Below are 115343 nucleotides of genomic sequence, written 5' to 3'. Positions count from 1 at the left end.
TCTAACGCTGTAATCTGCTCTCGAGTTTGACTTAACTCTGGTGGTTTTTGCATATTGACCTCAATGTAACGCGATTTACTGATGTATCAAATAATACCGCAGTATATAAGACAAAAAAGCCTCCCAGTGGGAGGCTTTAGAATTTTCATTTTCGTTTTTACACAGAAAATCCGCCTCCGAAGGTGGGCTGAATAAAAAAGAAAATAAAAAAGCTGAATAATTTTGTGTTCATAGAGTAAAACTAAAGCCACCGCGTTAACCTGTCAATGTAATTTTATTCAACAAGATGCAATTACAGGCAAAAGAAAGCGCACCCGAAGGTGCGCTGGTGAAAGATAATTAACATCAAGCTGCGTTTTCCTCCTTATAGACATACTCAAATTCGCTTTCTGTGTCATTGGGTAATGATACATGGCGTTGAGCCTGGGGTTTGTGAGTCAGGCGATTTAGCTGTTTTTCCAGCTTTTGTCCCATTGCAGTAATCGCTGCGTATAGGTTTTCACTTTTAGCCTGGGCAAATAAATCTCCACTAGGTAATCCAACCGAAGCCTCAATTTTAAACAACTGCTTTTCTTGTGTGATAATAACGTGCGGGTTAATTAATTGAATATCGTGTCGAGATAGTTTTTCTAATCTTCCTTCAATACGTTCGCGGATGAGGGCAGTGACTTCAAGTTGTTTGCTAGTGATTTTCAGCATATTTAGAACCTTCTTGTTGTTTGCTTGAGTTCAGATTACCAAGGTTAGCCATAAAAATCGTGATCTAAATCACACTTTGGTGTGCTGTTAATGTCGAGTGCTGCATATTTGATCGCTTAGACATTTTTGACTATTAATCGTTAAAATGTACTTGTATTACGTTGACGATAGGCCCATATTTGAATGGATAAGTAGTTCCTCAATTACCTTTATTGCCAATTAAATGTTAAAAAAACTTCCTCAGTGCAGCATGCTTTCAGTGTAATTATGCTTTAGTTTTTAGTTTCCTTATTTCTTTGCCAAGAATTCTCTATTTAGCCACGATACCTCCACCTAAATGATTTAAATCATTTTTGATTCGCTTATAATCAACTTATAAGCAAAATGACAAGAGTGATTATTAATGAGTATAGAACAACGTAAAATTAAGGTATGGGATTTTCCTACACGCTTATTCCACTGGGCTATGGTGTCTTTATTAGGTGGATTATGGTGGACTGCAGACATTGGTGAGATGCAGTGGCATCAGGTACTGGCTTATGTATTAATGACGCTTATTGCTTTTAGATTAGTGTGGGGATTTGTAGGCAGCGATACCGCAAAGTTTAGTCATTTTTTTGTATCCCCTAAAAAAGTTATTCAGTATGCGACCAGTCAACCTAAACCATCAACAATTGGCCATAATCCTCTAGGGGGTTACATGGTGTTTGCGTTATTAGGGTTATTGGCATTGCAATTGACTACTGGACTGTTTGCTACGGATGATATTTTTACTGAGGGTCCGCTAATTCACCTTGTGTCGTCCGATACCGCCTCTTGGTTAACCTGGTTGCATAAAACAAATTTCAATATCATTTTGGCCTTGGCAGCGATTCATGTTTTAGCTGTAATAATACATGTTGTTAAAGGCGATAATATTCTAAAAGCCATGTTCAGTGGTTATAAGCAAGTTGAGGAACATACTGCAAAGCCGGTTTTACGCTCGCCTTGGTTGGCTTTAGTTATTGTTGCTGTCATTTTTGGTTTTATTTGGTGGCTACTACTAGAACCTGTGGTGAGTTTTTTATAAATAAGATAGGGTGCAACCGGTTGTGAACATTGACAGTGAGCAAAATGCTGGTTAATACAGCTAATAAATTAACTTAAAAAATGTTCAACTTTGTTTTACACAATTCATTAGTAATGAAAAAACCTAGCAAAAAGCCCATAAAATATGGGCTTTTTGAAACGTCTATCTCGATTTAGAATGTGATAAACACAGTTTTAATCTTTTTTGTACACGTCATGACAACCTTTACAGCTTTTACCTGTGTTAGCAAAAGCTTGTTTAATAAGGTTTTGGTCAGTAGATTTTGCTGCAACAGCTAATGCCGCGGCGTTATCTTGAAATGCTGTCATTTTGCTGTCGAAATCAGCTTTGTCATGCCACACTTTTGCAAGCGCTTCAGTATCTCCTTTATCTGATCCTGCGATAAAACCCTCGTGAGGTAATTTCGAAAGTGCTGCAACATTGTCTGCACGGCTGCTAAATACAGCAGCATCAAATGGTTTTTTACCTTTAAGCATTGCACCCATGTCGCCAAAGTTGTATGCGATTAAGCTAAATGCAGATTGACGATATTTAATAGCGTCAGCGGGTTCTTCGAAGTTATTAGCTATTGCAGCAGGAATTATTATTGCTGTAGCTACAATTGCAAGTAATGTCTTTTTCATCGTGATCCTTCTCTTCTTTCTAGTAATAGCAAGGGTTCCATAAGCACTTATTTAAGCCTGTCACACATATTGCTTAGTGAGTAAACGTGCGATCAGTCACAATTTTATTCTACACAATTTTAATGTATGTATGCGATATGTTTTTCAAAGATTATTAACTGGGCATTTTTGCAAAGTAGTGAGTTTAATTGATACACTTGTACTGTTACGGCATTATAACAATCCAATTAAATATGTAGTCTTTCAAGGGAGTCCAAAGTGCTGTAGGCAAGGCTGATACTTTCAGCGCATAGTTTTCTTGGTAACTTGCTACTGCATTATTCGATCTCCGGCATCCACGTCGCTGTATTTGAGAGGGATATAACAAAGTATAAAATACTTTGAAACTTGCCATAATGGAGCTTCTTAAATATTCCATTGATGTTGTATCGATTTAAAAGTGAACAGCCATTTTAATATCAACGCAACTAGAATGAAAAAAACTAAGTGGTTGTAAATTGACCAAGTATTTCGTGAGATTGGTATAAATACAAAGAGAATAAAAATTATGCGTGCCAACTGGAATTTAGTTGTAGATAAAATATTAACTCATGCAAATGATGAAGACCTGTCAGTTTTGTTTCAATTATTACTTACAGAGGAAGAGCGAAGTGCTGTATCTGGTCGTTTGCAAGTGTTCCAAACACTACTTGCTGGAGAAATGAGCCAACGACAAATTGCTACTGAACATCAAGTGAGTATAGCGACCATCACACGTTGCTCAAATTATTTAAAGAATATGCCACCAAGCCAGCGGGCCAAAGTTAGAAAGTTAATTCTGGATTAAAAAATTGGCTCCCTGGCATTTTAGGCTCTTACTGACGTATGCCTTTGGGGTACTTATGGTGACGGTAGCTTGAACGCCTCATTATTAAATAAACGCCGTAGGTGACTAAGCATAAAGCAAATAATGTGCTTGAGTCCCTTGGATAGAAACGGTAAAGGCTGAGCGCCGAAAACACGTAAATAAAGGGCATCAAGCCATATAAAGTCTCAGGTATAGCACCTGGTTTACGTTTTCTCTTGGGGTCTGTACGACGATTTTTTGAACGTAAGTTATAGACGTGGGCACCATATAAATACACGACTATGGAAGCGACTAAAGCGTAGCTTGGTTCGAGTAAAAATAGGCTCACCGTGCCAACCACCATGTAACTGTAAGGTAGTAATTCGTATACGGGTTTAATTAACATAAGCACTCCGTCGCTATGTATTAATTCTTATATGGATAGACAATTAGCAAGGATCTTTACTACGACGTTGTCCATTACAGCAGTAAAGATAAGTCTGACTAATTGTTGTTATTTACAATTTTAGTATAACGTAAATAAAAAGGCACTGCCTAGAGCTTAGACAATGCCTTGATGTTTTTTCAAACTTTCTAATGACGCTGAGGGGATATCTCTCAGTATTATTAGTGACAGCCGCAGCCGCCATTACCATCACAACCTGGTTTTTCTGAACCACAAGAACCGTGTTCATGGTCGTGATCATGTCCGTGGCTGCCACAACCGCCTTCGGCATGAATATGCCCATGAGCGAGCTCTTCTTCAGTCGCTTCACGTACAGCAATCACTTCTACGCTAAAATGTAATTGTTGCCCTGCTAGAGGGTGATTACCATCAACAACAATGACTTCGTCTTTGACTTCAGTAACTTGTACTGGGCGTTGGCCTAATTCGGTTTCTGCAATAAAACGCATACCAGGGATAATGTCTTCAACGTCACCAAATGCACTAATAGGTACTTCTTGCTTTAACCCAGGGTGATATTCACCGTAACCTTGTGCAGCAGGAATATCCGCTTCTACTTTTTCGCCTGCAGTTTTACCTTCTAATACAGATTCGAGTCCAGGGATTAAATTTTCTGTCCCGTGAAGGTAAACCATCGGCTCACCTTCAAAAGAACTTTCGATTAATTCACCTTGCTCATCAGATAAGCGGTAATGAATCGTGACCGCTGCATGTTTTGTAATTTTCATATCGCCTCCAATTCTTGATGTGCGCATCATACCGTACTTTATAAGCCTACTGCGATGACAAACATCAGTTTTTGCTTATCCAATCACAGCTTTTTGTATTTTGTAAGCGACTTGTTAAAATTAACTCCTTTAAGATGAAAATAAATCAGCTTGTTCAACTCAAGGTCCAACGCTCGGGTTCATTAAGTTGTTATTGGTGAAGTCAGGTTTTTTGTTCGTTATCAACCTCTCAAGGTATTGCGCTATGCTTATGAAAAATAATAGATTATTTATCTAAATGCATCAGTTGACGTGAACGTAAACAAAGTTTTAATGAACCTTTAACTATTGAAATCCCTCTAGTTTGAAATTGTGAAAATCGAAAATAATTTAAATCAACTCATTTTCTAAAATAACTTAGAAATAAACTGTAAGCAGGGGTTGACAAGATAGGGCAAAAAAAGCAATTCTGTAACCCAATGTGTATCAGCTAATTCGGCAGCTTGCTATTGTGCGTTGCTAAATGAAACAAGAGATTATCAGATGTATACCCTTATGCTCGTTGTAATTACTACCATTACAACCACCACTATTACCATAGTGGGGGCGGGCTGATTACACCCTAAAAGATTTGTACAACAAGCCCGCTTCCCACAATAGAAGCGGGCTTTTTTGTTTTTAATTCAGTATATTAAATTAATGTCATCATTGTTTGGTGACAGGGAGAAGTAAATGAAAGTAATGAAATTTGGCGGAACGTCGCTGGCGAATTGGTCACGTTTTTCAATGGCAGCAGACATTATTGCAGATTCTTCATCTGTTGAGTCTGTCGCTACGGTACTTTCAGCTCCTGCCACTGTGACAAATGCTTTACTCGAAATGGTTGATCTTGCTGTGAGCCAACAAGATTACCAACCTGTTTTAGATCATATTAATCAGGTTTTTAACAGTTTATTTAGCGAAGCATCAGTGTCATTACTGAATAAGCAGCAATATGAGTTGTTAGTTGCTAAGTTAGCGGCGCAAATGCTCGTTTGGCAAGACAAATTGCATGGGGTTAAGTTACTTGCTGAATGCCCTGACAGTGTTCGAGCTCAAATTGTTGTAACCGGTGAACGCTTGTCTGCAGCGTTAATGGAACAAGTCATGTTAGCGAAGGGACTGACTTCAGCGCAATTAGATCCGGTAGCTTTATTTTTGGGACAAGGTCAACCACTGGAATCGGTTGTTGATATTGGCGTGAGTAAGCCCCGTTTCGCTGTCCTCCCATTAGATCAATATCGTGTATGGGTTATGCCTGGGTTTACTGCTGCTGATGCGCACGGCAATGTTGTGACGTTAGGACGTAATGGTTCAGACTATTCTGCCGCAGTTCTAGCTGCTTGTTTAGATGCGTCAAGCTGTGAAATTTGGACTGACGTTGATGGTGTGTATAACACCGACCCTCGGGTTGTCGCAGATGCAAAGCTGCTGTCGCAGTTAAGTTATCAAGAGGCGATGGAGTTATCTTATTTTGGCGCTAAAGTATTACACCCAAAAACGATTGCACCGATTGCTCAGTATCACATTCCTTGTTACATCAAAAATAGCTTTAATCCTTCAGCTCCGGGAACTTTAGTGTCAAACGAGGCTGATCAAACCGGTTTACAAGTTAAAGCGATTTCAAATCTAGACAATCAAACCATGTTTAACGTATCAGGCCCCGGTATGAAAGGCATGGTAGGTATGGCGAGCCGTACATTAGCTGCTATCTCTCGAAGTGGTATTTCAGTGTCATTGATTACCCAAAGCTCGTCGGAATATAGTATCAGCTTTTGTGTGGCGACTCATGATGCAAACAAAGCTAAATGGGCTTTAGAGCAAGAGTTCGAGCTGGAAATTAAAAATGAGTTGCTCGAACCTATTGAGCAACGTCAAGACTTGTCGATAGTGTCACTTATCGGTGATGGTATGAAGACGCATAAAGGTGTCGCGGCAAAATTTTTCAGCGCTTTAGCTAAAGCTAGCGTTAATATTGTTGCAATTGCCCAAGGGTCATCTGAGCGTTCTATCTCAACTGTTATTCAGCAAAAAAAGACCAAGCATGCTATCGGTGCGTGTCATCAAGCCTTTTTTGATGTTCAACAATATGTAGATGTGTTTTTAGTTGGGAGTGGCAATGTTGGCGCTGGATTATTAGATCAAATAAAACAGCAAGCGGCCATGTTGAAAGAGCAACATATCAGTATTCGAGTGTGTGGCATTGCCAACTCGCGCCAAATGTTACTCAATAGTGAAGGTATCGAGCTTAACGATTGGCAATCTTTGCTTACTGAAAAAGGCCAAGACTATGATTTAGTCAAATTACTGGAGTGGGGCCAAGAACAGCAGCTATTAAACCCAGTACTTGTTGATTGTACATCAAGTGAATTGGTATCAGACCGTTACATTGAAGTGATGAATGCCGGTTTTCATGTGGTAACACCTAACAAAAAATCTAATACTCGCGATTATGCTTATTATCAAGCACTGCGCCAAACTGCGTTAACCCAACGCCGTCAATTTTTATACGAAACGACTGTAGGTGCAGGCTTGCCAGTGATTGATAATTTGAAAAAGTTACTATACGCAGGTGATAAGTTGCATAAGTTTAACGGCATTCTTTCGGGGTCGTTATCGTATATTTTTGGAATGCTCGATGAAGGTATGAGCTTATCTGAAGCGACAACTATTGCGCGTGAGAAGTGCTTTACTGAGCCCGATCCTCGTGATGATTTAAGTGGTATGGATGTAGCGCGTAAAGTGCTGATCCTTGCTCGTGAGGTCGGTTTACCACTTGAGTTAAGTGATATTACTATCGAATCTGTTTTACCTGCATCATTTGACGATTCAGGTGATGTAAACCAATTTATGGCTAAATTACCTTCACTAGATGCTGAAATATCTGCACGCGTGAATGCGGCTAAAGCACAGGGTAAAGTATTGCGTTACGTTGGCCAAATTGATGAAGGACAATGCTATGTGAGAATTGTTGAGGTCGATGCAACAGATCCTTTATACAGTGTCAAAGGTGGCGAAAATGCGCTGGCATTCTATAGCCGTTATTATCAACCTATCCCGTTTGTTCTCAGAGGTTATGGTGCAGGCACTGCTGTCACTGCCGCAGGTGCATTTGCTGATGTGTTAAGAACCTTAAATTGGACTCGTGAGGTTGGGCTATGAATCAAGCGGTAAATGTAAGCCAAGAAACCCTTACTGTGTATGCTCCAGCATCAATGGGTAATGTGGGCGTCGGATTTGATTTATTAGGTGCAGCACTAGCCCCTATAGATGGCTCACTACTAGGTGATAGAGTGATTATAAGTGCCGCTGACGCAGGTGTTAACTTTAGCCAAACTGGTGAATGGGCACATAAATTACCGCCAGAAGGTAAAGATAATATTGTATATCAGTGTGCAGCATTCTTCTTAAATAAACTGCAGCGCCAAGATGGTGTGGCAATTTGTTTAGAAAAAAATCTTCCCGTTGGTAGTGGCTTGGGTTCTAGTGCCAGCTCGGTTGTGGCCGCACTCTATGCGTTAAACGAACATTTTGGTAACCCATTTGATGAGCAGGCATTACTAGGCTTAATGGGGGAGTTTGAAGGTAAAATTTCTGGCAGTGTTCACTACGATAACGTTGCACCCTGTTATTTGGGCGGCATGCAATTAATGCTCAACTCAAGTACTAAAGCATGTGCAGCTATACCTAGCTTTGATAATTGGTATTGGGTGATTGCATATCCTGGTATTTCTTTATCTACTGCAAAAATGCGTGAATTACTGCCAGCACAATATGATAAATCAGTAGCCATTGATTTTGGCCGCTACTTGAGTGCTTTTGTACACGCGAGTTACCAACAAGATGCGCCACTGGCAATTGAGATGCTCAAAGATGTTTTAGCTGAACCTTATCGTGCAGCGGCCATACCGGGCTATACCGATGCACGAGATGCATTGGCAAACTTAGGTATGTTAACGACAGGTATTTCCGGAAGCGGCCCAACATTGTTTAGTGTTACTGACGATTTAGCTACCGCAGAAAAAGCGAAAGACTGGCTGATGCAGCACTATATTTCTCAGTCTGGCGGATTTGCCCATGTGTGTAAATTAGATCAGTTAGGTACCCGCTGCGTGTAACAGCATCTAGACATTATTTATTTGAAATTGAAAAGGCAGTCGTAATGGAATTATATAATTTAAAACACCCATCACAGGTAGTAAATTTCAGTCAAGCAGTACAGCTGGGATTAGGCAAAGACAGAGGGTTGTTTTTTCCAAAATCGATCCCTGTTTTAGCTGATATTGACGCATTGTTGGCTTTGCCTTTTGCGCAAAGAAGCAAAAAAGTATTGGGCGCTTGGTTGGCAGACGAGTTGGGTCAGAGTAGTGTTGATAAACTGGTTGATAATGCGTTTACTTTTGAAGTGCCGCTTGCCAAAGTTGACGAGAAACGTGCTTGTTTAGAGTTATTTCATGGTCCAACATTAGCGTTTAAAGATTTTGGCGCCCGATTTATGGCCCAGTGTGTCAATTTACTTGCTGGTAATAAAAAGCTGACCATTCTCACCGCGACGTCTGGTGACACTGGAGCCGCCGTTGCTGACGCATTTTATGGTTTAGATAACGTCAATGTGATGGTGCTTTACCCAAAAGGCAAGATCAGTGAACTTCAAGAGAAAATGTTTACTACGTTAGGTCAAAACATTCATACGGTCGCTGTAACATCAGATTTTGATGCTTGTCAGCACTTAGTTAAGCAAGCATTTGACGACAGTGATGTACGTGATGGTTTGGCATTAAATTCAGCTAATTCAATTAATATTAGCCGTTTATTAGCCCAGATTTGTTATTACTTTGAAGCTGTCGCACAAGCGAAAAATGCAGGTAATGATGAGATTGTTATGTCTGTACCCAGCGGTAATTTTGGTAATTTAACTGCGGGCTTATTTGCTAAAGCTATGGGATTACCAATCAAACGCTTTATTGCTGCGACAAACAGTAATGATACAGTGCCTCGATATTTACAAGAAGGAACATGGCAGCCTTATAAAACGGTAGCAACCATGTCAAATGCTATGGATGTGTCAGAACCAAGCAATTGGCCGCGTGTCGAAGCGATATGTGAGCAAATGGGGTGGCCGCTATCGTTAGTAACAGGTATTGCATTATCTGAATCTGATACCGCGGCAGCGTTAGCACAACTCTACCAAGTGGGTTATTTATCTGAACCGCATGCGGCTATTGCAGCACATGCACTAACTTTGGGCTTAACAGGTAACGAAAGTGGAATATTTCTTGGTACAGCTCATCCCGCTAAGTTTAAAGATGTAGTTGATAAACAGTTGTCTATTAATCTACCTTTACCACCTGAGTTAGCTGCCGTTGCACAAAAACCTATTCTATCAGCTGAGTTTGCAGCAGATTTTGATGTACTAAAAGCACACATGTTTAATGTGTTAACTTAATCTTCTAATACTAACTTAATTGATCGAGAGTCAATAGTTTTCAGTACCATTCATACAGAAAAACACCTAACCACCTGCATAACAGGTATTAGGTGTTTTTTATATTCCAATATTATGATCTTGGTCATACCTCATTTTGTATATCCTAGTGTAGATTAGAAAAAACAAGAATATTGGCTATTATTTATACATTAGTATTGATTATATAAATGACTGGAGAAGGTTATGTTACAACGTTTGATGCGCGATCATAAGCATATTGCCATTTTGTTGAATATCCTTTCAAATAAATTGACTCGATTAGCTGATGGTAATGGGGTTAATTTTAATCTTGTCAGGGATATTGTTGAGTATATGCAAGGTTATGCAGAGCATAGTCATCATCCCCTAGAAGATATTATTTTTGACTACTATAGCAATAAAGCCGGCTTAGCAAATTGTGGACAATTATATAACGAGCATCATCGGTTAGCTGAAGCATCTGGCTCACTTATTTACAGCTTAAATATGATTTTGTCTGATGTGGTTATTTCTCGTGAAAAATTGATAAAAGACTTAAAGGATTATATTCAATTGCAGCAATTGCATATGGAGTATGAAGAACGAGAAGTTTTTCCGCTTTTTGTCAGTACCTTAGACGATAACGATTGGGATAGGGTTGCAATATTATGTCAGCAGCGATTGGTTGATGATCCGCTTTTTAATGATAATGATAAATCAATGTTTGAGGACCTACGAGCTTACATAGACAGGGTTGATAAGCCTTTATAATCTTTATGTAATGGATGCAACATTAACAGTAGCAATAACAAAAAGAGCGCATGATGCGCTCTTTTTATGGATGTTAGCGACAATCAAAGATTGTGCATTTTTAGTATTAGAGGACTAATGTACTAACATCGAAATCGAATGAATCATCGATATCTTGCAATTCCTTGAGTAAACGTTGTTTATCTTTAATGGCTTCAATTTCACGCCATTTACGTTTCTTGGACGAGCTTTTTGAGCGGCTTGGTCTTTCAACAACTTCGTCTAGCGCACCACCATAGTCTAATCGATCCATGGTAACCTCCCTTGTTATTATGATGTCTCTGCACAAATAAGTATCATATTTCAACTATAGGGTGCAATACTTGTGTTGCATTTACGTTACTAAAACATCACGTTTTAGTGAATGTCGACTATATTCGACAATAAAACACATGTATTAACTAGGGGCAGTTGATCTTTTAAGGTTATTTTTACAGCGAATTGTTGACAATTACTCACATATACAACTGCGCGGCAGAGGCTTTGCAGTGTAGTTATTCTACATAATAAGCCGATAACGCAGTAAAAATGGCCAACAAGCGCTGTCCGACAGATTCGGCTAAAAACGAGTTACGTTTTGTTGAGTGAATTTTGCTTAGATTGCTAGGCTACACTTCACTCGCCGCGCTTAATTCGTTTTTATCTCGAATAACATTCCACCAGTAAAGATCAACAGCCCTAGCTATATTCGATTTTCGTTAATTAAACTAATCACTTGAAGATGAGTTTATCTGTTTATTTCGATGCGACGAAAAGCGTTATCTGAATAATGTTAATATTAAGGTTTAACCTCAAGCGATTCACTCTTTGCTTTTATCATGCTCACTCAACAATATTTGAATCGTACTTCGTTGATTGGTGGCTTAAAGCAAGGAATATGGTTGATTAGGTTGAATTGATGTAATGAGGCTGGTGGATTTGTACAAATATATTGCAATAAAGAGGTAGGGGCCTATTCAGGGTAATAAAAATGCCACTCAGGTTTAAGTGAGCGGCATAATTCATTCACAGCACAGGCCTTAGCAAACTTGAGTGTTATAGTTTACCTTGACGATAAATATTCACTAATGCATTACTCGATGCGTCTAGCTCCGTTGCATCTTGCTTAGCACCAATTCGCTCGAGTACATCATTGCCTAGCTGTTTACCTAGTTCAACACCCCATTGATCAAATGAGTTTATTTGCCATATTGCACCTTGTACAAATGTACGGTGTTCATATAGCGCAATTAACGCACCTAAGGTGGTAGGGGTTAACTTGTCCATCAATAAGGTATTACTTGGCTTATTGCCGGACATAACTTTATGCTTAGCGATAAGGGATTTTTCTTGATCATTAAGCTTACTGCTACCTAACTCAGCTAATGCTTCATCGTATGTGCGTCCCTGCATTAATGCTTGGGTTTGACCAAAACAATTTGATGCAAGTTGATCATGATGTTCGCCCAAAGGATTATGGCTTTGCAGTGGCATAATAAAGTCAGCAGGAATTAATGCCGTACCTTGGTGAAGCAACTGGTGATAGGCATGTTGGCCATTAGTCCCTTCGCCGCCCCAAATAACAGGGCCAGTACTGTAATCTACATCGGTACCATCAAGAGTGACAGACTTACCGTTACTTTCCATGTCTAGCTGTTGGAAGTAGGCGGGTAAACCACGTAAATAATGGTCGTAGGTTAAAATTACATGTGATTGGGCACCATGGAAGTTACCATATAGCACAGATAGCATCGCCATGATAACGGGCATATTTTGCTCTAAAGGAGTCGATGCAAAATGTTCATCCATTTGATGAGCGCCATCGAGCAAAGCTTTGAAGTTATCCATGCCGACAAGCAGCGCTATAGGTAAACCAATTGCAGACCATAATGAGTAACGGCCACCAACCCAATCCCACATTGGGAAAATGTTGTTTGCATCCATACCGAAATCAGTGGCTTTTGCTACGTTAGATGTCACCGCAACAAAGTGTTGAGCAATATCTTGTTGCGTTGCACCTTGAGCTAAAAACCAATTTTTGGCGCTTAATGTATTTGTTAGCGTCTCTTGAGTACCGAATGACTTCGATGACATAACAAATAACGTGGTTTCGGCATTTAAGCCTTTAAGCTTCTCACAAATTGATGATGCATCAACGTTGGCAACAAAGTGGCAATTAAGTCCTGCTTGCCAATATGGTCTTAATGCTTGAGAGACTATCTTAGGCCCAAGAAATGAGCCACCAATGCCTATACTCACAATGTCAGTAATAGATTTGCCGGTATAGCCTTTCCATTGACCAGATTGTACTGACTCAACAAATCCAGCCATCTTACTTAAAGTTTGCTGCACTTCAGGTACGATATCCGCGCCTTCCGTTATGATTTGTTGATCTGCTTTACTTCTAAGAGCTGTGTGCAATACAGAGCGCTGCTCAGTATTGTTAATCACGTCGCCTTTGAACATCGCAGTAATTTTTTCGCTTAAGTTTGCTTCATTCGCCAGTGAAAAAAGTAGCTCAAGTGTGCCATCGTTGATACGGTTTTTAGAATAATCTAAAAATAGCCCACATGCTTTAACACTCATTTGCTCGAAACGTTGTGGGTTTTGAGCAAAGAGTTCACGCATATGGGGCAACTGGCTTGTATGAGCCTGTAATGCTTTCCACGTCGTACTTTGAGTGAGTTTAGTCACGAGTAAAGTCTCCAACTAGCTTAATTTGGTTTTTAACATAACTTCTAGCTTACCTTGGTCAATAGCAAAGTTGCGAATGCCTTCGGCTAATTTATCAACGGCCATCGGATCTTCGTTAAATGCCCAACGGAATTGTTCTTCAGTTAATGCTGTTGGTGCTGCAACGGTTGATGTTGTCGCTACAAGCTTACGGCTAATTGTCACGTCAGTGTTGGCGAGCTCTTCAAGTAGTGCAGGGCCAATGGTTAAGCGATCACAACCCGCTAGTTCTATAATTTCACCGATGTTTCTGAAACTAGCACCCATCACGACTGTGTTGTAACCGTGTTGCTTGTAGTAGTCATAGATTTCTGTCACAGAAACAACACCAGGATCGGTTTGCGCTGTGTAATCTTGACCAGTGTCTTTTTTATACCAATCTAGAATACGGCCAACAAAAGGAGAAATAAGATAAACACCAGCTTCAGCACATGCTCTTGCTTGAGCAAAGCTAAATAGTAAGGTTAAGTTACAGTTTATACCTTCTTTTTCTAGCTCTTTTGCTGCACAAATACCTTCCCAAGTTGAAGCTAGCTTAATCAAGATACGAGATTTGTCGATACCCGCTTCTTTATAAAGCTTGATTAGCTTATGCGCTTTATCAATTGAGCGTTGTTTATCAAAAGATAGACGAGCATCAACTTCTGTTGAGATGCGGCCTGGAACTATTTTTAAGATTTCAACACCGATATTCACAGCAAGCTTATCACCTGCATCTTCAATTTGTTGTTCAATATTGCTGCTCTGTGTCTTAGACCATGCGATAGCATCATCAATAAGCGGTGCATATTCTGGGATTTGAGATGCTTTTAAGATTAATGATGGGTTGGTGGTCGCATCTTCAGGCTGGTAACGCTTAATTGCCTCTATATCGCCGGTATCAGCAACGATGGTGGTGAATGATTTGAGTTGCGCGAGTGTGTTGGCCATGAAAATTTCCTCTCGGTAAGCAATTAATATAGAACTATATCTTTATTAGAAGCGATTTTAATGATTATTCCAACTTAATTTGTAAAAAAATTACGAAATAACCCTTATTTTTCGCCCTTTTTCGGCTGATATTGTTGCTAAATGAACAGAATTGGTTAACCAAATTGAAAGGCGCTTGCAACTCTATCACAGCAACGTCAGTGGTTATCAGTGTTTTGCTCAATTTAGGCTGTTCTGAAAATAAAAAAGCCGCTGCAAGCAGCGACTTTTAAAGTGTAGCGTAAAAATGTAAAGATTAACGCATTACTGGACGTTTTTCAGTACCAGTAACAATCGCTTCGATGCGACGGTTTACACGGTTTGCTTCAGCTGAGCTACCTTGCATAACTGGTTTAGTTACACCATAACCAATAGAACTGATACGAGTACTGTTGATACCGTACTTAGTATTTAATGAGCTTGCAACAGCTACTGCACGACGCTCAGAAAGCTTCATGTTATATGCAGCTTTACCTACGTTAGACGCATGGCCTTCGATAGATACAGTGTGCTGTGGATATTTGTTTAAGTGGTCTGCTAGTTTTTCTAAATCAGCAAATGAACCCGCGCGGATTTCAGCTGAATCGTTAGCAAATAAAATACCACCTAAGTCATATTTAGTTGTTACGTTTTCATAAACAGTACAACCAGTTGCATCTACTTTATGAGTCATTGGTGTATCTGGACACTTGTCGATGTTGTTTGTTACACCATCTTTATCATCATCGCCAGGAGCAGCGGCAACAACAGCGGCTACAACTGGTGCAGCGGCAACAGGAGCTGCAGCAGCAGTACCAAAGCGGTAGCTTAATGCTAATCCCCAGTAGTTGCTTTCCATTTTCAAGTTATTTAATACATCGGCGTCCATGTTTTCATAACGACGATATTTTGCTTGTAACTTTAGGTTGTCAGTAAAGTTATAACCAACACCAGCACCAACAAATAGGGCAACACCTGAATCGCTTAGGTTATTACCATTAAATTTCTGGTCGTTTTCTAATAAATAGCTGTAAGTACCTACTTCTGAAGAAAGGCTCCACTTATCAGCTAACGGGTAAAAACCTACAATACCAACGCTAACACCTGAAGCGCCAACATCATATTTACGGCTGTCATTACCAGTCCAATCTGCGTTACCTAGATCACGGTAGCCTAATTCGATACCGATATATTCGTTAAATAAGTAACCACCAAACACATCCCAAGCATATGGGTCGTCGTCACCACATGTTAATGCGTTGTCGCAGTTCTGTTCGTAATCGTTGATACCTAAACCACCACCAACATACCAAGGCGTTAGGCCTTCTGCTGCAGATGCTGCGAAAGGTAACATAGAGGTGAGTAATACTACTTTTAATGTGTTCTTCATCATATTTTTTAGTCCATTGTTATTTTACTCCACCATACATGCATGTAACGGAGTTGTTAGGGTCATGCATTACTGACACTTAGCGTGGTGATTCTTTGTATTTTAGTCAGCGGCGCAATTATGGGCTGTAATTAGATGTTTTTCCATAGTAAAAAGGATTAATTTTTTGTAATGGTTAATTAAAATTCACTGTACAAGAAATAACTTTTAAATGAAAAGCTTAACAAAAACATGTGCTAAGAGTCGTTGTTCATAACTGTGAATGATTAAAAATCAATTATAAATATCGCCTTTATTTTTAATAAGTTACTCAAAGAAACCTTAATTTATCGATATATTTGGTAATCTTGAAAAAAAAATACGCCACTAAGGCGTATTTTTATTAGTTATATAGACTTAAATTAACGCGTCCACACCCAGTTTTCAATTTCTTCTGGATCGACACCATTAGCTTTAATGTAGTTCTTATGGTCAACAAGACGCTGTAACATGTCAGTAGTGATAGTCACATGTTGTGATTCATCAATTACACCTTGTTGGAATAATTTGTACGCCATATCAATCACTAAATGATAGCGAGATGTTCCGTTACGAACCCCCATATCAAATGGTGTCGTGGTTGAACCTTCTTCTTCATAGCCTTTAATGCGGAAACGACGGTTACCTTTATAATCAAATACTAACTTTTTGATGGTATTTGGATAACCATGATAGTTAAAGACAACGCCTTTATCTTCAGTGAAAACTTCATCCATCATCCAAGGTTTGCTTTGGAACTCAAGACTGCCTAAGCCACTGCTGTGTAGCTCTGATACACTGACGAAACGGATACGTACTCGTGGTAATATTTCACGAATGAGTACCAATGAAGCCATACATTCTTGAGTCGCGTAATCACCACAGCCAGCCAAAACAACATCAGGATTATTATCTGAAGCAAAATCCCACACCATCATGCCGTCTTTCGCTTGCTTACGGGCTTCATCAAGTGATAACCATTGTGGCAGTGCTTTTTTACCAGCAACAATGATGTTTAATTTGTCACGATCAGCATATGCTTTTTCGGTATACACCAAGGTGCTGTTAGCATCTGCTGGTAAATAAGCTGAGATAATATTTGGGTGCTTCTCAAGCATCGCGCCAAGGAAAGACGGGTTCTGGTGAGAATAACCGTTGTGATCTTGACGTTCTAATAGCGAAGACAATACCACGTTACATGCAGGGATTGGCTTACGGAAATGTATGTCTTGGCTAGCATGCACATATTTACAGTACTGGTCAGCCATTGATGATACGACTTGAGAGAAAGCTTCATAAGTTGGGAACATACCGTGACGGCCTGTTACTGTGTAGCCATGTAACATACCAAAAAGTAAGTTTTCAGATAACAGCTCAATGACACGACCGTCACGAGACATATCTTCATCCCAGCTCTCAATTGGCCACTGCCAAGCGCGATCTGTTTCTTCAAATACAGCTTGTAATTGATTTGAGTAAGTTTCGTCAGGGCTGAAGATGCGCAAGTTACGTTGATCGCGGTTAAGCTTGAATGCATCGCGCATCCATTGGCCCATTTTTAACATTGAAAAACCACGTTGGCCACGAGGCGTTTCAGCGCCATAACCTAACTTAGCAAGATCTGGGTTAGCTAAGGCACGCACTACTTCGCCACCGTAACTTAGACGCTGACGACCACAACATAAGTCTTTTGGCGGTACTAAAGATAAAATGTCTTTATCAAATACTAATTCACCAGCAGCGGTAGTTTGCACTAGTTCATCAAACTTATAACTCGCTAGCCATTGATCAAGCGCTTCTAAATGACCTTTATCGGTTGCACAGTTATTGACGATAACCTGGTGAGATTCGCAGTTACCTTCAAGCTTTTTACCTGCATACTCAGAAGTACCAGTCCAGCCTTTGGCTGTTCTCATTAAGATAACAGGCCAGCGTGGTTTAACAACATCTTCGCCAGAGCGAGCACGGCGCTGTATATCGGTAATCATGTCATAAGATAAATCCATCGCAGCGGTCATCTGCTCATAGATATCGGTATCCAGTTCATCGTCAACAATGATTGGGTGGTAACCCAGACCACGGAATTCTAAATCAAGTTCTTCATGGCTCATACGCCCCATACGAGTAGGACCTGAGATTTTGTAACCGTTGATGTGAACGATAGGTAAAACTGCACCGTTATTATCTGGAGACACTAAACGGTTTGCGTACCAAGATGCCGCTAATGGACCGGTTTCTGCTTCGCCGTCACCAATTAAACATGCTGCAATAAGGTTAGGATTATCTAATACAGAGCCCCAAGCTACAGATAATGAATAACCAAGTTCACCGCCTTCAAGGATTTGTCCTGGCGCTTCTGGGTTTGCGTGTGATGGGTAACCATATGCTGCCGAGAATTTTTTACAGATATCTTCGATACCTGTTTCTGTAAACGGAATTGTATCAGGGTAGAAATGGCTTAAAGAACCTTCCATAAATAAGTTTGCTTGAACAGCAGGGAAGCCGTGGCCAGGACCAACAAGGTAAATGAATTCACGATTATGTTTAACAATAAGGCGGTTTACGTTGGCATAAACGAAGTTGATACCAGGACACGTCCCCCAATGGCCCAACAGGCGTGGTTTGATATCAGTATGCTGTAAAGAACGTTTGTAAAGTACGTTTTGCTTTAGGTAAATTTGTGAAGTAGCAAGGAAGTTAGTTGCTCTTACATATTTTTTTAGCGCTGTGATCTCATTTGAGTTAGTCATAGTGACCTCGATTAAAAGTGAAAATATTTGATTAACTTTCTTGGGAAACACTGTATTCGTAATTTAGTTACAATAATGTGGCCTTTATCTAAGTTTTGAGTAATGAATTTGATGTTAGATCGCACTTTTAATCGTTATCGGGCTAACTGCTTGAAATTTAGTAACGATTTGTGGAGGTATTATGAATAGAGCATTAATAGCAGAAGTGTTAAAGTGTGATAGCGGTCACTTGCGGTATTTTGTTTTATTTGTGTTACCTGAACGTGTCATTTACTTATGTAAAATATCTGCTAGGTAACATGCTTTTAGCATTCAAAGACCTCACAAAACAATCCCTATGAATATGCATACTTTAGCTTTTATAATGATTGATTAACGTTGATATTTTTAAACGGTAAAACGTTTAACGCAAAACAGTTTGCACAATGACGTGCTCAGTCTGTTTATGAAGAGATTAATATTCAGGTCTAAACCTGAAATAAAAAAATAACCTATAACGGGGAAAATAAAACAATATGGCAATGTTAGAAACGATTGTTAATTTCATGAACAGTTTGCTTTGGGGTAAATTGTTAGTCTATGGCCTGGTAGGTGCAGGTCTGTTTTTCACTATTCGCCTTGGCTTTATACAACTAACCCATTTTGTTCATGGTATTAAAGTATTGGCTATAAGTCGTCGCCCTGGTAAGCACGGGTTATCATCATTTCAGGTTTTTTGTACCAGTATGGCCGCTCGTGTCGGTGCTGGTAATATGGCCGGTGTAGCGGTTGCAATTGGTACAGCTGGTCCTGGCGCAGTATTTTGGATGTGGGCCATTGCCGTTTTAGGTATGGCTACAGCCATGATTGAGTCAACATTGGCGCAGGTTTATAAAGTGAAAGACGGCGACGGCCAATACCGTGGCGGCCCAGCTTATTATATGGAAAAAGGCTTAGGTCAACGCTGGATGGGCGTGTTGTTCTCATTCTTCTTAATTTTAGCGTTTGGCTTAGTCTTTAATGCTGTGCAAGCCAATACGATTACCGGTGCTATGACTCAAGTATTTGGGTTTGAACCTATCTATGTCGGTATCGGTATTGTTATATGCAGTGCATTTGTGATTGTGGGCGGATTAAAGAAAGTCGCTAAAGCCTCAGAGTTAATCGTTCCAGTGATGGCTATTGCGTATATTGCTATCGCCTTTGTCGTTGTTGCGATGAATATTGAAAAACTGCCAGATGTATTCATGCTCGTGATAAACAGTGCATTTGGCTGGCAAGAAGCGGCAGCAGGTGGTATTGCATATAGTGTTGCTCAAGCAATGCAAGCGGGTATTGCACGTGGTCTTTTCTCAAACGAGGCAGGCATGGGTAGTGCGGCAAACGTTGCCGCAAGTGCTTCACCTAACCCTAATCATCCAGCGTCACAAGGTTTTGTGCAAATGATGGGCGTGTTTGTAGACACAATCGTGATTTGTACAGCTACCGCAGCAATTATTTTGCTTTCTGGTGATGCCGCGGCAGGTTCTGACGGTATTGCTAAAACCATTAGTGCATTAACAAGCCATGTTGGGGATTGGGGCGGGGCATTTATTGCTTTTGCAATTCTGTTATTTTGTTTCACATCTATTATTGCTAACTACTCATACGCTGAGACCAACGTAATGTTTTTGTCTGGTAACAGTAAAAAGGCTTTACCAGCGTTCCGTTTAGTCGTTTTGGCCATGGTGATGTTCGGTTCTATGGCGAAAATTAGCTTGGTGTGGGATTTAGCGGATGTATCAATGGGCTTGATGGCGATTGTCAATTTAGTCGCATTAGTATTGTTATCTGGACTAGCGGTAAGAGTGATCAATGATTATCGTGAGCAAATCGATGCAGGTATTGATCCTAAGTTTGACACGAGTAAATTCCCAGAATTAGCCGATCAGTTAGAAGAGAAAATTTGGCCTAATTCTACCGAACCCGCTAAAAAATAGTATTTGTAGGTTAGGGCAATCGAAAAAACCATGCTATTTCGGCATGGTTTTTTTATGTCAGTTAAGTATCATAAAGCCATGATTTTATTTGGAGTGCACTTATGCTGGTTTTAATATCACCTGCTAAAACATTGGATTTCGACAATCCTCCAATCACCAATACGTTTACTCAAGCGACTTTATTGAAGCAAAGCCAAGAATTGATCGACGTGTGTCGAGAGTTAACGCCAATGGATATTGCCAGCTTGATGAAAGTCAGCGACAACATTGCAGGATTAAATGCTGCGCGCTTTGCTGACTGGCAGCCTCCCTTTACGCTAAAGAATGCAAAGCAAGCCATATTTGCTTTTAGAGGGGATGTTTATACCGGGTTTGATGCCGACCATTTATCTGAGTCACAAATCAGTGCGAGCCAAAAACACGTGCGCATTTTGTCTGGTTTGTACGGTTTGCTTAAACCATTGGATTTAATTCAGCCATATCGCCTAGAAATGGGAACTAAATTGGCTAACCCTAAAGGTAATAACCTCTATTCTTTTTGGGGCGAAACGATTACCGAAGAAGTGAATAAAGCACTACAAGAACAAGGTGACGATATTATTGTCAATCTTGCATCAAACGAATACTTTAAATCGGTTAAGGTGAAACAACTTGCAGGGCAGTTAATCACACCGGTATTTAAAGATTGTAAAAATGGCCAGTTTAAAGTGATCAGTTTTTACGCAAAAAAGGCCCGTGGCCTGATGGCCCGCTATATAGTAGATAAAAAACCTAAAAACATCGAACAACTAACCCAGTTTGATCTTGAAGGGTATTACTACAACACTGCGCAATCAACTCCGACAGAGCCTGTTTTTTTACGCGATGAACAAAAATAATTAACTGTATTTTGATATGAATCCAGCTTACATAAATTACAAAAAGCCCTTAGTTAATGATTAACTAAGGGCTTTTTAGTCTAATGCCGCTGTCAAGATCCCATGTTGTTAATGTTGAGCTTCTTTTTGCTTTATGGGTCTTAAATCAATTTCTGACTGGGCCATCATATAAGCAAATTGAGCATAAGCCGCAGCGCTTTGCGCAAGCTTCTTAGGATCAATTTTATCTAAGGTGTCATTTGGTGTGTGGTGATAATCAAAATAGTCAGTACCATCTTGATTGAGCGATGCCACCGGTACCCCTAATGCAGGCATTATTGACACATCAGGGCCTCCAGATGCTTCATTATTACCTAATTGCACTCCAAACAAAGTCATGGCTGAGTGTTCTTGCTTAACTTGCTCAAACGTATCTGGATTAACGTTAAAATCGATTTTATACACTGGACCAGCCCCAAAATCAGACTCTGCAGCTATGTAATGTTTATCTAACTCATCTGCATGTTGTTCAGCATATGCTTTAGCGCCAACGATACCAACTTCTTCAGCGGCAAATAATACGACTCTAATTGTGCGGGCCGGTTTTTGTGGTAAGTCTAAAATGAGTTTAGCTGCCGTTGTGACAATGGCGACACCTGCACCGTCATCAATTGCACCAGTGCCTTCATCCCACGAATCTAAATGTGCACCGATTAATACTATTTCATCTGGCTTACTGCTACCGGTAACTTCTGCTATTACGTTATATGATGTCGCTATTCCTTGGTTTTCTGGGGTCATATTTAACGACAGCACAATATTAGGATCTCGCTTTAACATGGCATTAATTAAATCGGCATCCGGGTTAGACATGGCTGCAGCAGGAATTTTTGGGATCCCTTCTTCATAACGCATCATACCTGTGTGGGCCATTCTGTCATGGTCAGTACCAATCGAACGGATCACAATGGCAACCGCCCCTTTTTCTGCAGCAGCCACCGCACCACGTGAACGACCTCCAACACTTTCGCCATAACCTTTACCCGTAATATGACGCTCTGTTTTATGATCGATAAATACGATTTTGCCTTCTATACGACCTGGTGAAGCGTTTTTCAGTTCTTCTAGGCTTTCAAAACGTACGATAGAGGCTTGAATACCATTTACCGGTGTCGCAACGCTGCCGCCTAGTGCTGTAACAACTAACGGTTGCTCGTAAGGTGATACGATACTTGCGTGGGCTGAGCCGCGTGACCAAGCCGGAACTTGTACCGACTCTTTATATACTTTGTCAAACCCCATTAGCCAAAGTTTTTCCATGGCCCAATCTACAGCGACAATATCTTTATCTGTTCCAGCTAATCGTGGCCCAACTTCTACCGTAAGCGATTCTACAATGTCGTAGCTTAAACGTGACGATAACGCTTGTTTAGCTAATTGTTGGCTAATTTGAGCATCATCTGAATTATTAATAACCAATTTTGGGGTTGTTGTTTTAGTCGGCGAAATTGTTTGACAGCCAACCAGCGCGACAAAAATGGCGCCGAAGAGGCTTGCCGTTTGAAAGTGTTTCATGAGTTTCCTTTGATTATTTTAGCTAAGTCTCACTTTTTACAACAATCTACCAAAAAGTGTGCTTTATGTCCCGACTCTATTTGTAAGGGAACGCTATATTAGTGCGGGGTTAGATTTAGGAGAACATACTCGTGATGAATATAGAAAAAATGCAGCATCAAGCAGATCATGCAGTAGTGTTGCTAAAAGCATTAGCAAATGAACGTAGATTGTTTATTTTGTGTCACCTTCTTAATGAAGGTGAAATGTGTGTCGGAGAAATGAACAAAAAATTGGGATTGAGCCAATCGGCCTTATCTCAACATTTAGCATGGCTTCGCAAAGATAATTTAGTGTGTACCAGGAAAGAAGCACAGACCGTTTTTTATTCATTAAAGAGTGATGAGGTAAAAGAGCTGATCCAAGTGCTAAATAATATGTATTGCCATTAATATCATCTCACGAACGTCTTAATGAGTTACTCATTAAGACGTTTCGCGTTTTATCGTGAGCGAGACGCTATCAATTTTTACCCATCCTTTAACCATATCTAAGCATTCGTTATCAATACAAAACGTCAATATTTGTGCTTATATGAGTATCTACTAAGACATTAACTCAGCATTTACTTCACCCAGCCTACCCAAATCTACAGCAATTATGACTTTTATTAGTTCAATCAATATGTACATCATTGGATCTTGAGTTATTTGGCTTTTTCATGGATTGTAAACTGGTATATCTGCTAAATAGGTCGATATTTTTATTATGCGAAACAGTTGAAGCAGTGAATTTTAGATATAAAAAAACCGGCCTAAGCCGGTTTTTTAAAATCTTAAATCGTAAGTATTAAGCAACTAGTGCTTTGATTCTTGCGTTTAAGCGTGCCTTTTGACGAGCAGCTTTATTCTTATGAATAAGGCCTTTAGTCGCCATACGGTCAACAATTGGTTGTGCAGTAGCGAATGCTTCTGTAGCCGCTTTATGGTCACCGCTTTTGATAGCAGCGATAACTTTTTTAACGTATGTACGTAACATAGAGCGACGACTAGCGTTATGCTGGCGACGCTTTTCAGACTGAAGCGCGCGCTTCTTTGCAGACTTGCTATTAGCCAAGGTGCAACTCCTAAAAACTGGATTTGATACTTTTAAAGGCCGAGGAATATGCCTGCTTTTCGTCGTCTTGTCAACGACTACGATTGAATATTCATCATAAAGATAAATTAATCCAACCTAACATGCCTAACTTCAACCCAACTCGTGTAATATGTGGCGCAATTCTACCAGCTCTTGTGCCTGTGTGACAGAGCTAGAATCGAATATTTGTATAAATCCCATTAATTTTGTTAGATGTGACCGTAAGTCTGGGGGCTGTTTGAGCAAAAAATTATTTAAATCAGGTCTGATTGTGAGTGTTATGACGCTGATTTCGCGAGTATTAGGCTTAGTCCGCGACGTGGTGATTGCTAATTTAATGGGGGCAGGTAGCAGTGCAGATGTATTTTTCTTTGCCAATAAAATCCCTAATTTTTTAAGGCGCTTATTTGCCGAAGGTGCCTTTGCTCAAGCTTTTGTGCCTGTGTTAACCGAATATCAAGAAAAAATGACACCTGAGGACACCCGCGAGTTGATCGGAAAGGTCGCAGGTACTTTAGGTGTATTGGTCACCATTGTGACTTTGTTCGGTGTTATTTGCTCTCCTGTCTTGGCGGCGTTGTTTGGAGGCGGTTGGTTTTTAGACTGGTTAAACGACGGCCCTAATGCTGAAAAGTTTGAGCTAGCTTCATTAATGCTAAAAATTACCTTTCCTTATCTTTGGTTTATTACTTTTACCGCATTGGCGGGCTCGATATTAAATACCCGAGGCCGGTTTGCTGTGTCGGCATTTACCCCGGTTTTCTTAAATGTCGCGATTATTGCAGTTGCGATGTGGTACGCACATACCTTAGAAAACCCAGAAATAGGTTTGGCATGGGGCGTGTTTGCCGGTGGTTTAATACAGTTTTTATTCCAAATTCCTTTTTTGATCCGAGAAAAAGCCTTAGTTAAACCATCTTGGGGTTGGCATCATCCTGGCGTCGTAAAAATCAGAACATTAATGATCCCAGCTTTGTTTGGCGTGTCGGTTTCGCAAATTAATTTATTATTCGATACCTTTATCGCCAGTTTTTTAATGACAGGTTCAATTAGTTGGTTGTATTACGCAGACAGGTTACTTGAGTTTCCGTTGGGGTTATTTGGTATTGCCATTGCCACTGTCATTTTGCCTGCATTATCACAAAAACATGTGAATGCAGAAGGAAGCGGGTTTAACCAAACAATGGACTGGGGCGTTAAAGCGATTATGTTGTTAGGCGTGCCAGCAATGTTAGGGTTAATTATTTTAGCAAAACCCATGTTAATGGTGCTGTTTATGCGCGGCGCATTTACGATTAATGATGTTGAAATGGCTTCATATAGTCTAGTTGCTTATGGCTGTGGTTTACTTAGTTTTATGATGATCAAAGTGTTAGCACCTGGTTACTACTCACGCCAAGATACCAAAACTCCGGTTAAATATGGCATTATCGCCATGGTGAGTAATATGGTATTTAACCTTATTTTTGCCATTCCATTTGGTTATGTGGGCTTGGCTATCGCAACATCTATGTCTGCCTTATTAAATGCTGGTTTGCTTTATCGTGGTTTGCACCGTGCTGGGGTCTATAAAATGACTAAGCAGACGTTATTTTTTACAGGCAAAGTCACGATTTCTACCGCCTTAATGACAGCCGCCATCCTTTATTTCATGCCGCAAGTGAATGAGTGGCTCGAATGGCAAACTTTTGAACGTATGGTGATGTTAATTGAACTTATTGTTGGCGGGGCACTCGTTTATCTGTTGAGTTTATTGATACTTGGTGTTCGTCCTTGGAAAATTAAACGTAGTGCATAATTAGCGACACTAATCCAATAAGGTAATTTAACATTCAATCAATTGTAGATGCACCAAAATGGCGTTAATAAACTGAGTTGTAAACTCGCATCTAACATTGGTTTGGGTATATAATCTGCCGATTTACAATTGGCTGTTATTGAGTGCAATGGAATTAATCCGCGGTATACACAATATTTTACCTTCTCATCATGGTTGCGTTTTAACCATTGGGAATTTTGACGGTGTCCATCGTGGTCATGCGCAGGTGATAAGCAATTTAGTGAATAAAGCTCATCATTTTCAACTGCCTGCTACGTTAATGACTTTTGAGCCCCAGCCTCAAGAACGTTTTCGTGGTGCTGATGCTCCGGCCCGTTTAAGTCTTTTACGCGATAAAATTAGGTTGCTTGATGAGCTAAAAGTTGATCAATTGTTGTGTATAAATTTTACCGCAGCTTTTGCCAATCAACCTGCAGAAGTCTTTATTGAAGATTTACTGGTAAAAAAACTAGGTGTTAAATACCTAGTTGTTGGTGATGACTTTTGTTTTGGTCAAGGTCGTGCAGGTAATTTTAAAATGTTGGTTGAGGCGGGTAAAAAGTTTGGTTTTACCGTCGTCAGCACTCAAAGTTTTATGGTGGGCTCGTTAAGAGTCAGCTCTACAGCGGTACGAGAGCACCTTGCTCTTGGACATTTAGAGCAAGCAAGGCGCTTATTAGGGCACCCATTTATATTAAGTGGCCGTGTTGCTCATGGGCAAAAACTGGGTCGTACAATTGGGTTTCCAACGGCAAATATTGCATTAAAAAGAAATGTGGTTCCAGTGCGCGGCGTATTTGCCGTGCGTTTATATTGGGATGGCAGTGATGTATATGAAGGAGTTGCCAATGTGGGTTTTAGACCTACTGTTAATGGGCAAACCTGTAGATTAGAAGTTCATTTGTTTGACTTTTCCGGTGATTTATACGGCAAACGAGTGGAAGTAGAATTAGTAGCAAAAATCCGTGATGAACAACCTTTTGAGTCATTGGATGCACTAAAAAAACAAATTTTAAATGATGCGAACGAAGCTCGCGCTTTGTTTAGCAACGATGCTAGCTGAAACTAATCAGCTTTAATAACGGTATGGGATCAATGAGCGACTATAAATTTACTTTGAATTTGCCGGAAACTGAGTTTCCGATGCGCGGTAATTTGGCAAATCGCGAGCCAGAAATGTTAAATCGTTGGACGGAAGACGGACTGTATCAGCAGATCCGCGATAGCCGTACTGGTCGTAAACCTTTCATTTTGCATGACGGCCCTCCATACGCTAATGGCAGCATTCATATTGGTCACTCTGTAAATAAAATTCTAAAAGACATTATTATTAAGTCTAAAACCATGTCAGGTTTTGACGCACCTTATATTCCTGGTTGGGATTGTCACGGTTTACCTATTGAATTGAAAGTAGAGCAAAAAGTCGGTAAGCCAGGGGTTAAAATATCTGCAGCAGAATTTCGTGAAGAATGTCGTAAATATGCAGCGACCCAAGTTGAAGGCCAGCGTGACGATTTTATCCGTTTAGGTGTACTAGGCGATTGGCAAAACCCATATTTAACCATGGACTTTTCAACAGAAGCCAATATTGTTCGCTCGCTAGCGAAAGTGATTGAAAGTGGCCATTTGCATAAGGGGGTCAAGCCTGTGCACTGGTGTACAGACTGTGGTTCAGCCCTTGCTGAAGCTGAAGTTGAATACGAAGACAAAACGTCTCCAGCTATCGATGTCGCCTTTTTTGCTGTCGATGCTGCAGCCGTCGCTGCTAAGTTTGGTGTCGAAAATTACACTAAACCGGTGGCAATGGCTATTTGGACAACAACGCCATGGACCATACCTGCTAACCGCGCGCTATCACTTAGCCCTGAGTTAGATTACAGCTTGGTTGAATTTGTGAAAGAAGGTAAAACAACGACCCTCATTTTGGCACAAGTTTTAGTTGAGTCTTGCTTAGAGCGTTATAGTGCAGAGTCACATACTATTTTAGGTGAAGTGAAAGGCGCTGAGCTAGAGCTAATGCGTTTTAATCACCCATTCTATGCGTTTGATGTGCCTGCTATTCTTGGCGACCATGTAACTACGGACGCCGGTACGGGCATTGTTCATACTGCACCTGGTCATGGTCAAGACGACTTTATTGTTGGCCAGAAATACGGTCTAGAAGTTGCAAACCCTGTCGGCGACAATGGTGTTTACAAACCAGACACTGAATTTTTTGCTGGTCAGCATGTATTTAAAGCCAATGCCAGCGTAGTGGAGCTACTTGAAGAAAAAGGCGCATTATTGCTTCATGTGCCTTATCGTCATAGCTACCCGCATTGCTGGCGTCACAAAACACCCATTATTTTTCGTGCTACGCCACAGTGGTTTATCTCTATGGACAACCACGGTCTTCGCTCTCAAGCACTAAAAGAGATTGAACAAACAAAATGGATCCCTGATTGGGGTCAAAGTCGTATCGAGAAAATGGTTGAAAACCGTCCAGACTGGTGTATCTCACGTCAGCGTACCTGGGGCGTGCCTATTACATTATTTGTTCACCGTGAAACAGATGAATTGCATCCAGACAGTGTTTCATTAATGGAGCGAGTCGCACATCGTATTGAACAACAAGGCATTCAAGCTTGGTGGGATTTAAATGAAAGTGAATTATTAGGTGATGAGGCAGAGCAGTACCGTAAAGTTACCGATACCTTAGACGTATGGTACGACTCAGGTTCATCATTTTCATCAGTGGTTGCTGCCCGTCCAGAGTTTCATGGACATGATATTGATTTGTACTTAGAAGGAAGCGATCAACATCGTGGTTGGTTTATGTCATCATTGATGATTTCTACCGCTATGAATGGTAAAGCACCTTATAAGCAAGTATTGACTCATGGTTTTACCGTTGATGGTAAAGGCCGCAAAATGTCAAAATCTGTTGGTAACGTGATTGCACCATTACAAGTAATCAACAAGCTTGGTGCTGACATTTTACGACTATGGGTTGCTGCGACAGATTACAGCGGTGAAATGACCGTATCTGATGAGATTTTGAACCGTAGCGCTGATGCATATCGTCGTATTCGTAATACTGCACGTTTCTTACTTGCGAACTTAAATGGCTTCAATCCTGAAACTGATATGATTGCATCAGAAGATATGGTCGCGTTAGATCGTTGGGTTGTTCGTCGTGCAGCTGCATTACAACAAGAAATTATCGAAGCATATGATCAATATAACTTCCATCAAGTCACTCAAAAGTTGATGCAGTTCTGTTCAGTTGAGTTGGGCAGCTTCTATCTTGATATCATTAAAGATCGCCAGTACACCGCTAAGCAAGAAGGGCATGCGCGCCGTAGCTGTCAATCTGCGCTTTACCATATTGCTGAGGCAATGGTGCGTTGGATGACACCAATTTTAAGCTTTACTGCTGATGAAGTGTGGCAATTACTGCCAGGCAAGCGTGAAAAGTATGTGTTTACCCAAGAATGGTACCAAGGCTTAGAAGCGGTCACCCTCGAAAGTGATTTAAGTGATGATTACTGGGATAAATTATTAACTGTCCGTAATGAAGTTAACAAAGTACTTGAACAAGCACGTCGTGACAAACGTATTGGTGGATCATTAGAAGCTGAAGTGACATTGTTCGCCGATGCTGATTTAGCTGCCGAGTTAGCTAAAGTAGGTGATGAGTTACGCTTTATTCTTATTACCTCTAAGGCTGCCGTTGCTGATATGTCACAAGCGGGTAGCGATGCCATCGAAACTGAATTAAGTTCACTTAAACTTGTTGTGGCTAAAAGCGACGCTGAGAAATGTGAACGTTGTTGGCACTACCGTGAAGAAGTCAGCACTATCGAAGCTCACCCAACATTGTGTCAACGTTGTGTGACCAATATTGAAGGTGAAGGCGAGCAACGCGAATTCGCTTAAAGGAATGACAATAATGAGTTCTGTGCCATTAACTTGGAAAGACAGTGGCTTGCGTTGGTATTGGGTAGCTGCATTGGTGTTTTTGGCCGATCAGCTATCTAAACAATGGGTTTTAGCCAATTTTGAACTATATGAGTCGGTAAAACTTCTGCCATTTTTTAACTTCACTTACGTGAGAAATTTTGGTGCAGCCTTTAGTTTTCTTGATGATGCAGGTGGCTGGCAACGTTGGTTTTTTGCAGTAATTGCTATTGGTTTTAGTACTTTACTGACTATTTGGCTGCGTAAACAGTCACACACAATGTGGCGCAGTAATTTGGCGTTTACCTTAGTGATTGGTGGCGCATTAGGAAACTTAGTGGATCGCCTAATGCACGGCTTTGTTGTGGACTTCATTGATTTTTACTGGAACACCAGCCATTACCCTGCCTTTAACATCGCAGATGCCGGTATTTTTGTCGGTGCAATATTGATTATTTGGGAATCATTTAAGCCCGATGCTAAAGCATCAGAGGAGCAATCTAGTCGTGACTGATTTAACAAAACAAGATGACCAAGCGTTACTGTGTCATATGAACATAGTCTTAGAGGATGGTTCGACCGCTGACAGCACCAAAGCATCGGGAAAGCCTGCTCGTTTAAATATTGGCGACAACAGTTTAAGCCCTGCATTTGAAGCTCAGCTTAGAGGCTTGAAGGCGGGTGACAAGCATCAATTTACCCTAGCGCCACAAGATGCGTTTGGTGAGTCAAATCCAGATGCAATCCATTACATGGACCGCAGTCGTTTTCCTGCCGACATGAAGCTTGAAGCGGGCGTAATTGTCAGTTTTGCCGGCCCAGGTGGCAGTGAAATACCGGGTATTGTACGTGACACTGCCGGTGATTCGATTACCGTTGATTTAAATCATCCGCTAGCAGGACACACAATTACATTTGAGCTTGAAGTGGTCAGTGTTATTACAGAATAAAGGTATAACATGTTGAAAGTTGATCCTACATCGCCAGAACTCAGCATTTTACTCGCTAATCCACGCGGCTTTTGTGCTGGGGTTGATCGTGCTATCAGTATCGTAGAACGTGCCCTAGAGTTATTTGAACCACCAATTTATGTGCGCCATGAAGTGGTGCATAATCGATACGTGGTTGAAAACCTAAAAGAGCGTGGTGCGCTATTTATCGATGAGCTTCATCAAGTGCCAGATAATAGCATTGTTATTTTTAGTGCTCATGGTGTGTCACAAGCCGTTAGAAAAGAAGCGAAAACGCGTGGCTTAAAAGTATTTGATGCAACGTGTCCGCTGGTGACTAAAGTGCATCTACAAGTGACTCGCGCGAGCCGTAAAGGGATTGAGTGTATTTTGATTGGTCATGAAGGGCACCCAGAAGTTGAAGGCACCATGGGTCAATACGATAACCCCAATGGCGGTGTTTATCTGATTGAATCACCAGAAGACGTGAACAATCTGAAGGTGAATAACCCTGACAACTTATGCTTTGTTACCCAAACGACGCTTTCAGTGGACGACACATTAGATATTATTGCAGCTTTACAACAACGTTTCCCTTCTATTGAAGGTCCGCGTAAAGATGATATTTGCTACGCCACTCAGAACAGACAAGATGCGGTGCGTAGCATGTCTGCTGAAGTCGATTTACTTATTGTGGTCGGGTCAAAAAATAGCTCCAATTCAAATAGATTACGTGAGCTCGCTGAAAAAACAGGCACTCAGTCTTATTTAGTTGACACTGCCGCTGATGTTGAACCTATTTGGTTTAATGGCGTTAAGAAAGTTGCTGTTACTGCAGGGGCTTCAGCACCAGAGGTTTTGGTACAACAGGTCGTTAACGCAATAGCTACATTAGCACCGAGTGTGATTACCGAAGTCGAAGGTCGAAAAGAAGACACTGTATTTGCCGTTCCGGCCGAATTACGTTAATCAATTCAATAGCCTTACTATGCTTACCCGCAACTTATTTTAGGTTGCGGGTTTTTTGTACTTGCGCAATAAACCGGGTATAATACTGATTAGATGTTAACTTTTTTAAATCAATGTAAATATATGTCAATGTTACTTACTGATTACATTTAACTCAGTTATGATTACGGATTGGTTAATGTATTTGTCAGTAGATTAAGCTTAAGGCAAACCCAAATTTGATTGCCTTTTCATGGAGGTTTGGCTCAAATGTCATTTAAAAGGAATGGATTTTCCTTAATCGAAGTAATGGTTTCACTGGTTATTCTGGTGATAGGCCTTATTGGCATTTTTAATCTGCATTTAGTCGCCAAAAAAGGCAGTTTTGAGTCCTTTCAACAAACCCAAGCGTCTTATTATGCCAATGATATTATTAATCGTATGCGAATTAATAGTGGTCAACTTGCGAACTATGCAGGCACTTATACCGGTACATCCATTACTTCAGCAAAAGCGTGTGATGTTGCCGTGGGTGCCAATACTACCTGTACCAATATAGAAACCCGTAACTGGGACTTATTTCAATGGGAACGGGCCTTTTCTGGCGAGAATGAAAAGTCATCAGACAATAACAATGTCGGTGGACTCGATTCGGCTACAGCATGTATCCGTGTTGTTGGGACAGATGTAACAGTGGTGATGACCTGGAAAGGGGTTCGTGCTACTTCAGATGGCACTGAAGCGAAATCTAGTTTCGTAAAAAGTTGTGGAAGCAGTAGTGATAGACGGCGTGTATTAGATGTAGATACGGCGATTATAAGATGATGATTAAAATAACAAAACAACAAGGTATGTCACTAGTAGAGTTGATGGTGGCGATGTTGATCAGTTTGTTTTTAACGGCTGGTCTTTTTACCATGTTTAGCATGTCTTCAAGTAATGTCACAACGACAAGTCAATTTAATCAATTACAAGAAAATGGCCGTATAGCATTAGCTATTATGGAGCGTGACTTAAGCCAACTTGGTTTTATGGGCGACATTACCGGTACTGATTTTATTATTGGCAGTAATACAACGTTATCTGCTACGGCCGTAACGGCAGATTGTATAGGGGCTGGGTTAAATAATGCCAGTTTCCCTAACGCACAACCCTCTCATTTCAGGCGGCTATGGGGGTATGAGCAAGGCGTAAGTGCAGAATCATTAGCGTGTGTGTCACCTAATAGCGGCACTGATGTTATTCAAATAAAGCGTTTGATGGGGCCACCAGTAACAGTGCTTACTTCAACACGCTATTATGCAGCATCAACGTCAAATGAAATTGTATTTTTCAATGGTAGTGCCGCGGCGCCAGGCTTGGCTAATAGCCGTATTTGGGAATATCAGCATCATGTTTACTTTATTCGTGATGACGGTACTATTCCCGTTTTAAGGCGCCGTACGCTATCCATTAACAATGGCATGAATAACGAAGAACAGCTCGTAGAAGGCATAGAAAATATGCGTATTCTGTATGGTTTTGATAGTGATGGCGACGGCACTGCAGATAGCTATATGCCAGTACAAAATGTGACCACATTAATGTGGGACAATGAATTATTTCAACGTTTAGTGTCTTTAAGGGTGTTTTTATTGGTTCGTTCAAGTGAAGAAGACAGAACCTATACCAATGACAATACCTATACACTTGGCGACAAAACTATCGGGCCTCTTAATGATAATTTTCGACGTAAAGTGGTATCGAGCACTATCGTTTTAGAAAATCCAATTTTAATCAACCTATAATTCAGTAACTCAATACGTAATTTTGAGTTGATGCATCAAAAGGCAGGTAAATGATCAAATCAATAAAGAAGCAGCAAGGAATCGTGTTGTTTTTTTCATTAATTGTTCTCGTGCTAATGACCTTGATTGGTGTGGCACTTGCTGTGAACTCTACACAGTCATTGAGAATGGCAGGTGCGGGTTCAGAACGAATTGAAGCGATGGCTTCTGCTCAAGGTGGACAAGATAAAGCTATTTTAGCCAATCAAGGCACTACGATGGCGACAATGACTGTCGCTTCAACAACCGTAGATGCTGCACTCGGTGTGTCGAATACGATTACACCGATGGTAGTTGGCGATGTGAGCTGTCAACGCAGCACAAAAGCAAATTCAGGCAATTTAATCAGTTGTCGAAGAGTAGAGATATCGAGCTCTTCAACATTTGGCCGCAGCAATATGGGGTTAGTTACCGTAGTTGCAGGTATTGAACAAGAAGTGTTAACAGGGAGTTAGTCATGTTTTTGAAACAGTTATTATCCACATTGCTATTTGCAATTTTGGCTTACTCATCCATCAGCTTCGCCGATGATACTGAGTTGTATGTACTTGAATCTACTGCTCGAACGGGTTCTAAACCGCAAGTACTCATTATTTTTGATACGTCTGGTAGTATGAGTTCTACTTTTAAAACAGACGAGCCTTATGAAAGAGGAAAAGAGAATACCTCAAATGGTACATTAAAGGGTGATACTAAACTGTATTTTACTCGCAGTAGCACTATTCCTGAAGTAAGCAGCAGTCAGTTTTTCTTGCACAGTGTAAATGGTTGCGATGTCGGGGAAGGATATCTTGAAGATTATGGTATGTTCACCGGATATATTCGCGAGCATAAATATGTCGGTGAAAATGGCGTATGGTCTGAATTACCCTTAACGGATGGAAGCTCTATCCAGCAAGTTGATTGTTACGAAGATATTGCAGAGCGAAATTATTATAATAACGGCACTAACTTTTATGGTTTTCCTGTTGACGGGCTCGGTACGAGTGCAAGTCCTGTACGTTACACCGTGGCAAATAACTCGTCATCTACAGCTGAAATAGATGCAGCAATAGAAAAATCTAACTTAACTAACTTTGGTATTGGGCAACCGATCACATTATATACTGAAAAATATGTTAGTTGGTATCATAGCACTAAAAAGCAAAAAAATTATTCAAGATTAGATGTGGCAAAACGCGTAATTGAAGACACCATTGTTACCACTCCAGGCGTTGACTTTGGATTATCTGTGTTTAACCGAAATGATGCTAATGGTTCAAAAAGTGGTGGGCGTATTGTTTATGGTATCACGACAAATAACGAATCGAATAAGTCGAGCTTATTGACCACTATTGGCAAGTTTACAGCAGATGGATACACGCCATTATGTGAAAATTTATATGAAGCGTATCGTTACTTTGCTGGTTTAGGTGTGTACTTTGGTGACGATGATCCTGATCGTACTCCAGAGAGAGACGAGTCGATTGAAAAAGATGGAAAATATACATCTCCATTTGTGGGTAAGCAGTGTCAAGATAAAGCCTATGTTATTTATATGACAGATGGTGAGCCAACCCGTGACAATAATGCTGATACTCTGATAAAAAAACTTTCAGGTATTACAAGCGCATATTCAGGTAACTATTTACCAGCGCTTGCTGGTTGGTTAAATACCAATGACGTCAACACCAGCCTTGATGGTACTCAGACCGTTTCAACTTACACTATTGGTTTTGGTTCTGATGCAGATTCAGTCGCAGGTATTTTAAAAGAAACGGCATCACGTGGTGGCGGAGCAACTTACACAGCAGCTAATGCTGAAAAATTACAAGAAGCATTACAGTCGATTTTCTCTAACATTCTAGAAACTAATTCAAGTTTCACTTCTCCATCTATTGCCAGTAACAATTTTGATAGAACTGAAACGTTAGATTCAGTTTATTACGCGATGTTTTTACCTAACGAAGGTCCTCGTTGGGTAGGGAATTTGAAAAAGTTTAAGGTGACTGGTACAGGTGATATTGTCGATAAAAACGGCAATGATGCTATTGACGATGATGGCAATTTGGCTTCGTCTGCATGTTCCTATTGGACAGCAGACTCTGTCTGTAGTTCAACCAGTGGTGGCGGTGATGGTAATAACGTTGAAATTGGAGGGGCATTAACCAAGCTTCAATCAACGTCTAGTCGCACGCTATATGGTAATTTTGGTACTGGCGGCGCACTAAAAACATTCAATAAATCAAATGCAGCTACCAGTCTCGGTAGTGAAGCGGCCTTAGCGACTTTCATGGGGGTCGATAAAACTGAATTGACCAAATTATTTGATTGGACGATTGGCATCGATGTAGATGATGAAGACAGTGATGGCTCAACCACCGATAAACGTTCAGATATTATGGGCGACCCATTACACTCTAAACCGTTAGCCATTAATTATGGTACTGATGGCTCGCCAGATATCCGTATTTTACTGGGCACCAATGCGGGCTTTTTACATATGTTTAAAGACAGCGGTGCTAGCATTGAAGAGTCTTGGGCCTTTATGCCGCAAGAGCTATTACCTAACCTTAGAGAGTTAAGGGCAAACGTGCCAACAGGCGTTCATTCTGTATACGGTATGGATAGTCCGCCAGTAGCATATGTTAAACGTAATGCATCAGGTACTATTGATAAAGCCTGGTTATTTGTGGGTATGCGCCGTGGGGGCAAATCGTATTATGCCTTTAACATTACTAATCCTGACTCTCCACAATTTATGTGGAAAGTTGACCCTAGTTCAACAGGGATGAGTGATATGGGCCAGTCTTGGGCGGAACCCGTGGTCACGTTAATTCCTGGTGTACCAGCAGGCAGTACTTCTGCTGATACTGCATCTCCGGTAGTTATTATTGGCGGTGGGTATAACCCTTCAACAAAAGATGGTGCAGGGGTTGGTACTGATGACACTACCGGCCGCAGCGTTTATATTTTAAATGCTGAAACAGGCGCCCTTGTGTATCGATTTGGTACAGGCTCTAGTGGTACGCAATTACCTGGTATTGTTGATAGTATTCCAAACAGCATTGCAATATTAGACAGTAACAGTGATAAATTAACAGACAGATTATATGCAACTGATACAGGGGCTAATATTTGGCGTATGGATTTACCGAGTGCTTCACCGACGAGTTCAACAAGTCCGTGGACGGCATTTAAATTTGCGAGTTTAGGCGGCTCAACACAAGCAACTGATAGACGCTTTTTTGCTGAAGCGGCAGTTGCGCAAACTGTATTCACGAATATATCTCAAGTGTCAGTGACGGATGCTGATAGTAATACTACTACTAGTTTGACGTACCAGAATATCCCTTATGATGCAGTTACAGTGGGCAGTGGTAACAGGCCACATCCGTTAGATACAACGCGTTCAGACCAGTTTTTTGTACTGCAGGACAGAAATGTTGTCACTAAGTCCTTTACTGGCGCAACAGGGAAGGAAATTCCTGCGACACTTGAATTGTCTAATTTATATGATGTTTCTTCGGCAGCACCAACAACTGAAGCTGAAAATGTTACTTTTGGCACTAAACGAGGCTGGTACTATAACTTCACAGCGAAAGGAGAAAAAAGCTTATCCGCTTCTACAATCATCCAAGGGCGAGTGTATTTTACTTCCTATGTCCCAGGGGACAATACCTCTGCAAACCAATGTCTAGCGGTTGGTCAAGGCCGGTTATATGGTTTTGATCTACACAAAGGTACCCGTTCATACACTCAAGAGTATTTAGAAATGGGCGCGCGAGTACCTGATACACCGCAGTTAGTGATACCGCCAAATGGTACATCAGATAGTTATATGTATTTAATTGGTATTGGTTCTGCTGGTGATGACATGAAAAAAGTAGATGATGATGAGAGTGATGGCTGTGCTGCTGGTGATGATAAATGTATCGGTGGTGGTTTAGGCGCGAATAAAATTTATTATCATATTGATGAGTAGGAAATAGTAAAAATAATGAAGCAGTTACAGTTCGGGTTTACATTAATTGAAGTGATGATCACTGTCGTGATAGTAGGCATTTTAGCTTCAATTGCTTATCCAAGTTATACTCAATTTGTCGCTAAAGGAGCTAGGGGTGACGGTTTAGCTGGTGTGATGCATGTTGCTAATTTACAGGAACAGTATTATCTGGATCACCGAAGCTTTACCACTGACATGACTAAACTCGGTTTAACAGCTGATCCTTGGGTTGTAGAAAATACTTACTATAAAGTAGATACCACATTAAGCGGGGATAATTACACTGTTACTGCCACCGCTGTAGGTGTTCAAGCGAGTCGTGATAGTGCTTGTTCTGCAATATCATTAACCTCAACAGGCAGCAAAACCCCTACGGAGTGTTGGAAATGAAAACAGTAATACCTTATGTCCTATTATCAATGTTTATATCTGCTAATGTTTTAGCTTCAGAAGAAGACGTAGTGGCGTTAACAACTTATAAGTGCCATATAGAAACACCTAATGGATCTAATATCGCAGTATTTGAGTGGGATAAAGCTCTCCTTATACAAGAACAAAGCGCTTTACTTGCAGAGTATGTCCCAACCATCTCAAATGAGCGCCTGATCGTTAAAAGAGTGGTTGAATGTATAACGGAAGATAAAGTATTTAAAGATGTATTAGTGCGAGAGCTTGACGCACAAAGAACGTATTAACCTTGTATTAATATGTGAAAATAAAAAAGGCTTACTTATTTAAATAAGTAAGCCTTTTTTATTGAAGTAACCCAAACTTAGGTTAACTACATGTCACTGTGGTGGTGACTTTTGAAATACGTCCTGAAGAATTGATACTTAATGCTTCGGAAGAGCTGCTCGTTACCTTTCCTGGGCAATATCTGAATACTCCACTACCGCCGTTGGTGCCCATCCCATCAGGATTAAAACTATATCTGGTAAGGTCTGATTTAATAAAGTCGTTACTATTAAATGCATCAACTTTCCGTAATACAATATCTGCTATGCCATTAGTCGTGTCCATTGAACCAATAGTACCGTTGTCAATAAATACGCTAAAGCCTTGTGTCCAGTCACTGCCGCATGAAGTCGATGTTATAGGGCAAACTGAGACTCTACTGCCATAACTCACAGCTTGGCTTCTGGCAAAAACTAATGATGATTCTATCGTGCTGATTGCACTTCTTGTTCTAACCCCTTCGTAAAGAGATTGGAATGAAGGCACCGCAACAGCAAGAAGAATAGCCGCCACAGTAACCGTAACCATAACCTCAACTAAGGTAAATCCTGACTGTAACTTTTTCATGTGTGTATCCTCAACTATATAAAGAAGAGTATAACGAAGCACAGCATGAATTACAGTGTTTAATTGGCTATTTATTGTCTAGTTAATATATTTCCTCAAAACGATGTATATCACTATTAATTAAAGATAAAACCACTTTTTTAAATGGGCTTACATTTAATATTTTTCTTCTTTGACATTCTGGCTCTTCCCGCTTGATTAACGATAACCGCCTTGGAATACTCACTATCAATGGTGCTAGGGCAATATGTCAGCGTTCCATTTGTCCCTGAGGCAAGCCCATCTGGCTGAAAGCGCACCGCTGCTCTGTTGTAGCCGACAAAGTCATTTTGATAAAATGCAGAAGTCTGTTGCAATAAGCTATCACTGGCATCGAGTTGATTTTTCTTACCTCTATCGATAAATACACTTAAACCAATTCGCCAATCTGAGGAGCATTTGTTATCGACAATGGGGCAGACTGTGACTCTGGTTCCGTAACTAATTGCCATGTTGCGGGCAAATTGTATGGTCTGTTGTATTACTTTAATGCTGCTCTGTGCTCTCACTTGCTCATTCAACGCTGTAAAAGATGGAATGGCAATAAGTGACATTAACATGACAATTAATGTGGTAACGATGACTTCAATGAGGCCAAAGCCTTTGTTTGATTGAATGTAAGGCATAACAGTTCATCCTTAATCTGGTTGCAGCATCCTGCTACGGGGCCAGTTAGTATAGAAAATGAACAGTGTTTTTGCTGTGAAATATCTTTTTCTAAATACGTAAAATAGCAGCGACAATTAGCCACAGATTAAAGTAAGATATTTGCAAGCAGTTTGGTTGCAATAAACGTCAACGACGACATATGTTTAACCAACAATTTAGCCGATGACAGGAGTATGTAATGAAAAAAGTCGAAGCCATTATTAAACCGTTTAAACTTGATGATGTGCGTGAGTCACTTGCTGAGATTGGCATTACGGGTATGACAGTGTCAGAAGTAAAAGGTTTTGGCCGTCAAAAAGGTCATACTGAGCTTTATCGCGGCGCAGAATACATGGTTGATTTTTTACCTAAAGTTAAAATTGAACTAGTGATTCAAGATGAGCTACTAGAGAGAGCCATCGATGTCATAGTTGATACCGCCAGAACGGGTAAAATCGGTGATGGTAAGATTTTTGTTACCGATGTAGAGCGAGTAATCCGTATTCGTACCGGTGAAGAGAACGAAGAAGCAGTATAAGGCCCACAGGGGCCTTTTTTTATATTTGTTTATTTTGTATCACGTTGTTAGTAAAAGGTGTTTAGAGGTAATTTATGCAGCAAAGAATTGTTATTGTAGGTGGTGGAGCAGCAGGTTTAGCATTAGCTTCGAAATTGGGGCGTAAGTTCGGTAACAATTCTTTGGTCGATATAAGCTTGATTGATAAGAACACCGTACACATTTGGAAGCCAAAACTACATGAAGTTGCCGTAGGGGTTATAGATCAATCTATCGAAGGATTACAATATCGTGATCATGGGCTTAAAAATGGCTATCGCTATATTCGTGGCGCCATTGAACAATGTGATCCACAAGCTAAAACAATCCAGTTAGCGGCCGTCTATAACGATGATGGCGAACAAATCATCGCAGCTCGCCATATTGAGTACGACACTTTGGTGTTAGCTTTAGGTGGTGTGTCTAATAGTTTTAATACGCCTGGCGCGGAGAAACATTGTATTTTTTTAGACAGCCTCGATAGCGCTAATTTATTTCATCACAAATTGATGGACGCCTTGCTTCAACTTAATGAAACTCAAGATCAGTTAGGTATCGGTATTGTTGGTGCGGGGGCTACAGGCGTTGAGCTATCGGCAGAGCTTCATCATGTGATTGAGTCAGTAAAAGAATATGGCTATCAAAATATCTCAAAAGATCATTTAGACATTAACCTCATTGAAGCATCAAATAAAATATTACCACAATTGCCAGAGCAAGTGAGTGCTAGAGCACAAACGGTATTATCAAAGCTCGGAGTCAAACTGCATTTAGGTGTACAGGTTAAAGAAGTCACCAAAGAAGGCTTTGTAACCGCAACGGGAGATGTAATAAAAGCCAATATTAAGGTGTGGGCTGCAGGTGTTAAAGGCCCTAAAGTATTCGAGAACTTTACTCAACTTCCTGTGACACCTCGTAATCAATTAGATGTAGATGAATGCATGCGAGTAAAAGGAATAAATGACATCTATGCGTTAGGTGATTGTGCACAATTGATATTGCCATCAGGCAAACCTGTTCCACCCCGTGCCCAAGCCGCAGCGCAAATGGCAGACCGCCTTTATTCCAACTTGTGTTTAAAAATGAAATCACAGCCTGAAAAGCCATTTGAGTACAAAGATTATGGTTCATTGGTTTCATTAAGTCGTTTTTCTGCAGTCGGCAATTTAATGGGGAATTTACGCTCTGGCGATTTTTTCGTAGAAGGCCATGTTGCACGTTTAATGTATATCTCGTTATATCAACGCCACTTAGCTAGCTTGTACGGTTGGTTCTCTGCAACTGTGTATCGTATAGCCCAAAAATTACTACGCTGGCAGCGCCCTAAACTTAAATTACATTAGGCTCGCTTTTAACCAATTAAGGGCTTTTTACTGTTAGAGCCCTTTTTGTTGCACAATAAAACAGCTTTTGATGACGATAAGCGCAATTTAATCTAAATGTACTTGAATTTAAGATTGATCTTGGTAGTTTCAGTTATTAACGAGTTGTTAACTCTCGTATCGCAATTACGCTATACGTACGTCAAAGAAGATAATCAGTGCCTCAGGGAGCCAAGATGCAAAACCAAATTACGCTATTAGAACAAACAAAACATGGTGATTTAAAGCTGATCCCAAGTGACTTTTCACATGTGTCTGAGCAGCATATCGTGCCTGTAACACTTCATGAAATCAGTCGCGCAGCAACGGAATACCCAATTGTATTTGTTAAAAATAGCGATACTAATGAATTTCAATCAGTTGCAATGCTAGGTTTAAAGCCTGGACAAAACTTAAGTGTGAAAGATGGCAAGTGGCAAGGTTTGTATATTCCAGCCGTTGTGCGCGATTACCCACTTGGATTAGTGCTTAACCCTGATGTGAAAGACAAAGTGTGGATTGGGATCCGTGAAGGAGCAAAAGAAGTTAGCAAAACAGACGGTGAAGCATTATTTGACGGCGTAAAAGAAACGCCGTTTTTAGAAGCACGCAAGAAGGCATTGATTACTCACTATGAGCAAGATCAAGCTACTCGTGGCATTTTAGGCTTTTTAAATGAAAAAGGCTTACTGATTAATCAAACACTAACGGTAGATGTGGCTGGCGAAAAACGCAATATCAATGGTCTGTATGTTATTGATGAAGTAAAACTTAATGCATTAACTGACGAAGAGTTTTTAGACTTGAAAAAGCGTGGTTTGTTAGGTCCAATCTTTGGTCATTTAGGTTCGTTAAACCAAGTTAATCGTCTTGCAAGAGTTGAAATGCAAGGTAAATAGCCTGTTTATATGTTCGCATTAATATTAAGGCACTCAATGAGTGTCTTTTTTATGGCTCGCTATTTGTACCTTAATGTTAACCATTCAAGAGATAAAGCCAGATTGTTGTATACCATTGCGCATTAATAAGTGACCACTCAGAATGCATCCAGCGGTTTTTAATTTAAGGCGTTGCTATGTCTTAATGGTTGTTCCCTTTCAAATAGCGAGAATACAGGGCAAAAGCGGCTGGGGCATTCCTTTGTGACGAGTTTTAAAAGGGCTTACACTGCGTTGCATGACTTCGAAAGAGAACACTATTCATTAGTCATTCGCCTTGTTTAAGCCCTTTTAAATTCTCGCTGAGAGATCATTTACTAATGCGGAATGGTATTAAAGCTAGGCAGGGCGTTTGTCATATTATTAATACAGGGTCGTCAGATGCAAAAAAGCCACTCATTGAGTGGCTTTTTTGTTTTTATGGTGCCGGCACCAAGAGTCGAACTCGGGACCTACTGATTACAAGTCAGTTGCTCTACCAACTGAGCTATGCCGGCTAATTGTGGTGCCCGAACCCGGAATCGAACCAGGGACACGAGGATTTTCAATCCTCTGCTCTACCGACTGAGCTATTCGGGCAACTAAACTAAGCGTTAGTTTACTACTTCAAACTAGGTTCTGACTTGGTAATCAGTGCCTGTCTCGTCTGGAGTGCGCACATAATATAGCGATGGTTTTTATCGTGCAAGTGCTTTTTAAATCTTTTTACTCGTTCGGCTAGTTAATGTGCAAACTGATGCTATTTTATCTACTTTTATGGTTTTTTAGCATAAAAATACTTATTTAGTTATGCAAATCACGAGTAAACCTGAGCAAATATAGGATTTATGAATATTCACAACCATTAAAGTAACGTTAAGTATGAGAGTTATTGCCCTTAAATGATCTATAGCGCCTGTAAATGATCGTTTTACTCTAAATCGATACGTAACTATTGCCCCATAAGCCTGTTGTTCCACACAGAGTGTTTCTTAATAGCATGTGCTGTAAGTCGGTGTCGAACGGGTATTGGTAGTTGAAGGCATTAAGTCATCATCGGTTTACACAAACAAAAAAGCCGCTGTATCAGCGGCTTAGTTTATATTAATCTGTTATTCGTCTTCAGCTGGTGGCACGTAGCCTTCAATTTCTACATCTTTACCTTCAAATAAAAAGCTCAGCATTTGCGCTTCTAAAAATTTACGGTCATCAACATTCATCATGTTAAGTTTCTTTTCATTAATGAGCATTGTTTGCTTTTTTTGCCACAAGCCCCATGCTTCTTTACTGATATTGTCATAAATGCGCTTACCCAATTCGCCAGGATAAAGCTGAAAATCTAAGCCGTCGGCAGATTTATTAAGGTGTAGACACTGAACTGTGCGAGCCATGATGATTCCTTACTAACTTATTTACGATTAAAACTAATGTGTCGCGAAAAGTACGGCTAAATTAGACAAAATACGTTCTGTGGCTGCCGCTAACCCGACTTTCGCAGGTTGTTCTATGTTATACCAGAGAGCGCTGTTTTGTTCCATTATGCTGGTTGCCGACTGAGAGGTTAATTCGACTAATACAGGCTGTATATCCAGATGAAAGTGACTAAAGGTATGCCTAAACCCTGCAAGGCCTTGTTCTGACATCACTAAGTTATGAATATTTAAATAATCAGTTAATTCTGCTTGAGTCTCAAATTGTGGAAAACACCATAAGCCTCCCCAAATACCCGCAGGAGGTCGTTGGATTAACTGAACTTTAGTTGTATTTTGGCTTTTATCTACCATAACCAACATAAATGCAGATTTTTCTGGGGTGATTTTTTTAGGCTTTTTTCCCGGATATAGACTTTGATTTCCCTGTAGTTGCGCCATGCAATCAACTGCTACTGGGCATTGAGCACATAATGGTTTACTGCGAGTACATACACTAGAGCCAATATCCATCATGGCTTGATTAAATTTCTCCACTCCAGCTTTTGGCGTGAGTGTTTCAGTTAATTGCCACAATTTTTGCTCTACGGTTTTGACTCCTGGCCAACCATCAATTGCACCGTGTCTTGCTAATACGCGTTTTACATTACCGTCTAATATAGGATGATGTTGCCCTAGAGATAACGACAGTACAGCTCCAGCGGTTGACTTGCCGATACCAGATAATGCAACAACATCATCAAAGTGAGTTGGAAACACTCCGTCAAAAGTGTCACGAATATGCTGAGCTGCTTTATGTAGGTTACGTGCCCTGGCGTAATAGCCTAGACCTGTCCATAGATGAAGAACTTCATCTTGATGAGCATTAGCAAGGTCGATAACTGTTGGAAACCTTGCCATAAACTTTTCATAATAGGGGATAACTGTAGCTACTTGGGTTTGTTGCAGCATAATTTCAGACACCCAAACTCGATAGGGTGTTTTGTTAATCTGCCACGGTAATGTTTTGCGACCATGAAGGTCGTACCAAGCGATTATACGCTCAGCAAATGGGGTCACTTTTTTCATGGTCGCAGTGTATCCATAGCGATTTTATTACACAAGAGGCTGTCTGATTTTCGTGATTATCGCATGATGAAAATCTCGATGATAATTTAGCGTAAACATGTGCTGCGACTTTAGGTATAATGCGCCACTGAATGTTTAAATTGATCTAAAACAAATAGCAATGACGTAATGTTGATGTAAATAGCGGTGGATAAAGTCTGCTCACTTCATATTAATGTTAAGTCTGTAAGCAATGAGGCAATAATGAGCGACGTTACCACAGCTGAGTTTAACGAAGACGGTAAGTATATTCGTAAAATCAGAAGTTTTGTTTTACGCGAAGGCCGTTTAACCAAAGGACAATCTCAAGCAATTGAGGCACATTGGCCTGCAATGGGGTTAGATTACACGCCACAACCACTTGACTTAATAAACGTGTTTGGTCGCGAAGCCGATACCGTCCTTGAAATTGGTTTTGGTATGGGGGCGTCATTAGTGCAAATGGCCAGTGCAGCGCCTGAGCAAAACTTTATCGGTATTGAAGTGCATAAACCTGGTATAGGTGCTTGTTTAGCTGATGCAGGTGAAGCTAAAGTGACCAACCTTCGAGTGTATCATCATGATGCGATGGAAGTGTTAGAACACAGTATTGCAGACGGTTCATTAGCGCGTTTACAGCTATTCTTTCCAGACCCTTGGCATAAAAAACGTCATCATAAACGTCGTATTGTACAATCTGAATTTGTTCAGCTAGTTCGTCGTAAGCTTAAAATCGGTGGCGTATTTCACATGGCGACAGACTGGGAAAATTATAGTGAGCATATGCTAGAAGTAATGAATGCCGCTGAAGGTTATAAAAACCAATCGACTACTGGTACAGTGGTTGAACGTCCTGATCATCGTCCGTTAACTAAGTTTGAAGCGCGCGGTCACCGTTTAGGTCATGGCGTTTGGGATATCATGTTTGAGCGTACCGCTTAATTTAAGTAACAGGAGAGTACATCATGGCGCAAAATCGTAGCCGTCGTTTACGTAAAAAATTACGAGTCGATGAATTTCAAGAGTTCGGGTTTGATATTAACTGGGTATTTGATGAGTCAGTATCTGAAGCTGACATTGATGCCCTAGTTGATCAGTTCATCAATGAAGTAATAGAACCTCGCCAATTAGGTTTCCACGGTGGTGGTCATAAAGAGTGGGAAGGTATTATTGCCACTCAAGCCATTGGTAAATGTACTGCTGAAGACGTTGCCGCTGCAAAAGCATTTTGGCAAAGTAAGCCAGTATCAGGTATCGAAGTCAGCGACTTATACGATATTTGGTGGGGATAGACTAAATTGCCTGAGCAATTATTACTTCAAGAAGCGGTAGACAAAGTCAGACCGCTATTGGGTAAAGGTAAAGTGGCAGGTTATATTCCTGCCCTTGCCAATGTTGACCCCAATAAAATTGGTATAGCCATTACTACGATTGATGGTACTACCATCGGTGCTGGTGATTACCTCGAACCATTCTCAATTCAAAGTATTTCTAAAGTATTTAGCCTCACGCTAGCATTAAATTTATACACCGAAGATGAAATCTGGAACCGTGTAGGTAAAGAGCCGTCAGGGCATTCATTTAACTCTTTAGTGCAGGTAGAGTTAGAACGTGGTAAACCGCGAAATCCATTTATTAATGCTGGTGCTTTGATCATAGCCGATTTACTGCAAGCGCGTTTAGGTGCCCCCAAGCATCGTATGTTAGAGGTGGTAAGACAGTTAAGCCAAAATCCGATTGTAGCCTACGATAAAGTCGTAGCTGACTCTGAATATCAGTTCAGTGCCCGAAATGCCTCTATAGCGTATTTAATGAAATCATTTGGTAATTTTGATGGTGATGTTGATACAGTTCTTAAAAGCTATTTCCATTATTGTTCATTAAAAATGAATTGCGCGGATTTATCTAGGGCGATGTTTTATTTAGCTAATCGAGGTAAAACATTAAACGGTGATAGTTTGGTGTCACCAGTGCAAACTCGACAGCTTAATGCATTATTAGCTACATCGGGTTTATATGATGGCGCAGGGGAGTTTGCTTATCGTGTTGGTATGCCAGGTAAAAGTGGTGTCGGTGGCGGTATTATTGCTGTAATACCGGGTGATATGTCTATTTGCGTTTGGTCTCCCGAACTGGATATGAATGGTAACTCTCTTGCTGGTACGGCAATGCTTGAACATATTAGCCAACAACTGGGTCGTTCTATTTTCTAACAGAATATCGCTAAATTAATTATTATTGAGATTCGCAAAATAGACTACTTTTTGGTTTATTTTGCGAATACACTGCTGTCATTGAATGTTTTACCTCCTACCTGAATACATCTAAATTATTTTATCTCATATTAATCAATGGGTTGCGTTATTGGCACAACTTGTGCTTAGTAATCAACATATCTAAACAATTACTCATATTCTTATACAAAAAGGTTTTTATCATGACCAAACAAAAGTTAATTTGTGGTTTAGCGTTAAGTAGTTTGTTGTTTACTGCAGGTGCATGGACACCCGCTATGGCTAAAATGTCACTTAATGATGAAAAGTGTAATGTCACGTTAAACTACGATGTCACCGTGGAACCGACTACTTTACAGGTGAGTGATAATGGTAATGAAAAGTACCGTGTTGAGTTAGGCCAACTGTATGTTGATGGCAAAAAAGTGACTTTAGATGATAAGCAGCAAAAACTATTAACCCAGTATTCAGAAGAGTTATCGCGTCAGGTGCCCGATGTCATTGATTTAGTGGGTGATGTGGTATCCATTGCTACTCAAGCCGTCAATATGGCACTGACACCTGTTTTTGGTGACGCTGCAAGTATGCATATCGACAAGTTAATGGTCGGTATTCAAAAGCGTGTCGATACTATGGCATATCAACAAGGTGATAAGTTTTATCTTGGTTCAACTGAAACATCAATAGAGAAAACCTTTAATAAAGAGTTTGAGCAAGAGATTGAACAAATGGTAACAAGTTCAATGGGATCGTTAATGATGACCCTAGGCAGTCAAATTATGTCGTCAGAAGGCGGGACCTTTGAAGAGAAAATGAATGCATTTTCGCAAAAAATGGACAATGTAGGCACCGATATAGAGAAGCAACTTGAATCACAATCTCAAGGGCTTGAGGCGCGAGCAACAACAGTATGTGACAATTTTGCAACGTTATTAGTGCTCGAAAGCCAAGCTCGGGAAGCTATCCCTGAACTTGCGCCATACACGTTAGCTAAGCTTGGTGAGACCGCCAAGTAAAAAGGTTCTATTTTAGTCAACCCGTCTCCCTAATATGACACCTGACTTCCCCTGTGCTCTTTTTCAAGACACAGGGGCTTTTTTTATGCGCCTAAACCTTCCATCTGCCTGCCATAGCTTAATTTCTTTGTTCTGATAAAAAAATTGTCAATTATAAATATAGAGCCATATAGTGTTTTTTTGTTATACTCTCTCAAATTATAAGAAAAATATACTCTACTTTAGATGCGGTTATGTTTAACGATGACAAAAATGAGTGTCGGATTACAGCTTTTACTTGTACTTCCGTTTATTTTTAATCTAATTCGATAAATATGACTGAGTTGATGTGAATGTTTAACTCAATGATAGCAATTGACTTGCGTATATTGGGATTCAACAAGCACCTGAATTTTATTAATGTCGTAACCAGTTTAAGGCGACTTCCATGTTAGAACTGTTAGAACCTATCGCAATTTTTACTCACGTTGCACGAGCAGGAAGTTTTAGTGCTGCAGCCAGACGTCTTGGCATTTCTAAATCTAAAGTCAGTACCCAAGTCGCAGATCTTGAACACAAACTTGGCGTACAGCTTATTCAACGTACTACTCGTAGCTTAAGCCTGACCGAAGCCGGTAATTTATTGTACCTTCAAGGTGAAGAACTGTTACGCGATGCAGAGCAAGCCGTTGCAAGTGTGCATAACTTAAATGACGCGACCCGTGGTGTGTTGAAAGTAGGTATTTCACAATCATTTGGTACCATGCATATCATTCCTGCATTACCAGACTTTATGGCTCGTCACCCAGAGCTTGAGTTACAAGTAAGCCTACTTGACCATAAAGTGGACGTTGTCAGTGAAGGGTTAGATTTATTGTTAACTATGTCTGAGCAACTACCGTTAGGTATGGTTGCAAGACCTTTAATGAAATGTCAGTTTTTGCTAGTTGCATCACCAGGTTATATTGCCCAACATGGAAATATCAGCCGTCCTGAGCAGTTAGTTGAACACAATTGTTTGGTGTATCAAGGCGAGTGGCATGAACACAGCATGTGGCAATTTAAAAAGGGTGAAGATTACTGCGAAATCGGTGTTTCGGGTAACTTCCGTGTTGATAATGCACCAGCACTTAAATCTGCTGCAGTAAGTGGTCTAGGTATTGTGTATCTTGCCAGTTACTTAATGGAAGATGAAATTGCTCAAGGCACTTTAGTACCATTACTACCGGATTGGCAGTTAACGCATAATTTACCATTACAGGCGGTTTATCCACGCCGTAAGCATTTAGCGCCTAAAGTCAGTGCATTTATTGATTTCATTAAAACCCACATCAGCAGCCCACCATATTGGGACGCGAAATTCGATCATTTATACAAACTTCGTAAGTAAAAATGGAAACATTGTTCACTTAATAAAACAAAGCCGCAACTCACCTTGCGGCTTTATTTTTAACTCATATTTATCAATTGTTTAGGTTTTTCATTGTTTAATTATTTAGCGGATGATTAATCAATGACTTACTGAATATCAATGCGTTTGTTATTGCACTCTGTTCTTATTTAAATACAATAGAAGGCAGTTGATTCAGAATGATTTGAATATGCGTTTTCTGAGAAATGACCCCTTTTCAGTTGAGGCCCGAATCTGCAACTAAGCGAATTTTGAATCAGTGCTGACAATTGTTTTTTCAAACTAAAACTATGTCGGCTTTCAAACCATCATCCTAGTTATTTGGTTACCCCAGACATTGATCTGGGGTTATTTTTTTGTGTTAATTTCGTATTCAATTCAATAAAAAATGCAGCAACCTAGGTTACTGCATTTTTGTTATGAAAATTTATATGAGAGTGGTTTACTTCCCAAGCCTGATTTATACCGCTTTTACTTGCTTAACCCATTTGTTGACTTGCTCTTCGAGTACATCTAATGGCAACGGACCATTTCTTAGCACCACATTATGAAATTCACGAATATCGAATTTATCACCAAGCTGTGTTTTCGCCTGTTCACGAAGTGACAAAATTTTCAGCATTCCCACTTTGTATGCGGTCGCTTGAGATGGCATCACAATATGACGCTCTACCATTTTAATCGCATCAGACTCGGCATTTGGCGTGTTTTCAACGTAGTAAGCAATCGCTTGTTCTCGGGTCCATTTTTTAGTGTGAATACCAGTATCAACGACTAAACGACAGGCGCGCCATAACTCCATTGATAATCGGCCGAAGTCCGAATACGGATCAGCATATAGGCCCATTTCTTTAGGGAAATACTCCGAATACAATCCCCAACCTTCAACATAGGCAGTGTATCCGTTAAATTTCCGAAATTTAGGGATACCTTGCAATTCTTGAGCTTTAGCTATTTGCATGTGATGACCAGGAATGCCCTCATGATATGCCAATGCTTCCATTTGGTACTTAGGCATGGCAGCCATTTTATATAAGTTGGCGTAATAGGTGCCCGGGCGTGAACCATCTGGAGCGGGTTGATCATAAAATGCTTTACCAGCAGACTTTTCGCGGAATGATTCAACTTGTTTAACCAGTAAAGCTGCTTTAGGTTTAACTTTGAATACTTCGTCTAAACGAGACTCCATGTTATCGATTAACGCTTTTGCTTCCGTTAAATAAGCTTGCTGACCTGCTTTGGTGTCCGGATAGTAAAACTGCTTATCATCACGCATAAATGTGAAGAATTCAGGCAAGGTACCTGAGTAATTTACTTTTTTCATAATGACTCGCATTTCATCATGAATACGCTTTACTTCAGACAATCCAAGATCGTGGATCTCATTTGCTGTCATGTTGGTCGTGGTAGTGCGGGCAAGGGCATTATTAAAAAACGCTTCACCGTTAGGCAACTTCCAGGCGCCATCGCGATCATCAGCGCGCGCCTCTAAGGTTTTGGTGTAACTGATAAGTTGCTCGTAAGCGGGTTTAACTTTGGTGAGCAAAGCTTGTTTCACTTCTGCTAACAAGGCTTGTTTTTTGTCGTCGCTGATATTGAGCTTAGCTATTTTACGGTTGGCATCAGCCCAAAGTGCATTGTCTTTGCCTGTGTCGGTAAACGGGACACCCGATATAATATTTTTACTGTCTGCCATCACATAAGCAAACACAAACTTAGGCGCTATAATCTGTTTTTGTGCACGCAGTTCTAATGCAGTTTCTAGCTGAGCTAACAAGGTTTCAGTAGCATTCAGACGGCTAATATAAGCCTTAGCATCGCTTTCATCAGTAATTTGATGTTGATTGATAAGAATAGCTGCAACCATTGAATGCACACCATACATCTGGTTCATAGGGTAGGTGTGGTAACGCCATTTATCATCGGCAATAGCTTGTTCTAGGCGTGCATGTAATAACTCAAAACTCAGTGATGTTTGCTCATCGAGTTGTTTTACATCCAATGCATTTAATTGCGCAAGTTGCTTTTTGGCGCGTTCGAGGTCTGCATCAGCTGCAGCTTCTGATAAATCATTCCATTTATCATAGTCTTTTTTAATGCCCAGGTAGGTTTGATTGACTGGGCTGGACATGACATTTTCCATGAAGATGTCTTCAAACAATGCGTTGGCTTTTTCTGACTCGCTATTCATAACAACTGCCTGAGTTTCTTGTTGATCTAATGAGGCAGTGGTGTGCGAGTGTGCAATTGTTGCAGAGCTGAATAAGCTTGAAAGTGCCACAGCAATGATAGTGGTTTTTGTTTTGATGGACATCGATATCTTCCTAAAGTACCCAATTATAGGGTGATATCCTAATCAAGCTTTCACTGAATGTGTTAACTGAAATGTTAGAAAGTGTGTATTTTGTTATCTGCAATTAGCGAGATATACAAAAAAGATGGGTAGAAGATATGTGCCCAAGCGATTGCTAAAGGGCACATTGTTTAAGGTATTATGAGTAAAGACGGGCTAAATAAATTGCGACAGCAGGTCATTAACAAACATGTGGCCCTTTGGCGTAAGTTGCCAGTGAGTGTCCGTTTCAGTGAGCAAGCCTCTGTCTATCGACTTTTTCATACCAAGCTTAACGATTTCTGCAGATTGCCCTGTACGTTGCTCAAATTCTGTTTTAGCAATGGGAGTCATTAGCCTTAAACGATTCATCAAATACTCTAAGGGACGATCTTCTTCAATCACATCAGAAGTTTCAAACGTGTAATTGCTTGCGGCAAGATAGCCTTTAGGATGCTTAATTTTAACCGTTCTTATAATTCGGTTTTGCTCAGGTAAAGTGATTTTACCGTGTGCGCCACAGCCTACGCCTAAGTAATCGCCAAATTGCCAATAATTCAAATTATGTCGGCATTGATATCCAGGTTTCGCATAAGCAGAAATTTCATATTGTTCGTAACCTAAGGCGGCGAGTTTTTTTTGTCCTTGCTCATATATTTGCCACAAGTTTTCATCGTCTGGAAGTTGTGGCGGTTTTGAATGGAACAAAGTGTTTGGTTCAATAGTGAGTTGATACCAGGATAGATGCGGTGGTGCTAAAGCTGTCGCGGTATCGATATCGTGCATGGCTTCAGCAAAACTTTGGTTGGGTAAGCCATGCATTAAGTCGAGATTAAAACTTAAGTAGTCAGCCTGTTTGGCTTTTTGCGCCGCCACCTTAGCTTCATCTTCGTTATGGATACGACCAAGTAAATTAAGTTTTTCTTTAGAAAAACTTTGTACTCCAATAGATAACCTTGTAACGCCAGCGGCTCTATAAGCGCTAAAGTCATCATGTTCAAGTGTGCCTGGGTTTGCTTCCATGGTGATTTCAATGTCATCTTCAAATGGAATTAATGTATTAGCTCCCTCAAGAAAACGCTGAATTTGGCTGGCATCAAACAAGGAAGGTGTACCACCACCGATAAAAATAGTATGTATTTTACGGCCTTGTACATAACCTAGATCTGCCTGTAGATCGGCTAACAATGCATCAACATATTCTTGTTGTGGTAGCTCGCCATTTTGGCCATGGGAATTAAAGTCACAATAAGGACATTTCTGTACGCACCATGGAATATGCACATACAAACTTAACGGTGGCAGTTGCAAGGTCATTTATTGGCCGCCATCTACTGTTTGTGGATTTTGTGTTTGAATAACACCCTGTGCTCTCATGGCATTAATTAACAGCTCAAGCGCTTTACCGCGATGGCTGTGGGCATTTTTTTGCTCACTCGTGAGTTCAGCTGCACTGCAATCAAAACCCTGTGGAACAAATACCGGATCGTATCCATGGCCTTGTTCCCCCTTTGGCGCTAAGTTAATACTGCCTTCCCAAGAAGCTTGGCAAATAATAGGCGTAGGATCTTTAGCGTGGCGCATATACACCAATATGCATTGAAAACGTGCAGAACGCTGAGTTTCACCTTTTAGTGCATCTAATAGCTTAAGGTAATTACTGGTTTCTGTAGCGCCTGTGCCTGAATAGCGCGCCGAATAAATACCTGGTTGTCCTTGTAATGCATCAACCTCAATACCTGAATCATCTGCTATTGCAGGTTTTCCGGTTATTTCAGCAGCATGGCGCGCTTTAATAATGGCATTCTCTACAAATGTGGTACCGGTTTCTGCAACATCTGGCACGTTAAATTGATTTTGAGGCAAAACTTCGATACCAAAAGTCGTAAACATTTGCGCAAATTCGGCAAGTTTGCCTTTGTTGCCACTGGCAAGCACGATGTGTTGAATTGGAGATTGCATGAATTGGTCAACCTAAGGTAAAAATTTGCAACATTATACGCTAACAAAGCTGCGATGTACTATGGTTCTTCAGTCAGGTGTTGGAGCTAGGGCGTGACTTTGTCACTGCTAGGTTCTAGGGCATGACTTCGTCACTGCTAGGGTCGCAAGGACAGCTGTGCTGCTAAGATTTAGTCACTAGGTTTTCGCAGCGTAGCTTACTCGAGACTGAGCTTGTCCTAGCAGCGAAGCGTCTGATTATTCCACATAGAATTTTTGCTTAAACTTAAGTGATGTATTGAGCTGATTTGCATATTTAATCGCGATGTCAAAATTGACTTCTTGATCGTCCCTGAAAGGTACTTCGGCAATATAGTAAATTGCATCTCCTTCGCGAATTTCTTTAAAATCAAGTGTTATGCGCGCATCAATTAGATTGTTGGCGATGCCCGATATCTCAACTGCAACAGCTGGATTGCCATCTAAGTTGGTATTTAATACGGTTATGTTAACTAATCCATTATAACCACTACGCTCTATACCATAGGTTTTAGCTATCTCTGGAGTAATAAAAGTGCTGCTAAGAGCCATGTAATGAATATCAAAATTCCCCACTTGTTGTTTCTGTTCAGCATTAGCAACGCTCGCAATGCAGGCTAGAGATAACAATAAGCCGGTAATAAAATGACGTGGATTAAACAGTGATTTTAACATAATAGAGTCCTGTAAATTGTCTAGTAATAGACCGTAGAGCTAAAAAGAGCAGCTATTAACGCTTAGCTGCTCTTTTTTATTCCGTAGATGATGAAGAGCGATATCGCTTAAATCATTGCCCAAAATGGAATGTATTGCGCAAATAGCATGTTTAAGAAGTTCATCGCAATAAACACCACCAGTACCGATAAATCTAAGCCGCCAAGCGATGGTAAAATTTTACGCACAGGCGCTAAAATAGGTTCTGTTAATTGAGTCATAATCATAACGACTGGGTTATAACCTTGATTAAACCAACTCAAAATTGCACGGATAAGCAGCATCCAAAACAGCAATACGCCAGCATTTTTAAGTACAGACACCACAGAAAATAGCAAAATGGTTAAAATATCAAAGCCAGCCCCTGCAATGAAAGTAAGCACTAACATTTTTAAGATGACAACGATAAGCGCCAATAAAATTGATGAGGTATCGATACTGCCTATTGACGGAAGCACTCGGCGCATTGGGGCGACAATAGGTTGAGTCGCCTTGACGACAAATTGACTGAACGGATTATAAAAGTCGGCTTTAGCCAGTTGTAACCAAAATCGAAGAATGACTACCATAAGGTATAAATCAAACACCGTGTTGATCAAGAAAACCATTGCATTCATGAATATTGCCTTACATTTACATCATTGAATTGGATGAGGCTCATTTGCCTATTTCACTTTTGTAGTCTCACTACATGTCATAATCTTATCATTAAGCATTTTACACTGAGATAAATAATCTTTCATCTGAGCGCTATGTTATTAAGCCTAGTGGTTCATTAAAACGTTTTCGCCATCTCTTCAGCACGAGCCACACAATTGCTCATGGCTTTATCGACTAAACCTGCAAGGTCGCCTTGCTGGAATGTCTCTACCGCTCTTGCTGTTGTGCCGCCTTTTGACATCACATTTTGACGCAATTGTGCCACAGATAGTTGTTGGTTTTGAATCACCATTTGCGCCGCACCAAGTGCCGCTTGTTCTGCAAGTAATCTGGCTTTATCTTCGGCCATGCCCATGTTTACGCCCGATGCAATCATCGATTCGATAAATAAGAAGAAGTAAGCTGGTGAACTGCCAGCCAGTGCAATAACTTGATTCAAGCCATCTTCACTGTCTACCCATGCCACTTTGCCACCACTTTGCATTAAGGTTTCGCAAATGGCTTTATGTTCAGCAGAAATATCATCTCCAGCATAAATACCCGTCATGCCGTAACCAATTTGAGTGGGTGTGTTTGGCATGGTGCGAATAAGCTTAATAGGTTGCTTAAGATATTGCGAATAACGCGCAGCAGGGATACCTGCAGCGATAGTGATGATTAACTTATTGGCTAAATCAAGGTGGCTCAGAGCATCACAAACAGTTTCCATCAATTGTGGTTTAACACTCAGTACAATGACATCAGCAGCTTGTGCAGCAGCAGCGTTGTCGTGTGACACTGCAATTGCAAAGTCTTGCTTTAATGCATCAAGCTTGCCTTTACTTGGATTGGTTGCGTGAATAAGGGCGCTTGGATAACCATGTTTGACTAAGCCACTAATAATACTGCGAGTCATGTTGCCCGCACCGATAAAACATACTTTTGCTTGAGTCATTTCAATTACATCCAATAGATAGAGTGAATTTATGTCCTGTTGTTATATATGTTACATAAAAGGACGCTTCGCTGCTAGGGCGTGACTTCGTCACTGCTAGGACGCTTCGCTGCTAGGGCGTGACTTCGTCACTGCTAGGACGCTTCGCTGCTAGGGCGTGACTTCGTCACTGCTAGGACGCTTCGCTGCTAGGACGCTTCACTGCTAGGACGCTTCGCTGCTAGGACGCTTCGCTGCTAGGACGCTTCGCTGCTAGAACCTAGAACCTAGAACCTAGAACCTAGAACCTAGAATCTGTCTTCGTTATGCTTATCTCTCACCAAATATGGCACTGCCGATTCGTACCATGGTCGAACCATTAGCAATGGCAATGTCCATGTCACCGCTCATGCCCATCGATAACGTATCAATGCTGGGATATTGCAGTTTTAGTTGGTCGTACAGCACTTTAAGGTTGGCAAACTCTTGTTGCTGTAATTGGGTATTGTCTGTTGCGGTTGGGATTGCCATTAAGCCGCGCAGCGTTAAATTAGGCAATTGGCTGATAGTAAGTGCTAACGTGGCAACTTGATTAGCATCAACGCCAGACTTGCTGTCTTCTTGACTAATGTTGACCTGAATACAAACATTTAACGGTAATTTGCTGTCAGGGCGCTGGTCGTTTAAGCGCTGGGCTATTTTGTCGCGGCTGACGGTATGCATCCAATCAAAATGTTCCGCGACGATTTTTGTTTTGTTTGACTGCAATGGGCCAATAAAATGCCATTCGATGTCGGGATAATCGGCAGCAAGTGCGGTGATTTTTGTTTCACCTTCTTGGACATAGTTTTCACCAAATTGACGTTGTCCAGCCTCATATGCCGCGATAATGTCGTTGATTGGCTTCGTTTTACTCACGGCAAGCAAGCTTATGTCGCTAGGTAATCGCGAACAATTTTGCGCCGCTTGGTTAATTCTGCTCTGGGCGATTGATAATCTGTCTGCTATTGTTGTCATAATGTTGGTTAAATGGATGTCTCTACAATGGAAATCACTGAATTACTCGCTTTTAGTGTAAAACACAAAGCATCAGATCTACACCTTTCTGCGGGTGTTTCACCCATGATCCGAGTTGACGGCGAAGTACGAAAAATTAACTTACCCGCGCTCGATCATCAAGGTGTTCATAGCCTTGTTTACGACATCATGAACGATAAACAACGAAAAGACTACGAAGAACACCTCGAAATCGACTTTTCATTTGAGGTGCCTAACTTAGCGCGTTTCCGTGTTAACGCCTTTAACCAAGCTCGTGGTGCTGGTGCAGTATTTCGTACCATTCCATCTGACATATTGTCGCTTGAGCAATTAGGCGCACCAGAGATTTTTAAAAAAATATCCAGCTACCCACGTGGTTTAGTACTAGTTACCGGGCCTACCGGTTCAGGTAAGTCAACCACATTGGCAGCCATGGTCGATTACATCAACGATAATCGTCACGAACATATTTTGACCATTGAAGACCCAATCGAATTCGTTCACCAAAATAAACAGTGTTTGGTTAACCAACGTGAAGTGCATAAACATACTCACAGCTTTAACGCTGCACTTCGAAGCGCACTGCGTGAAGACCCTGACGTGATTCTTGTCGGTGAGATGCGTGACCTTGAAACTATCCGCCTAGCGATGACGGCAGCCGAAACGGGTCACTTAGTGTTTGGTACTTTGCACACCACCTCAGCCGCCAAAACCATTGACCGTATTGTCGACGTATTCCCTGAAGGCGAGAAAGGCATGGTGCGAACCATGCTATCAGAATCACTACAGGCAGTAATTTCGCAAACCTTGATTAAAAAAATCGGTGGTGGCCGAGTGGCCGCGCACGAAATTATGATGGGTACCCCAGCTATTCGAAACCTTATCCGCGAAGATAAAGTGGCGCAAATGTACTCTGCGATTCAGACAGGTATGGCGCATGGTATGCAAACACTCGATCAATGTTTACAAAACTTGGTTAATCGCGGGCTTATAACTCGTGAAGATGCAATGCATAAGAGCTCGAATAAACAAGCTAATTTTTAAGGATTAGGATCATGGATGTTCGTCCGTTTTTAAATATTATGGTCGAGAAAAAGGCCTCAGATTTATTTATCACAGCGGGTTTTCCGCCTAGCGCGAAAATTGACGGTGAATTACGTCAATTGTCTGAAACAAAATTAACACCGCAACAGTCTTTAGAATTTGTTGAGTCGTTAATGAGCGATGTGCAAAAAAAAGAATTTCACGAAAGCAGTGAATGTAACTTTGCTTTTGCCGCTAAAGATTTAGGGCGTTTTCGTGTTAGCGCTTTTTGGCAACGAGAATCTGCTGGCTGCGTAATGCGTCGTATTGAAACCAATATCCCAGAAGTTGATGATTTAAAGCTCCCCGCCATTCTTAAAGATTTAGTCATGAGTAAACGTGGCTTGATTATTATGGTAGGCGGTACTGGTACCGGTAAATCAACCTCACTTGCAGCACTTGTGGGGTACCGCAATGCTCATGCTCGCGGGCATATTTTAACGATTGAAGACCCGGTCGAATTTGTGCATAACCATCGCAAGAGTATTATTACTCAGCGAGAAGTCGGTATTGATACCGACTCGTTTGATGCCGCACTTAAAAGTTCATTACGCCAGGCGCCAGATGTGATCTTAATTGGTGAAATCCGAACTCAAGAAACCATGGAGTTTGCACTATCGTTTGCTGAAACAGGTCACTTATGTATGGCAACTTTACACGCCAACAACGCTAACCAAGCACTCGACCGTATTATGCATTTGGTGCCAGAAAGTAAGCATAATCAGTTATTGTTCGATTTATCATTAAACCTGCGTGGTATTGTCGCACAACAACTTATTCCCAAATCTGATGGTACAGGTCGTCGAGCCGCTATTGAGGTGTTAATTAACACCCCGCGTGTTGCAAGTTTGATTGCCAAAAACGAATTGCATCTTCTTAAAGAAACCATGGGTAAATCTCGTGAGCAGGGCATGCAAACGTTCGACCAAGCCTTATTAGATTTATACCTCGAAGGCGAAATTAGCTACGCAGATGCATTGCACCACGCCGACTCTCCAAATGATTTACGCTTAATGATTAAACTGCAAGGCAACGAAGCTACTTCAGCCGGGTCAATGGAAGGCATTACGTTAGACATGGATTAATTCTATATTTAAATCACTAGAGTTGTTCAAAGTGTTAAAATAGAGAGGTTACAAGCAACATCTTGTGACCTTTTTTGTTATTATGCGCGGCTCGTTGCTTTTACAACGATATTATTTTCTATTTTGACACTCATTTTTACATCATTATTCCAAGGATACTCCATGCAGTTATGGCAAAAAGTCACACTTTCATCGTCACTCATTTTATTCTCTTGTTCAGCTATGGCTGTAAAAGTGACAGACGAAGTTGATATTGGAGGCGCTGTTAGAATTAACTACGGCTGGAAGGACTATGATAACGATGCAAAGTTAGAGTTTGAACTATTCCGTGCCGACGTGAACTACAAAGCTAAAGACGGTCTATTTGCATCAGCCCAATACCGTTGGTACCAGGATATGGATGTTATCCATCATGCCTACATGGGTTATCAGTTTGATGAAGCGCAGTCTGTGCAAGTCGGCGTTACTCAAGTGCCATTTGGTTTATTGCCTTATGTCGCGCATTCATTTTGGTTTAGCGCTGCTTATTATCTTGGTTTCGAAGATGATTACGATGCAGGTGTGCATTATAAAAATGAACAAAATGGCTGGCGTTATGACTTAGCGTATTTTGCTAATGATGAATATGCTAATGGATCACGTTATGATCGTTACTCGTTTGACGTAGCAACTACCGGTGATTCGCCATACGAAGAATCTGGCCAAGTAAATGCACGTATTGAACGTGAATTTACCACCGGTGAGGTGACTCATAAGTTAGGTGGTTCGCTTCAGTTTAGTCAGTTGGATTTTGTGGCCGATGCAGCAAACGTCAATGGTGAAGACTCAGACAGCATTGCTGCTGCTGCACATTGGCAAGCCGACTGGCAAAAATGGCAATTACAAGTTCAATATATGCATTACGACTATGACGTAGACAGCAACCGTGTAGCGATTGGCGCTTTCCAGTATCAATCTGATATAGCTGCTGAAGCTGATGTGGCAATCGTTAACATTGCTAAGTCGTTTGATGTTAATTGGGGACCAATTACCCAATTAAGCTGTTATAACGATTACAGCCAAGTGATGGCATCTGGTCAAGGCTTAGATGACTCAATTCAAAACGTAACCGGTTGTGCTATCACTGCGGGTAAACTGTATTCTTATGTGGACTGGATTGCTGGTAAAAACATGTATTTTGTTAATGGTCCAGGAGTTGGTATCGACAACGGTGATACTTCTTGGCATTCACGCTTAAACATCAATGTTGGTTTTTATTTCTAGACGTAAATGATCTTAACATTGCCATAATACGTACTGTTGATTGAAATCTGCTAAGGTATTGATAAGTTGATTATCAATACCTTTTTTATTGGGTGTAAAGGACTGGCAAAATGATAAAATACATAACAGCAATCGTTCTATTAACCGGTAGTCTTGGTGCGTCAGCGGCAAGCTGTCCAGAATACCTTAATGTTGACGCGCGTAAATTACACTCAAAAGAAAATGTCAATTTGTGCGAGCTGACCCAAGGTAAGCCAGTATTAATTGTAAACACCGCATCAAACTGTGGATTTACGCCGCAATTTGAAGCATTAGAAGCACTGCACAAGCAATACGCCGATAAAGGTTTAGTCGTGATTGGTTTTCCCTCTGATGATTTTTTCCAAGAAGAAAAAGATGAAGCGAAAACCGCAGATGTTTGCTTTATTAATTATGGTGTTAGCTTTACCATGGTAGCAACATCGCCAGTAAGAGGTGATAATGCTAATTCAGTGTTTAAATATCTTGGCGACAAAAGCGACTCACCTAAATGGAATTTTTATAAATACTTAGTTTCTGGCGATGGTCAAAGCGTGCAACAATTTAACTCGCGGGTAAAACCAGACAGCGAAGAAATGAAAAAAGCGATAGAGTCTGTATTATAAACAGAAGCACTATCAATAGAGCGCTAAAGACGATCAAAATCGATAACTAGCGCTCTTTTTGTTTTTAAAGAATAAGATACAATACTCACTATAGTAGCTATTTAGCCTTTGCTTTACAGGTAATCACACCGTTGCTTATCTTACATTGCACAGGCACCTTGACTGATTACGGAGAAGATATTTTGGCTAGATTTTCAGGGTTAGATAAAGACACTGGTCATAAAGCTCGTGGTAAAACTGGCGTGTTGATCATGAATCTAGGCACACCAGATGCGCCAACAGCATCAGCAGTACGCACCTATTTAGCTGAGTTTTTGTCAGATCCTCGTGTGGTTGAAATTCCAAAATTGGTGTGGATGTTAATCCTCCATGGCATTATTTTACGTATTCGCCCAGCTAAATCGGCGGCGTTATATCAACAAGTGTGGACTGACGCGGGTTCACCATTACTTGATATAAGCCAACGTCAACAAACCAAATTAGCAAACCAGCTGCAAGCAGAAGGTCATGATGTGAGTGTGCATCTAGCCATGCGTTATGGTTCACCGTCTGTTGCGACAACGCTGCAAACCATGCACAAGCAAGGTATTGATAACCTGGTGGTACTGCCTTTGTATCCACAATATGCAGCACCAACTACAGGCTCAGCTTTTGATGCTCTTGCAAAAGAAATGATGAAGTGGCGTTATTTACCCGCACTTCATTTCATTAATACTTATCATGATAATCCCGATTTTATCGATGCTATTGCTGCCTCAATTCAAAAAGACTTTGAGTTAAATGGCAAGCCGCAAAAGTTAGTGATGTCGTATCATGGTATGCCAGAGCGTAACTTACATCTAGGCGATCCATATTATTGCTTTTGCATGAAAACGACTCGTTTAGTTGTTGAAAAGCTTGGGTTAAGTGAAGACGATTATGTGGCTACCTTCCAATCGCGCTTTGGTAAAGCAAAATGGTTACAACCCTATACAGATATGACTATAGGCAGCCTGCCAGAAAAAGGCGTCACTGATATCGCGGTGATTTGCCCGGCGTTCAGTGCAGACTGTTTAGAAACACTAGAAGAGATTAAAGGCGAGAATCGTCATGTCTTTGAAGATGCTGGTGGTAAAAACTTCCGTTATATCGAATGCCTAAATGACAACGATGACCATATCAATATGATGGCAAGTTTGGTTAAACCTTTCATTTAGGTCCTAGGAACTCGCAAGCTCGCCAGAGGGCGGACTACGTCCTGCTAGGGCGCTCGCTTCTAGGGCGTGACTCTGTCACTGCTAGGACCTAGAAACTAGAACCTAGAAGCGTAGAGCTCTCGATACCGCAGGTCTTTCTACTAGCTTAGTGTCCTCGATACTAGGCTTTTCATTTTATATCCTCGCCTCAGCTTTTACGATTTGCTAAACTTAACTCATGGTCATTGAAAAGAAATGTTATGAGAATAGATCCTAATATCACCCTCGTTTACAGTACTGATAAAGGTCGCATCGACGAACCTAAAGCTCAAGCTGAAGTGCCAGCTGGCAATGGTATTGTTCGCATTCATAAAGACAGTAAAGGTAGAAAGGGCAAGGGGGTGAGTGTGATAAAAGGCCTTGCGCTGGACGAGAAAGCCCTAAAAGAATTAGCACAAAAACTCAAGAAACAATGTGGCTGTGGTGGTACAGTGAAAGACTTCAACATTGAAGTACAAACAGACAATCGCGAACTGGTAAAATCCATATTAGAGAAATTGAATTTCACCGTGAAATTAGCGGGTGGATAAACGCTAACAACACGACTTGGGAGAGCATATGGATAGCTTGAAAGATCACTTTTTAATTGCGATGCCGTCATTAGATGACACATTTTTTGAACGTTCAGTGATTTATATTTGTGAACACGACGACAAAGGCGCGATGGGCATTATGGTCAATCGACCTATAGGTGTTGATGTTGAAGAGTTACTCGACCAAATGGATCTTCATCCCTCTGCAGAGCAAATGTTTTCCATTAATGAAGAAGTGCTTGTGGGTGGACCTGTTTCTCCCGATCGAGGCTTTGTATTACATACGCCGCAGAAAAATTGGATTAATAGCGTTGAGATCAGTGAGTACTCAATGCTTACCTCTTCTCGTGACATTCTAAGTTCGATTGCTATTGGCAAATCTCCTGACAACTTTATTATTGCCTTGGGTTATGCCGGTTGGGGTAAAGATCAATTAGAACAAGAATTAGCCGACAATACCTGGTTAACCATTAAAGCTTCGCCTGAATTACTGTTCAACGTTGATCATGAGCAGCTTTGGCAAAATGCCACCCAAACATTAGGGTTCAATTTTTGGCAAATGTCGAGTCAAGTAGGACATGCTTAATAATAGTATCGCTGCGCTTTAGGACTATGACGCTGCTAGAACCTAGAACCTAGAACCTAGAACCTAGAAGGACGAAGTCCGCTCTCTGGCGAGTTCCTAAAACCTAACACCTAAAGACAAAATAAAGAGAAATACATGCAATCACAAACGGTTTTAGGGTTTGATTATGGCACCAAAAGTATTGGTGTCGCCATTGGTCAAGCCATTACAGCAAGCGCGACCCCGCTTTTGTCGATTAAAGCCGTTGACGGAATTCCTAATTGGGATGATATCGAAAAACTGCTAAAAGAATGGCAACCAGACTTAGTCGTAGTCGGTCTACCGTTAAATATGGACGGCACTGAACAAGAAATGACCCAAAGAGCACGAAAATTTGCTAACCGAATCAATGGACGTTTTGGGGTTAAAATTGCGACTCAAGATGAACGTCTCACAACCGCAGATGCTAAAGCGAGATTATTTGAGTTAGGCGGTTTTAAAGCGCTAACAAAAGGGCAGGTTGATGCAGTTTCTGCAGTATTGATTATCGAAAGCTACTTTGAAAATCAATATGAATAGTTAACTTTCAAGTTGTTTAATCCTCTATCCCCAAGTGCCGTTATTGGGGATACACAATTAAGGTCTGTTGATCTTATTTTCACTTATTAAGTACTTCTGTTTTCAGATCTCCATTTTTATCACTCATATCGTTTGTTATCTTTAAATTTTAGCCCCTTCAATGATTTTTATCAGTGACTATCAAAACAGCTTCTTGCACCAACATGGTGCATTTCGGTCGATTTGTTGCACGTTTATAACAAGTTTTGTATAGATGAATATCTATCAACCTTAAATCTTAGTTATTTAAAAAAGCATTAAATTCAGTGGTTAATGATAGGTTTGTTCCATTTCGGGGCATTGTTTTCGGCACTGGCACATTTTCTGAATCTATACTGTTAGCAATAAAGCATAAAGTGACTGCTCAAACGTTTCTGATGCTTTACCCCGTTTTAACTTTAAAGGGACATGATATGACAACCAGACCACTCATTTTCACTGACATTGACGGAACATTACTGGACCACTTTGATTACAGTTTTAATCATGCCATTGAAGTGATTGAAGCGCTCAATGAACGTCATATTCCCATTATCGCCAATACCAGTAAAACCTTTGCAGAAATGGAAAAGTTGCAGCAAACCATTGGCATAAACTCCCCGTTTATTTCTGAAAATGGTGCAGTTATTTATATTCCTATTGGATATTTTGATGAGCAACCTCAAGACACATTTGAACAAGGTTATTACTGGATTAAAGAATTTTGCCCACCACGTGAGCATTGGCTTGAGCTTTTAGCGAAGCAAGCGGTTGAGTTTGAAGATGAATATGTAGGTTTTTCATCATTCACTGTTGAAGAGTTATGTGAAGTTACAGATTTAGCCCCCGACAAAGCGCGTCTAGCATTACTTAGACACTATTCGGAGCCATTGTTGTGGCAAGGCGATGAAGGGCGTAAACAAGAATTTATTGAACACATGACATCCTTAGGTGCACATATGCTCCAAGGTGGGCGTTTTTTACACGTAGGCGGTGAAAGCGATAAGGGCAAAGCAATGAACTGGCTTGCTCAAATATATGAGAAGCAGTACCAAAGTAAGGTAACCACAATAGCTTTAGGTGACAGTGGCAACGACAGTGCCATGCTAGAGGCTGCTGATATCGCGATTCAAATCAAATCGCCAACTCATGAGTTTCCTGTGTTAAATAAAAAACACACCATAAAAAGCCAAGAATGCGGACCCAAAGGTTGGGCTGAATGTATCACCGCGACGTTATTAACATCGACACAGGCAACTACGTCGAAATCAATGTCTTTAGGAGGCGTTTAATATGGCCGATTTTTACCAAAATGGCATTGTCACCACAATGCACAACTTAACCCGCCGAACTCACGAAGAACTCGAGCAAGACTTATTAAAATTTTCAAAAACACGTCCACTAGGGCTTATATTACCGTCATTATTTTCAGAGTTAGAAGGTGATGCGTTAAAAGGCATTGTAGCTAACCTTAAAGAAGTTCCCTACTTGTCAGAAATTGTCATTGGCTTAGACCGTGCCGATGAAGCGCAATACAAACACGCACTAAACTTTTTTGGCGATTTGCCGCAACATCACCGTATTTTATGGAACGATGGTCCGCGTTTACAAGCATTAGACGCTAAATTGCAAAAGCTCGGGTTGGCACCGACTGAATTGGGTAAAGGCCGTAATGTGTGGTATTGCATGGGCTATATTTTAGCCTCTGGAAAGTCAGAATCTGTAGCCTTACACGACTGTGATATCGTTACCTACGAAAAGTCACTTTTAGCGAGATTGCTCTATCCTGTTGCTAATCCACAGTTTAACTATGCCTTTAGTAAAGGCTATTACGCCAGATTATCCGATGGCAAAATTAATGGTCGAGTCTCTCGTTTATTAGTTACACCGTTGATTAAAGCACTTAAAAAAGTAGTGGGTTACAATGAATACCTAGAATATATGGATAGCTTTCGTTATCCATTAGCAGGAGAGTTTTCCTTTAGACGCGATGTGCTGACCGATTTACGCATCCCCAGTGATTGGGGCTTAGAAATAGGCGTGCTGTCTGAAATGCAGCGCAACTATGCCCATAATCGCATTTGTCAGGTGGATATTGCCGACAATTACGATCACAAGCATCAAGACTTATCACTCGACAACGAAGAGGCGGGTTTGTCCAAAATGTCGATTGATATCACTAAAGCATTTTTCCGTAAATTGGCGACCCAGGGAGAAACTTTTAGCACAGAGTCATTTCGCACGCTAAAAGCGACTTACTATCGTGTGGCACTCGATTATGTTGAAACCTATCATAATGATGCGTTAATGAATGGCTTAACCACAGATATTCATCTAGAGGAAAAGGCCGTTGAAATGTTCGCGCAAAATATTGTGACCGCAGGGCAGCGTTTTTTAGATAACCCAATGGAAACACCATTTATGCCGACCTGGAGCAGAGTGGTGAGCGCTATGCCAGATGTACTTGAGCAACTTAAAGCAGCAGTTGAAGCTGATAACGCCGAGTTTAGTTAAGTATTTACTCCTTTACGCAACAATTGAAAGGGCTTTCTATGTCAGTAATGGATGGACTACAGCAAAAACTGCAACATCAACTTGAGTGTATTTATAAAGACATTGATCTCGACATATCAATAGTCACATTGGCGCAAAGGCTCATCGAAATAATGAGAATTACCGAGTTCAGCCAAATCCCAGAACCATTTGCAAATCATTGGTCTGAAAAAGATACCATCATGATTACATACGGTGACAGTGTTTTACAGCAAGGTGAACGGCCACTGACTACATTGTCACAGTTTATCGACAGCTATGTAGGCTGTATCAATGGCGTACATATTTTGCCATTTTTTCCTTATAGCTCCGACGATGGTTTTGCCGTTATCGATTACTCCAGTGTCAACGAGAGTTTAGGGGACTGGGCCGATATTAGTGCTATCGCCAGTAAGCGTCGACTAATGTCTGATTTAGTCATTAATCATTGCTCAAGCCGAAGTTTATGGTTTGAAAATTTCTGCAAAGGCGATGGCCCAGGTCATGATTACTTCTTTACAGCACAATCAAGCGATGATTTGTCAGATGTTGTTAGACCGCGCACATCGGCACTGCTAAGACCAACAGAAACCCCAAGTGGAACACAATATGTGTGGTCTACCTTTAGCCACGATCAGGTCGACTTTGATTTTAGAAACCCTAAAGTATTAATCGAATTTGTGACGATTATTCGTCAATACCTGGATGCGGGTGTCAGTATCTTTAGGTTAGATGCAGTGGCATTTTTATGGAAAGTGGTTGGCAGTAAATCAATTAACTTGCCACAAACTCACGAGGTTATTCGTTTACTGCGTACTCTAATTGAGCATGCGCAAAACGATGCGATGATCATCACCGAAACTAATATTCCTAACACACAAAATTTAACGTATTTTGGCAATGCCAACGAAGCCCACTGTATTTATAATTTTTCGTTACCCCCATTACTCATTAATACCTTAATTACTGGCAGTTGTTTGTATTTAAAACGCTGGCTAATGAGTATGCCGCCAGCACAAGATGGCACTACATATTTTAACTTTATCGCCTCGCATGACGGTGTCGGTTTACGTCCGGTTGAAGGATTATTAGATGACGATGAAATTCAAACACTCGTCGACACCATGAAGCAGTTTGGCGGACAAATATCAGCGCGAACTACCGAAACGGGTGAGCAAAAACCGTATGAGATGAACATAGCGCTTTACGATGCACTGCAAGGCACTACAAAAGGTAAAGATTTATGGGGCATGCAACGATTTATGTGCGCCCATAGCATCATGCTAGCGCTTGAGGGGATACCTGGGATATACATACACAGTTTACTTGGCACACGTAATGATTATGAAAAGCTCGCCAATACTTCACATAACAGAGCCATCAACCGCCATCGCTGGGTGTTAGAAAGTTTAAAACAACAGCTAAGTGACGCACAAAGCACTCATAGCCAAGTCCTGTCCGCGATGACAAAACTGATTAATATCCGTACTCAACAAATTGCATTCCACCCAAATGCAACTCAATTCACCTTACACCTAGGCCTGCAACTGTTTGGTTTTTGGCGACAAAGCCGTAACCGCAAACAAAGTATTTTTTGTATCAGTAATGTGTCAGACCAGGTTACCGACTTACCTATTAACGAATTAAATCTAGTGATTTCAGAATACTGGGTCGATTTACTGACAGGGATTCAAATTGAAGACATCACCAAAACAATACAACTGCAGCCATACCAAACCGTGTGGATCAGTAATAAAGCCTAGTCACTAAAAGGGTCTAGGTGCTAGGTTCTAGGGTGTGACTTCGTCACTGCTAGGACGCTACGCTATTACGTCATTCCGGTAACGCTGTTAAAGCCGGAATCCAGGTGTTAGCTCTTTCGTGTTTAATTTTAAGGCCTAAAGTCTGAAATTTAAGTCAACAGAAACACCTGGATCCCCGATAAAAGCACTCGAGGATGACGTGCGGTTGGAGCAATATCAGGATCTCAAATAAAAACATTTGAGGATGACATGCTGTTGATTATTCAAATAACGCCCACTACTACGTCGTTCCGGCAATGCTGTTGAGCCGGAATCCAGGTATTAGCTCTTACGTGTTAGATCTTAAAACTTAAGACTTATGACCTAAAATCTAAGTCAACAGAAACACCTGGATCCCTGATACAAGCACTCAGGGATGACGTGCGGTAGAGCAACACCTGGGTCCACAATACAAGCATTTGAGGATGACATGCTGTTGAGTATTCAAATAACGCCCACTACTCCGTCGTTCCGGCAATGCTGTTGAGCCGGAATCCAGGTGTTAGCTCTTATGTTTTAGATCTTAAAACTTATGACCTAAAATCTAAGTCATAAGAAACACCTGGATCCCTGATACAAGCACTCAGGGATGACGTGCGGAGAGCAACACCTGGGTCACCAATACAAGCATTTGAGGATGACGTGCGGTAGAGCAACACCTGGGTCCACAATACAAGCATTTTAGGGATGACGTGAAGTTGGAGTATTCAAATAACGCCCACTACTCCGTCATTCCGGCAATGCTTTTGAGCCGGAATCCAGGTGTTTACTCTTATGTGTTAGATCTTAAAACTTAAAACTTATGACCTAAAATCTAAGTCAGAAGAAACACCTGGATCCCTGATACATGCACTCAGGGATGACGTGCGGTGGAGCAACAGCTAGCCCCAATACAGCATTTTGGGAAGACGTGTGGTAGAGCAGCAACTGGGTCCCCAATACAAGCATTTGAGGATGACGGGCTGTTGAGTATTCAAATAACGCCCACTACTCCGTCGTTCCGGCAATGCTGTTGAGCCGGAATCCAGGTGTTAGCTCTTATGTGTTAGATCTTAAAACTTAAAACTGATAACCTAAAATCTAAGTCAACAGAAACACCTGGATCCCCGATAAAAGCACTCGAGGATGACGTGCGGTTGGAGCAACACCTGGGTCCACAATACAAGCATTTGAGGATGACGTGCGGTAGAGCAACAGCTAGCCCCAATACAAGCATTTGAGGATGACGTATGGTAGAGCAGCAACTGGGTCTCCAATACAAGCATTTGAGGATGACATGCTGTTGAGTATTCAAATAACGCCCACTACTACGTCGTTCCGGCAATGTTGTTGAGCCGGAATCCAGGTGTTAGCTCTTACGTGTTTAATTTTAATATCTAAAGTCTGAAATTTAAGTCAACAGAAACACCTGGATCCCTGATACAAGCACTCAGGGATGACATGAGGGTGAAACCTAGAACTTAGAACCTAGCACCGATATTTATAAATTCTAGTTAACTTGACAACATCTTTGCGCTCTATAAGCTTATATGCATTAACATATTGTTTGGAGTCTGTAATGAAAAAACTGTTTATCGCCGTCGCGGTATTAGCGCTAAGCGCTTGTAGCACCTTAAAATCAAGTTCAGACTTTGATCCATCGGTAAACTTTAGCCAATATAAGTCTTTCGCTTGGGTAGAAAAAAACAATGGCGATGCGGAATATCATCTAGATGGCCTAATGGACCAGCGTGTCCGAACTGCAATTGAAACTCAATTAAGCCAAAAAGGTATCAGTAAAGTCGATAAGCCAGAAGCGGACTTATTAATAAATTACATTACAAAAGTCGATAAAAAAATCAACGTAGACACCTTTAATAGCCATTTCGGTTATAACCCCTACTATGGTCCACGCTGGGGACTAGCCGGTTCAATGCAAACAGAGACTATAGTTCGTGAATATGAAGTTGGTACTCTAATGGTTGATTTAGTTGACAATAAAACGGGTAAGCTTGTATGGCGTGGTACGATAGCCGACACAGTAAGAGAGCAAAGTACCCCACAAGAACGAGTGGAAACCATTAATCATGCTATTGGCTCTGTCATGATGAATTACCCACCTAAATCAGGCCAATAATTGAAATAGTTTGATCAGTTTCTTCAATTTCAACGACTGATTTATGGACCTAAAAACCTCGGCTTAACAGTCGAGGTTTTTTCTTTTTACATTAACAAAGAAATACAGCTTAATTTATATGTGATGTTTAAAGTCCGAATAAGTATCCATAGCGTTAAATCAAAGCGTTACCGTCATTTTAAAGCAATGAGCAAAAACGATAGATAAAATAAAGCGTGAAAGTGGCGTATTTATAGGCATTCATCGGCAAAACTCATTCAAATGGATGACCAAGTTTGATACTATCTTGAATCGTGAATGGGACGTCACTTACTCAGACATATGAGTAAATTTAAACAAGTGAGTAACAATGAAATCTTGGTATCTACTGTATTGCAAATCACGTGAAGAAGTCCGTGCACAGCAAAACTTGGCTTTGCAAGAAGTCGAAAGCTATTTACCTATGATTAGCCAACAAAAAAAGGTTCGTAATAAAACCCAAATGGTTACGGCACCTCTTTTCCCAAGTTATCTGTTTATCTATTTCGATCCAGAAGTCACTAGCGTAAGCAAAATCCACAATACCCGTGGTGCTAATCGCATCGTCGGCTGTCGAGAAGACATGACCCCCATTGACGACCGAATAATTTCAGCGCTTAAAAGACGTGTTCAAGGACATGTACCTGATGTTGAAAAAACGATAAGCAAAGGCGATAAAGTCACATTTGTTGACGGTCCATTTAAAGATCTCGAGGCCATCTTTGACGAAAGCAACCCAGATAAACGTTGCCATGTATTGTTTACCATTATGGGGCAACAAAAACGTATTTTAGTCGAGTTGACCAATCTTAAATTGATAGATAAAACGAGTGAAATCTAACAGGTATAAAATTACTGTTTTAGCTATAAATGTTGTGAGACATTAACTATATAAAATGTTCAAAAATAGCATTTAAAGTACATTTTGTTCATGTTTCAACCTAATTAATGTTAGAAATATACAAATAAATAAAAATTGTTAGGTTGGTATTTTTTGTGTTTTTTTTGAACAGATTTAATTGTGCTTTTTAGGTACAATAGTTGATGCTCATGACAAGCTGGTAAACAACAGGTACTTTGGAAGCCGTAATCCATGGGCGGTAGCGTGCCTGAAAGGTTAAGATGTCATGTAGACCGTACCCTATTAAATGCGCGATCATTAGCCTATACAAGTTATTAAATATAATGGTTATTATAAAATATACTTTCGTCATTCATCATAAGGGATAAATAATGGATTATTGGTTCCCCGTTTTTGTGACTTTTCTAGTCTCATTTTTTGCCATAAAGCTAGTCAAGCCATTGGCGGTTAAAACAGGTCTTTTAGATTACCCATGTGAAAGGAAAGTTCACGATGGCCATATCCCCTTAGTTGGCGGTATAGCGATCTATTTGTCTGTGCTTATCACTTCAATGGTGTTTATTGAACATAGCCAAAACCTGAATATTTATCTTGTTGCTGCAGCATTGGTATTATTTCTTGGTGCATTAGACGATCGTTATTTACTCTCGGTAAAAGTGAGACTGGTTTCACAGATTATCGTTGCGTCATTAATGATTTTTGGCACCGAAACATATTTGCAAAGTTTTGGTACTATTTTTGGTTTTTTTGAACTTCATTTAGGCTATACAGGGGCAGCAGTCAGTGTTATTGCAATTATAGCGGGTATTAATGCCATAAATATGATGGATGGTATCGATGGTTTGGCTGGGGCATTAAGTTTAATTGCATTTGGGGCTTTAGCATTTTTACTCAGCCGATTTACCAATGAATGGTATCTACTTCCTGTTCTGTTTATCGCTGCATTATTAGCATATCTGCTGTTTAATCTAAACTTACACCATTCATTTACTAAAGTCTTTATGGGTGATTCTGGCAACATGTTTATTGGCTTAACCATAGTGTGGCTAATGATTGTTGGTACTGAACTAGACACACCCGCTTTTAGACCTGTTACTGCGTTATACATCATTGCAATTCCATTGATTGATATGGTGTCGGTCATGATACGTCGAATGAGATCAGGTGGTTCGCCTTTCACTGCAGATAGGCAGCATCTACATCATCTATTTGAGGCTTTAGGATATAGCAGAAGATATGCTTTAGTTGCTATCTCTTGTGTTGCTTGTTTGTTTGCTTTTATTGGTTGCCTTGCTGAAATATATTTCGTCCCAGAGTGGATTCTGTTTACGTTTTTTATCCTGTTATTTACCTGTTACTCACTGTTTACACAACAGATGTGGGATAACATAAATAATAAAAAAAATAACTGAATTTTTTAAATTATTAATCAAATTATTAGATTACATAAAAATATGAAAAAAAAATGCATTATCTCATTTTCTGCCACAATGTTATTTCTTGTCGGCTGTGCTTCCTCACCTCCAGTTATTGAAGCTTCGATCCCACTGCTTGACCAACCGATTAAATCTATCGGTGAGAATGTCATTCCTTCAGAATTGAACTCAATTGTATCCCAGCAACCTCAAGGTTATGCAGGTGTTTATAATGATGTCCAATTTACATTAGGTAAGCAGTATTTTTCGGCTTTAGGTAAACAATGTAGAGAGGTTTACCTAAATTACGCATCTAATAATGCAGATAAGCAAAGACGTGTAGTGTGCAAAGACAATCAAAGTGTTCAATGGTCAATTATTCCTCAAGTAATTGATAGCAAAAACAATCAAATTGACTTTGGAGCATAAATTACATGATTAAATCAATTGATAGTTATTGCCATAAATTAGCCTTAGGCTTTGTTCTTATTACCCAATGTTGTGTGTTTTCAGCCATTGCAGCTGAACCTAATCAAATGTCATTAAGTAATTTACAAAGTATGGGGACAACGCAAACGACATTGCCTAACTCTTCGCTAGAAAATGGCAGTTATGCTAAATCGCCCCGTGACGGGATTATGTTACCCGGAGAGATGACCGCTGCAGAGTTATTACCTATATCAGAAGTCGGTTTACCACCGCCATTTGGCGCTAATTTATTTGCTGGTGGTTATGAAAGTGAACGTATCGATGGCTTAAACGAAGACTACACGATTGCACCGGGTGACAAAGTGTCAATTTGGTTATGGGGCGCAATCAATCAATCTGAAGTCATTACTGTTGATAATCAAGGCAACTTGTTCATTACTAATGTGGGTCCGGTTTATGTGGCAAACGTTAAAGCAAGTCAATTGAATAACTTTGTTAGTCAAAAAATTAAGCAGGTCTATAAAAATAGCGTAGAAATCTACGTAAACTTATTAACAGCTACACCAGTGAGTGTCTATATCAGTGGCAGTGTTATACGTCCTGGGCAATATGCTGGTATCGCATCAGACAGCATACTGTATTACTTAAAACGTGCTGGTGGCATTGACTCTGAGCGTGGTAGCTATCGTTCAATTAAAGTTCTTCGTCAAAATCAGGTTGTACAAGAAATAGACTTATACGACTTCATGTTAAAAGGATTCCTACCTAAATTTAACTTTAAAGATAACGACGTTATTTTGGTCGAGCGACAAAAAGCGACAGTAGTTGTGTCAGGTAGTGTAAGAAACCCGTTTCGATTTGAGTTTACAGGTAATCAATCAAACGGCCAGCAACTAGCAAAGTTTGCTTTACCTCTTGCTAAAGTGAGTCATGTTGGCATTGTTGGCGATCGTAACGATGGTCCTTTTTCTGTCTATTTACCATATCGCGATTTTCAAACATTTAACTTACGCGACGGCGACCGAGTGATATTTAATGATGATATTCGCGCTCAAGTATTCGATATTCAAATTTCAGGTAGTTATCTAGGCCCGTCTTATTTCGCTGTTAAAAAAGAAACACGTTTACACGATCTACTCGCCCAGATTGAAGTGGATAAAAATTTAACAGACTACGAATCTATTTATATTCAGCGTAAAAGTGTCGCGATTAAACAAAAAGAGATGATAGATCAATCTCTTGAACGTTTAGAACGTAGCGTGTTTACCGCACCGGCATCATCAGACGGTGAGGCTAAAATTCGCGCTGAAGAAGGTAAAATGATCCTAGAGTTTACAGAGCGAGCACGTAAAATTATTCCGCTAGGTAAAGTCGTAATATCAGACCAAGGCAAAGTTGCTAATATCCAATTAGAGCAGGGTGACATTGTATTTATTCCAGCTAAAACAGACTTAATTCAAGTCGGCGGTGAAGTATTAATGCCTCAAGCGTTGGTGTTTAACAAAAATGCAAGTGTAGAAGATTATGTTGCTTGGGCGGGTGGCTACAGCGAACGCGCCAACTATGAGCAAATTATGGTAATACATCCAAACGGCATGATAGACCTAAATGCAAAAGGCCCTCTAAGAGCTGGCGACCAAATTTTAGTCTTGCCAAAAGTGGACGCTAAAATTATGCAGTCAATTAAAGATGTAACTCAAATTATCTACCAAATAGCCATCGCGGCTAATGTGGCTACATAATTAATGACCACTATTATAAAACGTAATAATTGGGCAATATGGCGTGACGTCATATTCGCCCTTTTTGTGCGCGAGATACGAACCAGTTTTAATGACCGCTTAGGACTAGCTTGGGCAGTGGTCAATCCACTGGTGTTTATCTTTGCATTGTCATATATGCGGGGGCGAATGAGCGGCGGGGAGACTCATACCATACCTACATTCGAGTTTATGATGTATGGTATGCTTCTTATTCAGTTGTTTTTAGATGTTTTAATGAACAGCTCTAATGCAATTAAAAAAAATAAAGCTCTGTTTGCTTTTAGGCAAGTACAACCCATTAGCAGTATTATCGCTACGGGCGCATTTTACTTTGTAGTTAAATTGGCTGTGTATTTATTAGTTTTAGTGATCATGTATTTCTTGGGAATGGAGTTTCGTATAGACGACCCATTCTTCATTATTATCAATGCTGTTGCTTTATGGCTAATTGCCACGTCTTTAGGGCTGATTTTTGCAATAGCGCAATGTTATGTGCCTGAGATTAGCAAGATTCAATCTGTATTAACTCGGCCATTATTTTTCATATCAGCAGTGTTTTTCTCAATGCAAGATATTCCGCCTGAATATTGGCATTATTTGGACTGGAATCCGATTTTGCATGCTATTGAGCTTTCGCGCCATGCTGCATATAACACGTACAGTAACGAGGCCGTTAGTGAGTTTTATTTATTTGGTTCGGCATTAGTATTTACATTTTTTGCGTTATCGGTTTATCAAATCTCATGGAAACAGGCGATCAGTCGATGATGAACTTATACAGGAGTCATCGCGCATGATAAGGCTCGAGAATGTGACAAAATATTATCCATCAGCACTGGGTAAACAATACATTTTTGACAATGTGAGTTTTGATATTCCCTCTGGACATAATATTGCTATTTTAGGCAGTAATGGTGCCGGTAAATCAACGTTATTCAGGATATTAGCGGGCAGCGAATATCCTAATAAAGGGCGAATAGTCACCGACCTGCATTTATCATGGCCGGTTGCGTTAACGACCGGTATTCACGGACAAATGACAGGGGCTGAAAATGCCCGTTTTATCGGCATGATAAATGGCGTCGCAGACTTAGACACCTATGTAAACAGAGTTCGTCAATTTGCAGAGTTAGGGCCTAAATTTGATTTACCTGTCGGCACTTATTCTAGCGGTATGAAGCCACGTCTTGCTTTTGCCTGTTCTATAGGGATTGACTTTGATGTTTACCTCATTGATGAGGTTACGTCCGTTGGAGATGCCAAGTTTCGTAATAAAGCAAGAAAAGCGCTTACACAAAAAAGTAAAACAGCCAATGTGATTATGGTGAGTCATGAAATGGACGAGCTCAGGCACTTTTGTGACAGTGCTATTGTGTTACATAAAGGTCAATTAACTTTTTACAACGATCTCGAGCAAGGTATTGCTCAGTATCAGGCATTATAATTATGAGTCAACAAGCAGTAGACAAAATAGAACAACGGTTTCAAGCATTAGCTGAAAAAACTGATCCTAATATTTGGAATACGCCTAAACAGCTTATTGCATTATCGCAGCAAATTGAGCTAACCGACATTTATTTAGCAAGACGAGTATTGCAGCGGGTGCGTAATTTACAGCCCGACAATCCTCGAATTGTTCGTGAACTAACACGTTTATCAAATGAGATTGCGACAAAAGCACAATTGACTCAAACAAGTTCTTCAGAAGAAACACTTAATAAAAACATGCTTGATACCAAGCTTGAAAGTGATACACATAATTCTGAACAGTCGTCTATATTCAGCAAAATTACAGTGTTAGCGGCTAATACTTCCAATTATGCTAAAGCTAAAAAAATTAACCAACCCTGGTTTCTGCTCTTAGTCATCCCATTTATATTGTTTGCTTTTTATCAATTAGTTTGGGCTGCTCCTCGTTATGAGAGTAGGGCACAATTGATTGTTCAACAACCTGACGGAATGTCTACAATGGACCCGTCAATGGCAATATTAAGTGGCTTAGGCGTAGGTTCTAATTCAACTGCGGACACTGAGATCGCCAAAGCATATATTCATTCAGAAGACATGCTTAAGTTTTTACAAGCAAAGTATAATATTCAACAGCATTATCACGAGGGTGGAGATATTTTTTCTCGGTTGAGTAATAACGCAACAATAGAAGACTTATTACAATATTATATTGAGCACACCGCAGTTGAGATTGATGATAAATCCGGTGTCATTAAAGTATTAGCCCAAGGTTTTAGCCCTGAGTTTGCTAATAAACTAACCCAAGCGATTGTTGATCGAGCGGAGTGGTATATAAACTCTATTGGGCATCAACTGGCCGATGCACAGTTAGAGTTTATTCGCGGAGAACACAAACAAATAGAGGTACGTTTGCGCGATGCGCAAAAAAGTATTTTAGCATTTCAGCAAAAAAACAATTTGTTAGATCCTGAAGCCGAAGGTTCGGCATTTCAACAAATTACCTATGGTTTAGAAAGCCAAATAGCGTCAAAAAGTGCTGAATTAAAAGGCTTGAAATCAGTGATGACAGGCAAGGCTCCGCAAGTTGTCATACTCGAATCAGAGTTAAATGCACTTAAAAATCAATTAGAGCTTGAACGTGATCGTCTTTCGCTTCAAGACACAAATGGCACATCTGTTTCTGCTGTAACAAGTAGCACTAATTCAAATGCGATTTTAGCCAAGGGGACCGCGGTTAGTGAAGTGTTAGCCCAATTTGCCGACTTAAAAATTGAATTAGAACTTGCCTTACAAGGCTACACTTCGTCAGAGATTTCATTAGACAAGGCAAGAATTGAAGCTTATCGCCAACTAAAATATTTAGTAGTGGTAGAGTCAGCTACATTTCCTGAAGATAATCAATATCCTAAAACCTTATACAATATTTTATTGTTTCTAGTGATACAACTAATGCTTTATGCCATTGGCAAAATTATTATTGCAACAGCGAAAGAGCTTCGTTAATTCATTTAACAAACTTTGTTGCTAGATTTTATTTTTTATTGGACCTTAATATGAATATCGTTTCCGCACCTAAAAACAAAACATCTCGTAAAGGTATTATTTTAGCCGGTGGTTCTGGTACGCGCCTATACCCATTAACTAAAGTTGTCAGTAAGCAGCTTATGCCTGTTTACGATAAACCGATGATTTACTATCCCATATCAACCTTGATGGTGGCTGGCATTACTGAGATTTTGGTTATTGCAACACCAGCTGAGTTGCCCCGTTTTAAAGAGTTACTTGGCGACGGCAGTGATTGGGGGATTTGTTTTGAATATGTAGAACAACCAAGTCCAGATGGTCTTGCGCAAGCATTTTTACTCGCTGAAGATTTTCTACAAGGCCAAAGTGCGGCATTAGTGCTTGGCGATAACTTGTTTTATGGCCACGATTTATCAATCTCACTACAAAATGCAACAGCACGTGAAGTAGGTGCAACTGTGTTTGGTTATCATGTTTCTAATCCTAAATCATATGGTGTTGTAGAGTTCGATGAGACTGGTAAAGCAATTTCGATAGAAGAGAAGCCTTTGCAGCCAAAATCAAATTATGCGGTACCGGGGTTATATTTCTTCGACAATCGAGTGGTTGAATACGCTAAAAATGTTAAGCCTTCAGCGCGTGGTGAACTAGAAATTACTGATGTAATCGAGCAGTACTTAGATAAGCAAGAATTAAGTGTAGAAATTATGGGCCGCGGCACAGCCTGGCTAGACACTGGAACATTAGATGATTTGTTAGATGCAGCGAACTTTATCCGCGCAATCGAAAAACGCCAGGGGTTAAAAATCAATTGCCCTGAAGAAATTGCTTATCGCATGGGTTACATAAACGAACAACAATTACGTGACTTAGCCGCACCACTTAAAAAGTCAGGTTACGGACAATACTTACTCGATATTTTAGAACAAAAAGTGTTTTAGTAAGCTTAGAAGAGACGAGTAGAAAGTGACAAGTCACAAGTCACAAGTAAAGGCTTAGAAGAGACGAGTAGAAAGTGACAAGTCACAAGTCACAAGTAAAGGCATAGAAGAGACGAGTAGAAAGTGACAAGTCACAAGTAAAGGCATAGAAGAAACAAGTCACTTGCTGCTTGCCGCTCGTTACTTGTCACTTTTAACTTTCCACTTAAACATCAAGAGAGATTATGAAATTCATAGACACAGCAATTCCAGACGTAAAAATCATTGAGCCGAAGGTCTTTGGCGACGAACGCGGTTTTTTTATGGAGACCTTTCGTACTGAGTTATTTAATCAACACTGTGGTGAGCGTGTATTTGTTCAAGAAAACCACAGTAAATCATCACACGGTATATTACGCGGTCTTCACTACCAAACGGCCAACACACAAGGCAAACTTGTTCGAGTTACAAGGGGTGAGGTGTTTGACGTTGCCGTTGATATGCGTAAAGACTCCGCGACTTTTGGCCAATGGGTTGGAGTATTGCTGTCAGAAGATAATAAACGTCAGTTATGGGTTCCTGAGGGCTTTGCTCATGGCTTTTATGTCACTACGGCAGAAGCAGAGTTTGTTTATAAATGTACAGATATATATAACCCAACGGTCGAAGTATCGCTCAAATGGGACGATCCAACCGTTAACATTCAGTGGCCGTTAGTTGATGGTAAATTACCTTCATTGTCAGCCAAAGATGAAGCCGGATTAGCATTTGCAGATGCGCCGACATTTTAATGTCATTGAATACCCCTCATAAAAAGACGAACAAAAACTAAAATGAAAGTATTAATAACAGGTAAAAATGGCCAACTTGGTTCAGAACTACAACGTAGTTGCCCTGACAATATAGAAATTCAATGCTTTGACAGTCAAACACTTGATATTACCGATATTGCCATAGTGAACGAGATATTAATCGCTTTTTCACCCGATATCGTCATCAATGCTGCTGCTTATACTGCAGTAGATAAAGCAGAGTCAGACATTGAAGCAGCTTATTCGGTTAATAAAACGGGTGCCTCAAACTTAGCATCAGCCTGCAAAGCGATTAATGCAAAGTTAATCCATATTTCGACAGACTTTGTTTTCGACGGTGCTAAAACTACACCTTATGTGTCTACTGATGTGACTAATCCATTAGGTGTTTATGGCGCTTCTAAGTTAGCTGGTGAACAAGCTGTGAGTCTAATTTTAGGTGAACAAGCAATCATAGTTCGCACTGCGTGGGTATACTCACAGTTTGGCAATAATTTTGTTAAAACCATGCTGCGCTTAATGGCCGAAAAAGACCAACTCGGCATAGTATACGATCAAGTAGGTACCCCGACCTGGGCAGCAGGCCTTGCGAATATGCTGTGGGCGTTAGTACAGAAGAGCAGTGACAAGGTTGAAGAGACAAGAGACAAGATACAAGTAACAAGTGACAAGGTAGAAGATGCAAGATACAAGAGACAAGATTCAAGTGACAAGGTTGGAGCTGAGAGCAAGACATTAAATCAGACGACAATTCTTAATTGGACCGATGCCGGCGTCGCGTCATGGTACGATTTTGCAGTGGCTATCCAAGAGCTAGCAATAGAGCAAGGCTTACTCAATAAAGCGATCCCTATTAGTGCAATACCCGCATCAAGCTACCCAACGCCAGCCAAACGCCCTGCATTTAGTATTATTGACAAAACTGAAGCAGAACAGCTAACAGGTGTAAAAACCGTACACTGGCGTACACAATTAAAATCTATGCTCGCAGAAGTTAAAGCGGAGAAGGTGAAAGTCGAAAGTGACAAGTAACAAGAAAAGCCGAGAAAAGAACAGGTGAAAGTCGAAAGTGACAAGTAACAAGAAAAGCTGAGAAAGAATAGGTGAAAGTCGAAAGTGACAAGTAACAAGAAAAGCTGAGAAAGAATAGGTGAAAGTCGAAAGTGACAAGTAACAAGAAAAGCCGAGAAAAGAACAGGTGAAAGTCGAAAGTGACAAGTAACAAGAAAAGCTGAGAAAGAATAGGTGAAAGTCGAAAGTGACAAGTAACAAGAAAAGCTGAGAAAGAACAGGTGAAAGTCGAAAGTGACAAGTAACAAGAAAAGCCGAGAAAAGAACAGGTGAAAGTCGAAAGTGACAAGTAACAAGAAAAGCTGAGAAAAGAACAGGTGAAAGTCGAAAGTGACAAGTAACAAGAAGAGCTGAGAAAGAACAGGTGAAAGTCGAAAGTGACAAGTAACAAGAAAAGCTGAGAAAGAATAGGTGAAAGTCGAAAGTGACAAGTAACAAGAAAAGCTGAGAAAGAACAGGTGAAAGTCGAAAGTGACAAGTAACAAGAAAAGCTGAGAAAAGAACAGGTGAAAGTCGAAAGTGACAAGTAACAAGAAAAGCTGAGAAAGAATAGGTGAAAGTCGAAAGTGACAAGTAACAAGAAAAGCTGAGAAAGAATAGGTGAAAGTCGAAAGTGACAAGTAACAAGAAAAGCTGAGAAAGAATAGGTGAAAGTCGAAAGTGACAAGTAACAAGAAGAGCTGAGAAAGAATAGGTGAAAGTCGAAAGTGACAAGTAACAAGAAAAGCTGAGAAAAGAACAGGTGAAAGTCGAAAGTGACAAGTAACAAGAAAAGCTGAGAAAGAATAGGTTAAAGTCGAAAGTGACAAGTAACAAGAAAAGCAAAAATATAAATGCATACCGCAAGTAGCAAACAGACAAAAGCTGGACGTTGGGCTAAGGTTTACAATCACTAAAGAACAGTGAAAGGACTGTTTATGAGATTTGAAGACCTTGAAATTTGGAATCGTTCGGTGATTTTGTCAGCTGAAATTTATACTTATTTCAGGCGTTCACGTGATTTTGGTTTTAAAGATCAAATCACACGTTCTTCATTGTCAGTACATTCAAATATTGCTGAGGGTTTTGAAAGAAAAAGCAGGAAAGAGTTTGCTAACTTTTTGTCTTATGCCAAAGGTTCTTGTGGAGAATTAAGAACTCAAATCTATATCGGAATCAAGATTGAATATATTTCATCTGAAATAGGTAATCAATGGATTAGAGAGTCTGAAGAAATTTCAAGAATGATTGCAAGTCTAATGGCCAAAAAGCTTCAATAACCTCGGACTCTAGACTATTGCCACTTGCAGCTTGCAGCTTGTCGCTTGTCGCTTGCAGCTCGTCCCTTGCAGCTTGTTACTTGTCACTCGTCACTTGCAACTTGTTACTTGTTACTTGCAGCTTGCAGCTTGTCACTCGTCACTTGCAACTTGTTACTTGCAACTTGTCGCTTGCAGCTTGTCGCTTGTCGCTTGTTACTTGCAGCTTGCAGCTTGCAGCTTGCAGCTTGCAGCTTGTCACTCGTCACTCGTCACTTGCCACTTGCCACTTGCCACTTGTTACTTGCAGCTCGTCACTTGTCACTCGCCTCTTAAGTTTAAACAATCTCGGGCGTAAGCCCTAAAATCGTTAAATGGAATATAAAAATGGAACAACGTAATTTACTCGTCACTGGTGGCGCAGGATTTATTGGGGCAAATTTTGTCCACTATTGGTTAGCACAATACCCACAAGATAACGTGGTTGTGTTAGATGCCTTGACATATGCAGGCAACAAAGCCAATTTAGATATCGTTGCTGATAATAATAAAATGACATTTGTGCATGGCAATATTTGTGATACCGCATTAATCGAATCCCTTATTGATACCCATCAATTAAATACCATAGTCCATTTCGCCGCAGAGTCGCACGTTGACCGTTCAATCACTGGGCCAGATGCCTTTATCGAAACCAACATTCTAGGCACCTATAGTTTATTAAAGGCGGCTAAGAAAAAGTGGATAGATGAGCCAAAAGCACAAGGAAAACCTACACCAGAACATCGTTTTCACCACGTCAGCACAGACGAAGTCTATGGCACCTTAAGTGCAACAGCCCCAGCCTTTACTGAAGAAACAGCTTATGCGCCTAATTCACCTTATTCAGCATCTAAAGCAGCTAGCGATCATTTAGTTCGAGCTTATCACCACACTTATGGGTTAGAGGTAACAACCTCAAACTGTTCAAATAACTATGGCCCATATCACTTCCCAGAAAAGCTGATCCCGTTAATTGTTACCAACATACTTAACGACAAACCATTGCCAGTATATGGTGATGGTCAGCAAATTCGCGACTGGCTATACGTTGAAGATCACGCCCGTGGTATCGAACTAGTACTTAACAAAGGTCGCATAGGCGAAAACTACAACATTGGTGGCAATAACGAGTGGGCTAATATCGATATCGTCAAGCTAGTGTGTAAAGTGATGAACGCTAAATTTGCTGCTGATGTAACCCTGGCGAGTCGCTTCCCACATGCCGCATCTGCCATTTCGGGTAAAACAGAAGCACTTATTACCTATGTACAAGACCGTGCTGGTCATGACAGACGCTACGCAATTGACGCCACAAAAACAAATAACGAATTAGGCTACGTACCTGCAGAAAGCTTTGAAACAGGCTTTGCGAAAACATTAGACTGGTTTTTAACAAACGACAGCTGGTGGAAAGCAGTATTAGATGGTTCTTATCAATCTTAAATAAATAGGTTTAGACATGGAAATTGTACCAGTAATTATGGCCGGCGGTTCGGGTACGCGTTTATGGCCATTAAGTCGCTCATTATTCCCAAAGCAATTTTTATCGCTTGCAACAAACCAAAGTATGTTGCAAGAAACGTTAAAAAGAACTTTCGGCCTTGAAACCGCAAAAGCGGTTTTACTTTGTAATGAAAACCATCGTTTTTTGGTGGCTGAGCAACTCAGAACCCTAAATTACAAGAATGCGCGTATTTTACTTGAGCCTGCTGGTCGTAATACTGCACCTGCGTTAGCGTTAGCAGCATTTGATATTATTAACACACGCCAAGATGGTGTGATGATGGTGATGGCAGCCGACCATGTTATTGAAGATACCGCAGCATTTGAATATGCAGTAAATCAAGCCATGCCATTAGCGCTAAATAATAATTTACTCACGTTTGGGATTGTTGCTAACGCGCCAGAAACCGGCTATGGCTATATTAAACGTGGTGCTCAACTAGCTGATTCTGCATATCAAGTTGAGCAGTTTGTAGAAAAGCCAAGCTTAAATACAGCAATGCAATATCTTGATTCCGGTGACTACTACTGGAACAGCGGTATGTTTTTATTTAAAGCCAGTGTGTATTTGCAAGAGCTAAAAAAATGGGCGCCTAAAATATACCAAGCGTGTGAAACAGCATACCAACAAAAAACAGAAGACTTAGATTTTGTTCGCGCGGGTAAAGACGCCTTTTTAGCATCACCAGATGACTCTATCGACTATGCCATTATGGAACAAACGGATAAAGCGATTGTTATACCATTGGACGCCGGATGGAGTGACATAGGCTCATGGTCTGCGCTTTGGGAAATTGATGGCAAAGACACTAACAACAACGCCATTAATGGTGATGTAATGTTGCACGACACTAAAAACTCACTAGTGCACTCAACAAGTCGGCTCGTAACCACCGTTGGCTTAGAAAACATTGTTATTGTCGAAACAAAAGATGCAGTACTGGTGGCTGAAAAAAGCAAGGTACAAGACGTAAAACACATTGTCGATAGATTAAAGAAAAACTCACGTACAGAGGCTCTTAACCACCGCGAAGTATACCGCCCTTGGGGTAAGTATGATTCAGTCGACAATGGAGATCGTTATCAGGTTAAGCGAATTACAGTAAAACCCGGTGCCAAGTTAAGTGTGCAAATGCATCATCATCGGGCAGAACACTGGATTGTGGTTTCTGGTACAGCCAAAGTCACTAATGGCGACAAACAAATACTACTCACTGAAAACCAATCAACCTTTATTCCAGTTGGTGTAATTCATGCGTTAGAAAACCCCGGTAAGGTTGATTTAGAATTGATAGAAGTCCAATCGGGTAGCTATTTGGGTGAAGATGACATAGTGCGTTTTGAAGATCGCTACGGAAGGGTATAGCCAAACATTATGGATAAGTTAACTTGTTTTAAAGCATATGATATTCGCGGGCAATTGGGCACAGAGTTAAATGAAGATATTGCTTATAGAATTGGTAGAGCCTACGCCGCAGCCATAAAGCCTAAAACTGTAGTTGTTGGTGGTGATGCGCGTGCAACAAGCGAAGCATTAAAACTGGCCGTTGCGCAGGGGTTACAAGATGGTGGTGTCAATGTTATAGACATTGGTATGGTAGGCACTGAAGAAATTTATTTTGCCACGAGTAATCTCAATCTAGATGGTGGTATTGAAGTTACCGCTTCACATAATCCTATTGACTACAATGGTATGAAGCTAATACGTGAAAACAGCAAGCCAATATCTGGCGATACTGGTTTAAATGAAATTCAACGTTTAGCCGAGCAAAACAACTGGCAAACCGATGAAAATATCACTAAAGGCTGTTATACCAAGCAGTCAAATTTGTCTGCGTATGTAGAGCATTTACTCACTTACATTACTCCAAGTAACATTAAGCCTTTAAAATTGGTTGTAAATGCAGGCAATGGCGCAGCAGGGCATGTAATTGATGCGCTAGAGTCTGCTTTTGCTAGCAACAATATTCCAATAGAGTTTATCAAAGTACATCATAATCCTGATCCAACTTTCCCTAACGGTATACCTAATCCATTATTGCCCGAAAATAGGGCCGACACGGCCAATGCGGTAAAGCAACATAATGCAGACATGGGCATTGCCTGGGATGGTGACTTCGACCGCTGTTTCTTGTTTGACGAAACCGGTGAATTTATTGAAGGCTATTATATTGTTGGCTTATTGGCAGAAGCTTTTTTGGTTAAAAATCCAGGCGAAAAAATAATCTTCGACCCAAGAGTTTACTGGAATACCGTCGACATCGTCGAATCTAATAACGGTATCCCTGTAATGTCTAAAACGGGTCACGCTTTTATTAAAGAACGCATGCGTAAAGAAGACGCCATTTATGGTGGCGAAATGAGTGCGCATCATTATTTTAGAGACTTTGCCTATTGCGACAGCGGCATGATCCCATGGTTGTTGGTCGCTGAGCTGCTAAGCATTAAATCAGTGCCACTTTCTAGCATGGTGAAACAACGAATTGCCAAGTACCCCAGCTCAGGTGAAATAAACCGTAAAGTTAACGATGCTGATATCACAATAACAGCAATTGAACAAAAATATGCCGCGCTGCCAAATGCCAAAATAGATTACACAGATGGACTAGGTATAGAGTTCCCAGAGTGGCGGTTTAATTTACGTAAATCAAATACTGAACCATTGATCAGACTTAATGTTGAATCCAAAAGAGACACACTAATCATGACAGAAAAGACACAAGAAATTTTACAAGATGTAGTCGCTGAACCTACAGTAAAACAGGCTGATCAAGTAACGGTATCTGGCCCTAAATTACACGGCAATATTGAAGGTCTACATGCCGGGCATTTAGAAGGATGGGCTGCTTCAAAATTGAATGATAAGCCATTACATGTAAAAGTACTTGCTGATAATATTGTTATTGGTCATGGTATCGCAGATCAATTTAGACCTGATTTAAAACAAAACGGTATTCATAACGGCATTCATAAATTTATTATTCCGCTAACCACTGTTTGGAGCCAAAAAACAAAACAAGTCAAGCTTCAGTTAGTGGATGCTGAAACCAACGAGAAAGTGGCACATCCTGAGTTCATCTACGAAATTCAGCAACGTGAAATACAAGCAGAACTAATACGAGAGCAACATGGGCACCTGCTGATTGATTTTAAGTCAAATCAAGAGTTAGGCCAGTTTATGATTGAGGTTTATCATAACGACAAGGTCATTGCTAATCAGACACTTGATATAGCAGCCAACCATCACCGCGCGCATGTAACATTACCATTTAGCTTAATAGACGGTAACACTCATTTATTAAAAGTCGGCATTGTCGGTTTTCCTGATATATTAGCCATGGGGTTAATTACTGCACATCCAGTGCAAACCCCTTGGCAATACATAAAAGAAAGCTATAAACAGCCTGGCTTTATGTCATTGCCCAAGCAAGCTTCGCACCGTTATGAATCTTTAGAGTACCAGCTGCAGGCTATTGCAAACGAAGCGTCATCACTCAATGTTAAAGACATTATGACAGTACATAATGTGTTAGTTGAAGGTTATGAAGGCCGCACCAAATTCCCTAAATTTAGCTTACCTCAATTTGAGCAACCTCGTGTGTCAATTATTGTGCCGGCCTACAATAAGTTTGAGCTGACTTATCACTGTATTGCCTCAATTGCATTAGCATTCAATAAAACCAGTTATGAAGTGATTTTAGCGGACGATTGCTCGACTGATGAAACAGCCGACGCAGAAAGTATTATCGAAAACCTTGTTATTTCACGTAATCCAGAAAACTTACGCTTTTTACGCAGTTGTAACCGCGCGGCGACTATTGCCAAAGGCGAGTTCATTATCATGTTAAATAATGATACCGAGGTCACCTCATTCTGGATTGATGAGTTAATTAATAAGTTAGATGAAGATCAAACCATTGGTATGACTGGCTCCAAACTGCTTAATTTAGACGGTAGCTTGCAAGAAGCGGGCGGTATCGTGTGGGAAAACGGTCAACCCTGGAACGTTGGGCGCGACCGTAACCCAATGGCACCAGAGTTTAACTATGCCCGTGAAGTCGACTACCTAACCGGTGCAGCTATGTGCATTCGTGCATCAGTGTGGGCCGACGTTGGCTCGTTTAGCGAAGAGTTAGTGCCATGTTACTACGAAGACACTGATATCGCATTTAAAGTGCGCGATGCAGGCTATAAAACCGTGTATGTGCCACATTCACAAGTGGTTCACTTTGAAGGCCAAAGCCACGGTACCGATGTCACTAAAGGATTAAAACGTTATCAAGTGGTTAACGAGCAAACTTTCCGTGCTAAGTGGTTTAAAGCCTTTAGAAATAACGGTAAGGCAAGTTTAGACAACATGATGATCGAAAAAGACCGTAATGTTGATCAGCGCGTGTTAGTTATCGACTATGCCTCACCCATGCCCAATAAAGATGCAGGCAGTTACGCCGCAATTCAAGAAATTAAACTCATCCAGTCATTAGGGTTTAAAGTCACTTTTGTACCAGAAAACATGGCCCACTTTGGTAAGTACACTATCGAGTTACAGCGTATGGGCGTAGAAGTACTATATTCTCCGTTTTATACATCAGTGCACGACGTTCTTGGTAAACGCTTAGCAGAAATGGATGCGGTTTACATTACTCGTTATGCAGTGGCTGAAAAATACATAGACTATATTCAGCAACACTCGCAGGCAAAAATATTATTTAACAACGCTGATTTGCATTTTTTACGCGAATTACGCGCATCACTGCGTGGTGAAGTAAACCAAAAAGGATTAGAGAAAGCGCTAGAAACAAGAACCCAAGAGCTTGCCGTGTGTCAAAAAGCCGATGCCATTTTATGTTATAACGCCACAGAGCATGCGGTCATTACCTCGCATATCCTAGATGCTAACAAATTACACATTACCCCATGGGTGCTTGAACAAAAACCAGTCGGCCCAGCGTTTGAACAACGCCAGGGGATTGCCTTTTTAGGCGGTTTTAATCATTATCCAAATGTTGAAGCCGTTGAATATTTGGCAAAAGATATTATGCCGCTGCTATATAAGCAGCGCCCAGACATTACTCTTTACGTGTATGGCAGTAACATGCCTGTGTCGCTTAAACAGTATGATACAGATAATATCAAAATGCTGGGATTTGCAGAAACATTAGATGGCGTATACCACGACCATCGCGTGTTTGTTGCCCCGCTATTATCAGGCGCAGGTATTAAAGGTAAAGTACTCGAGGCCATGGCCTACGGTACACCAACCATTCTCACCGAGGTAGCAGCAGAGGGAACTGGGTTAACGCAAGGAATCAGCACACTCATTGCTCAAGAGCCGCAAGAATGGGTAGACGCGATAATTAAGTTGTACGACGACAGAGTGCTTTGGGCTAAGTTTGCCGAAAACGAGCAAACTTTAGTGGCCGAAAAGTATTCTGTTGAGCATGGACACAAAGCATTTAAAAAGATTTTTGCCAGTGTTGGCGTGTATTCAAGTAAATAACATGACAAAACAAAGGCCAACGAAGCACCTAACAGCTTGTTTACAATAACAAGTTGTTAGCGCAAAGGATAACAATATGAAAACAGTGATTTTACATTACCACCTTTTTAAAAATGCGGGCACATCGCTAGATGCAGCGTTTAAAGAAAACTTTAGCGAAGAAAAAGGCGAATGGGTAACGAAAGAGTTCCCAGCACAACCAGCTAAAAATAGAGAAGAACTAAAACAATGGATTATCGATAATCCACAGGCTAAGTGCTTTTCTTCTCACACCGCGATATTTCCAGTACCTGTGATTGAAGGCATAAACATAGTACCTGTCATTTTTTATCGACATCCAATAGACCGAATGGCATCAGCATATTCGTTTGAACGCAAACAAGGTGGTGATGGCTTTGGTCCAACTTTAGCACGCAATACTACATTAGCCGGTTATATTGAAACCCGTTTGTCTATTAAGGCCGACAGGCAGTGTCGTGATTTTCATGTGCACCGTTTAGCAACAATGTTCGGTGAGAATCATGGCGATGAAGCAATCAGGGCTAAAATGGCGATACAAGCCTTACCTTTTGTCGGGTTGGTAGAAAAGTACTCGGAATCACTAGAGCTCTTAGAGGCTTTGTTAAAAGCTCAAGGGTTTGAAGATATTAAGCTAAAACCAGTAGAAAAAAACGTTTCTCGCGGTGTTAAGAAAACCTTAGATGAAAAGCTAAGTGAAATTAAAGATCAGCTGGGCGATGAGGTTTTTAGCAAGTTATTAGTGGCTAATGAGATTGACTTGATTATCTGGGAAAACTTAAACAATGGCTAATAAAAAAAAAGTTGTTGTTGTTGGTAACTGCCAAGCAAGGCCAATAGCAACCTTGCTTGAGGCAATGAGTGAAGAAATAGAAGTTACAAAAGTAGCGATTGTCCATTTACTTAATTCCGAGCAAGAAGCTGAGTATAAGCCTTTTTTTGAAGAAGCTGATTACATAATCGCGCAATTAGTTAGTGATAACTATCCTTGTGAGTTCGTACGAAGTGACAAATTATCGAATCAGTACGGTAACAAAGTTATTAAAGTTATTAATTTATTTTTTAATGGCTATTTCCCTGACTGGAGATATTTGCGGATTCCAACTGGGGGGACGCTTCATGGGCCGATGGGCGACTACCATAATTCAATAATTTTTCATGGCTGGAGGAATAAAAAGTCTATAGATTCAGTAATACAAAAGCTAAAAAGCCAAACTTATTACTCCAAAATTTACATGGATGCAGATAGGGCTTCATTAAATGAGTTAGTTAGACGCGAAAAAAATTCTGATGTAAACATTGTATCTTATATAAAAAGAATTTATAAAGAAAAAAAGCTTTTTTTCACATTTAATCATCCTACTTTAGAGCTGCTATCTGAATATACAAAAAATATTATAGCTAAATTAGGCTTGCCATTAACTAGCATAAAAGTACCAAATAGAGAGGAACCTCTAGATAGCTTAATAATTTCAGTTATACCTTTGTATAAAGATCTTATAGGAGAAAATATTTACCAAGGCATGGGAGAGCTATCTTCAATAGGACCATATAAATACAAAGGGAAAAAGGAATATAAAATTGATTTTTTAGTCGAAGAGTTTTATCGATTCTACGATTTGAATCATGGTTTTGATTTAAAGAGCCTACCTGCTACCCTAGATGAAAAGAGTGTAAGATTTGAAATTGATTCTATTTTATATGGAGAGAGCGATTTAACTGAAGAATTAGCTATTAAACTAAGTGAAGATTATATTCTTAGCTCGTCTATAAAGTTAGATTATACAGATCTCGAGTATATAATATTGTTTTCCTCTGTAGATGAAAGAATTAAGGCTAGATTCTTTACTCTTTTAATAAAGTTACTCGTTCAGGATAATAAATGGAGTCGGCTCATAAGTTTAGTCGCCTCAAATACTCACATAGTGAGATACCCATTCGTCAATGCCGCAATTTGTGATGCTTTTTTTTATAATCCAGACGTTTTCAAACAGAAATGTGATGAAAATTTACAAAAAATAATTAGTTGCATATCTCAGTACCAGATCACAATTAATCGATTAAAAATAATTTCGGTTGATAATAAAAGTAAATTTAATGAATTTAGAAATAATGTTAGAAAGTATTGCGATATCAATAACTTAAATCAATGCGTGATAATGTTTAATGCCTTTTTGTGTTATGAGGACTTGAAAGGCTATTATTTAGATTTTATATGTTTGGTTGAATTTAAAGTTGGAGAAAATGATGAAAATTATCTATCGATTCTAATTAAGTTATTTGATTTTTTTGGGGTTGATTTTCAAACTGATATGTTGATTTTATTTTTAGAAAATAAAAATATATTTTTGTTTGATCTAATCGTAAGTAAAAGCAAATTTAGAAATGAAATAATTAACTCAATTGAGTTGAATGAATCTATTAAGCTTGAAGACAAGTATTTAGCGAGAAGATTGCTTAGCACCAATAGACGTTTTCCTTCTACTAAGGTGAAAGCTAGATTAAATGAAGTGAAACCTAAGTTAGCTGTATGTATCTCTGGTCAATTAAGAGGGTATAAGCAGACATTTCAGAGCATTAATGATGCATTGGCTCCATTTTTTGACTTTGATGTCTATATAAGTACCTGGAGTAGTGTCGGTTCAAGGCTACCTTATCCATTGGTGGCAGCCGACAGAGTTTTCGAAGGAAGTTTCTTAAAATGCTTTAAAAGTGTTTTATCTAGTGGAAATGTAACGTGGAATGACTTTTGCTTAATGTACCCAACTTTATTAACTGCCTTACAAGATAATAACAGTATCGATAAGGATTATATAAATAGTGCATTTAAAGGAGCGAACGAAGTTTTCTTAGACATTGAAGATGATATAACCGTAGAGTTATTAAGTAACCAAGAAAAAATGTACTATAAAATAGCAAGATGCTATGAAATGCTCGAACATAATGGGAAGGAAGAAGATTATGACTTTGTTCTAAGAGCTCGCCCAGATCGCAAAATAGAGATAAATGACCTATCAAAGCTATCTGATATGCTGGATATTGAAAGTAGTGAGCTATTTGTAGACGCTCCTTCCAGATTGCATTTTTTTAAGGGCATGACTGTTGGCGATACTTTAGCTTTCGGAACTCCCGGCATAATGAGTAAGTATTCTATTTTTTATAATCATGTTAAAACTGAAAAAATTGTTATTCGACCACATAATGAGTTGGCATATTATTTATATTCGTTATCAATAGACACTTTGACATCGGCAATCATCGCTACTGGATTCTACAATCCAAGGCTACCCCAGAAAACTATCTTAGAAGCTATTGAGACAGATTCATCTCATCGTGATAGCAAAGTAGATAAATTATTCATTGAAGCCTTAACTGAAGACTGTTTAAAAAAGTGAGTTGATTTATATGAAAAAATTAGTAGTAGACTTAGATGGTACTATAACTTTAGGTGATACAAGTGATTACCTAAATGTAACCCCTAATTTTGATGTGATAAAAAAGTTACAACAATATCAAAATGATGGTTTTTCAATTGTCATTGCAACGGCTAGAAATATGCGTACTTATGAAGGAAATGTAGGTAAGATAAATGTTCATACCTTGCCCACCATTGTTGAATGGTTAGAGAAGCATGAAGTGCCTTACGATGAAATTATAGTGGGTAAACCTTGGTGTGGCTTTGATGGTTTTTATATTGATGATAAATCAATCAGACCTTCTGAATTTGCATCAATGAGTTATGATGAAATTATGCAATTGCTTGCAAAAGAAAATGCACACAACGATAGTGGTAATGAACTTTAGGTAATAACTATGTTTTTAATAATGTCGGGTGCGTACATTGGGCAAGAACTGCAATCTGAATTTGGACGTATACCACCTAGTTTTTTGCCTCTAGGAAATAGAAGGCTGTTTTTACACCAATTAAAACTTGCGCCTAAAGGTGTGAGTATATACCTCACTGTACCCGAAAGTTATAAAGTGTCTCGTACTGATTTAGAGTTACTAAAAGCGAATGAAGTTGAAGTACTGCCCTTGGCAGACAACCTCACATTGGGTGAATCTTTAATTACAGCGCTTAATTTGTCTGAGCACACATTTAATGAGCCATTACATGTGCTATTTGGCGATACGCTTTTTAAAAAGCTGCCACAGGGCGATAATTTTGCTTCACTTTCAACAGTAGAAGAAAACTACCACTGGGCAGTTGCAACCGAAAATGACAATGATTGGTTACAGTTAGCACAAGGTCAACTTGATATTAATGGCAGCCAAATTATTAATGGTTATTTTAAATTCTCCCAGCCTAGAGAGCTTTTAAGAGCAATTACAAAGTCGAACTGGAACTTTTTAACTGGTCTAAACTATTATAAAACCCAGACAGACTTTGCAGGGTACTTGGCTAAAGATTGGCTAGATTTTGGTCACGTTAATACTTATTACTCATCAAAGGCTAACTTTACTACTCAGCGTGCGTTCAATGATTTAAAAATCACTCCTAATTGGATTGAGAAATCGAGCAGTAAAGATATAAAAATTGCAGCTGAGTCTAATTGGTTTGCAACGTTACCTTTTTCGTTACGTAATTATATACCGCAATATTTAGGTGAGCGTAATCACGAAGGGCGCACAAGTTACCGCTTAGAGTATTTACATAATACGGCACTTAATGAGTTGTATGTTTTTTCTGAGCTACCACAAAAAGTATGGAAACGCATACTGACTGAATGTGTTGGTTTTTTAAAAGCATGTAGTCAAGAAAAAGCACCCATAGAGGCGGCTATTAATGCCTTGCCAGAGCTTTTTGGTACGAAAACGGACCAGCGACTAACTGAGTTTTGTAATAGTCGTGGCTATGACCAAGATCAAGTTTGGATATATGCTGGTGTAAAAGCTTCCCTAAAGGATGTTTTGAGCTTATCGATTAATAATTTACCTAGCGATAATCATAGTAGCTCTGTACTACATGGTGATTTTTGTTTTAGTAATATTTTATATGACTTTCGCGCTAATCGTATTAAAACCATCGATCCCCGTGGTTTAACAACCGACAATGAACTTTCAATTTATGGGCATGTCTATTACGACATTGCAAAATTAGCTCATTCAATTATTGGCTTATATGATTGGATAATTGCTGGCTATTATACAGTCGATTTAAAAAATACTGATATTGAGCTTAGTATTGACACGAATAATAAGCAGCAAAATATCCAAGAATTTTTTATTCAGCTTATTGAGCAAGAGTTTGCAATTTCAAAAAAGCAAGTTATTGCCATGCAAATACAGCTTTTTTTATCGATGCTACCTTTACACTGTGACGACACAATACGCCAAGATGCGCTATTTGCTAACGCCTTTCGCCTCCATAAAAAACTAAAAGAATTATAATAGGACACCAAAATGATTGTTATTCCAATGGCTGGACTAAGTTCCCGTTTTTTTAAAGCAGGTTATACGCAACCAAAATATATGCTTGAGGCTTACGGTAAAAGTTTATTTGATCATTCAGTAGAGAGTTTTTCTAAATATTTTGCTAGTGAAAAGTTTATTTTTATAATCAGAGATGTTTACGGTACCTATGAATTTGTTCTACAGCGGATAAAAGCGCTGAATATATTAGATTACGACATTGTAACTTTAACAGAAGAAACACGAGGTCAAGCAGAGACAGTTTCTTTAGGTTTAGCTAATTACCAGAATAGTACCGATCCTATCACTATTTTTAATATTGACACCTTTAGACCTGATTTTACGTATCCGGATCTTGAGAGTCTAGGCGATGGCTATTTAGAAGTATTTAACGGTGAAGGGGCTAATTGGTCCTACGTGCGACCTGTTAATGAGAACAGCACGGTTATTGATTTAACGACTGAAAAAAATCCAATATCTGATTTATGTTGCACTGGGTTATATCACTTTGCGAATATTCAGGATTATTTTACCGCTTACAATTATTATATATCTTTACCACGAGAACAATGGGAAAAGGGTGAGCTTTATGTGGCACCACTTTACAATTACCTTATAACTCAGGGGAAAGAACTACATTATAATCTTATAGAAAATAATGAGGTTATCTTTTGTGGCACTCCTGATGAATATGATGATTTTTTAGTGTGTAATTCGCCAAACTAAGTTTTACTAAGCCGACTTTCCTGAAGCTATCGCCCACTAACAAATGGGTCTTATGAAAGATCCCATTAGAGCTTCATTTAATCTATGATTTACATAAGCGCTTGATTTTAAAGTTATTTTTATTTACAAAAATAAAGTAGCTTAAAACAGCAATAGGTTTTTTGTGATTATTGATAATAAAGTGCTTGTTTGTACAGGTTTTAACCGTAGTGTTACCTCAGCAACCGCTAACTACCTTTATAATGCAGGGTTGCCGCTAGGGCAAAACCTAATGCCAGGTGCGATTAGTAACCCAAAAGGTCACTATGAAGATTTAGGTGCTGTAAAACTGCATGATGAACAGCTAGAACAGTCTGCTACAAATTGGCAATTTAATGATGAGTGCCAATTACAAAGCACACCTAACTTTTTAAATGCTTATGTAACGATGCGAAATAAACAAACAGCATATTGGGCAGGGCAACCGCATGAGTGTTCATTAATTAGCCACATCACTGAATCCAGCATTTAATACCGCTTCTAAGTATGCTGTTTTCATCCAGGCTCGTTTTTGTTTAGCTGGTATGCTTCCCTTTGAAGGTTCGCTTCTAAGCATATTCAATGCAGCTTGGCGTAACATAGTCCAATTTTCAGCACCATGGTCTTGATAAATTTGGCAAGCATCTTCAGCCATACAGACATCTAACACCCAATGCAGGCTATTTTCTACAGCCCAATGTGCACGCACCGCTTCAGCGAGTTGCTGCTCTGTCAGTTCAGCGGAACTGATATGGTAACGATACATGAGCTCAGGCGCTTTTCCTTTTTGCTGACGAAAGCTCATACTCATGCCAAGTGTTTGTAATTGAGGCCATTGTGAGAATTCTTCTTTAAACTGTTTGGCACTTAAGACATGGTAAACTCGCGCTTCGATACGACCATGTTGTAGCTCAAAGCTTACGCCGCCAAGCGGAGCTTTACGTGTCTCAGAAAATGCTGTTTCTACAGCTTTATGTAGATTGCCCTGATTACTTTTTAGCGTAAATAAGTAATCGACAATGTGCTCTGCAATGTTAACTTGGCGGCCCATGGCATCAATCGAAACCAAAGCACCTTCAATATCCAGAAGCTTTATTAGCTCTGGGATTGCAGTGATTTCATTGGACTTTTCAGAGGTCTTGACTTGCCCAAGAACGAGTTTGTTTTTACATGCAAACGCATTCACCATATGAATTTTTGATTGTCGGTTTCCACGTTGATAGGAGCCTCTTAATGTCTTGCTGTCTATCGCGATAAGTTGATCTTGCGTTATTTCATGCACGGCTTGCATCCGCTTTATGAAACACAGCCTAAATTGCTCGGGGTCAATGCGTGAGATGGTCCTCGCGATGGTGTCATCGACAGGGACACCATCACTTAAATATCCATGCTGTTGAAACCAATCAAGATGACTGTCAGCGTAATCACGAATCTCGCTCCAGCCCTCGGCTCATGCGATAACACCACAGAGAGTAACAAATAAAATATCTTCGAGAGGATAAGTGATTTTAGCTGATTGACGAGTGTCGGTAAGCTCGCTGAAAAAAGTTGTGAAGGCCTCAAGGTACATAATTTACTCTCCTAAAAGAGAGTATAAGATCACAGCTAAGCCAATGCGTCAAACAGATTGTGTGTCAATATCAGCAGTTCAAAAAACGTTCACGATCTCACCCTGCCCTCATGGTAAGGTAATTAATAATAAAGTGAAGACCTACCAGGCCAAGCTAGCCACCACCAAATAATAACATATTTGGTTTTGTAGCTTATAAACAAGTAAATAAAGCATTGTTATCACCACAGATAACACAGAGAACACAGAGAACACAGAGAAGTGAAGGAGTAGATCTAATTGTATTCTAATAAGTGGAATGCTGCTGACTTATTGTTTAGTTAACCGTTAACGCCCAAGTCTTTATTTAACTTTCTATTTTTGTATTTTATTTTGGTATTTAAATTGCAATTGCAATTGCCGGTACCGGTTATGTTGGCCTTTCTAATGCGGTGATGGTGATTAAATCGACCGTGCCTGTGGGTTACACCAAAAGTGTACGTGAGAAGTTTTATACCAACAATATCATCTTTTCGGCCGAGTTTTTACGTGAGGGTAAGGCGCTGCACGATAACCTATATCCCTCACGCATTATTGTGGGTGAGCGCAGTGAACGCGCCAAGCAATTTGCTGATTTATTAGTGCAAGGGGCAAAAAAAATATCGAAGTGCTGTTTACGGACTCTACAGAAGCTGAAGCAGTTAAGCTGTTTTCTAATACTTACCTTGCTATGCGTGTCGCTTACTTTAACGAGCTAGACAGTTACGCCGAAAGTCATGGCTTAAACAGCAAACAGATTATTGAAGGGGTGAGTTTAGACCCTCGTATTGGTGGGCATTATAAGAATCCATCTTTTGGCTATGGTGGTTACTGTCTACCTAAAGACACTAAGCAATTACGCGCCAATTATGCTGATGTGCCTAATAGCATTATCGGTGCTATAGTCGATGCTAACCGTACCCGTAAAGACTTTATTGCAGAGTCTATATTGCGCCGTAATCCTAAAGTTGTTGGCATTTATCGTCTAGTAATGAAGACGGGGTCGGATAACTTTAGGGCATCTGCTATTCAAGGCATTATGAAGCGCATAAAGGCTAAGGGCATCGAGGTGGTGATTTATGAGCCTGTAATGACAGATACTGAATTTTTTCTCTCTAAAGTGATTAAAGACCTTAACCAGTTTAAAGCGATTGCAGATGTGATTGTAGCCAACCGCATAGATGACAGCATTAGTGATGTGGTTGGAAAAGTATACACCCGCGATTTATTTGGTAGCGATTAACTTATCTTGTTATGTTAACTGGCACTGATTAGGCTGATTGGTTAAGATTTACTTTAGCTTTTCAGGTATTTTATACTCTTTCAAATAATCAAATAATCAAATAATCAAATAATATAAATGTATAATAAGAGAACTTGTGAAAAAATTTAACTTTTCAGATAAAAATTTAAATAATCTTAACCAAAATGGTCAGCATCAGTTTGCGATGCGCCATGCAATGCATATGTATGGCAGTAACGTTGTGTATAGCTTTATACCAAAAAATGGTTGCAGTACCTTACGCTTGTCTGTGGCAATGGCCAATGGCTGTATTAGCGATATCTCAGATGGGCACTGGATCCATGCTAATAACGGGACTTTCACCCCAGGGCTGCGTGATGCAATAACTGCAGACTATGCTTTTGTTGTATTGCGTTGCCCATTTAGGCGTTTGGCAAGTGTATATTTGGATAAGTTTGTTTCAAAAGAGCCCGAGGCATGGTTATATCGTAATCAACTTAATCGTAGCGTTGAGTTAGATGATTTAACCTTTGAGCAATTTGTTAAGTCATTGGCGGTTCCCCCTATGAAAGGGTTTAATATTCATTGGAAACCCCAAAGCGATTTTTTATTGTATAGCCAATATGACGACTATTTTGCTTTAGAGCATTTTGATAATGCCATAACGACTTTAAAACAAAAAATCAATTTTGATGTGGTAGACGCTCGCAGCTTAACCGGCCATGGTACCGATAAGTTTGATATGTTAAACGACAGATGTTTTGCTACCACTGCCGCGTTTGATATCGCCACCCTAAAGCGCCAAGGGCAATGTCCGAGCCACCAAGCGATGTATAATGATGAGCTAATTGCACTGGTACAGCGTTTGTATGCCGATGACATCAAGTTATATTCAGACAAGTGTGATGCTGCTGATTTATTGTTCCGTTAGGTGTTAACTCACAAGCCACTATTGAGCTTTTTATTTTTTCAGTATTTTATTTTGGTATTTAAATGAAAATTGCTATCGCCGGTACCGGTTATGTTGGTCTGTCTAATGCTGTGTTATTTGCCCAACATAACACTGTTGTGGCCGTTGACGTGCTCGTCCATAAAGTTGAGTTAATTAACAATAGACAGTCCCCTATTGTGGATGTGGATATCGCGCATTATTTACAACACGTTCCGCTTAACTTAACCGCCACCTTAGATAAGCAGTTAGCTTATCAAGGGGCTGATTTTGTGATTATTGCCACACCAACAGATTATGACGCACAAACTAACTATTTTAATACCAGCTCTGTTGAGGCGGTGATTAAAGATGTTATAGCCATTAACCCTAATGCGGTGATGGTGATCAAGTCTACTGTGCCTGTGGGCTACACTAAAAGTGTACGTGAGAAGTTTAACACTGACAATATCATCTTTTCGCCTGAGTTTTTACGTGAAGGCAAGGCGCTACACGATAACTTGTATCCGTCGCGTATTATCGTGGGTGAGCGTTCTGAGCGTGCTAAGCAGTTTGCTAATTTACTTGTACAGGGGGCAAAAAAGCAAGATATTGAAGTGCTGTTTACTGACTCAACAGAGGCTGAAGCCGTAAAGTTGTTTTCAAATACCTACCTTGCCATGCGTGTTGCCTACTTTAATGAGCTAGACAGCTACGCAGAAAGCCATAACTTAAACAGTAAACAGATTATTGAAGGGGTAAGTTTAGACCCGCGCATTGGTGGCCATTATAACAATCCGTCTTTTGGCTATGGTGGTTACTGCCTACCTAAAGACACTAAGCAATTACGCGCCAATTATGCTGATGTGCCTAATAGCATTATCGGCGCGATTGTTGATGCTAACCGCACCCGCAAAGACTTTATTGCTGACTCTATATTGCGTCGCAATCCTAAGGTTGTAGGGATTTATCGTTTAGTGATGAAAACTGGGTCGGATAACTTTAGGGCATCAGCCATTCAAGGCATTATGAAGCGCATTAAAGCTAAAGGGGTTGAGGTGGTCATTTATGAACCTGTCATGTCAGAGTCTGAGTTTTTTCATTCTAAGGTGATTAAAGACCTCAATGAGTTTAAAGCAATGGCCGATGTGATTGTCGCAAACCGCATTGATGACAACATTGTTGATGTCGTTGATAAAGTGTATACCCGTGATTTGTTTGGCAGCGACTAATTTATCTTATTATGTTAACTGGCACAGATTAGGCTAATTGGTTAGTTAAGGCTGAATGAATGTCTTTTTTGTAATATTAAGTGATATTATTTAGTATTTTGTTTATGATTAATCCTAAATTGAGATGCTAGAAAATAACATTCAACAAGAAGGCCTTTAATATGAATATGACTCCAGCTTACGTGGTTGATGGGATCAAATCTATCGCCATACACAATGGTGTTGCACGTGTGTTGTTTATGCGGTTAGATGCAGATGGCGAACCATTACCAGCAGTAGAGCTTGATATTCCTCTTAACCAACTAGAAGCCATTACAACTGCTATTGGTAATATTTAGTCGGTATGTTTTGATAAAACGCTGAAATGTTAAAGTTTCGGCGTTTTTTTAGGGTTAAATTATTGCTAACCTCGCTGTTAATTTAAAACTGTAAAAACTATTTTCACATTCAACGCTGTAAAAAATCAGGTAAAACCACATGAAAAAAATGGGTCATATCCATATTCCTAAGTGTGCCGGATCATCGCTCAATAAAATGTTATACAAGCAATTTGAGCTTTCCCCAAAACATTTTACTGGTGTTGTTTATCAAAAACAAACAGACCGTACACTCGATGTTGTCATTGATAGCCCTGATTTTTTTGAACTGTCGAATAGACAATTTGTATCCGGCCATGTGTCATTTAAAGAAATGGCACTACTGCAACGAAATTTTATCTTTACTGTATTACGCAATCCTTACGAACGTTTTTTTTCGTTATTTACTTATAATATTACGAGGGCGTTAAAATCCAGTAATATACCCCATTTACAAGGTTATGAAAATAAAACATTTATTGAACATTTAGCGTTTTTGTCGTCAAGAAAAATAAATACCACATACAGTCAATTGATTGCAGATTATCCTGATCCTATTAGTAAATTATTAATCGATAGAGTTTTTTTTAGAGATAATGAATTATTATGTAGGACGACTATTAATAAGGCGTTATCGAGATTAGATGTAATTTATTATTGCGATATGAGTTTGTTGTTATCACATTTAACGCAGTTGAGCCTAGTTCCAGTATTAAAGCCTATTATAGAAAATGTATCTAGCATACCTATTAATATAAAGATGGGATGTAATCAAGCGACGTTCAAAAAACTTATTGATGAAAATTGTTGGTTAGAAGTAGAGATTTTAAAGCAAGCCCATCAGTTATATCCTGAAACAATTATTAAACCATGTATAGATTTTGACGATTTTTTAAATGGCATAAAAGATAGATTTTCATTATTGTTTGATTAAAGTGTGAGGTATTAAAAATAGTGGCAGATATGAACGAAATTGAACATGCTAAATATTTGTTGGCAGAACGTAACTTTAGTGATTTTGATAAACTATTAGATAGGTATTTGGCTATTAAACCTAATAATTATCAACTATTATTGTTAAAGGCGAGTTCGTTTAAGCTAAGGGGTGATACTCAAAGTGCTATTGACACCTATGAGGAAATACATCAACAGTTTTCTGATAAAATTTGGGCTGCAGTGAGTTTAAATGATTTGTATTGCGAGTTCAATAACGTCGATTTTGCAGAGAAGTATTTAGCATTTATCCTTGCATCAAATTGTGACGAGTTGATAAAGTTGCGGTCTAAGTTTAGGTTTTACTCATTGACTAAACAGTTTGATCAACTTGTTATTATCTTAACTAGCTTAATTAAATTTGATCCTGACAATGTACGGTGGCCTTTAACATTAGCAAATTTATATCTTAGCAATAATGCCCCCCTTAATGCTCAAGAGGTCTTGAGTGATGCGAATAAAAATAAGTTAACTGAAAAGCTGTCTCTAGCTGCACGTTTAAATTATGCACAAGTGCAATATGATGTATATGTCCAGCTTACAAAATACTCTGAAGCATTATCTCTTTGTGAAGGAATTTTGGCTATTCAATTGAGTGATGTAGCGAAAATCCATTGGCAATTAAATAAGTTAAATCTATTAATAGACGGTGTCGGGTTACCCCAAGCTGCCAAGTATATTGAATCTATTTATGAGGGCGACTTAAATGATAAAGTTACGCCAAGTGTGTTAAATAAAGCATTACTGCTACCTATTAGTGATTGTTTTAAATCACGGTTATATCATTGGGCCGTTAATTTTATTGAACATCCAAAATTTAGAAAGCTAGCAACAAAATGTTTTATACGATTTTATTCGCAATTTCCTATAGATGATAGTGTAAATAAGCTTATTATAAAATTTAACTTACGTGATACTAGCCTACAAAGAGATATTATTAATGATGATGACTCAGATGTGATTATCAGTCCTGTAGTGAGTGATACCGTTATATTTGTATTTACAGGCCTTGCCCAAGCGACTGCAATACCTATTACGTTATTAGATGTTGCCTTTGCTAAGTTAAACTTAACGACGGTTTATTTACGTGATGTTAATCGCCTTTTTTTTAATCAAGGTATTCAGTCGGTAGCAACTGACTTTGATGAAACCGTTATATATTTGAAAAAAATGTATAATAAATTAAATGGCAAAAAGCTTATTGTAATTGGTACTTCAGCTGGAGGATATGCTGCCGTTAGATATGGTTATGCTTTGGGCGCTGATAAAATTTGTACTTTTGGCGCACCATTTAATATTACTGCAGAGTTTATGAAGCATGATCTTCGTGCAAAAATCGCGATTAAGCGTCAACAAATTTATCATGAATCAATTTTAGATTTAGCTAACGTGATAAAAAAGGGACATTACGCTATACCTATTGAGGCATACTATGGAGAAGAGCATCCATTAGATAAGCGCAGCGCTGAACATGTTATTGGTTTTCCTTGTGTTATAGATAAAAAATTACCAGGAGTATCGGAACACGATATTTTCCAAGTTTTCCATAATAATGGTCAGTTAGATACGTTAATACAAGAGTGTTTGAATTAATATTTAATAAAGGGAATTACAATGAAAAAAATTTACATACACCTCGCTATTTTAGTGGCAACTTGTAGTAGCGTCAGCTTTAACACCAAAGCAAGTGCAGATCCTTACATTGGTGAGATTATGCTAGTCGGCTATAATTTCTGTCCTCAAAATTGGTTACCTGCTGATGGTGCTCTTTTGTCTATAAGCAATTATTCGGCTTTATTCTCGTTGTTTGGAACCGCTTATGGAGGTGACGGTATTAGCACTTTTGCTTTACCTGATTTACGAGGTAGGGCCCCTATTCATCGTGGTACAGGCAATGGTTTAAAAAATTACAATATTGGTAACACTGGTGGTTCAGAATACATCAGTATTACGTTAAACAATATGCCTATGCATAATCATATTATCAACTCTACAAATCAAGTTGGTGACAAAAATGGCCCCGGAGGCGATTTTTTGGCTGTAGCAAGTGATGCTGGGGCAAATTATCATGATGGTCCACCCAATAGAACGATGGACCCTGGTATGGTCAGTAATACCGGTGGTAGTGTGCCTATTGAAACTCGTTCACCTTACTTAGCAATGACCTTCTGTGTTGCTCTCACAGGTCTTTATCCTTCTAGACCTTAATTAAGTAATATTACAGAGAATTTTGAATGACAGTTTTTACGTTAATTTTAGGTATGCATCGTAGTGGAACAAGCTGCTTGACTGGTTGTTTAGAGTCCGCTGGTTTGTTTTTAGGTGATGTGGTTACCGAAGCTAAATTTAACAAAAGAGGTAATAGAGAAAATAAGAAAATAGTCCAATTAAATGATTTATTACTAGCACATAATTCAGCTAGTTGGAGTAATCCTATGGATATTGTATCTTGGGATATGGAACATGAATTAGCAAGAGGTTCTTTAATATCTTCCTACGCTATGTGCGATAATTATTCTGTTGGTATAAAAGATCCTAGGATTTGTTTTTCTTTACCATTTTGGTTAGATGGCATTGAAAAATACAGATTTATTGGTACTTTTAGGCATCCTCATTCTGTTGCTTTGTCACTCAATTACAGAAACAACATGCCATTAGACGTCGCTTACGATTTATGGAATAAATATAACACAAAGTTGTTAGAGTATTTACGTAGTTATCAGTTTCCTCTGCTTTGTTTCGATGTTGAAAATGCTAAGTATTTACAAGATATTGAAAGTATATGCAGTTTTTTGGATTTAAACAAACCCTCAAATAGCGCTGATTTTTTTGAATCTTCTTTGCGTAATCATAATATTGGTAATGAGTATATAAATTTACCGCAGAATACAACGCACATCTATAATGAATTGCTAGAATATTATAATAATCAAGATATAGCTAGAAATAACATATATACAAAGGGTCACCAATGAAAGCAAAAGTCGCAATGATCTCAGGCCCTGCACTTGGCCACGTGGTTAGACTAAGATCTATTGCCGATATTTTGATTAATTTAGATGTTGAGGTAGAGTTTTTTGTTCCTAAAATGTCTATACTTACTAAAAAAGTATTAAATGATTATGTCGTTCATAATTTTGATGTAGAGGGAGAAGATAAAGCAGTAATATTTGGGATGGGCGTAAATGAGAAATTGATTAAGTGCGATTTCTCTTTAATTATATACGATGCAAATCCAATGTTGTGGTTGCTCTATATTGATACTTTATGCTTGCCGACCATATGTGTAACGAATGTATTTTTAACAAAAGTGTCTAGTAATTTTAAAATTGTTCAAGATGATTTTTTCTTAAATAATAAAGTGACAATCAATATTCAAAGACAAGCGTTAGGTTTGAGTCCGTTAAAGACGGCTCGTGATATTTATGAAGCTAGTTTAACCCTGCTCGCAGACCCTAAACCGGTTGTAGAACATGTTTGCTCTTTATTACCAAATAGTTATAAACAGGTTGGGGAGTGTAGTTTGTCTTTTGATGCCGAAGAGTTGCTTTGCTCACAAGATAAGCTAAATAATATTCTTTTGTTATCTATGGGCTCAACTGGACCTGGTGACATTGATGAAAAGTTTTTTATTAATTTATTTAATACTGTGAAAGCAGATACGGTCGTTTATGTAGGTAACAAAATTGATTATTATAAGAACAAGTTGAAAATTGAACATTGTTATACATTTATTCCGTTGGAAAAAATATATAAACAGGTAAAACTAATTGTTACACAAGGCGGTGTTGGTTCGACTTATCAAGCATTAAAAAATGGATTGCCTATAATTGTTTGCCACGAACATCAAAATCAAAATATTCTTGGGTTAATTCTGAGTGACTTGGGGTGTGCTTTTAATTATGACAAGAATAATATTGACAATATTTTTACGTCTGAAAGAATTAACATAATGAGGAATAACGCTGTTAGTATTTCTCATTCGATGTCATTAGACAATGGGCCTGTTACTGCTGCATCATTAATCTTAGAACTGTTATCCAAGAAAATGATATCTTTTCCTATAACATCTTCTAAATATAACAATGAAAATGCAGCACAGGATGTCGATGTTGTTTTCCATATTGGGCTTCATAAAACGGGTACAACTTGGTTACAAAAAGGCTTGTTTATTGAACATCCGGATTTACTACTTTTAAATAGTTCTTCTCAACCTTGGAACTGTCCTTTAATCAGTTTACTTGTTGGAGAGAATGAGAGAGGTTATAAGCATAAAAAAGCCGATAGAGCATTAAGTGAACTAATTAATATTAATGGTAGTCAGACTAGAGGAAAAGTGAATGTTATTTCAGCTGAGCGTTTGTCTGGTCATCCTTACTCCGGTGGCTTTGATACTTTTTTAATAGCCAAAAGAATTAAAAAATTGTGCCCTGATGCTAAGATTATTATTGGTTTACGTAATCCTAAAGATATCATAGTATCCATTTTTAAACAGATGGTAAGTGAAGGTTTTGTAGGCAACTTTGACACTTTTATTGCCACTAAAGCTTGGAAGCGTCCTTTTTTTGATTTAAGTTATTTAGAGTATCATCATATTGTTTTTTTATATCGCAGATTGTTTGGGAGTGAGAATGTAAAAGTTGTTTTTTATGAAACCCTTCGCGATTCACCACAAAATTATATTGATGACATTTGTAATTTTTTAAAAGTTGTAAGCTTTACTCCTAAAAATATTATTAAGGCCGTTAATTCGTCATCTAAATTTGATATTAATAAACAATATGCTATAAATATGACAAGGTTATCTGAGTTTAACCAGCATCCTTTACCTATAAATACACCTCCATCTATTATTCAAGATGCTTTGAAGTCATTAAGCTTAATTGATTTTACAGTTAACCTCGACTCAATCGATTGGTCTCATGTTGATAGGTCGTGTAGTATTTTGTTTAATGAATTGGGTATGAGTAACCCATATTCTTGATGGGTAAATAATTTTTTACAAGTTGATTTCAAAGCCTAGTTTTGTTAAAAAGTCGATCTGCTGATTAGTTACGAAATCATTTTTGTATTCTTTGTATCTTTGACTGCTGCTTTGAGCTTTAAAAAGTAATTTTAATTTGTCTGTTTTTTTCTTATCAACTTCTATCTTTAAAAAGTTTATTATTTTATTTAATTCATCTAAAGTTCCATTGTTTAGCTTGTCATAATTAACTAGTAGTATTCTTTTAGGGTGGTATTTTTCAAAAGCTTTAATTCTTTTGTGAACTTCTATCCAATAGTTTAATGAGTCAGCTGGTGTCATAGATGGGACATATTGCAACAGTTTTATTCCCCATAAATTTAATTGATTCTGATTTTTACTATAAGCCATGTCTAAACCATTGCGCATTACATGTATATACTTAACATTAGGATAGTAATTAAGTATATATGGTAAAAATATATGGGTGTTGGGTTCTTTCCATGCCCAATTAAGTTTAATTTTACTTGCTTTAGATGATATAACAGCTTGATTAAGCCTTTCTGATAACCAGGCTTTTGATGGGTGAGATCTGTGTGATATCCAATGAGCAACTTGAGTAATTTGTTCATCTTCCAGTGGTTTAACTTTGAGACTGACTTGTTCAAAAATTTTGCATCTTGCATTAAAGTCATTTTGATCACAACCCCATAATCTTGCGTCTTTGAATAATAGTGTGAACAATAGATTATCGTTAGCCTGGTTGAGATCATCTCCGATAAAATAACCCAATTGCTTTACTATTTCAGCGACTAACCTTGTACCACTTCCTCCCACACCACCTATAGCAACAGGCTGATTAAAATCAATATTATCCATCTATTAAATGTCCTAATCTAAAAAACCTCACAAGCGTGAGGTTTTATGTATGCTGTTATAAAAATGATATTAATTTATTAAGTTAAGTTTTTCTTGAATTTGCTGTAGTTGTTGCTCTAGTTGAGCAATACGTTTGTCTTTTTCATCGGCTTCTGACTTAAGGGCTTGTATTGCTGCTAGGGTAACACCTGTAATATCTGTGTAAGCAATTTTATCATCTTGCTCACCATTTAAACTAAATATTTTATGAAAATCCTCAGCCATTGGCCCTAAGTGGATTTTAGTTTTGTCTTCTTTTATGTAATTCCAAGTATAAACACCTAAACTTGCAATTTTATTAAGCACATCTGACGTATCTACTGAGACTATGTTTTCTTTTAGTAACCTACTTGATGCTCCAGTAACGACTCCTGATACGTTTAAATTACCTGTTCTATCTAATTTAAACTCAACTCCGTCCTCTTCTGGGCTAACAATATAAAAATCGTTGTTGGTATTTGATACTTTCCAATCAACATTACTGGTTTTGTTTGAAAACACGATCTGCGTATCGCCACTGTTTTTTAAATAAATATAGTTCTTATCACCAGCAGTTGTCCCAGTGTTTTCAAGTATTAACTTTGGTTCCGTTGTTTTAGTATTTTGTATATGCAGTGATGCAGCTGGGCTAGATGTACCTAAACCTATATCTCCGTTTGTATCGATATATAACGAGCTATCCGGCGCACCAGGCCTAATTCTAAAAGGTAGCTTGGATCCATTGGTAGCATCGCGAATAAAGAAGTTTGTTTCATTAGCTGCTACGTCCCAGGTTTGTGCTGTAAAGCCTGAACTACCATTTTGCTCTAAGCGCATAGTTGGGCTGTCGCCATTGACAACATGTAACTCTACTACCGGGGTTGATGTGCCTATGCCTATTCTACCGCCATCATCAACATATAGTGAGTGATTGGGGGCGCTGGCTTCTATTGTAAATGGTGTTTTACTACCACTGACATCATCAATTGAGAACTTGTTTTGACCACCGTTTGTGGAGTCATTGGCAGTTATTTGCCAATCGTTACTCGGGAAGCTTCCGCTACTACTTGTGTCATCAAATTTAATGCGTAAATTATTTTCTTTTAGTCTTAACGTATCAAAACTAAAGTTTTCACCATTAACGCAGTCTTGCCCTATACAGGCACTACCACCAACAATTAAGTCGTCAAGTATTTGCTGGTCGGCATAAGTATTAATCGATACCGCAAGTGGAATGATTGCCCAAGCAAGTTTATGTGTTGTTTTCATCATTAATACCTGCTGTTTTGAATTGGTTGAATCGTTTGCTCAAAATCAGCTTCAGCCTCATCGTCGATGACAAATTGACTGTCTTTAACATTGAAGTGTCCTGACGTGGTTTGAATATTGCCAGTATTACGTTTGGCGTTTTTGCGGCCTGTTTTAGGATCCGTTATGTATTCAAGTTTACCGTTTTGGGTGTATTGAATTTGGTAAGTGTAGCTACCTGAGTCGGTGATATTGAGTGTTTCAATGTCAACTTGGGTTTTGTTGTTATTGAGTGTGATTGTCTCATTAAAGCCGTTAGGCCCAGAAATTGTAATCGTTGCGGTATCAAAATTATTACCCGAGTCGACGTCTAGTATTGAACCGCTTACCGCGATGTTATCTGCTAAACATGCGGACGAAGTCAATAATGCCGCGATACACAATGTGGCTTTGATTGTTTTTCGTATTGTTTTCATTTTTTAAGCCTATATGTTGTTATCTGGATTTATTTTAACCAAAAAGCAACATTTAGCAAATTTTAAGCACTTATTTGCTAATCTTTTTGGGTGGGAATTTTTGTTTATATTTATTTTTTTGTGAGAGGGTAAGGCTCTATAAGCGCTATTTTTCAATGTTTTTCATGGTAGTTGTTGTTTTTCTGTTTTGGTGATTGTTTGAATTTAAACAATTAGTGAGGCTGGTTTTAGTTTTTGCTGTTATTATTGTTAAATAAATGTAACTCGCTGTTACCGTTTATCGCGGTAAAAAATTGAACCCATCATAACAATGAGAAAGGATTCGCTATGATTGCGATGCCCAAAAACACATTATCAGGTTTATTGAATAGTTCTCGCCTTGTTTACTTGTTTGTACTCATGGCTAGCTTTACTGCAAATGCTGTTCCTAGCGATCTTTCTTTGGCTGGTGTTTTAAGTAGCCCAACGGTTTCTGTTGGGAATTCAAGTACGTTAACCTACACGTTAACTAATAATTCTTCGTCCGACTCTGCTTCTGAAATTGGTTTTAATGTTAATTTACCGCTTGGTGTAGTGGTTGCAGCACAAACGAATGAATCAATGTCCTGTGGGAGTGGCAGCTACACCCTTGATGCCGGTGCGAGTATTGTTGCTGCTAGCGGGTATCAGTTAAGTCAGGGACAAAGCTGTAAGTTAATCTTTAACGTAACCGCGAGCTCTGCTGGCGCATTAAATATTACCACTACTGATCTGTCATCGAGTGCTGGTAGTAGCGCAGATTCGTCAACAACTCTTACTGTTAGTGACACCACAGTGTCGGCAACTTTATCGCTATCACCAAGTTCAGTTTCAGTTGGTAATTTTACTCGCTTAACGTTGACATTAGTCAATTCTCAAGACTCTTATGCTTATGGGTTTAGTGGCAAAATTGACTTGCCTAGTGGAACGGTTATCGCACCAGTTGCTAATTTTTCAACTGATTGTGGAGATTTTATGTCCTTGACTGAGTCTGCCGGCGCGAGTTCGATTACGTTGTTTGCACAATATATACCTATTTCACAGTACGCTACTTTACCGCCATTTTCTTCATGTACTGTGTCAATCGACTTACTTTCAAGTGTTGCAGGTGAATTTGACATTATCACTTCAGATATGACCTATGCCAATTCAAGCAACCGTATTGGTAAGGCGTCTACTTTTTTAAATGTGCAGAAACAGTTTGTTAATATGGTTTTAGACCCGTTGACGGTAACACCTGGGCAAGCTGCTACTTTAAATGTGTCTTTAACTAATTTTGACAGAAGTAATAGCGCAGCTAACATTACGTTTAGTGATGATTTAGACGCTACATTAACAGGGTTAGTTGCCACTGGTTTACCTTTAAACGATGTGTGTGGCAGTGGCTCAGTGTTGTCTGGAACAGATGTTGTCATGTTAACCAATGGTTCTTTATCTGGTGGAGATAGTTGTTCTTTTAGTATCCCTGTGCAAATTCCATCTAATTCAGTAATTGGTTTGTATGATAATACCGTGGGCAATATTTCATCATCAATTAACACCTATCCTGATGTAACTAATTCTTTTTATGTTTCAAATGCTCCGACGCTAAGTATGGAAGTGCTTGAATCGAACGTGACCGCTGGTGACAATATTACGCTTAGGTATGTCTTAACAAATATCGACAGCGTGAATGATGCAACGGATCTTACTTTTAATACGGTAATTGGAGGTGACTCTGTTGCTACGATTACCACATTGCCAGGTAGTAATTTTTGTAACGCTACAGGCACAAGTAGTACTCCATTTATTAGTGATGCCTTTCAAGCCAATGTAGCTGCAATCACTCTTTCTGCAGGGCAATCATGTACATTTGATCTCGGTTTAACTCTTAATGCTGATATTAATTCTGGTGATTATCAGTTTATAGCACAACAAATATCGACAACAATTAATGGGCAGGCTATATCGAGTCAGAATCCCTCTGCCAATGCTGCGATTACAGTGAATACAGCGCCTAGTTTACGTTTCTCGTTTCAAGAAAGAGTGTTACTACCTGGTGCTACAAGTGCTATAGATTTTGAATTGTCTCACAATGAAAATGCCTCTGCGGATGCAACAAATATTGCTTTTACACTCGATTTAGAAACTGTTTTATCAGGATTAGTTGCTACAGGGTTACCTGTTTCTGATGTGTGCGATGTTGGTTCTGCTGTGAGTGGTACATCTACTATTACTTTTTCTGGCGGTAGTTTGAGCCCCGGAGAAAGCTGTCATTTTTCTGTGCCTGTTCAGCTTCCTGCTGGAAGTGTTGGTAGCAACTTAACGTTTACTAGTTCAAGTACTACGGCGAATTTAGCGGGCGAAGTCGTTAATAAAGCTGGCAGTTCAACATCGCTAACTGTAAGCGGTTTACGGTTTAGTCAAACTTTCTCGGACAGTTCGATTAAAGTGGGGAGTGCCGGAGGACAAGTAGATGTTATTTATTTACTTACCAATGAAACGGGGGCGGGTGATGCGACAAGTATCGCTTTTACCGAAAATTTTAGTAGCTTTATTTCTGGTTCGACGATTGCTTCAGCAGATCAAACTGGCTTTTGTGGCACAGGCTCTGCAACATCAGGTTCTGGATCTAGCTTTTTAATAGTGAGTGGCGTTGAAGTCGCAAATGGTCAGCAGTGTGCTATTACTGTGACTTTGAATATCCCTAATACAGTCGCGGCTAATAATTACTTATCGGTAACGAGTAATTTATCTGCCACCATAGACGGTGTTAATACTTCGGTTAGTGCTGTTGTTGCTAATTTGAACATAAACGAGTTAACTGTGGTGACGTCTGTAGATGTGAGTAGTCCTACTTCTGAGTCGGTTATTAGTTTATTGATTACTTTTACTGACGAGGTTTCTGACTTTGATGAAACAGACATTATTGCAACCAATGCATCGTTGTCTAATTTTGGTGGTACAGGTGCAATTTATACTGCAGATGTGACACCAACAGCCAACGGGATTGTCACTTTGCAAATCGCTGCAAATGCTGCGTTTGATGTGTTAGATGGATCTGTCGGCAATAAAGCTGCGTTAGATACTGTTTTTGAATATCAATCAACGCCAATAGTGGCAACACCTAGCTTAACATTGAGTTCACCATCAAGTGTGTTGGTTAATTCTGGTCCCGTGAGTTATACCGTTAATTATACCGATGTTGAGCAAGTTGACTTAAATGCTAATGAAGTCACCCTTAATACTACAGGTACTGCAAATGCTGACATTTCTATTTTTAACGGTGACTCTAGTACTGTCACTGTGAGTTTAGATAATATCGTTGGTAATGGTTCAATCGGTATTAGTATTGTTGGAGGGACCGCACGGTTTAGTACCAACTTAGCACCTTCTGCAGGGCCTTCTGGAGTATTTATTGTTGATACGCTGAAACCGAATGTGGCTCTGAGTACTGGCTCATTAAATCAAACAACTGATTTTACCGTCAATATAGCGTTTGATGAAAATGTGTTAGGTTTTGACGTTGGTGATATTTCTGTTGTTAACGGTAGCTTATCTAACTTTCAAATAATTAATGCTAAAACATATAGTGTTGTTGTTAGCGCTATAGGTGAAACGTCTGTTAATTTAAGTATTCTCGATAGTGTGGCAAGTGATGGTGCAGGGAATGGTAATAACACTTCCAATACTTTAAATATTACTTACGATGATTTACAGCCTAGTGTTACTGTGAGTGGGCCTTCAGGTTCAGTAAGTTCAGGTTTTACTGCGACGATAGATTTTAGTGAGTCAGTAACTGGTTTTGACATAAACGACATTCAAGTGACGAATGCTAATTTATCAGCATTTACCAATGTCGATGATAAGCAGTATACCATTGCAGTATCTCCTATTGCACAATCTGCCGTCATACTTGCTGTTAACTCATCGGTAGCTGTGGATGTGCTAAATAATAGTAATATCGCATCTAATAGTTACTCCGTCATTTATGATTTTAACGATGCGCCGGTGATCAGCGGCACCCCTGCGACCTCGGTGAATGAAGACAGTGCCTACAGCTTTACGCCCACCGCCACTGATGCTGACAGCGGTGACAGCCTCACTTTTAGCATTACCAATAAACCCACCTGGGCCAGCTTTAACAGTGCCAATGGTCAGCTAAGCGGCACGCCGACCAATGCCGATGTGGGCACCACTGCGGGGATTGTGATCAGTGTCAGTGACGGCAATGTCAGTACACCCCTAAGCGCCTTTAGCATTACGGTGAGCAACACCAACGATGCGCCGGTGATTGGTGGCACTCCCGCGACCTCGGTGAATGAAGACAGTGCCTTCAGCTTTACGCCCACCGCCAGTGATGACGACAGCGGTGACAGCCTCACCTTTAGCATTACCAATAAACCCACCTGGGCCAGCTTTAACAGCGCCAATGGTCAGTTGAATGGCACGCCGACTAATGCCGATGTGGGCACCACGGCGGGGATTGTGATCAGCGTCAGTGACGGCAATGTCAGTACACCCCTAAGCGCCTTTAGCATTACGGTGAGCAACACCAACGATGCGCCGGTGATTGGTGGCACTCCCGCGACCTCAGTGAATGAAGACAGTGCTTACAGCTTTACGCCAACGGCCAGTGATGATGACAGCGGTGACAGCCTCACCTTTAGCATTACCAATAAACCCACCTGGGCCAGCTTTAACAGTGCCAATGGTCAGTTGAGTGGCACGCCGACCAATGCCGATGTGGGTACCACGGCGGGGATTGTGATCAGCGTCAGTGACGGCAATGTCAGTACACCCCTAAGCGCCTTTAGCATTACGGTGAGCAACACCAACGATGCGCCGGTGATTGGTGGCACTCCCGCGACCTCAGTGAATGAAGACAGTGCTTACAGCTTTACGCCAACGGCAAGTGATGACGACAGCGGTGACAGCCTCACCTTTAGCATTACCAATAAACCCACCTGGGCCAGTTTTAACAGTGCCAATGGTCAGTTAAGTGGCACGCCGACCAATGCCGATGTGGGTACCACGGCGGGGATTGTGATCAGCGTCAGTGACGGCAATGTCAGTACACCCCTAAGCGCCTTTAGCATTACGGTGAGCAACACCAACGATGCGCCGGTGATTGGTGGCACTCCCGCGACCTCAGTGAATGAAGACAGTGCTTACAGCTTTACGCCCACCGCCAGTGATGACGACAGCGGTGACAGCCTCACTTTTAGCATTGCCAATAAACCCACCTGGGCCAGCTTTAACAGTGCCAATGGTCAGCTAAGCGGCACGCCGACCAATGCCGATGTGGGCACCACGGCGGGGATTGTGATCAGCGTCAGTGATGGCAACATTAGCACGCACCGCGTTAACTGCCTTTAGCATTACGGTGAGCAACACCAACGATGCGCCGGTGATTGGTGGCACTCCCGCGACCTCGGTGAATGAAGACAGTGCCTACAGCTTTACGCCCACCGCCAGTGATGATGACAGCGGTGACAGCCTCACTTTTAGCATTACCAATAAACCCACCTGGGCCAGCTTTAACAGCGCCAATGGTCAGCTAAGCGGCACGCCGACCAATGCCGATGTGGGCACCACGGCGGGGATTGTGATCAGCGTCAGTGATGGCAACATTAGCAGCGCGTTAACTGCCTTTAGCATTACGGTGAGCAACACTAACGATGCGCCGGTGATTGGTGGCACTCCCGCGACCTCGGTGAATGAAGACAGTGCCTACAGCTTTACGCCCACCGCCAGTGATGACGACAGCGGTGACAGCCTCACTTTTAGCATTATCAATAAACCCACCTGGGCCAGCTTTAACAGCGCCAATGGTCAGCTAAGCGGCACGCCGACCAATACCGATGTGGGCACCACGGCGGGGATTGTGATCAGCGTCAGTGATGGCAACATTAGCACTACATTAACTGCCTTTAGCATTACGGTGAGCAACACCAACGATGCGCCGGTGATTGGTGGCACTCCCGCGACCTCGGTGAATGAAGACAGTGCCTACAGCTTTACGCCCACCGCCAGTGATGACGACAGCGGTGACAGCCTCACTTTTAGCATTATCAATAAACCCACCTGGGCCAGCTTTAACAGCGCCAATG

Annotated in this window: 95 protein-coding genes, 2 tRNA genes, 5 pseudogenes and 1 other annotated feature (1 of these 103 running past the window's edge); of the genes and pseudogenes, 73 read left to right on the top strand and 29 right to left on the bottom strand. The window is 40.0% G+C overall.

Going from position 1 to position 115343, the window contains the following annotated elements; translation table 11 throughout:
* Both IEY40_RS09460 and hpf read right to left on the bottom strand, forming a co-directional pair.
* Positions 1-53 carry the beginning of a chorismate mutase gene (locus tag IEY40_RS09460; protein WP_188955520.1) on the bottom strand. The gene continues 1888 nt to the left of window position 1, outside the view, so 53 of the gene's 1941 nt are visible here — the first part of the coding sequence; it begins with the start codon at positions 51-53; its stop codon lies beyond the left edge, outside the window.
* Between the two features lie 56 nt (positions 54-109).
* Positions 110-230: a sequence feature (Phe leader region), on the bottom strand.
* A gap of 115 nt (positions 231-345) precedes the next feature.
* The gene (gene hpf / locus IEY40_RS09455; RefSeq protein ID WP_101086362.1) at positions 346-699 is read right to left on the bottom strand and encodes a ribosome hibernation-promoting factor, HPF/YfiA family; all 354 of its coding nucleotides are present in this window, start codon (positions 697-699) and stop codon (positions 346-348) included.
* A gap of 403 nt (positions 700-1102) precedes the next feature.
* Here hpf and IEY40_RS09450 point away from each other — a divergent pair, with 403 nt between their 5' ends.
* Positions 1103-1768 carry a cytochrome b/b6 domain-containing protein gene (locus IEY40_RS09450; protein ID WP_188955518.1) on the top strand — a complete coding sequence of 222 codons (666 nt, stop codon included), beginning with the start codon at positions 1103-1105 and terminating at the stop codon, positions 1766-1768.
* Between the two features lie 194 nt (positions 1769-1962).
* On the opposite strand, the gene IEY40_RS09445 is transcribed toward IEY40_RS09450, so the two are convergent.
* Entirely contained in the window at positions 1963-2412 is a 450-nt protein-coding gene (locus tag IEY40_RS09445; RefSeq protein WP_188955516.1) for a c-type cytochrome, read from the bottom strand.
* Between the two features lie 547 nt (positions 2413-2959).
* Here IEY40_RS09445 and trpR point away from each other — a divergent pair.
* Complete coding sequence (gene trpR / locus IEY40_RS09440) at positions 2960-3238, top strand: trp operon repressor (protein WP_188955514.1); 279 nt, start codon at positions 2960-2962, stop codon at positions 3236-3238.
* Positions 3239-3266: 28 nt separating this feature from the next.
* Here the strand turns inward: trpR and IEY40_RS09435 are convergent, their stop codons facing one another.
* A complete protein-coding gene (locus IEY40_RS09435) occupies positions 3267-3644 on the bottom strand; it encodes a hypothetical protein (protein WP_188955512.1) in 378 nt (125 codons plus the stop codon).
* A gap of 221 nt (positions 3645-3865) precedes the next feature.
* Positions 3866-4432 carry a peptidylprolyl isomerase gene (gene slyD / locus IEY40_RS09430; protein WP_188955510.1) on the bottom strand — a complete coding sequence of 189 codons (567 nt, stop codon included), beginning with the start codon at positions 4430-4432 and terminating at the stop codon, positions 3866-3868.
* A 711-nt stretch (positions 4433-5143) separates the two neighbouring features.
* Here slyD and thrA point away from each other — a divergent pair.
* The 4 genes from thrA (at position 5144) to IEY40_RS09410 (ending at position 10667) form a co-directional block, all read left to right on the top strand.
* Positions 5144-7612, top strand: a complete 2469-nt coding sequence (gene thrA / locus IEY40_RS09425; protein WP_188955508.1) for a bifunctional aspartate kinase/homoserine dehydrogenase I — start codon at positions 5144-5146, stop codon at positions 7610-7612.
* Positions 7609-8568 carry a homoserine kinase gene (gene thrB, locus IEY40_RS09420; RefSeq protein WP_188955506.1) on the top strand — a complete coding sequence of 320 codons (960 nt, stop codon included), beginning with the start codon at positions 7609-7611 and terminating at the stop codon, positions 8566-8568. The genes thrA and thrB overlap by 4 nt, the downstream gene beginning before the upstream one ends.
* A gap of 44 nt (positions 8569-8612) precedes the next feature.
* On the top strand, positions 8613-9896 hold the full coding sequence (gene thrC / locus IEY40_RS09415; protein WP_188955503.1) for a threonine synthase: 1284 nt from the start codon (positions 8613-8615) through the stop codon (positions 9894-9896).
* 225 nt (positions 9897-10121) lie between these two features.
* Positions 10122-10667 (top strand): hemerythrin domain-containing protein, encoded by a 546-nt coding sequence (locus tag IEY40_RS09410; protein WP_188955501.1) that lies wholly within the window; start codon positions 10122-10124, stop codon positions 10665-10667.
* Positions 10668-10773: 106 nt separating this feature from the next.
* Here IEY40_RS09410 and IEY40_RS09405 read toward each other — a convergent pair whose 3' ends face one another.
* The 5 genes from IEY40_RS09405 to IEY40_RS09385 form a co-directional block, all read right to left on the bottom strand.
* Positions 10774-10959 carry a DUF3545 family protein gene (locus IEY40_RS09405; protein WP_160053078.1) on the bottom strand — a complete coding sequence of 62 codons (186 nt, stop codon included), beginning with the start codon at positions 10957-10959 and terminating at the stop codon, positions 10774-10776.
* Between the two features lie 782 nt (positions 10960-11741).
* Positions 11742-13379, bottom strand: a complete 1638-nt coding sequence (gene pgi / locus IEY40_RS09400) for a glucose-6-phosphate isomerase (protein ID WP_188955499.1) — start codon at positions 13377-13379, stop codon at positions 11742-11744.
* Between the two features lie 15 nt (positions 13380-13394).
* Positions 13395-14348, bottom strand: a complete 954-nt coding sequence (gene tal / locus IEY40_RS09395; protein ID WP_188955497.1) for a transaldolase — start codon at positions 14346-14348, stop codon at positions 13395-13397.
* 295 nt (positions 14349-14643) lie between these two features.
* Positions 14644-15759 carry an OmpA family protein gene (locus IEY40_RS09390; protein WP_188955495.1) on the bottom strand — a complete coding sequence of 372 codons (1116 nt, stop codon included), beginning with the start codon at positions 15757-15759 and terminating at the stop codon, positions 14644-14646.
* A 398-nt stretch (positions 15760-16157) separates the two neighbouring features.
* Entirely contained in the window at positions 16158-18524 is a 2367-nt protein-coding gene (locus tag IEY40_RS09385) for a phosphoketolase family protein (protein WP_188955493.1), read from the bottom strand.
* A gap of 521 nt (positions 18525-19045) precedes the next feature.
* Here IEY40_RS09385 and IEY40_RS09380 point away from each other — a divergent pair.
* The gene (locus IEY40_RS09380) at positions 19046-20482 is read left to right on the top strand and encodes an alanine/glycine:cation symporter family protein (RefSeq protein WP_188956009.1); all 1437 of its coding nucleotides are present in this window, start codon (positions 19046-19048) and stop codon (positions 20480-20482) included.
* Positions 20483-20583: 101 nt separating this feature from the next.
* A complete protein-coding gene (gene yaaA / locus IEY40_RS09375; RefSeq protein ID WP_188955492.1) occupies positions 20584-21360 on the top strand; it encodes a peroxide stress protein YaaA in 777 nt (258 codons plus the stop codon).
* A 108-nt stretch (positions 21361-21468) separates the two neighbouring features.
* Here the strand turns inward: yaaA and IEY40_RS09370 are convergent, their stop codons facing one another.
* On the bottom strand, positions 21469-22914 hold the full coding sequence (locus IEY40_RS09370; protein ID WP_188955491.1) for a M20/M25/M40 family metallo-hydrolase: 1446 nt from the start codon (positions 22912-22914) through the stop codon (positions 21469-21471).
* 134 nt (positions 22915-23048) lie between these two features.
* Here IEY40_RS09370 and IEY40_RS09365 point away from each other — a divergent pair, with 134 nt between their 5' ends.
* Positions 23049-23345, top strand: a complete 297-nt coding sequence (locus tag IEY40_RS09365; protein ID WP_160053136.1) for an ArsR/SmtB family transcription factor — start codon at positions 23049-23051, stop codon at positions 23343-23345.
* Between the two features lie 397 nt (positions 23346-23742).
* Here the strand turns inward: IEY40_RS09365 and rpsT are convergent, their stop codons facing one another.
* Positions 23743-24009 carry a 30S ribosomal protein S20 gene (rpsT, locus tag IEY40_RS09360; RefSeq protein ID WP_160053085.1) on the bottom strand — a complete coding sequence of 89 codons (267 nt, stop codon included), beginning with the start codon at positions 24007-24009 and terminating at the stop codon, positions 23743-23745.
* 259 nt (positions 24010-24268) lie between these two features.
* Here rpsT and murJ point away from each other — a divergent pair, with 259 nt between their 5' ends.
* The 12 genes from murJ (at position 24269) to IEY40_RS09300 (ending at position 38192) form a co-directional block, all read left to right on the top strand.
* Positions 24269-25828 carry a murein biosynthesis integral membrane protein MurJ gene (murJ, locus tag IEY40_RS09355; protein WP_188955490.1) on the top strand — a complete coding sequence of 520 codons (1560 nt, stop codon included), beginning with the start codon at positions 24269-24271 and terminating at the stop codon, positions 25826-25828.
* Between the two features lie 148 nt (positions 25829-25976).
* Positions 25977-26912 (top strand): bifunctional riboflavin kinase/FAD synthetase, encoded by a 936-nt coding sequence (gene ribF, locus IEY40_RS09350; protein ID WP_188955489.1) that lies wholly within the window; start codon positions 25977-25979, stop codon positions 26910-26912.
* A gap of 32 nt (positions 26913-26944) precedes the next feature.
* On the top strand, positions 26945-29767 hold the full coding sequence (gene ileS / locus IEY40_RS09345; protein ID WP_188955488.1) for an isoleucine--tRNA ligase: 2823 nt from the start codon (positions 26945-26947) through the stop codon (positions 29765-29767).
* Positions 29768-29789: 22 nt separating this feature from the next.
* Positions 29790-30302, top strand: a complete 513-nt coding sequence (gene lspA, locus IEY40_RS09340) for a signal peptidase II (protein WP_188956007.1) — start codon at positions 29790-29792, stop codon at positions 30300-30302.
* Entirely contained in the window at positions 30295-30738 is a 444-nt protein-coding gene (fkpB, locus tag IEY40_RS09335) for an FKBP-type peptidyl-prolyl cis-trans isomerase (RefSeq protein WP_268244198.1), read from the top strand. The genes lspA and fkpB overlap by 8 nt, the downstream gene beginning before the upstream one ends.
* A gap of 9 nt (positions 30739-30747) precedes the next feature.
* On the top strand, positions 30748-31707 hold the full coding sequence (gene ispH / locus IEY40_RS09330; protein ID WP_188955484.1) for a 4-hydroxy-3-methylbut-2-enyl diphosphate reductase: 960 nt from the start codon (positions 30748-30750) through the stop codon (positions 31705-31707).
* Positions 31708-31956: 249 nt separating this feature from the next.
* Positions 31957-32511: a type IV pilus modification protein PilV gene (pilV, locus tag IEY40_RS09325; protein ID WP_188955482.1), complete on the top strand. Its 555-nt coding sequence runs from the start codon at positions 31957-31959 to the stop codon at positions 32509-32511.
* On the top strand, positions 32508-33473 hold the full coding sequence (locus IEY40_RS09320) for a PilW family protein (protein WP_428848149.1): 966 nt from the start codon (positions 32508-32510) through the stop codon (positions 33471-33473). The genes pilV and IEY40_RS09320 overlap by 4 nt, the downstream gene beginning before the upstream one ends.
* A 62-nt stretch (positions 33474-33535) precedes the next feature.
* Positions 33536-33967: a pilus assembly PilX family protein gene (locus tag IEY40_RS09315; protein ID WP_188956003.1), complete on the top strand. Its 432-nt coding sequence runs from the start codon at positions 33536-33538 to the stop codon at positions 33965-33967.
* Positions 33968-33969: 2 nt separating this feature from the next.
* Positions 33970-37476, top strand: a complete 3507-nt coding sequence (locus tag IEY40_RS09310; RefSeq protein WP_188955480.1) for a pilus assembly protein — start codon at positions 33970-33972, stop codon at positions 37474-37476.
* A gap of 15 nt (positions 37477-37491) precedes the next feature.
* Positions 37492-37887 (top strand): type IV pilin protein, encoded by a 396-nt coding sequence (locus IEY40_RS09305; RefSeq protein ID WP_188955478.1) that lies wholly within the window; start codon positions 37492-37494, stop codon positions 37885-37887.
* Positions 37884-38192, top strand: a complete 309-nt coding sequence (locus tag IEY40_RS09300) for a TapY2 family type IVa secretion system protein (protein ID WP_188955476.1) — start codon at positions 37884-37886, stop codon at positions 38190-38192. Before IEY40_RS09305 ends, IEY40_RS09300 begins: the two co-directional genes overlap by 4 nt.
* An 82-nt stretch (positions 38193-38274) precedes the next feature.
* Here the strand turns inward: IEY40_RS09300 and IEY40_RS09295 are convergent, their stop codons facing one another.
* Together IEY40_RS09295 and IEY40_RS09290 are read right to left on the bottom strand one after the other, a co-directional pair.
* Entirely contained in the window at positions 38275-38799 is a 525-nt protein-coding gene (locus IEY40_RS09295) for a GspH/FimT family pseudopilin (RefSeq protein ID WP_188955474.1), read from the bottom strand.
* Between the two features lie 140 nt (positions 38800-38939).
* Positions 38940-39464: a GspH/FimT family pseudopilin gene (locus IEY40_RS09290; protein ID WP_188955472.1), complete on the bottom strand. Its 525-nt coding sequence runs from the start codon at positions 39462-39464 to the stop codon at positions 38940-38942.
* Positions 39465-39685: 221 nt separating this feature from the next.
* On the opposite strand from IEY40_RS09290, the gene glnB reads away from it, so the two are divergent.
* The 3 genes from glnB (at position 39686) to IEY40_RS09275 (ending at position 42302) form a co-directional block, all read left to right on the top strand.
* Positions 39686-40024, top strand: coding sequence for a nitrogen regulatory protein P-II (gene glnB, locus IEY40_RS09285; protein ID WP_124017158.1), 339 nt, complete (start codon positions 39686-39688; stop codon positions 40022-40024).
* 74 nt (positions 40025-40098) lie between these two features.
* A complete protein-coding gene (locus IEY40_RS09280) occupies positions 40099-41385 on the top strand; it encodes an NAD(P)/FAD-dependent oxidoreductase (protein WP_188955470.1) in 1287 nt (428 codons plus the stop codon).
* 215 nt (positions 41386-41600) lie between these two features.
* Positions 41601-42302: a SapC family protein gene (locus IEY40_RS09275; RefSeq protein ID WP_188955468.1), complete on the top strand. Its 702-nt coding sequence runs from the start codon at positions 41601-41603 to the stop codon at positions 42300-42302.
* Positions 42303-42762: 460 nt separating this feature from the next.
* On the opposite strand, the gene IEY40_RS09270 is transcribed toward IEY40_RS09275, so the two are convergent.
* From IEY40_RS09270 to mutY, 4 genes are all read right to left on the bottom strand, one after another.
* Positions 42763-42838, bottom strand: a tRNA-Thr gene (locus tag IEY40_RS09270).
* A gap of 6 nt (positions 42839-42844) precedes the next feature.
* A tRNA-Phe gene (locus IEY40_RS09265) sits at positions 42845-42920 on the bottom strand.
* 512 nt (positions 42921-43432) lie between these two features.
* Entirely contained in the window at positions 43433-43711 is a 279-nt protein-coding gene (locus tag IEY40_RS09260; RefSeq protein ID WP_160053097.1) for an oxidative damage protection protein, read from the bottom strand.
* A 33-nt stretch (positions 43712-43744) separates the two neighbouring features.
* Positions 43745-44818: an A/G-specific adenine glycosylase gene (gene mutY / locus IEY40_RS09255; RefSeq protein ID WP_188955466.1), complete on the bottom strand. Its 1074-nt coding sequence runs from the start codon at positions 44816-44818 to the stop codon at positions 43745-43747.
* A 243-nt stretch (positions 44819-45061) separates the two neighbouring features.
* On the opposite strand from mutY, the gene trmB reads away from it, so the two are divergent.
* From trmB to IEY40_RS09230, 5 genes are all read left to right on the top strand, one after another.
* On the top strand, positions 45062-45778 hold the full coding sequence (trmB, locus tag IEY40_RS09250) for a tRNA (guanosine(46)-N7)-methyltransferase TrmB (protein WP_188955464.1): 717 nt from the start codon (positions 45062-45064) through the stop codon (positions 45776-45778).
* Between the two features lie 23 nt (positions 45779-45801).
* Entirely contained in the window at positions 45802-46128 is a 327-nt protein-coding gene (locus IEY40_RS09245; RefSeq protein ID WP_188955462.1) for a 50S ribosome-binding protein YggL, read from the top strand.
* Between the two features lie 6 nt (positions 46129-46134).
* On the top strand, positions 46135-47049 hold the full coding sequence (gene glsB / locus IEY40_RS09240) for a glutaminase B (RefSeq protein WP_188955460.1): 915 nt from the start codon (positions 46135-46137) through the stop codon (positions 47047-47049).
* A 224-nt stretch (positions 47050-47273) separates the two neighbouring features.
* A complete protein-coding gene (locus tag IEY40_RS09235) occupies positions 47274-48086 on the top strand; it encodes a YggN family protein (RefSeq protein ID WP_188955458.1) in 813 nt (270 codons plus the stop codon).
* A gap of 427 nt (positions 48087-48513) precedes the next feature.
* Complete coding sequence (locus IEY40_RS09230) at positions 48514-49455, top strand: LysR family transcriptional regulator (RefSeq protein ID WP_160053103.1); 942 nt, start codon at positions 48514-48516, stop codon at positions 49453-49455.
* Positions 49456-49936: 481 nt separating this feature from the next.
* On the opposite strand, the gene IEY40_RS09225 is transcribed toward IEY40_RS09230, so the two are convergent.
* The 7 genes from IEY40_RS09225 to IEY40_RS09195 form a co-directional block, all read right to left on the bottom strand.
* On the bottom strand, positions 49937-51790 hold the full coding sequence (locus tag IEY40_RS09225; protein ID WP_188955456.1) for a DUF885 domain-containing protein: 1854 nt from the start codon (positions 51788-51790) through the stop codon (positions 49937-49939).
* Positions 51791-51985: 195 nt separating this feature from the next.
* On the bottom strand, positions 51986-53125 hold the full coding sequence (gene hemW / locus IEY40_RS09220) for a radical SAM family heme chaperone HemW (RefSeq protein ID WP_188955454.1): 1140 nt from the start codon (positions 53123-53125) through the stop codon (positions 51986-51988).
* Positions 53126-53758 carry an RdgB/HAM1 family non-canonical purine NTP pyrophosphatase gene (rdgB, locus tag IEY40_RS09215; protein WP_188956001.1) on the bottom strand — a complete coding sequence of 211 codons (633 nt, stop codon included), beginning with the start codon at positions 53756-53758 and terminating at the stop codon, positions 53126-53128.
* A gap of 249 nt (positions 53759-54007) precedes the next feature.
* The gene (locus tag IEY40_RS09210; protein WP_188955452.1) at positions 54008-54463 is read right to left on the bottom strand and encodes a DUF4426 domain-containing protein; all 456 of its coding nucleotides are present in this window, start codon (positions 54461-54463) and stop codon (positions 54008-54010) included.
* A gap of 107 nt (positions 54464-54570) precedes the next feature.
* On the bottom strand, positions 54571-55119 hold the full coding sequence (locus tag IEY40_RS09205; protein ID WP_188955449.1) for a YggT family protein: 549 nt from the start codon (positions 55117-55119) through the stop codon (positions 54571-54573).
* A 158-nt stretch (positions 55120-55277) separates the two neighbouring features.
* Positions 55278-56096, bottom strand: coding sequence for a pyrroline-5-carboxylate reductase (gene proC, locus IEY40_RS09200; protein ID WP_188955447.1), 819 nt, complete (start codon positions 56094-56096; stop codon positions 55278-55280).
* 309 nt (positions 56097-56405) lie between these two features.
* On the bottom strand, positions 56406-57092 hold the full coding sequence (locus IEY40_RS09195) for a YggS family pyridoxal phosphate-dependent enzyme (protein WP_188955445.1): 687 nt from the start codon (positions 57090-57092) through the stop codon (positions 56406-56408).
* A 27-nt stretch (positions 57093-57119) separates the two neighbouring features.
* Between IEY40_RS09195 and IEY40_RS09190 the strand changes: the two genes are divergently transcribed.
* The 33 genes and pseudogenes from IEY40_RS09190 (at position 57120) to IEY40_RS09030 (ending at position 95802) form a co-directional block, all read left to right on the top strand.
* A complete protein-coding gene (locus tag IEY40_RS09190) occupies positions 57120-58157 on the top strand; it encodes a type IV pilus twitching motility protein PilT (RefSeq protein WP_188955443.1) in 1038 nt (345 codons plus the stop codon).
* Positions 58158-58168: 11 nt separating this feature from the next.
* Positions 58169-59281 carry a PilT/PilU family type 4a pilus ATPase gene (locus tag IEY40_RS09185; protein ID WP_188955441.1) on the top strand — a complete coding sequence of 371 codons (1113 nt, stop codon included), beginning with the start codon at positions 58169-58171 and terminating at the stop codon, positions 59279-59281.
* A 162-nt stretch (positions 59282-59443) separates the two neighbouring features.
* Complete coding sequence (locus IEY40_RS09180) at positions 59444-60544, top strand: putative porin (protein ID WP_188955439.1); 1101 nt, start codon at positions 59444-59446, stop codon at positions 60542-60544.
* Positions 60545-60654: 110 nt separating this feature from the next.
* Positions 60655-61188 (top strand): glutathione peroxidase, encoded by a 534-nt coding sequence (locus tag IEY40_RS09175; protein WP_188955437.1) that lies wholly within the window; start codon positions 60655-60657, stop codon positions 61186-61188.
* 182 nt (positions 61189-61370) lie between these two features.
* Positions 61371-62384, top strand: a complete 1014-nt coding sequence (gene hemH / locus IEY40_RS09170) for a ferrochelatase (RefSeq protein ID WP_188955435.1) — start codon at positions 61371-61373, stop codon at positions 62382-62384.
* Between the two features lie 239 nt (positions 62385-62623).
* Positions 62624-62953, top strand: coding sequence for a stress response translation initiation inhibitor YciH (gene yciH, locus IEY40_RS09165; protein WP_188955433.1), 330 nt, complete (start codon positions 62624-62626; stop codon positions 62951-62953).
* A gap of 28 nt (positions 62954-62981) precedes the next feature.
* Positions 62982-63542 carry a YqgE/AlgH family protein gene (locus IEY40_RS09160; RefSeq protein WP_188955431.1) on the top strand — a complete coding sequence of 187 codons (561 nt, stop codon included), beginning with the start codon at positions 62982-62984 and terminating at the stop codon, positions 63540-63542.
* Between the two features lie 135 nt (positions 63543-63677).
* Positions 63678-64100 carry a Holliday junction resolvase RuvX gene (gene ruvX, locus IEY40_RS09155; protein WP_188955429.1) on the top strand — a complete coding sequence of 141 codons (423 nt, stop codon included), beginning with the start codon at positions 63678-63680 and terminating at the stop codon, positions 64098-64100.
* Between the two features lie 452 nt (positions 64101-64552).
* Entirely contained in the window at positions 64553-65410 is an 858-nt protein-coding gene (locus IEY40_RS09150; protein ID WP_188955427.1) for an HAD-IIB family hydrolase, read from the top strand.
* Between the two features lies 1 nt (position 65411).
* Positions 65412-66632: a glycosyltransferase family protein gene (locus IEY40_RS09145; RefSeq protein WP_188955425.1), complete on the top strand. Its 1221-nt coding sequence runs from the start codon at positions 65412-65414 to the stop codon at positions 66630-66632.
* Between the two features lie 38 nt (positions 66633-66670).
* Positions 66671-68413: a sugar phosphorylase gene (locus IEY40_RS09140; protein WP_188955423.1), complete on the top strand. Its 1743-nt coding sequence runs from the start codon at positions 66671-66673 to the stop codon at positions 68411-68413.
* A gap of 1597 nt (positions 68414-70010) precedes the next feature.
* A complete protein-coding gene (locus IEY40_RS09135; RefSeq protein ID WP_188955421.1) occupies positions 70011-70568 on the top strand; it encodes a DUF4136 domain-containing protein in 558 nt (185 codons plus the stop codon).
* Between the two features lie 349 nt (positions 70569-70917).
* Positions 70918-71427, top strand: a complete 510-nt coding sequence (rfaH, locus tag IEY40_RS09130) for a transcription/translation regulatory transformer protein RfaH (RefSeq protein ID WP_188955419.1) — start codon at positions 70918-70920, stop codon at positions 71425-71427.
* A gap of 392 nt (positions 71428-71819) precedes the next feature.
* Positions 71820-72860, top strand: coding sequence for a UDP-N-acetylglucosamine--undecaprenyl-phosphate N-acetylglucosaminephosphotransferase (gene wecA, locus IEY40_RS09125; protein WP_188955417.1), 1041 nt, complete (start codon positions 71820-71822; stop codon positions 72858-72860).
* Positions 72861-72902: 42 nt separating this feature from the next.
* Positions 72903-73292: a putative periplasmic lipoprotein gene (locus IEY40_RS09120; protein WP_229777065.1), complete on the top strand. Its 390-nt coding sequence runs from the start codon at positions 72903-72905 to the stop codon at positions 73290-73292.
* A gap of 5 nt (positions 73293-73297) precedes the next feature.
* Positions 73298-75034 (top strand): polysaccharide biosynthesis/export family protein, encoded by a 1737-nt coding sequence (locus IEY40_RS09115; protein WP_229777064.1) that lies wholly within the window; start codon positions 73298-73300, stop codon positions 75032-75034.
* A gap of 3 nt (positions 75035-75037) precedes the next feature.
* Positions 75038-75823, top strand: coding sequence for an ABC transporter permease (locus IEY40_RS09110; RefSeq protein ID WP_188955415.1), 786 nt, complete (start codon positions 75038-75040; stop codon positions 75821-75823).
* Between the two features lie 25 nt (positions 75824-75848).
* On the top strand, positions 75849-76499 hold the full coding sequence (locus IEY40_RS09105; RefSeq protein WP_188955413.1) for an ABC transporter ATP-binding protein: 651 nt from the start codon (positions 75849-75851) through the stop codon (positions 76497-76499).
* A gap of 2 nt (positions 76500-76501) precedes the next feature.
* Positions 76502-78028, top strand: coding sequence for a KpsE/RkpR family capsule polysaccharide export protein (locus tag IEY40_RS09100; protein ID WP_188955411.1), 1527 nt, complete (start codon positions 76502-76504; stop codon positions 78026-78028).
* Between the two features lie 50 nt (positions 78029-78078).
* Positions 78079-78990: a glucose-1-phosphate thymidylyltransferase RfbA gene (rfbA, locus tag IEY40_RS09095; protein WP_188955409.1), complete on the top strand. Its 912-nt coding sequence runs from the start codon at positions 78079-78081 to the stop codon at positions 78988-78990.
* 224 nt (positions 78991-79214) lie between these two features.
* Positions 79215-79760: a dTDP-4-dehydrorhamnose 3,5-epimerase gene (gene rfbC / locus IEY40_RS09090; protein WP_188955407.1), complete on the top strand. Its 546-nt coding sequence runs from the start codon at positions 79215-79217 to the stop codon at positions 79758-79760.
* A gap of 42 nt (positions 79761-79802) precedes the next feature.
* The gene (gene rfbD, locus IEY40_RS09085) at positions 79803-80813 is read left to right on the top strand and encodes a dTDP-4-dehydrorhamnose reductase (RefSeq protein WP_188955405.1); all 1011 of its coding nucleotides are present in this window, start codon (positions 79803-79805) and stop codon (positions 80811-80813) included.
* Between the two features lie 956 nt (positions 80814-81769).
* The gene (locus tag IEY40_RS09080) at positions 81770-82111 is read left to right on the top strand and encodes a four helix bundle protein (protein ID WP_188955404.1); all 342 of its coding nucleotides are present in this window, start codon (positions 81770-81772) and stop codon (positions 82109-82111) included.
* A 366-nt stretch (positions 82112-82477) separates the two neighbouring features.
* A complete protein-coding gene (gene rfbB, locus IEY40_RS09075) occupies positions 82478-83575 on the top strand; it encodes a dTDP-glucose 4,6-dehydratase (protein WP_188955402.1) in 1098 nt (365 codons plus the stop codon).
* A 16-nt stretch (positions 83576-83591) separates the two neighbouring features.
* Positions 83592-85001, top strand: coding sequence for a mannose-1-phosphate guanylyltransferase/mannose-6-phosphate isomerase (locus IEY40_RS09070; protein WP_188955399.1), 1410 nt, complete (start codon positions 83592-83594; stop codon positions 84999-85001).
* 9 nt (positions 85002-85010) lie between these two features.
* Positions 85011-86369, top strand: a pseudogene (locus IEY40_RS09065) (phosphohexomutase domain-containing protein); the annotation flags it as partial.
* A gap of 444 nt (positions 86370-86813) precedes the next feature.
* A complete protein-coding gene (locus IEY40_RS09060; protein WP_308424502.1) occupies positions 86814-89135 on the top strand; it encodes a glycosyltransferase in 2322 nt (773 codons plus the stop codon).
* 76 nt (positions 89136-89211) lie between these two features.
* Positions 89212-89946 (top strand): sulfotransferase family 2 domain-containing protein, encoded by a 735-nt coding sequence (locus tag IEY40_RS09055; protein WP_188955397.1) that lies wholly within the window; start codon positions 89212-89214, stop codon positions 89944-89946.
* Positions 89939-92548, top strand: coding sequence for a WcbI family polysaccharide biosynthesis putative acetyltransferase (locus tag IEY40_RS09050; RefSeq protein WP_188955395.1), 2610 nt, complete (start codon positions 89939-89941; stop codon positions 92546-92548). The genes IEY40_RS09055 and IEY40_RS09050 overlap by 8 nt, the downstream gene beginning before the upstream one ends.
* Positions 92549-92558: 10 nt before the next feature.
* Entirely contained in the window at positions 92559-92957 is a 399-nt protein-coding gene (locus IEY40_RS09045) for an HAD hydrolase family protein (RefSeq protein ID WP_188955392.1), read from the top strand.
* 249 nt (positions 92958-93206) lie between these two features.
* Positions 93207-94544, top strand: coding sequence for a capsular biosynthesis protein (locus tag IEY40_RS09040; RefSeq protein ID WP_229777063.1), 1338 nt, complete (start codon positions 93207-93209; stop codon positions 94542-94544).
* A 12-nt stretch (positions 94545-94556) separates the two neighbouring features.
* Positions 94557-95291, top strand: a complete 735-nt coding sequence (locus tag IEY40_RS09035; protein ID WP_188955388.1) for a glycosyltransferase family 2 protein — start codon at positions 94557-94559, stop codon at positions 95289-95291.
* Positions 95292-95454: 163 nt separating this feature from the next.
* Positions 95455-95802, top strand: coding sequence for a sulfotransferase family protein (locus tag IEY40_RS09030; protein WP_188955386.1), 348 nt, complete (start codon positions 95455-95457; stop codon positions 95800-95802).
* Here IEY40_RS09030 and IEY40_RS09025 read toward each other — a convergent pair.
* A pseudogene (locus IEY40_RS09025) lies at positions 95770-96879 on the bottom strand (ISAs1 family transposase). The gene IEY40_RS09030 and the pseudogene IEY40_RS09025 sit on opposite strands and share 33 nt — an antisense overlap.
* Positions 96880-97304: 425 nt before the next feature.
* On the opposite strand from IEY40_RS09025, the pseudogene IEY40_RS09020 reads away from it, so the two are divergent.
* From IEY40_RS09020 to IEY40_RS08980, 9 genes and pseudogenes are all read left to right on the top strand, one after another.
* Positions 97305-98140 (top strand): annotated as a pseudogene (locus tag IEY40_RS09020) (nucleotide sugar dehydrogenase); the annotation flags it as partial.
* A 136-nt stretch (positions 98141-98276) separates the two neighbouring features.
* Complete coding sequence (locus IEY40_RS09015; protein WP_229777062.1) at positions 98277-99071, top strand: sulfotransferase family 2 domain-containing protein; 795 nt, start codon at positions 98277-98279, stop codon at positions 99069-99071.
* Between the two features lie 62 nt (positions 99072-99133).
* Entirely contained in the window at positions 99134-100300 is a 1167-nt protein-coding gene (locus tag IEY40_RS09010) for a nucleotide sugar dehydrogenase (protein ID WP_188955385.1), read from the top strand.
* Between the two features lie 161 nt (positions 100301-100461).
* On the top strand, positions 100462-100638 hold the full coding sequence (locus tag IEY40_RS09005) for a hypothetical protein (protein ID WP_188955383.1): 177 nt from the start codon (positions 100462-100464) through the stop codon (positions 100636-100638).
* A 139-nt stretch (positions 100639-100777) separates the two neighbouring features.
* Positions 100778-101590: a sulfotransferase family 2 domain-containing protein gene (locus IEY40_RS09000; RefSeq protein WP_188955381.1), complete on the top strand. Its 813-nt coding sequence runs from the start codon at positions 100778-100780 to the stop codon at positions 101588-101590.
* A 29-nt stretch (positions 101591-101619) separates the two neighbouring features.
* Positions 101620-103242 carry a tetratricopeptide repeat protein gene (locus IEY40_RS08995; RefSeq protein ID WP_188955379.1) on the top strand — a complete coding sequence of 541 codons (1623 nt, stop codon included), beginning with the start codon at positions 101620-101622 and terminating at the stop codon, positions 103240-103242.
* Between the two features lie 21 nt (positions 103243-103263).
* Positions 103264-103857: a phage tail protein gene (locus IEY40_RS08990; protein ID WP_188955377.1), complete on the top strand. Its 594-nt coding sequence runs from the start codon at positions 103264-103266 to the stop codon at positions 103855-103857.
* 26 nt (positions 103858-103883) lie between these two features.
* Positions 103884-104624 (top strand): sulfotransferase family protein, encoded by a 741-nt coding sequence (locus IEY40_RS08985; protein ID WP_188955374.1) that lies wholly within the window; start codon positions 103884-103886, stop codon positions 104622-104624.
* The gene (locus IEY40_RS08980) at positions 104621-106633 is read left to right on the top strand and encodes a sulfotransferase domain-containing protein (protein ID WP_188955372.1); all 2013 of its coding nucleotides are present in this window, start codon (positions 104621-104623) and stop codon (positions 106631-106633) included. Before IEY40_RS08985 ends, IEY40_RS08980 begins: the two co-directional genes overlap by 4 nt.
* Before the next feature lie 15 nt (positions 106634-106648).
* Here IEY40_RS08980 and IEY40_RS08975 read toward each other — a convergent pair whose 3' ends face one another.
* The 3 genes from IEY40_RS08975 to IEY40_RS08965 form a co-directional block, all read right to left on the bottom strand.
* Positions 106649-107491 carry a sulfotransferase gene (locus tag IEY40_RS08975; RefSeq protein WP_188955370.1) on the bottom strand — a complete coding sequence of 281 codons (843 nt, stop codon included), beginning with the start codon at positions 107489-107491 and terminating at the stop codon, positions 106649-106651.
* A 69-nt stretch (positions 107492-107560) separates the two neighbouring features.
* The gene (locus IEY40_RS08970; protein ID WP_188955368.1) at positions 107561-108778 is read right to left on the bottom strand and encodes a tail fiber domain-containing protein; all 1218 of its coding nucleotides are present in this window, start codon (positions 108776-108778) and stop codon (positions 107561-107563) included.
* Positions 108779-108780: 2 nt separating this feature from the next.
* Positions 108781-109233 (bottom strand): hypothetical protein, encoded by a 453-nt coding sequence (locus tag IEY40_RS08965; RefSeq protein ID WP_188955365.1) that lies wholly within the window; start codon positions 109231-109233, stop codon positions 108781-108783.
* Positions 109234-109560: 327 nt separating this feature from the next.
* Here IEY40_RS08965 and IEY40_RS08960 point away from each other — a divergent pair.
* Both IEY40_RS08960 and IEY40_RS20320 read left to right on the top strand, forming a co-directional pair.
* Positions 109561-113202: pseudogene (locus tag IEY40_RS08960) on the top strand (beta strand repeat-containing protein); the annotation flags it as partial.
* Positions 113203-113226: 24 nt separating this feature from the next.
* Positions 113227-115343 (top strand): annotated as a pseudogene (locus IEY40_RS20320) (putative Ig domain-containing protein); the annotation flags it as partial.

Source organism: Shewanella ulleungensis (assembly GCF_014648315.1).
Lineage (GTDB): Bacteria > Pseudomonadota > Gammaproteobacteria > Enterobacterales > Shewanellaceae > Shewanella > Shewanella ulleungensis.
This window is presented reverse-complemented; position numbering and strand designations above follow the sequence as displayed.

Bases quoted from the DNA above. Each gene is read 5' to 3' on its own strand.
- hpf (WP_101086362.1), bottom strand. From the start codon at position 699: ATGCTGAAAATCACTAGCAAACAACTTGAAGTCACTGCCCTCATCCGC.
- IEY40_RS09450 (WP_188955518.1), top strand. From the start codon at position 1,103: ATGAGTATAGAACAACGTAAAATTAAGGTATGGGATTTTCCTACACGC.
- IEY40_RS09445 (WP_188955516.1), bottom strand. From the start codon at position 2,412: ATGAAAAAGACATTACTTGCAATTGTAGCTACAGCAATAATAATTCCT.
- trpR (WP_188955514.1), top strand. From the start codon at position 2,960: ATGCGTGCCAACTGGAATTTAGTTGTAGATAAAATATTAACTCATGCA.
- IEY40_RS09435 (WP_188955512.1), bottom strand. From the start codon at position 3,644: ATGTTAATTAAACCCGTATACGAATTACTACCTTACAGTTACATGGTG.
- slyD (WP_188955510.1), bottom strand. From the start codon at position 4,432: ATGAAAATTACAAAACATGCAGCGGTCACGATTCATTACCGCTTATCT.
- thrA (WP_188955508.1), top strand. From the start codon at position 5,144: ATGAAAGTAATGAAATTTGGCGGAACGTCGCTGGCGAATTGGTCACGT.
- thrB (WP_188955506.1), top strand. From the start codon at position 7,609: ATGAATCAAGCGGTAAATGTAAGCCAAGAAACCCTTACTGTGTATGCT.
- thrC (WP_188955503.1), top strand. From the start codon at position 8,613: ATGGAATTATATAATTTAAAACACCCATCACAGGTAGTAAATTTCAGT.
- IEY40_RS09410 (WP_188955501.1), top strand. From the start codon at position 10,122: ATGTTACAACGTTTGATGCGCGATCATAAGCATATTGCCATTTTGTTG.
- IEY40_RS09405 (WP_160053078.1), bottom strand. From the start codon at position 10,959: ATGGATCGATTAGACTATGGTGGTGCGCTAGACGAAGTTGTTGAAAGA.
- tal (WP_188955497.1), bottom strand. From the start codon at position 14,348: ATGGCCAACACACTCGCGCAACTCAAATCATTCACCACCATCGTTGCT.
- IEY40_RS09390 (WP_188955495.1), bottom strand. From the start codon at position 15,759: ATGATGAAGAACACATTAAAAGTAGTATTACTCACCTCTATGTTACCT.
- IEY40_RS09385 (WP_188955493.1), bottom strand. From the start codon at position 18,524: ATGACTAACTCAAATGAGATCACAGCGCTAAAAAAATATGTAAGAGCA.
- IEY40_RS09380 (WP_188956009.1), top strand. From the start codon at position 19,046: ATGTTAGAAACGATTGTTAATTTCATGAACAGTTTGCTTTGGGGTAAA.
- yaaA (WP_188955492.1), top strand. From the start codon at position 20,584: ATGCTGGTTTTAATATCACCTGCTAAAACATTGGATTTCGACAATCCT.
- IEY40_RS09370 (WP_188955491.1), bottom strand. From the start codon at position 22,914: ATGAAACACTTTCAAACGGCAAGCCTCTTCGGCGCCATTTTTGTCGCG.
- IEY40_RS09365 (WP_160053136.1), top strand. From the start codon at position 23,049: ATGAATATAGAAAAAATGCAGCATCAAGCAGATCATGCAGTAGTGTTG.
- ribF (WP_188955489.1), top strand. From the start codon at position 25,977: ATGGAATTAATCCGCGGTATACACAATATTTTACCTTCTCATCATGGT.
- ileS (WP_188955488.1), top strand. From the start codon at position 26,945: ATGAGCGACTATAAATTTACTTTGAATTTGCCGGAAACTGAGTTTCCG.
- ispH (WP_188955484.1), top strand. From the start codon at position 30,748: ATGTTGAAAGTTGATCCTACATCGCCAGAACTCAGCATTTTACTCGCT.
- pilV (WP_188955482.1), top strand. From the start codon at position 31,957: ATGTCATTTAAAAGGAATGGATTTTCCTTAATCGAAGTAATGGTTTCA.
- IEY40_RS09320 (WP_428848149.1), top strand. From the start codon at position 32,508: ATGATGATTAAAATAACAAAACAACAAGGTATGTCACTAGTAGAGTTG.
- IEY40_RS09310 (WP_188955480.1), top strand. From the start codon at position 33,970: ATGTTTTTGAAACAGTTATTATCCACATTGCTATTTGCAATTTTGGCT.
- IEY40_RS09305 (WP_188955478.1), top strand. From the start codon at position 37,492: ATGAAGCAGTTACAGTTCGGGTTTACATTAATTGAAGTGATGATCACT.
- IEY40_RS09300 (WP_188955476.1), top strand. From the start codon at position 37,884: ATGAAAACAGTAATACCTTATGTCCTATTATCAATGTTTATATCTGCT.
- IEY40_RS09295 (WP_188955474.1), bottom strand. From the start codon at position 38,799: ATGAAAAAGTTACAGTCAGGATTTACCTTAGTTGAGGTTATGGTTACG.
- IEY40_RS09290 (WP_188955472.1), bottom strand. From the start codon at position 39,464: ATGCCTTACATTCAATCAAACAAAGGCTTTGGCCTCATTGAAGTCATC.
- glnB (WP_124017158.1), top strand. From the start codon at position 39,686: ATGAAAAAAGTCGAAGCCATTATTAAACCGTTTAAACTTGATGATGTG.
- IEY40_RS09280 (WP_188955470.1), top strand. From the start codon at position 40,099: ATGCAGCAAAGAATTGTTATTGTAGGTGGTGGAGCAGCAGGTTTAGCA.
- IEY40_RS09275 (WP_188955468.1), top strand. From the start codon at position 41,601: ATGCAAAACCAAATTACGCTATTAGAACAAACAAAACATGGTGATTTA.
- IEY40_RS09260 (WP_160053097.1), bottom strand. From the start codon at position 43,711: ATGGCTCGCACAGTTCAGTGTCTACACCTTAATAAATCTGCCGACGGC.
- mutY (WP_188955466.1), bottom strand. From the start codon at position 44,818: ATGAAAAAAGTGACCCCATTTGCTGAGCGTATAATCGCTTGGTACGAC.
- trmB (WP_188955464.1), top strand. From the start codon at position 45,062: ATGAGCGACGTTACCACAGCTGAGTTTAACGAAGACGGTAAGTATATT.
- IEY40_RS09245 (WP_188955462.1), top strand. From the start codon at position 45,802: ATGGCGCAAAATCGTAGCCGTCGTTTACGTAAAAAATTACGAGTCGAT.
- IEY40_RS09235 (WP_188955458.1), top strand. From the start codon at position 47,274: ATGACCAAACAAAAGTTAATTTGTGGTTTAGCGTTAAGTAGTTTGTTG.
- IEY40_RS09230 (WP_160053103.1), top strand. From the start codon at position 48,514: ATGTTAGAACTGTTAGAACCTATCGCAATTTTTACTCACGTTGCACGA.
- IEY40_RS09225 (WP_188955456.1), bottom strand. From the start codon at position 51,790: ATGTCCATCAAAACAAAAACCACTATCATTGCTGTGGCACTTTCAAGC.
- hemW (WP_188955454.1), bottom strand. From the start codon at position 53,125: ATGACCTTGCAACTGCCACCGTTAAGTTTGTATGTGCATATTCCATGG.
- IEY40_RS09210 (WP_188955452.1), bottom strand. From the start codon at position 54,463: ATGTTAAAATCACTGTTTAATCCACGTCATTTTATTACCGGCTTATTG.
- IEY40_RS09205 (WP_188955449.1), bottom strand. From the start codon at position 55,119: ATGAATGCAATGGTTTTCTTGATCAACACGGTGTTTGATTTATACCTT.
- proC (WP_188955447.1), bottom strand. From the start codon at position 56,096: ATGACTCAAGCAAAAGTATGTTTTATCGGTGCGGGCAACATGACTCGC.
- IEY40_RS09195 (WP_188955445.1), bottom strand. From the start codon at position 57,092: ATGACAACAATAGCAGACAGATTATCAATCGCCCAGAGCAGAATTAAC.
- IEY40_RS09190 (WP_188955443.1), top strand. From the start codon at position 57,120: ATGGAAATCACTGAATTACTCGCTTTTAGTGTAAAACACAAAGCATCA.
- IEY40_RS09185 (WP_188955441.1), top strand. From the start codon at position 58,169: ATGGATGTTCGTCCGTTTTTAAATATTATGGTCGAGAAAAAGGCCTCA.
- IEY40_RS09180 (WP_188955439.1), top strand. From the start codon at position 59,444: ATGCAGTTATGGCAAAAAGTCACACTTTCATCGTCACTCATTTTATTC.
- IEY40_RS09175 (WP_188955437.1), top strand. From the start codon at position 60,655: ATGATAAAATACATAACAGCAATCGTTCTATTAACCGGTAGTCTTGGT.
- yciH (WP_188955433.1), top strand. From the start codon at position 62,624: ATGAGAATAGATCCTAATATCACCCTCGTTTACAGTACTGATAAAGGT.
- IEY40_RS09160 (WP_188955431.1), top strand. From the start codon at position 62,982: ATGGATAGCTTGAAAGATCACTTTTTAATTGCGATGCCGTCATTAGAT.
- ruvX (WP_188955429.1), top strand. From the start codon at position 63,678: ATGCAATCACAAACGGTTTTAGGGTTTGATTATGGCACCAAAAGTATT.
- IEY40_RS09150 (WP_188955427.1), top strand. From the start codon at position 64,553: ATGACAACCAGACCACTCATTTTCACTGACATTGACGGAACATTACTG.
- IEY40_RS09145 (WP_188955425.1), top strand. From the start codon at position 65,412: ATGGCCGATTTTTACCAAAATGGCATTGTCACCACAATGCACAACTTA.
- IEY40_RS09140 (WP_188955423.1), top strand. From the start codon at position 66,671: ATGTCAGTAATGGATGGACTACAGCAAAAACTGCAACATCAACTTGAG.
- IEY40_RS09135 (WP_188955421.1), top strand. From the start codon at position 70,011: ATGAAAAAACTGTTTATCGCCGTCGCGGTATTAGCGCTAAGCGCTTGT.
- rfaH (WP_188955419.1), top strand. From the start codon at position 70,918: ATGAAATCTTGGTATCTACTGTATTGCAAATCACGTGAAGAAGTCCGT.
- wecA (WP_188955417.1), top strand. From the start codon at position 71,820: ATGGATTATTGGTTCCCCGTTTTTGTGACTTTTCTAGTCTCATTTTTT.
- IEY40_RS09120 (WP_229777065.1), top strand. From the start codon at position 72,903: ATGAAAAAAAAATGCATTATCTCATTTTCTGCCACAATGTTATTTCTT.
- IEY40_RS09115 (WP_229777064.1), top strand. From the start codon at position 73,298: ATGATTAAATCAATTGATAGTTATTGCCATAAATTAGCCTTAGGCTTT.
- IEY40_RS09110 (WP_188955415.1), top strand. From the start codon at position 75,038: ATGACCACTATTATAAAACGTAATAATTGGGCAATATGGCGTGACGTC.
- IEY40_RS09105 (WP_188955413.1), top strand. From the start codon at position 75,849: ATGATAAGGCTCGAGAATGTGACAAAATATTATCCATCAGCACTGGGT.
- IEY40_RS09100 (WP_188955411.1), top strand. From the start codon at position 76,502: ATGAGTCAACAAGCAGTAGACAAAATAGAACAACGGTTTCAAGCATTA.
- rfbA (WP_188955409.1), top strand. From the start codon at position 78,079: ATGAATATCGTTTCCGCACCTAAAAACAAAACATCTCGTAAAGGTATT.
- rfbC (WP_188955407.1), top strand. From the start codon at position 79,215: ATGAAATTCATAGACACAGCAATTCCAGACGTAAAAATCATTGAGCCG.
- rfbD (WP_188955405.1), top strand. From the start codon at position 79,803: ATGAAAGTATTAATAACAGGTAAAAATGGCCAACTTGGTTCAGAACTA.
- IEY40_RS09080 (WP_188955404.1), top strand. From the start codon at position 81,770: ATGAGATTTGAAGACCTTGAAATTTGGAATCGTTCGGTGATTTTGTCA.
- rfbB (WP_188955402.1), top strand. From the start codon at position 82,478: ATGGAACAACGTAATTTACTCGTCACTGGTGGCGCAGGATTTATTGGG.
- IEY40_RS09070 (WP_188955399.1), top strand. From the start codon at position 83,592: ATGGAAATTGTACCAGTAATTATGGCCGGCGGTTCGGGTACGCGTTTA.
- IEY40_RS09060 (WP_308424502.1), top strand. From the start codon at position 86,814: ATGATTGAGGTTTATCATAACGACAAGGTCATTGCTAATCAGACACTT.
- IEY40_RS09055 (WP_188955397.1), top strand. From the start codon at position 89,212: ATGAAAACAGTGATTTTACATTACCACCTTTTTAAAAATGCGGGCACA.
- IEY40_RS09050 (WP_188955395.1), top strand. From the start codon at position 89,939: ATGGCTAATAAAAAAAAAGTTGTTGTTGTTGGTAACTGCCAAGCAAGG.
- IEY40_RS09045 (WP_188955392.1), top strand. From the start codon at position 92,559: ATGAAAAAATTAGTAGTAGACTTAGATGGTACTATAACTTTAGGTGAT.
- IEY40_RS09035 (WP_188955388.1), top strand. From the start codon at position 94,557: ATGATTGTTATTCCAATGGCTGGACTAAGTTCCCGTTTTTTTAAAGCA.
- IEY40_RS09010 (WP_188955385.1), top strand. From the start codon at position 99,134: ATGAAAATTGCTATCGCCGGTACCGGTTATGTTGGTCTGTCTAATGCT.
- IEY40_RS09005 (WP_188955383.1), top strand. From the start codon at position 100,462: ATGAATATGACTCCAGCTTACGTGGTTGATGGGATCAAATCTATCGCC.
- IEY40_RS09000 (WP_188955381.1), top strand. From the start codon at position 100,778: ATGAAAAAAATGGGTCATATCCATATTCCTAAGTGTGCCGGATCATCG.
- IEY40_RS08995 (WP_188955379.1), top strand. From the start codon at position 101,620: ATGAACGAAATTGAACATGCTAAATATTTGTTGGCAGAACGTAACTTT.
- IEY40_RS08990 (WP_188955377.1), top strand. From the start codon at position 103,264: ATGAAAAAAATTTACATACACCTCGCTATTTTAGTGGCAACTTGTAGT.
- IEY40_RS08985 (WP_188955374.1), top strand. From the start codon at position 103,884: ATGACAGTTTTTACGTTAATTTTAGGTATGCATCGTAGTGGAACAAGC.
- IEY40_RS08980 (WP_188955372.1), top strand. From the start codon at position 104,621: ATGAAAGCAAAAGTCGCAATGATCTCAGGCCCTGCACTTGGCCACGTG.
- IEY40_RS08975 (WP_188955370.1), bottom strand. From the start codon at position 107,491: ATGGATAATATTGATTTTAATCAGCCTGTTGCTATAGGTGGTGTGGGA.
- IEY40_RS08970 (WP_188955368.1), bottom strand. From the start codon at position 108,778: ATGAAAACAACACATAAACTTGCTTGGGCAATCATTCCACTTGCGGTA.
- IEY40_RS08965 (WP_188955365.1), bottom strand. From the start codon at position 109,233: ATGAAAACAATACGAAAAACAATCAAAGCCACATTGTGTATCGCGGCA.